112 protein-coding genes and 4 pseudogenes are annotated in these 115,343 nt (G+C 43.3%); 19 read left to right on the forward strand and 97 right to left on the reverse strand.

From position 1 onward, the window contains the following. Nucleotides 1-276 (forward strand): annotated as a pseudogene (locus ABEV15_RS01390) (copper amine oxidase N-terminal domain-containing protein); the annotation flags it as partial. Here the strand turns inward: ABEV15_RS01390 and ABEV15_RS01395 are convergent. The 13 genes and pseudogenes from ABEV15_RS01395 to ABEV15_RS01455 form a co-directional block, all read right to left on the reverse strand. Then, nucleotides 195-581 (reverse strand): S-layer homology domain-containing protein, encoded by a 387-nt coding sequence (locus tag ABEV15_RS01395; protein ID WP_498852169.1) that lies wholly within the window; start codon nucleotides 579-581, stop codon nucleotides 195-197. The pseudogene ABEV15_RS01390 and the gene ABEV15_RS01395 overlap by 82 nt on opposite strands. Continuing rightward, nucleotides 574-672, reverse strand: a pseudogene (locus ABEV15_RS01400) (transposase); the annotation flags it as partial. The gene ABEV15_RS01395 and the pseudogene ABEV15_RS01400, both read right to left, overlap by 8 nt. Before the next feature lie 427 nt (nucleotides 673-1,099). Further along, the gene (locus ABEV15_RS01405; RefSeq protein ID WP_498852170.1) at nucleotides 1,100-1,966 is read right to left on the reverse strand and encodes a polysaccharide deacetylase family protein; all 867 of its coding nucleotides are present in this window, start codon (nucleotides 1,964-1,966) and stop codon (nucleotides 1,100-1,102) included. 101 nt (nucleotides 1,967-2,067) lie between these two features. Then, nucleotides 2,068-2,970: an RpnC/YadD family protein gene (locus ABEV15_RS01410; protein WP_498852171.1), complete on the reverse strand. Its 903-nt coding sequence runs from the start codon at nucleotides 2,968-2,970 to the stop codon at nucleotides 2,068-2,070. A gap of 82 nt (nucleotides 2,971-3,052) precedes the next feature. Continuing rightward, complete coding sequence (locus tag ABEV15_RS01415; protein WP_498852172.1) at nucleotides 3,053-4,573, reverse strand: YifB family Mg chelatase-like AAA ATPase; 1,521 nt, start codon at nucleotides 4,571-4,573, stop codon at nucleotides 3,053-3,055. 1 nt (nucleotide 4,574) lies between these two features. Then, complete coding sequence (locus ABEV15_RS01420) at nucleotides 4,575-5,147, reverse strand: transposase (protein WP_498852173.1); 573 nt, start codon at nucleotides 5,145-5,147, stop codon at nucleotides 4,575-4,577. A 289-nt stretch (nucleotides 5,148-5,436) separates the two neighbouring features. Next, nucleotides 5,437-5,544, reverse strand: coding sequence for a putative holin-like toxin (locus tag ABEV15_RS01425; RefSeq protein WP_221248261.1), 108 nt, complete (start codon nucleotides 5,542-5,544; stop codon nucleotides 5,437-5,439). A gap of 268 nt (nucleotides 5,545-5,812) precedes the next feature. Continuing rightward, entirely contained in the window at nucleotides 5,813-6,250 is a 438-nt protein-coding gene (locus ABEV15_RS01430; RefSeq protein WP_064214368.1) for a hypothetical protein, read from the reverse strand. 234 nt (nucleotides 6,251-6,484) lie between these two features. Beyond that, the gene (locus tag ABEV15_RS01435; RefSeq protein WP_019418134.1) at nucleotides 6,485-6,592 is read right to left on the reverse strand and encodes a putative holin-like toxin; all 108 of its coding nucleotides are present in this window, start codon (nucleotides 6,590-6,592) and stop codon (nucleotides 6,485-6,487) included. Nucleotides 6,593-6,757: 165 nt separating this feature from the next. Further along, nucleotides 6,758-7,036 (reverse strand): magnesium chelatase domain-containing protein, encoded by a 279-nt coding sequence (locus tag ABEV15_RS01440; RefSeq protein WP_498852174.1) that lies wholly within the window; start codon nucleotides 7,034-7,036, stop codon nucleotides 6,758-6,760. Nucleotide 7,037: 1 nt separating this feature from the next. Continuing rightward, a complete protein-coding gene (locus ABEV15_RS01445; protein WP_498852175.1) occupies nucleotides 7,038-7,610 on the reverse strand; it encodes a transposase in 573 nt (190 codons plus the stop codon). 289 nt (nucleotides 7,611-7,899) lie between these two features. Beyond that, nucleotides 7,900-8,007 (reverse strand): putative holin-like toxin, encoded by a 108-nt coding sequence (locus ABEV15_RS01450; RefSeq protein WP_221248261.1) that lies wholly within the window; start codon nucleotides 8,005-8,007, stop codon nucleotides 7,900-7,902. An 861-nt stretch (nucleotides 8,008-8,868) separates the two neighbouring features. Beyond that, on the reverse strand, nucleotides 8,869-12,855 hold the full coding sequence (locus ABEV15_RS01455; RefSeq protein WP_498852176.1) for an S-layer homology domain-containing protein: 3,987 nt from the start codon (nucleotides 12,853-12,855) through the stop codon (nucleotides 8,869-8,871). A 378-nt stretch (nucleotides 12,856-13,233) separates the two neighbouring features. Here ABEV15_RS01455 and ABEV15_RS01460 point away from each other — a divergent pair, with 378 nt between their 5' ends. Next, the gene (locus tag ABEV15_RS01460) at nucleotides 13,234-14,196 is read left to right on the forward strand and encodes a C40 family peptidase (RefSeq protein ID WP_498852177.1); all 963 of its coding nucleotides are present in this window, start codon (nucleotides 13,234-13,236) and stop codon (nucleotides 14,194-14,196) included. Between the two features lie 23 nt (nucleotides 14,197-14,219). Here ABEV15_RS01460 and ABEV15_RS01465 read toward each other — a convergent pair whose 3' ends face one another. Together ABEV15_RS01465 and ABEV15_RS01470 are read right to left on the reverse strand one after the other, a co-directional pair. Beyond that, nucleotides 14,220-15,812, reverse strand: a complete 1,593-nt coding sequence (locus tag ABEV15_RS01465; protein ID WP_498852178.1) for an S-layer homology domain-containing protein — start codon at nucleotides 15,810-15,812, stop codon at nucleotides 14,220-14,222. Nucleotides 15,813-15,927: 115 nt separating this feature from the next. Next, nucleotides 15,928-19,362 carry a S8 family peptidase gene (locus ABEV15_RS01470; protein WP_498852179.1) on the reverse strand — a complete coding sequence of 1,145 codons (3,435 nt, stop codon included), beginning with the start codon at nucleotides 19,360-19,362 and terminating at the stop codon, nucleotides 15,928-15,930. A gap of 240 nt (nucleotides 19,363-19,602) precedes the next feature. Between ABEV15_RS01470 and secA2 the strand changes: the two genes are divergently transcribed. Further along, the gene (gene secA2, locus ABEV15_RS01475) at nucleotides 19,603-21,933 is read left to right on the forward strand and encodes an accessory Sec system translocase SecA2 (RefSeq protein ID WP_498852180.1); all 2,331 of its coding nucleotides are present in this window, start codon (nucleotides 19,603-19,605) and stop codon (nucleotides 21,931-21,933) included. Between the two features lie 22 nt (nucleotides 21,934-21,955). Further along, nucleotides 21,956-22,822 carry an accessory Sec system S-layer assembly protein gene (locus ABEV15_RS01480; protein WP_498852181.1) on the forward strand — a complete coding sequence of 289 codons (867 nt, stop codon included), beginning with the start codon at nucleotides 21,956-21,958 and terminating at the stop codon, nucleotides 22,820-22,822. Nucleotides 22,823-23,012: 190 nt separating this feature from the next. Here the strand turns inward: ABEV15_RS01480 and ABEV15_RS01485 are convergent, their stop codons facing one another. Beyond that, nucleotides 23,013-23,462: a hypothetical protein gene (locus ABEV15_RS01485; RefSeq protein ID WP_498852182.1), complete on the reverse strand. Its 450-nt coding sequence runs from the start codon at nucleotides 23,460-23,462 to the stop codon at nucleotides 23,013-23,015. A gap of 191 nt (nucleotides 23,463-23,653) precedes the next feature. Here ABEV15_RS01485 and ABEV15_RS01490 point away from each other — a divergent pair, with 191 nt between their 5' ends. Then, nucleotides 23,654-24,067 carry a helix-turn-helix domain-containing protein gene (locus tag ABEV15_RS01490; protein ID WP_498852183.1) on the forward strand — a complete coding sequence of 138 codons (414 nt, stop codon included), beginning with the start codon at nucleotides 23,654-23,656 and terminating at the stop codon, nucleotides 24,065-24,067. A gap of 22 nt (nucleotides 24,068-24,089) precedes the next feature. On the opposite strand, the gene ABEV15_RS01495 is transcribed toward ABEV15_RS01490, so the two are convergent. Beyond that, a complete protein-coding gene (locus ABEV15_RS01495; RefSeq protein ID WP_498852184.1) occupies nucleotides 24,090-24,482 on the reverse strand; it encodes a coiled-coil domain-containing protein in 393 nt (130 codons plus the stop codon). Nucleotides 24,483-24,853: 371 nt separating this feature from the next. On the opposite strand from ABEV15_RS01495, the gene ABEV15_RS01500 reads away from it, so the two are divergent. Then, nucleotides 24,854-25,261 carry a YwpF-like family protein gene (locus ABEV15_RS01500; protein WP_035018944.1) on the forward strand — a complete coding sequence of 136 codons (408 nt, stop codon included), beginning with the start codon at nucleotides 24,854-24,856 and terminating at the stop codon, nucleotides 25,259-25,261. Here ABEV15_RS01500 and srtD read toward each other — a convergent pair whose 3' ends face one another. The 9 genes from srtD to ABEV15_RS01545 all read right to left on the reverse strand — a co-directional run bounded on the left by srtD (nucleotide 25,262) and on the right by ABEV15_RS01545 (nucleotide 34,406). Continuing rightward, complete coding sequence (gene srtD / locus ABEV15_RS01505) at nucleotides 25,262-25,771, reverse strand: class D sortase, LPxTATN-specific (RefSeq protein WP_429633211.1); 510 nt, start codon at nucleotides 25,769-25,771, stop codon at nucleotides 25,262-25,264. Next, nucleotides 25,753-26,673, reverse strand: a complete 921-nt coding sequence (locus ABEV15_RS01510) for a processed acidic surface protein (RefSeq protein ID WP_498852185.1) — start codon at nucleotides 26,671-26,673, stop codon at nucleotides 25,753-25,755. Before ABEV15_RS01510 ends, srtD begins: the two co-directional genes overlap by 19 nt. A gap of 60 nt (nucleotides 26,674-26,733) precedes the next feature. Then, nucleotides 26,734-28,080 carry an aspartate kinase gene (locus tag ABEV15_RS01515; RefSeq protein WP_498852186.1) on the reverse strand — a complete coding sequence of 449 codons (1,347 nt, stop codon included), beginning with the start codon at nucleotides 28,078-28,080 and terminating at the stop codon, nucleotides 26,734-26,736. 49 nt (nucleotides 28,081-28,129) lie between these two features. Next, complete coding sequence (locus ABEV15_RS01520) at nucleotides 28,130-28,558, reverse strand: DUF1284 domain-containing protein (RefSeq protein ID WP_192951040.1); 429 nt, start codon at nucleotides 28,556-28,558, stop codon at nucleotides 28,130-28,132. A gap of 40 nt (nucleotides 28,559-28,598) precedes the next feature. After that, nucleotides 28,599-29,081 carry a competence protein ComK gene (locus ABEV15_RS01525; RefSeq protein WP_064214374.1) on the reverse strand — a complete coding sequence of 161 codons (483 nt, stop codon included), beginning with the start codon at nucleotides 29,079-29,081 and terminating at the stop codon, nucleotides 28,599-28,601. Between the two features lie 117 nt (nucleotides 29,082-29,198). Then, nucleotides 29,199-30,281, reverse strand: a complete 1,083-nt coding sequence (gene csaB, locus ABEV15_RS01530) for a polysaccharide pyruvyl transferase CsaB (RefSeq protein ID WP_498852187.1) — start codon at nucleotides 30,279-30,281, stop codon at nucleotides 29,199-29,201. Continuing rightward, entirely contained in the window at nucleotides 30,278-32,170 is a 1,893-nt protein-coding gene (locus ABEV15_RS01535) for a DUF5693 family protein (protein ID WP_498852188.1), read from the reverse strand. Before ABEV15_RS01535 ends, csaB begins: the two co-directional genes overlap by 4 nt. Further along, a complete protein-coding gene (locus tag ABEV15_RS01540; RefSeq protein ID WP_498852189.1) occupies nucleotides 32,143-33,675 on the reverse strand; it encodes a putative polysaccharide biosynthesis protein in 1,533 nt (510 codons plus the stop codon). The genes ABEV15_RS01535 and ABEV15_RS01540 overlap by 28 nt, the downstream gene beginning before the upstream one ends. Continuing rightward, complete coding sequence (locus tag ABEV15_RS01545) at nucleotides 33,672-34,406, reverse strand: WecB/TagA/CpsF family glycosyltransferase (protein WP_498852190.1); 735 nt, start codon at nucleotides 34,404-34,406, stop codon at nucleotides 33,672-33,674. The genes ABEV15_RS01540 and ABEV15_RS01545 overlap by 4 nt, the downstream gene beginning before the upstream one ends. A gap of 101 nt (nucleotides 34,407-34,507) precedes the next feature. Between ABEV15_RS01545 and ABEV15_RS01550 the strand changes: the two genes are divergently transcribed. Next, a complete protein-coding gene (locus ABEV15_RS01550; RefSeq protein WP_498852191.1) occupies nucleotides 34,508-35,104 on the forward strand; it encodes a hypothetical protein in 597 nt (198 codons plus the stop codon). A 23-nt stretch (nucleotides 35,105-35,127) separates the two neighbouring features. Here ABEV15_RS01550 and ABEV15_RS01555 read toward each other — a convergent pair whose 3' ends face one another. Next, nucleotides 35,128-36,243 (reverse strand): YecA family protein, encoded by a 1,116-nt coding sequence (locus tag ABEV15_RS01555; RefSeq protein ID WP_498852192.1) that lies wholly within the window; start codon nucleotides 36,241-36,243, stop codon nucleotides 35,128-35,130. Nucleotides 36,244-36,366: 123 nt separating this feature from the next. On the opposite strand from ABEV15_RS01555, the gene ABEV15_RS01560 reads away from it, so the two are divergent. The 3 genes from ABEV15_RS01560 to ABEV15_RS01570 all read left to right on the forward strand — a co-directional run bounded on the left by ABEV15_RS01560 (nucleotide 36,367) and on the right by ABEV15_RS01570 (nucleotide 39,362). Further along, entirely contained in the window at nucleotides 36,367-37,224 is an 858-nt protein-coding gene (locus ABEV15_RS01560; RefSeq protein WP_498852193.1) for a CvfB family protein, read from the forward strand. Next, nucleotides 37,221-38,213 (forward strand): Gfo/Idh/MocA family protein, encoded by a 993-nt coding sequence (locus tag ABEV15_RS01565; RefSeq protein ID WP_429633185.1) that lies wholly within the window; start codon nucleotides 37,221-37,223, stop codon nucleotides 38,211-38,213. The genes ABEV15_RS01560 and ABEV15_RS01565 overlap by 4 nt, the downstream gene beginning before the upstream one ends. A gap of 99 nt (nucleotides 38,214-38,312) precedes the next feature. Beyond that, complete coding sequence (locus ABEV15_RS01570; protein ID WP_498852194.1) at nucleotides 38,313-39,362, forward strand: Fic family protein; 1,050 nt, start codon at nucleotides 38,313-38,315, stop codon at nucleotides 39,360-39,362. A gap of 8 nt (nucleotides 39,363-39,370) precedes the next feature. On the opposite strand, the gene ABEV15_RS01575 is transcribed toward ABEV15_RS01570, so the two are convergent. Both ABEV15_RS01575 and hmpA read right to left on the reverse strand, forming a co-directional pair. Next, entirely contained in the window at nucleotides 39,371-39,790 is a 420-nt protein-coding gene (locus ABEV15_RS01575; RefSeq protein ID WP_429633182.1) for a VanZ family protein, read from the reverse strand. A gap of 102 nt (nucleotides 39,791-39,892) precedes the next feature. Next, on the reverse strand, nucleotides 39,893-41,122 hold the full coding sequence (gene hmpA, locus ABEV15_RS01580) for an NO-inducible flavohemoprotein (RefSeq protein ID WP_498852195.1): 1,230 nt from the start codon (nucleotides 41,120-41,122) through the stop codon (nucleotides 39,893-39,895). A 160-nt stretch (nucleotides 41,123-41,282) separates the two neighbouring features. Between hmpA and ABEV15_RS01585 the strand changes: the two genes are divergently transcribed. The 3 genes from ABEV15_RS01585 to ABEV15_RS01595 are packed head-to-tail and all read left to right on the forward strand — an operon-like array spanning nucleotide 41,283 to nucleotide 46,132. Then, nucleotides 41,283-41,726 carry an Rrf2 family transcriptional regulator gene (locus tag ABEV15_RS01585; RefSeq protein WP_042535296.1) on the forward strand — a complete coding sequence of 148 codons (444 nt, stop codon included), beginning with the start codon at nucleotides 41,283-41,285 and terminating at the stop codon, nucleotides 41,724-41,726. A gap of 54 nt (nucleotides 41,727-41,780) precedes the next feature. Beyond that, nucleotides 41,781-43,436: an SWIM zinc finger family protein gene (locus tag ABEV15_RS01590; RefSeq protein WP_498852196.1), complete on the forward strand. Its 1,656-nt coding sequence runs from the start codon at nucleotides 41,781-41,783 to the stop codon at nucleotides 43,434-43,436. Then, complete coding sequence (locus ABEV15_RS01595; RefSeq protein WP_498852239.1) at nucleotides 43,436-46,132, forward strand: DEAD/DEAH box helicase; 2,697 nt, start codon at nucleotides 43,436-43,438, stop codon at nucleotides 46,130-46,132. Before ABEV15_RS01590 ends, ABEV15_RS01595 begins: the two co-directional genes overlap by 1 nt. Nucleotides 46,133-46,247: 115 nt before the next feature. Here the strand turns inward: ABEV15_RS01595 and ABEV15_RS01600 are convergent, their stop codons facing one another. The 4 genes from ABEV15_RS01600 to ABEV15_RS01615 all read right to left on the reverse strand — a co-directional run bounded on the left by ABEV15_RS01600 (nucleotide 46,248) and on the right by ABEV15_RS01615 (nucleotide 53,391). Continuing rightward, the gene (locus ABEV15_RS01600) at nucleotides 46,248-49,304 is read right to left on the reverse strand and encodes an efflux RND transporter permease subunit (protein WP_498852240.1); all 3,057 of its coding nucleotides are present in this window, start codon (nucleotides 49,302-49,304) and stop codon (nucleotides 46,248-46,250) included. Nucleotides 49,305-49,411: 107 nt separating this feature from the next. Further along, nucleotides 49,412-50,920 (reverse strand): glycine betaine uptake BCCT transporter, encoded by a 1,509-nt coding sequence (locus tag ABEV15_RS01605; RefSeq protein WP_498852197.1) that lies wholly within the window; start codon nucleotides 50,918-50,920, stop codon nucleotides 49,412-49,414. Between the two features lie 126 nt (nucleotides 50,921-51,046). Further along, a complete protein-coding gene (gene galE / locus ABEV15_RS01610; RefSeq protein ID WP_498852198.1) occupies nucleotides 51,047-52,018 on the reverse strand; it encodes a UDP-glucose 4-epimerase GalE in 972 nt (323 codons plus the stop codon). A 62-nt stretch (nucleotides 52,019-52,080) separates the two neighbouring features. Further along, nucleotides 52,081-53,391: a UDP-glucose dehydrogenase family protein gene (locus tag ABEV15_RS01615; protein ID WP_498852199.1), complete on the reverse strand. Its 1,311-nt coding sequence runs from the start codon at nucleotides 53,389-53,391 to the stop codon at nucleotides 52,081-52,083. A 142-nt stretch (nucleotides 53,392-53,533) separates the two neighbouring features. Between ABEV15_RS01615 and ABEV15_RS01620 the strand changes: the two genes are divergently transcribed. Then, nucleotides 53,534-54,127 (forward strand): plasmid pRiA4b ORF-3 family protein, encoded by a 594-nt coding sequence (locus ABEV15_RS01620; protein WP_498852200.1) that lies wholly within the window; start codon nucleotides 53,534-53,536, stop codon nucleotides 54,125-54,127. Nucleotides 54,128-54,437: 310 nt separating this feature from the next. Then, nucleotides 54,438-56,279, forward strand: coding sequence for an alpha-amylase (gene amyS, locus ABEV15_RS01625; RefSeq protein ID WP_498852201.1), 1,842 nt, complete (start codon nucleotides 54,438-54,440; stop codon nucleotides 56,277-56,279). Between the two features lie 74 nt (nucleotides 56,280-56,353). Here the strand turns inward: amyS and tagU are convergent, their stop codons facing one another. From tagU to prfA, 51 genes and pseudogenes are all read right to left on the reverse strand, one after another. Next, the gene (gene tagU / locus ABEV15_RS01630; protein WP_498852202.1) at nucleotides 56,354-57,271 is read right to left on the reverse strand and encodes a polyisoprenyl-teichoic acid--peptidoglycan teichoic acid transferase TagU; all 918 of its coding nucleotides are present in this window, start codon (nucleotides 57,269-57,271) and stop codon (nucleotides 56,354-56,356) included. Nucleotides 57,272-57,751: 480 nt separating this feature from the next. After that, nucleotides 57,752-58,674, reverse strand: a pseudogene (locus ABEV15_RS01635) (nucleoside-diphosphate sugar epimerase/dehydratase). 192 nt (nucleotides 58,675-58,866) lie between these two features. Next, nucleotides 58,867-59,745, reverse strand: a complete 879-nt coding sequence (gene galU / locus ABEV15_RS01640; RefSeq protein WP_077429860.1) for a UTP--glucose-1-phosphate uridylyltransferase GalU — start codon at nucleotides 59,743-59,745, stop codon at nucleotides 58,867-58,869. Between the two features lie 94 nt (nucleotides 59,746-59,839). Continuing rightward, on the reverse strand, nucleotides 59,840-60,541 hold the full coding sequence (locus ABEV15_RS01645) for a hypothetical protein (protein ID WP_498852203.1): 702 nt from the start codon (nucleotides 60,539-60,541) through the stop codon (nucleotides 59,840-59,842). A 488-nt stretch (nucleotides 60,542-61,029) separates the two neighbouring features. Further along, nucleotides 61,030-61,428, reverse strand: a complete 399-nt coding sequence (locus ABEV15_RS01650) for a hypothetical protein (protein ID WP_498852204.1) — start codon at nucleotides 61,426-61,428, stop codon at nucleotides 61,030-61,032. Between the two features lie 139 nt (nucleotides 61,429-61,567). Continuing rightward, the gene (locus tag ABEV15_RS01655) at nucleotides 61,568-61,798 is read right to left on the reverse strand and encodes a hypothetical protein (protein ID WP_498852205.1); all 231 of its coding nucleotides are present in this window, start codon (nucleotides 61,796-61,798) and stop codon (nucleotides 61,568-61,570) included. 67 nt (nucleotides 61,799-61,865) lie between these two features. Continuing rightward, a complete protein-coding gene (fabZ, locus tag ABEV15_RS01660; protein ID WP_429630188.1) occupies nucleotides 61,866-62,294 on the reverse strand; it encodes a 3-hydroxyacyl-ACP dehydratase FabZ in 429 nt (142 codons plus the stop codon). A gap of 84 nt (nucleotides 62,295-62,378) precedes the next feature. Further along, complete coding sequence (locus ABEV15_RS01665) at nucleotides 62,379-62,591, reverse strand: DNA-directed RNA polymerase subunit beta (RefSeq protein ID WP_429630186.1); 213 nt, start codon at nucleotides 62,589-62,591, stop codon at nucleotides 62,379-62,381. A 14-nt stretch (nucleotides 62,592-62,605) separates the two neighbouring features. Then, nucleotides 62,606-63,430: a flagellar hook-basal body protein gene (locus ABEV15_RS01670; protein WP_498852206.1), complete on the reverse strand. Its 825-nt coding sequence runs from the start codon at nucleotides 63,428-63,430 to the stop codon at nucleotides 62,606-62,608. 10 nt (nucleotides 63,431-63,440) lie between these two features. Further along, nucleotides 63,441-64,229: a flagellar basal-body rod protein FlgF gene (gene flgF / locus ABEV15_RS01675; protein ID WP_498852207.1), complete on the reverse strand. Its 789-nt coding sequence runs from the start codon at nucleotides 64,227-64,229 to the stop codon at nucleotides 63,441-63,443. 88 nt (nucleotides 64,230-64,317) lie between these two features. Further along, nucleotides 64,318-65,322, reverse strand: a complete 1,005-nt coding sequence (locus tag ABEV15_RS01680; RefSeq protein ID WP_498852208.1) for a rod shape-determining protein — start codon at nucleotides 65,320-65,322, stop codon at nucleotides 64,318-64,320. A 91-nt stretch (nucleotides 65,323-65,413) separates the two neighbouring features. Then, nucleotides 65,414-65,677 carry a sporulation transcriptional regulator SpoIIID gene (gene spoIIID / locus ABEV15_RS01685; protein ID WP_429630178.1) on the reverse strand — a complete coding sequence of 88 codons (264 nt, stop codon included), beginning with the start codon at nucleotides 65,675-65,677 and terminating at the stop codon, nucleotides 65,414-65,416. A 222-nt stretch (nucleotides 65,678-65,899) separates the two neighbouring features. Further along, nucleotides 65,900-66,715, reverse strand: a complete 816-nt coding sequence (spoIIQ, locus tag ABEV15_RS01690; RefSeq protein ID WP_498852209.1) for a stage II sporulation protein SpoIIQ — start codon at nucleotides 66,713-66,715, stop codon at nucleotides 65,900-65,902. 74 nt (nucleotides 66,716-66,789) lie between these two features. Then, entirely contained in the window at nucleotides 66,790-67,779 is a 990-nt protein-coding gene (spoIID, locus tag ABEV15_RS01695; protein ID WP_429630174.1) for a stage II sporulation protein D, read from the reverse strand. Between the two features lie 99 nt (nucleotides 67,780-67,878). Further along, on the reverse strand, nucleotides 67,879-69,177 hold the full coding sequence (gene murA, locus ABEV15_RS01700) for a UDP-N-acetylglucosamine 1-carboxyvinyltransferase (protein WP_429630172.1): 1,299 nt from the start codon (nucleotides 69,175-69,177) through the stop codon (nucleotides 67,879-67,881). 31 nt (nucleotides 69,178-69,208) lie between these two features. Continuing rightward, complete coding sequence (locus ABEV15_RS01705) at nucleotides 69,209-69,904, reverse strand: YwmB family TATA-box binding protein (protein ID WP_498852210.1); 696 nt, start codon at nucleotides 69,902-69,904, stop codon at nucleotides 69,209-69,211. An 81-nt stretch (nucleotides 69,905-69,985) separates the two neighbouring features. Then, nucleotides 69,986-70,216, reverse strand: a complete 231-nt coding sequence (locus tag ABEV15_RS01710; protein WP_164875846.1) for a DUF1146 family protein — start codon at nucleotides 70,214-70,216, stop codon at nucleotides 69,986-69,988. Between the two features lie 57 nt (nucleotides 70,217-70,273). Continuing rightward, a complete protein-coding gene (nuoN, locus tag ABEV15_RS01715; RefSeq protein WP_498852211.1) occupies nucleotides 70,274-71,776 on the reverse strand; it encodes an NADH-quinone oxidoreductase subunit NuoN in 1,503 nt (500 codons plus the stop codon). A gap of 4 nt (nucleotides 71,777-71,780) precedes the next feature. After that, nucleotides 71,781-73,298, reverse strand: a complete 1,518-nt coding sequence (locus ABEV15_RS01720) for an NADH-quinone oxidoreductase subunit M (RefSeq protein WP_498852212.1) — start codon at nucleotides 73,296-73,298, stop codon at nucleotides 71,781-71,783. Then, nucleotides 73,298-75,154 (reverse strand): NADH-quinone oxidoreductase subunit L, encoded by a 1,857-nt coding sequence (gene nuoL, locus ABEV15_RS01725; protein ID WP_498852213.1) that lies wholly within the window; start codon nucleotides 75,152-75,154, stop codon nucleotides 73,298-73,300. Before nuoL ends, ABEV15_RS01720 begins: the two co-directional genes overlap by 1 nt. A gap of 58 nt (nucleotides 75,155-75,212) precedes the next feature. After that, nucleotides 75,213-75,524 (reverse strand): NADH-quinone oxidoreductase subunit NuoK, encoded by a 312-nt coding sequence (nuoK, locus tag ABEV15_RS01730; RefSeq protein WP_004892986.1) that lies wholly within the window; start codon nucleotides 75,522-75,524, stop codon nucleotides 75,213-75,215. Then, nucleotides 75,521-76,030, reverse strand: coding sequence for an NADH-quinone oxidoreductase subunit J (locus ABEV15_RS01735; protein ID WP_498852214.1), 510 nt, complete (start codon nucleotides 76,028-76,030; stop codon nucleotides 75,521-75,523). Before ABEV15_RS01735 ends, nuoK begins: the two co-directional genes overlap by 4 nt. Continuing rightward, nucleotides 76,027-76,446, reverse strand: coding sequence for an NADH-quinone oxidoreductase subunit NuoI (gene nuoI, locus ABEV15_RS01740; protein ID WP_003396988.1), 420 nt, complete (start codon nucleotides 76,444-76,446; stop codon nucleotides 76,027-76,029). Before nuoI ends, ABEV15_RS01735 begins: the two co-directional genes overlap by 4 nt. Nucleotides 76,447-76,468: 22 nt before the next feature. Then, on the reverse strand, nucleotides 76,469-77,470 hold the full coding sequence (nuoH, locus tag ABEV15_RS01745; RefSeq protein WP_498852241.1) for an NADH-quinone oxidoreductase subunit NuoH: 1,002 nt from the start codon (nucleotides 77,468-77,470) through the stop codon (nucleotides 76,469-76,471). Beyond that, nucleotides 77,470-78,570 (reverse strand): NADH-quinone oxidoreductase subunit D, encoded by a 1,101-nt coding sequence (locus tag ABEV15_RS01750; RefSeq protein ID WP_498852215.1) that lies wholly within the window; start codon nucleotides 78,568-78,570, stop codon nucleotides 77,470-77,472. The genes nuoH and ABEV15_RS01750 overlap by 1 nt, the downstream gene beginning before the upstream one ends. A 3-nt stretch (nucleotides 78,571-78,573) precedes the next feature. Next, a complete protein-coding gene (locus ABEV15_RS01755) occupies nucleotides 78,574-79,479 on the reverse strand; it encodes an NADH-quinone oxidoreductase subunit C (protein WP_498852216.1) in 906 nt (301 codons plus the stop codon). Then, nucleotides 79,480-79,992 (reverse strand): NuoB/complex I 20 kDa subunit family protein, encoded by a 513-nt coding sequence (locus ABEV15_RS01760; RefSeq protein WP_003396994.1) that lies wholly within the window; start codon nucleotides 79,990-79,992, stop codon nucleotides 79,480-79,482. It lies immediately after the preceding gene. Beyond that, nucleotides 79,983-80,381 (reverse strand): NADH-quinone oxidoreductase subunit A, encoded by a 399-nt coding sequence (locus tag ABEV15_RS01765; protein ID WP_035019004.1) that lies wholly within the window; start codon nucleotides 80,379-80,381, stop codon nucleotides 79,983-79,985. Before ABEV15_RS01765 ends, ABEV15_RS01760 begins: the two co-directional genes overlap by 10 nt. A gap of 146 nt (nucleotides 80,382-80,527) precedes the next feature. Further along, the gene (locus ABEV15_RS01770; RefSeq protein ID WP_003396996.1) at nucleotides 80,528-80,932 is read right to left on the reverse strand and encodes a F0F1 ATP synthase subunit epsilon; all 405 of its coding nucleotides are present in this window, start codon (nucleotides 80,930-80,932) and stop codon (nucleotides 80,528-80,530) included. 24 nt (nucleotides 80,933-80,956) lie between these two features. After that, nucleotides 80,957-82,378 carry a F0F1 ATP synthase subunit beta gene (atpD, locus tag ABEV15_RS01775; protein ID WP_004893005.1) on the reverse strand — a complete coding sequence of 474 codons (1,422 nt, stop codon included), beginning with the start codon at nucleotides 82,376-82,378 and terminating at the stop codon, nucleotides 80,957-80,959. A gap of 28 nt (nucleotides 82,379-82,406) precedes the next feature. After that, nucleotides 82,407-83,267, reverse strand: a complete 861-nt coding sequence (locus tag ABEV15_RS01780; RefSeq protein ID WP_498852217.1) for a F0F1 ATP synthase subunit gamma — start codon at nucleotides 83,265-83,267, stop codon at nucleotides 82,407-82,409. 69 nt (nucleotides 83,268-83,336) lie between these two features. Then, nucleotides 83,337-84,851 carry a F0F1 ATP synthase subunit alpha gene (gene atpA / locus ABEV15_RS01785; RefSeq protein WP_429630152.1) on the reverse strand — a complete coding sequence of 505 codons (1,515 nt, stop codon included), beginning with the start codon at nucleotides 84,849-84,851 and terminating at the stop codon, nucleotides 83,337-83,339. Nucleotides 84,852-84,875: 24 nt separating this feature from the next. Then, entirely contained in the window at nucleotides 84,876-85,412 is a 537-nt protein-coding gene (locus ABEV15_RS01790) for a F0F1 ATP synthase subunit delta (protein ID WP_064220722.1), read from the reverse strand. Beyond that, entirely contained in the window at nucleotides 85,409-85,918 is a 510-nt protein-coding gene (gene atpF / locus ABEV15_RS01795; protein ID WP_064220734.1) for a F0F1 ATP synthase subunit B, read from the reverse strand. Before atpF ends, ABEV15_RS01790 begins: the two co-directional genes overlap by 4 nt. 171 nt (nucleotides 85,919-86,089) lie before the next feature. Further along, nucleotides 86,090-86,302: a F0F1 ATP synthase subunit C gene (gene atpE / locus ABEV15_RS01800; protein WP_003253662.1), complete on the reverse strand. Its 213-nt coding sequence runs from the start codon at nucleotides 86,300-86,302 to the stop codon at nucleotides 86,090-86,092. Between the two features lie 51 nt (nucleotides 86,303-86,353). Then, nucleotides 86,354-87,064, reverse strand: a complete 711-nt coding sequence (gene atpB / locus ABEV15_RS01805; protein ID WP_004893014.1) for a F0F1 ATP synthase subunit A — start codon at nucleotides 87,062-87,064, stop codon at nucleotides 86,354-86,356. 6 nt (nucleotides 87,065-87,070) lie between these two features. Further along, nucleotides 87,071-87,448 (reverse strand): ATP synthase subunit I, encoded by a 378-nt coding sequence (locus ABEV15_RS01810; protein WP_004893016.1) that lies wholly within the window; start codon nucleotides 87,446-87,448, stop codon nucleotides 87,071-87,073. Further along, complete coding sequence (locus ABEV15_RS01815; protein WP_498852218.1) at nucleotides 87,445-87,672, reverse strand: AtpZ/AtpI family protein; 228 nt, start codon at nucleotides 87,670-87,672, stop codon at nucleotides 87,445-87,447. The genes ABEV15_RS01810 and ABEV15_RS01815 overlap by 4 nt, the downstream gene beginning before the upstream one ends. Nucleotides 87,673-87,824: 152 nt before the next feature. Then, nucleotides 87,825-88,976, reverse strand: a complete 1,152-nt coding sequence (gene wecB, locus ABEV15_RS01820; RefSeq protein ID WP_498852219.1) for a non-hydrolyzing UDP-N-acetylglucosamine 2-epimerase — start codon at nucleotides 88,974-88,976, stop codon at nucleotides 87,825-87,827. 10 nt (nucleotides 88,977-88,986) lie between these two features. After that, a complete protein-coding gene (gene upp, locus ABEV15_RS01825) occupies nucleotides 88,987-89,616 on the reverse strand; it encodes a uracil phosphoribosyltransferase (protein WP_009360966.1) in 630 nt (209 codons plus the stop codon). A gap of 102 nt (nucleotides 89,617-89,718) precedes the next feature. Further along, a complete protein-coding gene (glyA, locus tag ABEV15_RS01830; RefSeq protein WP_498852220.1) occupies nucleotides 89,719-90,954 on the reverse strand; it encodes a serine hydroxymethyltransferase in 1,236 nt (411 codons plus the stop codon). Between the two features lie 72 nt (nucleotides 90,955-91,026). Next, the gene (locus tag ABEV15_RS01835) at nucleotides 91,027-91,596 is read right to left on the reverse strand and encodes a TIGR01440 family protein (RefSeq protein ID WP_498852242.1); all 570 of its coding nucleotides are present in this window, start codon (nucleotides 91,594-91,596) and stop codon (nucleotides 91,027-91,029) included. A 22-nt stretch (nucleotides 91,597-91,618) separates the two neighbouring features. Next, nucleotides 91,619-92,062, reverse strand: a complete 444-nt coding sequence (gene rpiB / locus ABEV15_RS01840; protein ID WP_498852221.1) for a ribose 5-phosphate isomerase B — start codon at nucleotides 92,060-92,062, stop codon at nucleotides 91,619-91,621. A gap of 50 nt (nucleotides 92,063-92,112) precedes the next feature. Beyond that, nucleotides 92,113-92,238, reverse strand: a complete 126-nt coding sequence (locus tag ABEV15_RS01845; protein ID WP_498852222.1) for a hypothetical protein — start codon at nucleotides 92,236-92,238, stop codon at nucleotides 92,113-92,115. A gap of 31 nt (nucleotides 92,239-92,269) precedes the next feature. Further along, nucleotides 92,270-92,527, reverse strand: a pseudogene (locus tag ABEV15_RS01850) (methyl-accepting chemotaxis protein); the annotation flags it as partial. A gap of 16 nt (nucleotides 92,528-92,543) precedes the next feature. Next, nucleotides 92,544-92,978 carry a low molecular weight protein arginine phosphatase gene (locus ABEV15_RS01855; protein WP_498852223.1) on the reverse strand — a complete coding sequence of 145 codons (435 nt, stop codon included), beginning with the start codon at nucleotides 92,976-92,978 and terminating at the stop codon, nucleotides 92,544-92,546. 172 nt (nucleotides 92,979-93,150) lie between these two features. Continuing rightward, on the reverse strand, nucleotides 93,151-93,696 hold the full coding sequence (locus tag ABEV15_RS01860; protein ID WP_429630138.1) for a manganese efflux pump MntP: 546 nt from the start codon (nucleotides 93,694-93,696) through the stop codon (nucleotides 93,151-93,153). A gap of 62 nt (nucleotides 93,697-93,758) precedes the next feature. Next, on the reverse strand, nucleotides 93,759-94,802 hold the full coding sequence (locus ABEV15_RS01865) for an L-threonylcarbamoyladenylate synthase (RefSeq protein ID WP_498852224.1): 1,044 nt from the start codon (nucleotides 94,800-94,802) through the stop codon (nucleotides 93,759-93,761). 167 nt (nucleotides 94,803-94,969) lie between these two features. After that, nucleotides 94,970-95,602: a stage II sporulation protein R gene (spoIIR, locus tag ABEV15_RS01870; RefSeq protein WP_429630134.1), complete on the reverse strand. Its 633-nt coding sequence runs from the start codon at nucleotides 95,600-95,602 to the stop codon at nucleotides 94,970-94,972. An 89-nt stretch (nucleotides 95,603-95,691) separates the two neighbouring features. Beyond that, nucleotides 95,692-96,543, reverse strand: coding sequence for a peptide chain release factor N(5)-glutamine methyltransferase (gene prmC, locus ABEV15_RS01875; RefSeq protein WP_498852225.1), 852 nt, complete (start codon nucleotides 96,541-96,543; stop codon nucleotides 95,692-95,694). Next, the gene (gene prfA, locus ABEV15_RS01880; RefSeq protein WP_429630130.1) at nucleotides 96,533-97,609 is read right to left on the reverse strand and encodes a peptide chain release factor 1; all 1,077 of its coding nucleotides are present in this window, start codon (nucleotides 97,607-97,609) and stop codon (nucleotides 96,533-96,535) included. The genes prmC and prfA overlap by 11 nt, the downstream gene beginning before the upstream one ends. Nucleotides 97,610-97,855: 246 nt before the next feature. Between prfA and adhP the strand changes: the two genes are divergently transcribed. The 3 genes from adhP (at nucleotide 97,856) to ABEV15_RS01895 (ending at nucleotide 100,833) form a co-directional block, all read left to right on the forward strand. Next, the gene (gene adhP / locus ABEV15_RS01885; protein WP_498852226.1) at nucleotides 97,856-98,866 is read left to right on the forward strand and encodes an alcohol dehydrogenase AdhP; all 1,011 of its coding nucleotides are present in this window, start codon (nucleotides 97,856-97,858) and stop codon (nucleotides 98,864-98,866) included. 62 nt (nucleotides 98,867-98,928) lie between these two features. Beyond that, on the forward strand, nucleotides 98,929-100,449 hold the full coding sequence (gene adh, locus ABEV15_RS01890; protein WP_004893051.1) for an aldehyde dehydrogenase: 1,521 nt from the start codon (nucleotides 98,929-98,931) through the stop codon (nucleotides 100,447-100,449). A 54-nt stretch (nucleotides 100,450-100,503) separates the two neighbouring features. After that, the gene (locus tag ABEV15_RS01895) at nucleotides 100,504-100,833 is read left to right on the forward strand and encodes a DUF779 domain-containing protein (RefSeq protein WP_064220730.1); all 330 of its coding nucleotides are present in this window, start codon (nucleotides 100,504-100,506) and stop codon (nucleotides 100,831-100,833) included. Nucleotides 100,834-100,895: 62 nt separating this feature from the next. Here ABEV15_RS01895 and ABEV15_RS01900 read toward each other — a convergent pair whose 3' ends face one another. From ABEV15_RS01900 to ABEV15_RS01950, 11 genes are all read right to left on the reverse strand, one after another. Beyond that, nucleotides 100,896-102,344, reverse strand: coding sequence for a sigma-54-dependent transcriptional regulator (locus tag ABEV15_RS01900; RefSeq protein WP_498852227.1), 1,449 nt, complete (start codon nucleotides 102,342-102,344; stop codon nucleotides 100,896-100,898). Beyond that, complete coding sequence (locus tag ABEV15_RS01905; RefSeq protein WP_064214554.1) at nucleotides 102,341-103,993, reverse strand: sensor histidine kinase; 1,653 nt, start codon at nucleotides 103,991-103,993, stop codon at nucleotides 102,341-102,343. Before ABEV15_RS01905 ends, ABEV15_RS01900 begins: the two co-directional genes overlap by 4 nt. Nucleotides 103,994-103,998: 5 nt before the next feature. After that, a complete protein-coding gene (locus ABEV15_RS01910) occupies nucleotides 103,999-105,147 on the reverse strand; it encodes an iron-containing alcohol dehydrogenase (RefSeq protein WP_498852228.1) in 1,149 nt (382 codons plus the stop codon). A gap of 150 nt (nucleotides 105,148-105,297) precedes the next feature. Then, nucleotides 105,298-105,918, reverse strand: a complete 621-nt coding sequence (locus ABEV15_RS01915; protein WP_498852229.1) for a thymidine kinase — start codon at nucleotides 105,916-105,918, stop codon at nucleotides 105,298-105,300. Nucleotides 105,919-106,002: 84 nt separating this feature from the next. After that, nucleotides 106,003-106,203: a 50S ribosomal protein L31 gene (gene rpmE / locus ABEV15_RS01920; protein WP_003397039.1), complete on the reverse strand. Its 201-nt coding sequence runs from the start codon at nucleotides 106,201-106,203 to the stop codon at nucleotides 106,003-106,005. A gap of 110 nt (nucleotides 106,204-106,313) precedes the next feature. Then, the gene (gene rho, locus ABEV15_RS01925) at nucleotides 106,314-107,600 is read right to left on the reverse strand and encodes a transcription termination factor Rho (protein WP_429630126.1); all 1,287 of its coding nucleotides are present in this window, start codon (nucleotides 107,598-107,600) and stop codon (nucleotides 106,314-106,316) included. Nucleotides 107,601-107,767: 167 nt separating this feature from the next. Further along, nucleotides 107,768-108,730, reverse strand: coding sequence for a class II fructose-bisphosphatase (gene glpX / locus ABEV15_RS01930; protein WP_429630124.1), 963 nt, complete (start codon nucleotides 108,728-108,730; stop codon nucleotides 107,768-107,770). 26 nt (nucleotides 108,731-108,756) lie between these two features. Next, nucleotides 108,757-110,043: a UDP-N-acetylglucosamine 1-carboxyvinyltransferase gene (gene murA / locus ABEV15_RS01935; RefSeq protein WP_498852230.1), complete on the reverse strand. Its 1,287-nt coding sequence runs from the start codon at nucleotides 110,041-110,043 to the stop codon at nucleotides 108,757-108,759. Nucleotides 110,044-110,095: 52 nt separating this feature from the next. Continuing rightward, entirely contained in the window at nucleotides 110,096-110,743 is a 648-nt protein-coding gene (gene fsa / locus ABEV15_RS01940; protein WP_003397044.1) for a fructose-6-phosphate aldolase, read from the reverse strand. Nucleotides 110,744-110,825: 82 nt separating this feature from the next. After that, nucleotides 110,826-111,686 (reverse strand): class II fructose-bisphosphate aldolase, encoded by an 861-nt coding sequence (locus tag ABEV15_RS01945; protein WP_498852231.1) that lies wholly within the window; start codon nucleotides 111,684-111,686, stop codon nucleotides 110,826-110,828. Between the two features lie 202 nt (nucleotides 111,687-111,888). Next, entirely contained in the window at nucleotides 111,889-112,251 is a 363-nt protein-coding gene (locus ABEV15_RS01950; protein WP_498852232.1) for a response regulator, read from the reverse strand. Between the two features lie 169 nt (nucleotides 112,252-112,420). Here ABEV15_RS01950 and ABEV15_RS01955 point away from each other — a divergent pair, with 169 nt between their 5' ends. Beyond that, nucleotides 112,421-112,939 (forward strand): DUF2529 domain-containing protein, encoded by a 519-nt coding sequence (locus ABEV15_RS01955; protein WP_429630116.1) that lies wholly within the window; start codon nucleotides 112,421-112,423, stop codon nucleotides 112,937-112,939. A gap of 27 nt (nucleotides 112,940-112,966) precedes the next feature. Here the strand turns inward: ABEV15_RS01955 and pyrG are convergent, their stop codons facing one another. Together pyrG and rpoE are read right to left on the reverse strand one after the other, a co-directional pair. Further along, on the reverse strand, nucleotides 112,967-114,562 hold the full coding sequence (pyrG, locus tag ABEV15_RS01960) for a CTP synthase (RefSeq protein ID WP_429630114.1): 1,596 nt from the start codon (nucleotides 114,560-114,562) through the stop codon (nucleotides 112,967-112,969). 156 nt (nucleotides 114,563-114,718) lie between these two features. Then, nucleotides 114,719-115,264, reverse strand: a complete 546-nt coding sequence (rpoE, locus tag ABEV15_RS01965; RefSeq protein ID WP_429630112.1) for a DNA-directed RNA polymerase subunit delta — start codon at nucleotides 115,262-115,264, stop codon at nucleotides 114,719-114,721. Nucleotides 115,265-115,343: the final 79 nt, after the last annotated feature.

Below are 115,343 nucleotides of genomic sequence, written 5' to 3' on the forward strand. Positions count from 1 at the left end.
CATTACGGCTTAACATACCGTTTATCACTTCCAATTCAAAATGAAACCGGAGAAACTAAAACGATTCGCCTTCGTTTTGGCGGACGTGGGGGCGCTTATTGTGGGGCTGTGAAAATAAACGGGGTTGTTTATCTCATCCCACCGCTTCAACCGATTACCCAATCGGCCTATATCGATTATACCGTCTTTTCCCCTCAAGACGTTCTCGAGCTTGAATTCATGCATGCAGGCGGAGCCGCTCTGCCGCTTGGGGTTGAAGTTTCGACGGTGAAGTAAAGGGAGGCTTCCATATCGGAGGCCTCCCTTTCGTTACATGTTTCATGTGGCAATGCTAATGCACGTACAAGCAACACAGCAAACTGGGCACGTGTCATCTGCTCATTTGGTCGGTATGCTGTTTCCGTCATACCTTTCACATGCTGTTTAGCTGCCAATGTTTCGATATATCCTTTCGCCCAATGTTGCTTGATGTCGCCAAATGTATGTGTTCCTTCAACGACAACGTATGTCGAGTTCGTCAATGACTTGATGACCGCTTTGTTGCCAACAAATGTGGTCGGTACAGGTGTGGCGGAAATCATTTACTTCTTTAAACAACGGATCACGCCGATTTCCACGGCACACAATGTGATAAAACAAATGCGGCACCCATATCCGCCTTGCCCGACCCACACTCTTCACCTCACATGAATTTTCTTGCACATCCCTTCGACAAAAACAACGAAAATCCTGCATCAAAAGAAAAATTTTTTGATACTCTCTCGCCGGGTGACAGGCACGCACTTGCCAAACCAGCGATATCATTTGTATAATATAAGCAGATACTTCATAAAATAAAAAAGCTGAGTGCGGTGAACACTCAGCAGGCAACTACATGCCGCAAGAAGAGCGGCTGACCTTTAGATGTGTCACAGATAAAAAAGAAATAACCGTTTCACACCTTTGGTCGAGGGAGGGACGGTTATTTCTTTTTGTTTATATAGACGACGATGGTAACAGTCAATGTTAGCATCCCGATGAACACTAAGCTGAATTGCGCAATAAGACTTCGACAGGTGACAGGCACCGTTCCCCTTGCTTAAAAATATGTCTCAGCGAGCTATTCAGATAATTCATTGTTAAGAACGTCTATAAGGTCCCAAGCCGTATAGCTGCCGTCTACATTAATTCTTTTTAATAAAAATGGACTATTCCCTTTACTAATAATACCCTTGTTAACGGTGACAGTAGCTAAAAAACCAACTTCTTTTGCAACTTTTTCAGATGTTTCACTATAGGCTCCATAAGGATAGCAAAGTACGGTAACTGGTTGTCCGATGTTCTTTTCTATCAATTTTTTTGAAAGTAATAAATCATTCATGATTCTTTGCTCATATTCTTCTTGTGTTTCTAGCTCACCGTTTTCTTTTACAATCGGGCCTGCTAAATAGGCGACTTCTTTCTTTCCCTTCATATATTTTTTATGAGAATCATGGGTATGACTATGGAACTCGATGAGACCTGATTCTGACATTTCATGAATTTGCTCCCATGACAAATTTGGCAATCCATCTTCTAAATGCTTTTCTTCCTCCCGCCTTATCTTACTCGTAATTAGAAAAATTGCCGCCTTCATATTTAATTCTTTTAAAATTGGATAAGCATATTTATAGTTGCTTTCATAACCATCATCCATTGTAATTAATATGGGCTTTTCAGGTAATGTACCTTCATGATTTAAAAAGGCGATTAACTGACCAAAAGTAATCGTTTCGTATCCTTCTTCTTTAATGGCTTTCATTTGCTCTTCAAAATTTTTAGGATGTACCGTCAAACTATTTATTCCCTCTTCCTCAAAATGATGATACATAAGAATCGGAATTTGAGGATTAACCCCTACTTTTTCTGTTTGAGTATTTGAACAAGCAAATAATGATAAACTAAATATAATTACTAAAGCGTATAAGTATAATCGCTTCATTTTCATTCTTGACCCCTATTACTTTCTTAAGTTGTTAATTTGTTATATCACTAAGAAAATCGTCCTGCAAGATATTTTTTCGTTCGGGGCGTGACAGGCACACTACCCTACCCCATATTCTTTTGTTTTTCTAATACGACATCAATTAAATAATCCATTTCTTCTTTCTTCTCCGCTCGATACAAATCATCTAATAAGTGATGCAACAAATACAAATCAGTAATAAGGTCTACTTTGTTTTGCATCGGTTTACTTTCCAAACCTAATCTTGCGCTTAAATATTTTTTTATTGCCTGCTGGCTTTCATTGATTCTTGCTCTTTCTTCCGCCATTCGGATCACTCTCGCCATACTTAACACCTCCATTAGTTTTTCTACATACTCCTTATCAATAAACTTGTCGGAAACCGCAATAATCGTTGCCAATAAACGTACTTGTTTTTCCTCATTTTTGATCCGTTTCGCAATTTCTACTGTTTCAATCGCTCGTTCGGAACGATTGAGGGAACTTCGCATTAATGGGAGGAAAATGAGATGCAGCTCATCTAGATCCGTAAGCTCTTCCCCATTCTCGACCTTCGCCCACAAATTTTGAATAATGGCATCACCATTATATTTTTTCATCAACACCGCTTGTGCCTCATATTGAACAGAACCGTAGCTTTTTTGTTCTAACACTTTTTCCACATCGGCTCCATAAATGACTACTGTCTTAATAGGCTTTTTATACCTTTCATACGCACTCACATCATATTGAAGAAATCGATCCAAATCTTTCTCATCAAACGCCGTTTGAAACTCAAGATGCAAATACGTATCATCTGCAAGCAAAAATAGAAAGTCCATTCTTCGATCATTAACCGCAATAGTCGGCAAATCCGTTGCTTCTACCCGGACAATCGGAGCAGTCCGAATCCCATAGAAATCCAGAACCTTTTCTTTAAATTGAGCAGTCATGTTACGGAATATGATATCATAGTTATTATATGCAATATCCGTTTGCTCGCTCATCATTACACTTCCTTTCCCTTTATTTTACTACAAATTTTTCATGAAATAAACATAGACAGCCAATCACTCTCCCTATCTCCACTCAACATCCTTCCTTCATATTCCTTTCTTGACGTCCTTCTTTTATTCTCCGAAACGCCATCGCTTTCCATAATGCTTCATCGGTGATGTTTTCCGCTTCTGCTAAATCGGCAATGGTGCGAGCAAGGCGAACGATTTTTGTTTGCACGCGGTTGCTCCAGTCATTCATAGCCGCCCAATGTTGAAGCATTTGTTGTTGCCCTTTCGTTAGCGGACTTTTCGCAAGCAGCACGTCCAGTGGCACACGGCCGTTTGTTATTTCTTCTCCATATCGTTCGAATTGCCGGAAACGCGCAGCTTCCACACGGCGACGAATCGTTTCCGAACAGTCTACTTGCTTTGATTTTTGAGTCAAATCCACTGCTTCTAACGATAACAATATATCGATGCGGTCGTAAATCGGTCCGGAGATGCGTTGGCGATAGGCGTGGATCTGTTTTGGGCTACATATGCAATAGCGTTTTTTTGAACCGAAATAGCCGCATGGGCATGGATTCATCGCCCCGATCAAAATAAAATGTGCTGGATACGTCACCGTCGACGAAACGCGGCTAATCGTGACGTTGCCTGTTTCTAATGGCTGGCGAAGCATGTCCAACGTCTTTTTCGTAAACTCTGCCATTTCATCAAGAAATAATACCCCACGATGGGCAAGCGAAACTTCCCCTGGTTTCGGCTGTGTTCCTCCGCCAATCAATGCTACAGAAGATGCTGAATGATGGGGGTGACGAAACGGTGGAGAGGAATCGTTTTTCGTTTCTCCTGCGAGTTGGTATAAACTAAGTACTTCCAACTGCGCTTCATCGGAAAGGCGCGGTAAAATCGTTGGAAACGTTTCGGCTAACAGGCTTTTCCCACACCCTGGTGGTCCGATCATTAACACGTTATGTTCTCCTGCAGCGGCAACTTCAAGTGCATACTTGGCGTAGTCATGTCCAATGATATGTTCAAAATCACGATGAGTTTTTTGAGGTAGATCGACAGCTGAAGGGAGATGATTCGTCGAAAATAACACTGGTTGACCTTGTAAACATTGCATCACTTGATCTAATGTTTGAACAAAAACACAATCGATATGCTGCAGGTATTGAAAGGGAAATGTCGGATCATATGGGGCATATACTTGTTGAAAGCCGAGTTTTTTGGCAGCTAAAATAGCTGGTAACATGCCATCTACTGACTGAATCGTTCCGTCTAATGACAATGAGCCTAAAAATGCGATATGTGACGGAATTGGTTGTTCGAGTTTTCCTTTTACTTTTAAAATACCAATCGCCATTGCTAAATCAAACATCGGGCTTTGTTTTTTTCGCTCGGGCGGTGACAGATGGATGACAAGTTTTTGATTCATGACATCACATCCAAACGCATGCAATGCCGCAATGACTCGTTCCTTTGCTTCTTTTACCGATGTATCGGGCAATCCGACAATGACTACGGAAGGCATTCCCGGCAGTTCTTTCACTTCCACTTGCACACGATACCCTTCCATCCCACGCAAACCGATACTACAAACTTTCATATTATTCCTCCTTGACACAGTTCGGTACAACATCTTCTTTCACAAACTGCACATATGCTTTCTTTTTTTCATTCATTGTTCCAGAAAAGTAACGAAGGAGTACATCCATGTTCATAAATGAAGGCAATGAGGTAGATTGGTGATAAAAGTGGAAACTGCTCCAACGATAATGTTCGGGAAGATGCACCATACGCGCCTCAACAGGGTTGAGGTGGATATAGCGACTGACTTCTAACATCCCTGCGTCATCGTCAATGATTTTACTGAAGTAACGCTTTTCAAACACATGACCAGTTAACCCGTAACGTGTATTGTAATAATTGGCGTATCGTTTGTTAATCAGTGCCATGACTTTGGAAATGGATTGTTGTGGTGAACGAAGTTGAAGATGAAAATGATTCGTCATAAGGCAATATGAAGCAATTTCAAACGGAATGTTTTCATGAAGCTGTTCGAGGATATACAAAAACGCGCGGAAATCATTTACTTCTTTAAACAACGGATCACGCCGATTTCCACGGCACACAATGTGATAAAACAAATGTGGCACCCATATCCGCCTCGCCCGACCCACACACCTCACCTCACATGAATTTTCTTGCATATCCCTTCGACAAAAACAGCGAAAATCCTGCATCAAAAGAAAAATTTTTTGATACTCTCTCGACGGGTGACTGGCACGCACTTGCCAAACCAGCGATATCATTTGTATAATATAAGCAGATATTTCATAAACTAAAAAAGCTGAGCGCCGCAAACGCTCAGCAGGCAACTACATGCCGCAAGAAGAGCGGCTGACCGAACCGAATTAGAGATTACCAAAAAGAAGTAACCGTCTTCATCCGTTGGTCGCGGGAGAGCGGTTATTTCTTTTTGTTTATATAGACGACGATGGTAACAGTCAATGTTAGCATCCCGATGAACACTAAGCTAAATTGCGCAATAAGACTCAATGCTTCATACGCCGTCATACTCCCACCTCCCTCCATCGGGGAAGTGGTCAACCGCCCACCCTGCTTATGTAGTTGCTACGGAGATTGTAACATTTTTCTATCACTCTCGCAATTTCAACAACCACTACTACAAAAAATGCCACAGCACATCAACAAAAATGCAGAAAAAGAAACAGAGAGCCATATGACTCTCTGTCTCTATCAATCTTCGACAAACTTCGACGGGTTCGACGGGTGACAGGCACCCTACCCCTTTCGGATCGCAGTGCACAGGCACGCTACCCAGTTATACATCTTCATTTACGACTACTAAGTGTGCAGTGGACAAATAGCGTTTAATACGTGTATAATCATCGACGCTACGGATATTGTCGTCTTCCTTAATTAGTTTTTCTAGTAGGAATCCGATCGTAACCACATCACTCATAAAATCTTCCACACTTTTATGGAGTTTTTCCACACGATCCACTCTAAAAGTGTTGCACAACACATTTTGTAAAGCCCCTAAACTCGCAGCAGACACACCATAATCAACTAGTTTATACTTCTCAGCCTTCTCTGTAGAAAGTTTTCCCCCAAATTTATGGCTAACAGCAAGATAAGCAAAACGAATCACGTTAGATGCGCAATGACATTTCTCTCTTAGCTGCCGCACAATATCTGTATTTTCTACAACTAGTGCAAATTCATCTAATGAATAATCCAAAAAATTCCTTCTTCCCATGTGATTTCCCCTTCCTTACTTAAGTACATACAAAAAAGACGAGAGGTGCACCTAACTATATTGTATTGCGAAACATAAAAATTATGATTACACGAGTATAACAGAAAAAAAAACAGAGAGCCAACTATGACTGACTCTCTGTCTCTATCAATCTCCGACACCCTTCGACAGGTGACAGGCACCGGACCACCAAAAAGAAGTAACCGTCTTCATCCGTTGGTCGCGGGAGAGCGGTTATTTCTTTTTGTTTATATAGACGACGATGGTGACAGTCAATGTTAGCATCCCGATGAACACTAAGCTGAATTGCGCAATAAGACTCAATGCTTCATACGTCGTCATACTCCCACCTCCCTCCATCGGGGAAGTGGTCAACCGCCCACCCTGCTTATGTAGCTGCTACAGAGATTGTAACATTTTTCTATCACTCTCGCAATTTCAACAACCACTACTACAAAAAATGCCACAGCACATCAACAAAAATGCAGAAAAAGAAACAGAGAGCCACTAACGACTCTCTGTCTCTATCAATCTTCGACAATCTTCGACGGGTGACAGGCACCCTACCCATTTTCGCTCGGGCGGCGACAGATGGATGACAAGTTTTTGATTCATGATATCACATCCAAACGCATGCAATGCCGCAATGACTCGTTCCTTTGCTTCTTTTACCGATGTATCGGGCAATCCGACAATGACTACGGAAGGCATTCCCGGCAGTTCTTTCACTTCCACTTGCACACGATATCCTTCCATCCCGCGTAAGCCAATGCTACAAACTTTCATGTTATTCCTCCTTGACACAGTTCGGTACAACATCTTCTTTCACAAACTGCACATATGCCTTCTTTTTTTCATTCATTGTTCCAGAAAAGTAACGAAGGAGTACATCCATGTTCATAAATGAAGGCAATGAGGTAGATTGGTGATAAAAGTGGAAACTGCTCCAACGATAATGTTCAGGAAGATGCACCATACGCGCCTCGACAGGGTTGAGATGGATATAGCGACTGACTTCTAACATCCCCGCGTCATCGTCAATCATTTTACTGAAGTAACGCTTTTCAAACACATGACCGGTTAATCCGTAACGTGTATTGTAATAGTTGGCGTATCGTTTGTTAATCAGTGCCATGACTTTGGAAATGGATTGTTGTGGTGAACGAAGTTGAAGATGAAAATGATTCGTCATAAGGCAATATGAAGCAATTTCAAACGGAATGTTTTCATGAAGCTGTTCGAGGATATGCAAAAACGCGCGGAAATCATTTACTTCTTTAAACAACGGATCACGCCGATTCCCACGGCACACAATGTGATAAAACAAATGCGGCACCCATATCCGCCTTGCCCGACCCACACTTTTCACCTCACATGAATTTTCTTGCATATCCCTTCGACAAAAACAGCGAAAATCCTGCATCAAAAGAAAAATTTTTTGATACTCTCTCGACGGGTGATTGGTACGCACTTGCCAAACCAGCGATATCATTTGTATAATATAAGCAGATATTTCATAAACTAAAAAAGCTGAGCGCCGCAAACGCTCAGCAGGCAACTACATGCCGCAAGAAGAGCGGCTGACCGAACCGAATTAGAGATTACCAAAAAGAAGTAACCGTCTTCATCCGTTGGTCGCGGGAGAGCGGTTATTTCTTTTTGTTTATATAGACGACGATGGTGACAGTCAATGTTAGCATCCCGATGAACACTAAGCTGAATTGCGCAATAAGACTTAATGCTTCATACGCCGTCATACTCCCACCTCCCTCCATCGGGGAAGTGGTCAACCGCCCACCCTGCTTATGTAGCTGCTACAGAGATTGTAACATTTTTCTATCACCCTCGCAATTTCAACAACCACTACTACAAAAAATGCCACAGCACATCAACAAAAATGCAGAAAAAGAAACAGAGAGCCGTGTGACTCTCTGTCTCTATCAATCTCCGACACCCTTCGACAGGTGACAGGCACGCATCCCAATTTGCTTGCAATGAAGTGAAACAGAGGTGTAATGGCAAAGCGGTACTCAAACATCTTCACCTTTTCTCTCCCCTTTTTTTGTCATATTTGCAACAGGCTCATCCGCCCCCAACAAAATGACGAGCAATCTCCGTTCATGCATCATTAAGGATTCTTTCAACAAAAACAAGCAAACTCCTGCATATGAATGAAAAAAATAAATGCGGGTGATGACAAGCACCAAGCCCCACAGGCACCCTATCCAAAAATGCAGAAAAAGAAACAGAGAGCCACTCAATGACTCTCTGTTTCTATTAATCTTCGACAAACCTCGACGGGTGACAGGCACCCTACCCCAAAAATGCAGAAAAAGAAACAGAGAGCCATATGACTCTCTGTCTCTATCAATCTTCGACAATCTTCGGGGCGTGACAGGCACCCTACATCCAACATCAAATGCAGAAAAAGAAACAGAGAGCCACTCAATGACTCTCTGTTTCTATTAATCTTCGACAAACTTCGACGGGTGACAGGCACCCTACATCCAACATCAAATGCAGAAAAAGAAACAGAGAGCCACTCAATGACTCTCTGTTTCTATTAATCTTCGACAAACTTCGACGGGTGACAGGCACCCTACCCCAATCCCAAAGGCTTAATAAGTTACAGTAATTGTTGGTTGAGTTGCACCAGAACCATTAGCACCATAGTTAGCAGCGGCAACAGGACCAACAGTTACTTTCAAGATATTTGAAACTGTTGAACCATCAGTTACTTTAACATAGAAAACTGTGTTAGTTGTTGTACCAGTAGTAACATTACCAGTTACTTTGAATGTAACAGTTCCATCAGCTGCTACAAACGCCGTAAGTGTTCCACCTGTTCCAATTGTAGCACCAGAAGTTGTTGCAGCTGCATCAGTGTAAATACCTACTTCATTAGCTACGATTTCAGAAACGCCAGAAGTTGCTGTTTGTGCATAAGTAGCTCCATAGTTATTGCTTACTAACATAGTATTATCTAATGCACCACTTGGTTTTAACGTAATTGTTTGAGGTGCGAGTAAGCTGCTTTGTAGAGCAGTTGCTACGCTAGCAGTATTAATTGGTGTTTCAGCAACGTTAGTAATAGTAGCCGCAGGTGCAAGTGTCATTACAGTACCTGAAACTGCTGAGAAGCCTGCATAGTTAGTAGTATTACCACCAAATGTTACTTTAAGCTTGTTAGTATCAACAAGTTCGAATGTTGCATCAGCTGCGAAATCTGTACTAATAACGTTTTTATCAAATGTAATTGTTGCAACTTGTCCGCCATTATCTGAGCCATTAATATCTAACGTTAATGAATCAGAAACAGCTGGAGTATCTGAACCACCATCGTTGAATACTAAACCACCAGTTACAGATCTAGCTGCACCAGTCCATCCTGTTAATAGAGATTCTGGATCGACAGACTCAGCAAATGTAATTGTAATTGATTCTTTATCTGCAGCTTCAATTTTTCCAGCATAGTCACCAGCATTGTATTCAACTTTGGAGATACCAAAGTTATAAACGCTTATATCACCAGCTGGTAAAGCAACACCAGCAACACGAGTTAAGCCGTTAGACTTAACAGTAACTGTATAAGTTCCGTTTGCTGGTAAATCTTCAGAAGTTGTAAGAGTGATACCTGTTGTACCGTTTGCAGCAGCAGAACTTACAGTATAAGTCTTACCATTAGCATCTTTAACTGTGAAGTCACTTGCTACTGGTTCAATCGTAGTAGCTCGGCTTTCAAAGAACAACTTAATTGTTCTAGCATCAGTTACTGCAGCCTTCTCAATTTTAGCAGCAAGCTTCTTAGTTACAGCCACTGCTTTATTTGGAACTAATTTGTTACCATATACATCTTTTGTAGATGTAGTCGCTGCTGATGTTACTGTATAAGTACCCGCATCAACATCATCTTTTAATGTGATAGTGATAGTTGCGTTACCATCAGCATAGTTGTTTGTGAATGTAACGCCAGTAACATCTTTCGTAGTACCATTTGATTTTACTACGAAGTCGCTAGCTTGAAGAGTATCAATATATGTCTTAACAGTTAACTTAATTGTTCGTTTATCTGTAGCCTCTGCCTTGCTTACAAGTGAAGTGCCAAGATCAAACGCATATGCAGATGGTGTCGTTACAGCAATTGAACCAGTGCTAAATGGAGAAATTAGTTTTCCATTAGCATCAGTAACGTTTGATAATTGTACGCTAGTAGTTGAGTCAAGAGTACCCTCTGGAAGAGTAATCTTAAACGCCTTGTTACCAGAATTTGGTAATACATCTACCGTTGCACCAGAGATCGCATCTAAAGACTTAGTACCAACTGCTGTTGCTACAAGCCATTTTGACTTATCTAGTGCAGAGTTGTTACCAGACACGTTAAGAGCTGTGTCGAACGAAACAACAATAGTTTGATTATCTAGGTTAGTGTCATCTTTGTAAGCTTTAACGACATCTGCAGCAATAGTTGTTACACTTGAAATCGAAAGTTTTTGAGTTGTTTCAGGAATTTCACGGCTTAAGCCATCTTTGACTCCTGATACTTTAAGAGTATAATCTCCATCTTTTAGTGGAGTATACAACTCTACTAATTTGATATTTTTTTCACCGCTAGGTCCATGAGTAATTCGTTTAATAGGAACTACTTTACCGTCTTTATCAGTAAGCGTGTATTTAGATGTTAAAGTTTCGTTAATATCAACATTATACTTAACTTTAATAGTATCTTTATCAACTAAAGTAATTGACTCAATAGCAGGATTTACGTCGTTTGCTACAGTTAACGTAAACTTCTTAACAGGTGCAGTATTACCAACGTAATCCTGAACTCCTTTAACAAACAAGTTAATATTTCCAGCTGGGATTAAATTACCAAATTCTACGCGATAAGTTTTTTCATCTACTTGTAATACATCTGTAGCTTTGTTTGCATCGTTGCTTTCAGAGCCATCTGTGTTCCAATAGAAGTCCGTTGCTTGAGCATCAACTGGTTTATTAAATTTCACTAAAACATATTTTTGGCTGATAACAGATGCTTCTACAGCTTCTGGTACTGTAGTATCAGCTTCATACTTAATATCTTGTGCTACAGAAGGAACTTTGTATCCAGCGTAGTCAGTGATACCTTGATCGTTATTTAAGAACAAACGGTAGTTTTGTCCAGCTACCATATTAGTACCAAGTGTAATAATTACACGAGTATTGTCGGCTGTTACGTAGTTAACACTTCCACGAGAAACTAAATCATCACCAGTAGGAGCGTTATCTTTATCAAGAGCTTTTACTACAAAGCGCGATGTAGCGTTAGCATTCTTAACTGGTTCACTGAACGTAACTTGGATTTTATTTAATCCTAATGCTTTAACATCTGTTACAGTTGGTACACTTAAATCACTAACCGTGAAGTCTTTAGTTAAATCAGATCCAAGTGTTGTACCGTTTGCAAGTTTAAGATCCTTTTTAACTTTTAAAGTATAAGTTGAACCGTTGTTAAATGCTAAGTCGTTAGCTGGGTTGCTATCAATATCAAGAGTGATAAGTGCTTCTTTATCACTTAATGCTACGATTTGTTCAATAGCTTTAGTACCTTCAGGACCTTTAATTTCAAAGTTTGCACGATCTTCTAGAGATACGCGATTAATTGCTTTGTTAAATGTTACTTTAACTTGTTTAGCATTAATCGCACTTACACTTTCAACCTTCGGCGTTACAACTGGCACATCAACTTTCGCTTTGTCTGTTGTTTGACCTTTGTAAGATACGCTGTAAGATTTTCCTTCTTGCAACGCTGTTTTTGTTTTGATCACAACAACTGTTGTTTTTGCTTCAGCAGCTGCTGCAGCTTTGATTGATACAGAGTCGATTTCAACGCCTTGGATGGCGAAGTCTTCTTTTTTCACTTCTTTCAATTCGCCGTTGAATGTTACTTCTAATGTTTTTTCGTCAACAAGTTTTACCGCTGTGATATCAGCTGCGGAAACTTCTTTTTTCACATCCATCGCACGAACGACGAATGAAGCGAATTGACCGCGTGTGACGTTTTGTTTTGGTGCAAATTCTGTGTTTTTCGTTACACCGTTTGCTTCTAATGTTTGAATGTACTCACGCGCCCATGAGCCAGCTTTGTCAAGGTCCGTAATTTTTGTTGTGTGGTTTGCTGGTTTTGTTAATTTGAACGCTTCAACAACGACTTTCGCCATCTCTTGGCGAGTGATGTTTGCGTTCGGGTTGAAGTTGCCTTTTTCGTCTCCACCCATGACGCCAGCAGCTTTCACGATCGCAACAGCTTCTGCTAATTCAGCTTTGCTCGCTGGAACGTCTGGGAAGCCTGCACCTTGCTCAGGAGCTTTGACACCTGCATCTTTTAAAATGCGTGAGAAGATGATTGCAGCTTCACCGCGTGTTAACGGTTTGTCTGGTTTGAATGTACCGTCTGCATATCCTTTAATGTAACCTTTTGCTACTAATGTAGCGATGTCATTTGCATGCACGCTTCCTGCTACATCTGTGAAAGACGCGCTTGCTACTGGTGCGATCGCTGAAGCAACAACTGCTGCAGAGACTGTACCAGCTAAAAATTTGCGATAAGACTTTGGTTGGTAAGCCATCGACATATTTCCTCCTTTTGTTTCTCTTTCTATTTAAGTTCAGCTAAATTTAAGAGATTATGTATGTTCTCTCTATGAAACTCTTAAACTTAGCGAGTGAACGACTACAAACTACATTATAATTTTTTCCATGATTAAAGTCAACCATTTTTTGAATGACTTTTCTTTGTTGGAATAACAATACTGTTTCACATGTAGTCTCCCACCTATTCACCATTTTACCTAATGTTCGACTTTTTTCAATACCTCCCTACGTAACTTTTTGACAAAAAGTTTTGTTACATAACTGTAAAGTTATCATTCTCCTATTTATGATACACTTGGAATAGTGTGAAAATGTCGAAATTGTAAGAACAGTGGCGGAGTGAGGTGGATGATGTGAGGCGGCTTGTATCAGCGTTGCTTTTCGTTTTTCTCTTTCCTTCATTCGCGTATGCAGATAGTTACGATCGGCTCGTTCCCCTTGCGAAAAAATATGTCGGGGTGCCGTATCAGTTCGGGGGAAGTTCGGAAAAAGGGTTCGATTGTTCCGGGTTTACGCGTCATGTGATGAGCGGCGTTGGCGTCACGTTAGCGCGCACGACAGCGGAGCAATATAAGCAAGGAAGTGCGGTGAAAAAAGAAGACTTACGTGTCGGTGATCTCGTCTTTTTTGAGACGTATAAAAAAGGTCCATCGCATGCAGGCATTTACATTGGAGACAACGAGTTTATTCATGCCAGTTCATCGAAAGGAATTGCTGTTTCTTCATTAGATGATTCGTACTATAAAAAGCGATACATAGGAGCAAGACGCGTGCTCGCTTATGAGCAGGCAGCTGGTCAATTCGAAGATATCGGAAATGATTTTTGGGCAAATAAAGAAATTGAAGCGTTAGGAAAAAAAGAGATTGTGCTCGGGTATGCGAAAAGCTACTTTAAGCCCGATGAAGTGATGACGCGCGCGGATGCAGCAGGGCTAATCGCAGCGTATTTCGACTTCAATATGAACGATCGGAAGAAAACGTTCCAAGACGTGCCGAGCGATCATTGGGCAGTCGGTGCGATTAACGCCCTTGTCAAAGAGCGAATCGTCGATAAACAGATGACGGCGTTCCAACCGGACGAACCGATCACGCGCGAGCAGTTAGCGATGTGGTTTGCGGAAGCGTGGAAGTTAAAGCGCGGGGCAGATGTGCCGTTTACGGATGTAAAAGAAACAGATGCAGCATATGATGCGATTGAAAAACTTGTCGCAGCTGGCATTGCAAGCGGCTATGAAGACGGAACGTTTCGCCCAAAAGAAACGGTGACACGTGCGCAATTTGCGGTATTTTTCTATCGTGCAATTAACGCAAAATAGCGAGAAAGGACAAGCCTTTCTCGCTATTTTTTTTGCAATGTCCGACTGAGAAAGAGGGCAAACTGTCCGCGTGTGACAACGTCGTCCGGGCGATACGGATTGTTGCTCGTAATTTGATTATAAAAAAGCGTATTAATTGGCCCATACGCCCAATGAGAAAAAGGAACGTCGACAAACGGTCGATTCGTCGTCGGCTGTTCGTACACATCGGCATATACCCTCGTTAAAATCGCTGCCATTTGGGAGCGAGTAATGTAGTTGTTCGGATATAGTTTTCCGTTATATCCCGTCAACAATCCATACGATTCAGCAATCGCCATCTCTTTATACCACGGATCGGTCGGTTTGACGTCTTTTGCTTTCACGACATATCCTTTAGGAAGCGTTAACTTCAGCTCACGAATCAGCATAAGCGCGGCATGGCGGCGGAGTAGCCGTTCGTTTGGACGAAACGTTCCATCAGGGTATCCTGAGATAATCCCTCGTTCCGATAATAATTGTGCAGCTTCTTGCAATTCCTCCCCAACGACGTCCGGAAAAAGTGGCGGTGTAGAAACAAGCGAATCGATTGTTCCGTATTGGACACGTAACGTCGCTGAACCGCGATTAAATCCTTTTGTTGTCGGCTGGACGACGCGAAATAACGCTGTATCGACCATTGTTGAGCGGAATAGCCAAGAAACTTGACTATTTAGTTTTGCCCCATCGTATACCGTCTCATTGACTCCTTTTGGCACGCTTCCGATATAAACAGAGGCGTAGCGTCCTTCCCCATCTTGCGCATTCACGTAGACGGTCGCATCAGCATATGTGTAAAGCTTGAGCGCATATACATTATTTTTTACCGTATAGTTTGTCAGCAATAAAGGAAGCGGCGGCATCGATTCGTACGGGGCGCCAAGTCGATTTTTCCAATACGTTTGTAAAGCTGGAAGCTCAAATGGTGTCGGCAAATGAACGTTCATTTGCATATGTCCTTTTAACGCATTCGGCGAACCAAAAAGTTGCACGTAATCTTCTGCCAATATTTCAGGCATATACCATTCGTACGCTCCACTTCCATCAGCGTGGACAGACGGATAACGAAACAATTCACGCGCGGCAGCATATTGCGACATGAGCCATTCGTTCGGGCGTCGCTGTTCTTTATTCAACAAATCATAATACGTAAAATGATGCCCATACTCGTGCGCTAACGTCGTTGCCATTTCCTCAACTGTCGTCCATTCATTCCCTCCATATAAATGGATGTAGCGATTCGGGAGCAGAGCAAGTTTCGGACTGACTTGATATTGCGCAAAATATTGTCCAAGTACGTTTTGTCCTGCAGGGTAATCAGGAAAAATTTTTACACTTCCTAACAAGGAAAGTTCGGCACCGTGTTTATTTTTTAATAACTCTTGCTCAAGTTGGGCAAGCTTCGTTGCATTCCAATATACGCTATAACTTTCAAACTTTACCCCACTCGCTCCTTTATAGCGAGCGATCAGCGGATAATAATCTTCGTACGCTTGCGCCTTCGCTTTATTCGTTAAATCAACGACATCGGCGTGGACAGGCGCGTGAAAAAAGAATAAAAAAATAAATGAAAGCCAAATGAAGCGCATGCGCTGCACGTCAATCACCTCGTTATCTATGAATCTTATATTTATTTTAACACGATCGGCGACACGATGCGTCTGGAAAAAGAGAAAGGCTGCCTACCACAAGTGCAGGCAACCTTCGTTTCATCTATTTCTTCGTTATAGAGAGCGTATATGGGTTGGCGTTTGGCCGAGCAAGCGATTCTTCAACGACGACATAGTACGTTCCTTTTTTCAAAGATAGCGTGCCGATTTCAGCGTCGCCATCACCGTAATGGTCGTACGTTTGAACGACCCGTCCTTTCGCATCAAAAATGGAGATAACGCCATCCATCGTGCCTGGTACATCGAGTTTAAATGTAAATGCCCCATCTTTTTCAACAATAAATTTATAAGCATCTTTATCGCCATAATCAACAACGTTCATATATCCGCGCGCTTCGTATACGTTTCCTTTTTTCGTTAACGCGAGCGGTTTCGATGGCACGTTGTTTTTCATCATAGATGCAGCATCTTCATCTTTTTTATTGAGCGACTGAATACCAAAGTTATACGACTGAAGCGACAATCCATCCCACATAAACGAGTCGACGATAAAGAAGTAGCCGACATTTTTCTTCGCTTGGAACGAACCGTTTACGTCGTATAACGGGCTCGAACCGTTTGGATAAAACGTGACAGCTTTATTGTATTCGTCCTCGTCAATCGTCATATTTCCGTTCGTATCTTCAACAACCGATACGATTGGAATTAATGTGCCGCGCAACGCTTTCGGAAACGATGCGTTTTGTTTGCTTGGTTTTGCATAAAACGTCAACAGTTCGGTCGCTTTCCGATGTTTGTAGTAATAGTAATCGCTGTCGTTTGGAAGGACAAAGTTTCCTGTTTTCACATCGTTAACGTTCGTAACAGTTGCTTGAAGCGGTTCGTTATTTTTTTCGTTTTTATCTGTCGGTGCGTCGAGCAATTTTTTCGATGTGATGACATACGGATCGGCAACTGGCTGATAGTAGTCGTTTTGTACTGACATGTAATACGTTTTTCCTTCTTCGAGAATGAGCGTCCAATCGGATTGTTTTTTCCCTGTCATCCAATCGAATGAGTAGAACGAGTCAACTGGCACAAGATCGTCTTTTTTCTCATCGTATTCAAACAACATTGCTGACGGCATCATATCGTCAGGTGTTGCGAATGAAAATTGGTATATCGCTGTTTTCGGTACCGTTAATTTGTAAAAATCTTGGTCGTAGCTAAATTGAATAAACGCCTCAGCGCGATCACCGATGTTGTAAGGTAGAGCATTTTCTTTAATTTGTGCAACTTGTTCTTTTTCAAAGTAGCTCCAGCTTCCGTCATCGCCAATGATAATGATGTCGTTTGGTTTGCGCATATTGACAGCCGCTTTTTCGGCTTGTTCCACAGCCCCTTCTTCCGACGGCATCGGTTCACGTGCTGGGAAGCTGTCTTCATCTTGTGGGAGCGTAATCGCCTCGGCGCTTATTTGATAAGGGATCGCTGAAGCGGTTGCTTCTTTTACTCTGTTGCTTGACATTGCCATATCAAGCACCATTGGATAAAATCCGTCCATCGGTTCGCTTGACGCTTCGAGCACATATTCGACGCCCGGTTGCGCTTCAAACGTCACCGTCTCCCCTTTGCTGACGCCGTTGTTGTTTCCTGACGTGATCGGGAACGGAATTTCTTTATATTTTGCGTCTGGGTCGACTGGGCGATATAGTTCTTCAGCGAAATAAACGTTTAATGACGAATCGATGCCTGGCACAGCAGATAGCTGAAATTTCACCGTCGTCGGCTCTGCGACAGTAAAACGGAAATAGTCGCGGTCGCTTTCGTTGTTTTCTGGAACGAATGTTAAGTTTTCTAAAGAAAACGGTAATTGTTCAATCGTCGCTGGGTTTTCTTTCGTTAAGCCATCGTCCGCAAGTTCTGTAAACGACTGTACAGCTAACGTATACGTTGATTTTCCTTGTAAATTGTAGTTGCCGTTCGCATCTGTGACCCCGATCGCGAGCACACCTGGTTGTTTTGCTGTGAATAGTTTCGCTTCCATTTCACCTGCGCGGCCGTCATTCACTTGAATCGGCTTTTCAGACGTTGTTTTTCCTTCTGGATAAAAACGGAGAACAAGCTTATAGTCGTATGATGTTGACCCTTCGAGTAGCGTTTGGACACTTTCACCTTGTTGAACGTTTACTTTTACCCAATGCACTTCTTCTGATTTTGTAAGCGATCCTTTCTTGACGTACGATTCTTTCGCGTCAATAACAGGAGCTTTCGCTAAAATCGTTTCATCGTTCCATTTTTCTTTTTGCGGCACGTTTTTAATGTTATATTGCAGCGCGGCAACTGGATTGACTAGGCCGTTGCCGTACGTCAAGTCATATCCTTTTTCACCTAAATCCGTTGCGGTGCGCTCTAAAATCCATTCCACTTGATATGGTTTTAAATTCGGATATTTCGATAAAAGAAGCGATGCTACGCCTGCAACGACGGGTGATGCCATCGACGTTCCACTTAGCTCTGCAAAAGACGAGCCTTTCGCATAGTCGTAAATCGGGCTATATACGTCCGCCCCCGGTGCAACGAGGTCAACAGACGGACCGTAGTTTGAAAACTCAGCGAGCTGATTTTTACTATCCGTTGCCCCCACGCTAATGACCCCTTCATATGCAGCCGGAACGGAGTACATGTCCGTCGCTTCATTTCCTGCTGCGGCAACGACGGTAATGCCTGCATCAATCGCTTTTTGAACAGCTTCTTCTAAAATCGGTGAGCTAAAATAGCCGCCAAGGCTCATATTAATGACTTTTGCCCCTTTTTCAATCGCATATAAAATACCTTGGGCGATCGTATAATCGCTCGCTCCAAGTCCCCCACCAAACACGTCAATCGGTAAAATTTTTACGTTCGGATTCACACCATGCGCCCCAACACCGTTATTAGCATTGGCACCGATAATGCCTGCCACATGTGTCCCGTGCACGTCTTTGATTGGCGCACCTGCTGGGTTCATCGCATTGTAAGCAGGAAGGAGGCGTCCTTTTAACTCTGGATGTTTCGTATCCATACCTGTATCAATGACCGCGACAGTCACGCTATGTTTTCCCGCGAGCTTGATCGCTTTGTCCACATTTAACAGCGATAGTAAATACATATGATCTGCTTTCGGATCAAGAGAACCGAGTCGTTTGTATGTAAAACTTGGTGTCACGCTTTTGACGGCTTTTAATTTCGCATAGTTTCTCATTACCTCTTGCAAACTTTTCCCTTTTTGCACTGTAACAACGTCATAGCCTAATTGCGGAAACGACTGTTTTAATGTCGCCCCTAAACTACGATGAACGGTAGTTGGAATTTTTTCATTGTACTTTACGATAAGCGTATCGGTGCTCACTTGGTTTTGTGCATCTTCAAACTTTTTGTACGCAAGTGAAGCCGATGCTGTCGTCGTTTGTTTTTTCCACTGTGCGATTGGCGCTTCCGTCGACGCTTGGGCGACCGTTGGTACGATAAGTGATGAAGCTAAACTAACAGATAATGCGATCTTCTTCCACTTTTTCATAAAAAGCCTCCTTAAAGAGAATGTAACAAGAATGTAACATATGTATTCGCCACGGAAGGCAAATACACCTGCTATTAACGAAAAAAAGTTTCATATTTTGATAAATTTTTCTAACAATCTTACAATATCACCCAACAAACAAAAAGTAAAGAAATATTTTCCGGGTCGTGAAACATTTTGGGAACAATGGTATACTGTACGTTGAAACGATTTGATTTACAGCGAAGGAGAAGGTTCCCCATGTTGTCTTACATAAAAAAACTAGTAAACAGCGATGAACGAAAACTTAAAAACTATTACAAAATCGTTGCGCGTATCAACGAGCTTGAACCGACATTTGAAGCGTTGACAGATGACGAACTGCGCGCAAAAACAAGCGAGTTTAAACAACGGCTCGAGCGTGGCGAAACGGTATTTGATATACAAGCAGAAGCGTTTGCGGCCGTGAGAGAGACATCGAAACGTGTGCTGGGCATGCGCCATTTTGACGTTCAACTCATCGGTGGTCTTGTGCTTGCGGAAGGAAATATCGCAGAAATGGCGACAGGAGAAGGAAAAACGCTCGTTGCTTCCGCCCCAAGTTATTTGCGTGCCCTTGAAGGAAAAGGGGTGCACGTCATTACTGTCAACGACTATTTAGCTCGTCGTGACCGTGACTTAATCGGAAAAATTCATGAGTTTCTAGGGCTGACGGTTGGCTTAAATTTGCCACAAATGACACTAGAGGAGAAAAAAACAGCATACAACGCCGATATTACGTACGGTGTCGGCAACGAGTTTGGCTTTGACTATTTGCGCGATCATATGGTGTATAGCGTCGCTGATCGTGTCCAACGCCCATTTCATTATGCGATTATCGATGAAGTCGATAGCGTATTAATTGACGAAGCGAAAACCCCTCTCATTATCGCGGGTAAAACAGGCGTAAGCTCGGAACTAAGCTACTTATGCGCCCGTATCGTGAAACATTTCGTTCGCGATGAAGATTACGAATACGATGAAGAAACAAAAACCGTTAACTTAACCGAGCAAGGCATTGAAAAGATTGAAAAAGGATTCGGAATCGACAACTTATATGACCTTGAACATCAAGTGTTATATCATTACGTCATTCAAGCGTTGCGCGCATACGTCATGTTTACACGCGATGTTGATTATATCGTCAAAGACGGAAAAGTATTGCTTATTGACATGTTTACCGGCCGCCCGATGGAAGGACGCAGTTTAAGCAACGGGCTTCATCAAGCGATCGAGGCAAAAGAAGGTCTCGAACTAACCGAAGAAAACAAAATTCAAGCATCGATTACGATTCAAAACTATTTCCGTCTTTATCCGATTTTATCCGGCATGACAGGGACGGCGAAAACAGAAGAAAAAGAGTTTCAAACGTTGTATGGAATGGATGTCGTACAAATTCCAACAAACCGCCCTGTTATCCGTCAAGACTTGCCTGACCGCGTCTTTGCGACAGTCGATGCAAAATATAAAGCAGTCGCCAAAGAAGCAAAGCGCGTGCATGCGACAGGACAACCGATGCTCATTGGGACAACGTCCATTTTACAATCGGAAAAAATGGCGAAATATTTAGCGGAAGAAGGGCTGCCGTTCCAATTGCTGAATGCGAAAAGCGTTGAGCAAGAAGTCGAGCTGATTTCACGTGCTGGTCAAAAGGGGCAAATTACAATTGCGACAAATATGGCTGGGCGCGGAACAGATATTATGCTTGGAGAAGGCGTGGCGGAGCTTGGCGGATTGTATGTCCTCGGTACAGAACGTCATGAAAGCCGCCGTATCGACAACCAATTAAAAGGACGTGCTGGCCGCCAAGGTGATCCGGGACGTTCGCAATTTTTCATTTCGCTTGAAGACGATATGTTTCGTCGCTTCGCCAAAGACGAATTAGAAAAAATAAAAAAATCACTACAAGTGAACGATGAAGGAGAAGTATTAAACAAAGACATCCATGAGTTTGTCAACCGCGTCCAGCGCATTTGCGAAGGAAGCAACTTCTCTGTAAGGGAGTATAACTTAAAACTGGATGACGTATTGAACGAACAGCGTCGTACCATTTATACGCTCCGTAATCGCATTCTTGAAGCTGACGATGTCATTCCAATTGTCGTTCATATGGTGCCATCGTTTCTTGAACGAGAAGTGGCTTATACATGTCCAGAAGATGTCATCTCAGAACAATGGGACATCGCACGTTTAGTCGAAACCGTTCAAACGGTGACAAACGAACACATTGATGTAGCTGATGTCGTCGAGCAAAAAGAAGTAGTAGCGATCGTCCACCAAGCGATCTCAGCATGGAAAGAGCGTGTTCATGCATTTGAATATACCGAAGAACATCAATGGGCATTGAAACGTGCATTACTTTCGCTTATCGACTTTCATTGGACAAAACATTTAGAAGCGATGGAGTTATTGAAAGAAGGAATTGGGTTGCGCTATTACGGACAAGAAGATCCGATGCGCCAATACGCAAAAGAAGGGTTGGAACTCTTTACACTGATGTACCATCGTTTAGAAAAAGATGCTTCCCAACAACTTGCCCAGCTACTTATTTAAATTGAGGAAAGGAGATGGAACGATGTTTCCATTTTTCAAAAAGAAAAAACAAGGCGAAGATAGTACAGTTCAAGCTGGACAATTATTTGACGAGGCAGATGAACAACAAGATGAAGACGTGCATACAACGTTATCGATTCATCCACTCATGTCGCTAACGACCGAACAAAAATATTATTTTCAATACGTTAATAACGAACTGCCGCCATTGAAAAAAAATCAAGTATCACTATCAGGAATTGAATGGAAAAAAGAAGGGGATCGTTATGTTGTTACAGCGTTTGTGCGAAACAGTTTGGATCGATCGATTCGTTTTGAGCAAACACCACTGTTGTTAATTGGACCGGATGGGAAAGTAATCGGGCGAAAAATATTTCCAATGCACGAACTTGGCGACATTCCGCCAAAAAGCAGTCGCCCGTGGCGATTTGTATTTACAACAAGTGACTTATATACAGAACATATTCCAGAAACAGGATGGAAGTTAGCGTTTGAATTAAAAAAGCCACATCGACTAGATTTAGAAGAAAGTTGGGAGCAACATTTAAAAGAAGAAGATAAACAAAAACTCGAGCAACTCGTTCGTTCGCTTACCCCACCGAAACAAGGCGAAGTGAACGTGATGGGATTGCAAGCCCGCATGAACGAAGAGGGAGATTTAGTCGTCACGTTACTGATTCGCAACGGTAGCGACAAAAACATTACATTCGAGCAAATGCCATTAGTTGTCGAAGATGCATCAGGAGATATTATTGCACGCGGAGCGTTTACATTGCAGTTAGAAGTAAAAGCAAATACAAGCAAACCGTGGACGTTTATCTTTCCAAAGTCGCTCTTGCAAAAAGATGAATTTGATTTTTCTACATGGCGTGCCTATATTCCACAATAAGAAAAAGGGCTGATGTAAATCATCAGCCCTTTTTCTTTGCCTCTGGCCACCAACCGCTCTCTATTGTAAACAGAAGGAAATAGTACTACAGTTATATTTTAGCATCATTTTTTATGTTTAACAAACATATTTTTAGTTTTTTTGGTATAAATTTTTTGTTGACAAGCATATATTCCCTTCTCCTACACGTTCAAAATAAACAATATTGAATTTTCTGCCCAGAACGAATAGAAACTGAGCGGAAAGTACATAGGATGGCTCGTTCTTCAGCAGCTGTGAGGTCATTCATCGATGCGGGGATGTAACGCTTCTCGTGGTCATTCCAACGCCGTACACATATTTGCACTTTTCCTTTTCCAAATAAAAACGTAATGACAATCATTAATTGATCGTCTACCGTTTTAAAAAATAAAAATAAATCGTCTTTTGTTGTGCACGTAATCATGCGGTAGCGCATCGGTTCAAGAGGCAGCTTGTTCACTGGTGAAATAAACTGAAGTGAGTCAGAAAAGTGAATGGGTTCGATTGTGCGAGATTCATAAAATGGAGGATTCGGCTTTTCTTTAATAAGCACCTCGCACGTTTTTCCTCTTTTTTTCGCTTCATGAACAATGAAATTGGAAAAATAAATATTCATCATTCATCATCCCCCTCAAGTTTTTCCAATGTATATTTTTACATTTTTCGAATATTCATTCAACTTTTTTCGACAAAAAGACTGTTTGTTTTTGTTCTGAAAACGAACATTTTGTTTGTTTGTTCTCAAAAAGAACAAAAAATCCCCCTTTCTTCTTCTATCGTAAAAAGAAAAAGGGAATTTGGTGGAAGATGATGTTACAACATATCGGAGAACAAATTAGGCGTTTGCGCAACGCACACGATTGGACGCAAGAACAATTGGCACAGCGATTAAACGTGTCTCGTTCGAAAGTGAGTAAATGGGAAAACGGTGAAGTGCTCCCTGATTTGCAGTCGATTATCGACATGAGTGATTTATTTCGCGTCAGCACTGATTTTTTGCTCGGTAAACACCCGACAGATGAACAACTATTGCAAGAAGTACGATTAGCGTATGGGACAAATGACATGGGCGATGAGCAGTTATCCGTTATTCGCTACTTGAATGAACAGCCGAGGCTTGCAAAACGACTATATGCGTTGCAGTCATTACCGACGCATAAACGAAAACGTTTGGAAGAGATCGTCATAAAGATGATCGATGAAATGATTGAAGCATTGAAATAAAAAAAGGGGCGTTTTCTGCCCTTTATTCAATGCCGATTAATTTTTTTAAACGATATACATCTGCTTCCGTTTGCCATTGCTTTTGTGCGTGCAGTTCAAATTTGTCATGCAGCTTGTCCACTTTTGTTTCTAACTTTCCGATGCGCACATGCAGTTCTTTTACTTCTTCGCGTATTTCTCGTTTGAAACTTTCCATTTCTGCACGCATCTCTTGTTTGAAACTTTCCATCTCTGCGCGTATTTCTTGCTTAAAGCTTTCCATCTCTGCGCGCATTTCTTGTTTAAAGCTTTCCATCTCTGCGCGCATTTCTTGTTTAAAGCTCTGCATCTCTTGTTTCAAGTTTTCTATTTCCCCACGCATTTCACGTACTTCATAAAGCAATTCTTTCACTGCTTGTAACACTTGGCTTTCCACGTTTCATTCACCCCTTTCATTTTTACCCCTAGCATACCACTCCGACCATAGTCGGTCAATTGAAAAAAAGAGGCTAGCGGAGAGGATGCTAGCCAAACTGTGAGGGAGCAGTAAGAGGACACATTTTGGAAGGAAGTTGAGAGGAATTGCTTTTTATCACCTCCTCGGTCTATATGATACAAAAATACAAAAATGATGTAAAATTTCGATTTTTTAATTTTCAAGCCGATTTTTTTATTTTTTCGCCGTTTTTCAGCCATTTCTCGCAAAAAAAGTAGCCGAAAATTCAATTTTTACTTTTTCTTTTCTTTTTTTGTTACATATTCTTCATATGATATAATAAAGGCAACTACTGTTGCGAGGTGGATGCGGTGAAAACATTTAAGCTGGTTGCCCTCACACTATTGCATGAACAAAAGCAAGATATTCCACTTATTGATGGGTTAATAATCAATAAAGAAGATGAAAACAAGCAGTGGCTGATCGAAGCGTACGTCGAGCAAACATACCGCGAGCTATTTACATCGTTAAAAGAAAGCGGAGCAACGTTTGATGCGCTTGTGACCATTTCACGCAAAACGAACGATCCTGCCCATGTACGTGCGACCGTTCGCTCGATAACGATAATGAGTGAACGAATGAGTGTACTAATGGATGCGACGCTCGTCAAACGGTCGAATTTAGCTGAAGTCGTGCTTGAAGATTTAGTTCACCGTGGACTACACGGTGAAACGCTTCTGCAACAATTTAAAGAACACATGCATACAAAAAGAGGCTGATTATCCAGCCCCTTTTTGTTTGGCAATGACAACGTATCGATTCGGCGCATCCCCGATCCAGCGAAACGGATAACATGTAATTAACGTAAGCGTCGGATGCGCTTTTGGGACGAGCACTGTTTTATCATCTGGCTTGACGATGCGAATATGTTGAACGACGTACGTCCATGTTTGATCGTTCGTGCGAATGACTAGCTCGTCTCCTCGTTGAATGTCGCCAAGCTGACGAAATACCGTATCGCGATGCCCTGCTAAAATCGTATGATTACCTTTCCCCGGAAGCGCACTTCGTTCATCGAGCGCCACCCCTTTATTTAACTGTTGCAATCCTTCATAAATCGGCATGGATATGTTTAGTTTCGGCATAAAAAGCGTGCCGATCACATCACCCTGTTGTACAGTAGGTTGGTCGTTTCGTTTTACCGCTTCATACGCTTTATACCAACCGAACGCATTTGTCCAAATGAACGATGCGCTAAAAAGAAAACATGCTATCGCAACGGCTCGCATCGTTTTCCCTTCTTCCATAACACGAAGCTCACAAAGAGTAGAGCGACACCGATCAATATGTTCATCCCGTACGAAGAAGCAGTTTTCGGCATACGCGCAATAAGCAAACCGCTTTCTAAATCAAGTGCCATCTTCCCAATGTGTGCAAGTTGTTCGCTTGCATCAATCAACACGCTCGAATTCAGCCGTTCAGACGGAATATATAAATCGGCTACGAAATTTCCTCTTTCATCATACCATTCCATAACGACAGGGGCTGTCGCTGTTTCTATTTGTTCAAACGAAATCGGTTTTCGCCCATGTTCGTTTACTTCAAACACTTTCGCTTGCAGACGATACAGCGACAGCCATTCGTTCCAAAAGGTGAGCATGGCTTCCCGCTCTTTTTTCGTTAGCGGTCTGGATAAGTCACGCAGCACAAGCGTTTGTATTTGGTCGTCAAGGCGTTCAAGCGTTTGTTTCGCAGACAGCGGAGTACGTTCAATTAATCCTCGAATTTCGTTTTCCGTTAGTCCAATCGTCGCTAAAATATCGGTCATCGCTTGCATCGTATCGTAACGATCGCGGTAAAACGATAAGGCATATGCTAAATCTTCAATAAACGTATATTGTTGCAGTTGTTCGCCAAATTGTCCGAGAAGAGATTCCGCTTCTTCTTGCGTCATTTCATAACGCTGTAATAGGGCATCAAGCCGATCAGGCGTGATGGGTGTGCCTAATTGCTCTTTTAACGCCTCCAATGAAGAAAAATCTTCGATCGTCATATTCCATTTCGCTAAATAGCGCGTTAAATCGTCCATCGTCCAACCGATGTCTTGTACGTATTGTTGTAGCGCCTCTTCGGAAATGGCTGCTTGCACAGGTGTGGCAACTAAAAAAACAAATAACCATAGCACGCGCATGTATTTTCCTCCCTTATGTGTGCTATGGTTATTTTGTTCGATTATTCCATTTTTATACGATTAGAAATATACTTCATATAAGGCGCGCACCGCTTTTTCAACCGCATCCGCTTTGACGCCAAACATCATGCTTACTTCTGAGGAACCTTGGTTAATCATTTCAATATTGACGTTGGCGCGGGCAAATGCAGCTGTAGCCTTCGCCGCAATACCGACGCTCCGCTCCATCCCTTCCCCAACGACCATAATAAGCGCTAAATCGCGTTCAATCGATACTTCATCGACACGCAATTCTTTCACAATGCGGTCTAGTACGCGGCGTTCCACATCGCCAGCTAATTGTTCTTCGCGTAAAATGACCGACATATTGTCAATGCCTGATGGCGTATGTTCGTATGAAATACCTTCATCTTCTAAAATTTGTAGTAGACGGCGCCCAAATCCGATTTCGCGGTTCATTAAATATTTGCTGACGTTAATGCTGCAAAAGCCTGTATCGCTTGCGATACCTGCTACAGGGCGATCGCGATGGTCTCTCGTTGCGACGATCATCGTCCCCGGCGCTTCCGGGTTGTTCGTATTTTTCACGCATACCGGAATGCCACGGCGATACACAGGTTCAAGCGCTTCATCGTGAAACACCGAGAAACCGGCATACGACAATTCACGCATTTCACGATATGTTAATTCTCTCAGCTGGCACGGATGTTCCACGATCGACGGATTGACGCAATAAATGGAATCGACATCGGTAAAGTTTTCGTATAGTTCAGCGCCAACTCCTGCCGCAACGATCGAACCCGTAATATCCGAACCGCCGCGCGGGAACGTGACGATATGCCCTGAACGCGAATAGCCGAAAAAGCCTGGGATAACTAAAATGCCGCTTCTTTCCTTTAATTTTGCCAGTTGCTCATATGACTCAGGTAAAATTTGTGCATTGCCCGGCTCATCTGTGACGAAAATGCCGGCGTCTTTCGGATTGACATAGTGCGCTTCATAACCGAGCTGACGAAGGTAGTGTGCCATCAGCTTCGCATTGTTATCTTCTCCGCTCGCCTTTAATGCATCAAGCAGGCGCTTTGGTTGATCGCGATACGTATCAATCATTTGTTGTAAGCTTGCCGAAATGACGTCTAAAATGTCACGTGATAAATGTAAATCGGTGACGATTTCATCATAACGTGCGACAACTTGCGCAAGCACTCCTTCATACAAGTCATCTTCAATCACTTTTTTCGCTAATGTAATTAATAAATCCGTCATTTTTGTATCGTCTTTAAATCGCTTTCCCGGCGCAGAGACGACGACAAATTTGCGCGCATCATCCGATGTGACGATGTTGGCTACTTTTTGAAATTGCTGTGCATTGGCAACAGAACTTCCCCCGAATTTTGCTACTTTCATATGCCATAACCCTTTCTTTCTATTTTTATTTCCTTATCATAGCACATCTTCAATCTCTTTTGTCAGAAAAATTTTTCAATTTTCGTATTCCTTCTTTGCACACACCATACGATAGCCATGAACAGCCAGCACAAAGCACATCTAGATCATCTGGTTCAACCGCTTGCTTCGTTCGTTCAATGAGCTCAGATTTCATATACACTTCGTTTTCTTTGAGCTGTAAATGGTTGAGCACGCGCCGATCCATCGTCAGCACATGATCGTTCGATTGTTCATCTGCCTCGCAACGGTCTACTCCATGGTGGGGACACGCATAACACGCTTCATCAAGGGCGGCGATGACGCGAATCGGGCCATCCGTACGGTCATCGCGCATAAACGCAACGATTTCGGTCATCTTTTCGACGAACGATTCACTATATCCCATGCCTTGGAAGCCGTGTACGCATAATAAATGATGTCCTCGCAACGTTCGCATAATGGTCCTCTTTTCTTTTTTATCCTCGAAATATTATACACTACTTTTCATAGTTATTCATCATTCTTTGTTGTAAAGTAACCATAAGCATCGCTGTTTTATACATTTTTCCTTCCAACGTTCCTTTTTGGATGTCGACAATGAGTTCTTGTTTATTTTTTAAAATGACTTTCGTTTTCTTTTTCTCATACGGTTGTATCATCTTGATGTGGGATGGTGCAATCCATATGCATCGATCGCTGTCAGGAGAACATGTTGGAAAGAAGTAGAGCCGAAGCGCTTCACAAACGGAGATCGGAACCATTTGCCGAATGCCGAGAATATGTTTTGCCGCGTGAACTTTTCCTTCATATGTACTTCCGTAGTAACGGCAGCTTTGTTGTATAATCTCTTTCGGCGATTGCTCTACCTTGTACGTGTTGTACAATTCGTAAACGATCGTCCCAAGCCGGCCGTATGAATCATATTGTGGCACAAGTGCAGCTGTCTCCTCCATAATCATGTACTCTTCCATCCGTTCCATCCAAACTCCCCCTCACAAATATATGTTCGCCATTATTATAATGAATTTTCATAATTTTAACAATAAAAATCCCGGAAAATGTCCGGGACTAAACAGTAAATTGTTTTCCTTTTTTCGCTAAATGTTGCGCTTTAACAAAGCGAGCGCTTCTTTGGCTGTTTGTTGGGCTGTTTGTTGGAGCGGTGCGACAGCTTGAATCATCGCTTCTTTTCGCTCTTCTCGTTCGTTCATACATTGCTGAATATATGAAAATAGTGCTTCACCGTCCCAGTCGTCTCGTTCGACATGCGCAAACACCGGTTGGTTTGCTTGCTCGGCAAATGCATCAATTTTCGGATCGTATGATAAAGCAATAAACGGTGTATGAGCGACCGCCGCAAAAATTAACGCATGTAAACGCATCCCGACAAGCAAGTCAGCACTTGCGATCATCGCCATTTTTTCTTCAATGCTTGCATCATAAGGAGCAACGACGGCGCGCTCTTTCATCATCGCTAACACACGACGGGACGTTTGATCATCATGATGCCCATGCATCGGGATGAATACAACATCAAAACCTGCTTCAATCGAACGGTCAAGCGCAATGGCAATTTTTCTTTCAAAATCGCGACCGCGTGACCAATCACGCACGGAAACAGCAACAACAGGACGTGTAAACGACTGTTGTTGCCACCAAACTGTTGGCGTTGTCGGTGGTTCTAGTCCCATCACCGGATCAGGTACGACAGTAATCGGTTTCGTTACACCTAGCGTTTTTAATAGTTGTGCAGACGGTTCATCGCGCACCGTAAGACGATCAACTTGATTTAACGTCCATTTCACTAGCCATTGATTTTGCTTTTTGTTGACAGGCCCCATCCCTTGTGCGTACACCATGACCGGTTTGCCGAGCCATTTGGCAATTTGCATGATCCCTGTATAGTACGGAATGCTGCGCCATCCTGTTTGATCTTGAAGCAAACTTCCACCGCCGCTAATTAACCCATCGCTTTGACGGAGCGCCTGAACGATGTCACCGATTCGCCAACGATTTACCGCATGAACCCCATATGTTTGTTTTGTAAATTCAGGATCGTTTGAAAGCACGGTCACTTGCACATGTGGGTCATGCGCACGAAGCGCCTGAATAATCGCATATAAAATGGCTTCGTCTCCCACGTTATGAAAACCGTAATATCCAGATAGTACAATGTTCATCGTATCACCTTTTTCCATACCCACTTATATGCATAAATAAGGGCAATACCAATAAATAGCCCAAGTCCAAGACTATACATTGTGCGAACAAATGAAATAAAAAGTGGGATATGCAAATGTGTAAATGTATTGATCATCGACAACCATCCGATTGTCCCAACGACAAGGAGGATCGCCCCTAGCTGCTTTTGCTTATTGATGACAAATAACGCAAGCAAATAAGCTGGAAAACCGAGCAAAAACTCTTTCGTGCGCGGACGTACGTACAACCATTCTTCTAACTTTTGTCTCGCTGCTAGTTCAAGAGCACTTGCCGTTCCTGTATTGCCAGAGCGCAAGACATAATACGCCAACAGAGCGAAAATGATCAAGCTAAGCACGACATGTCCGACAGTAATCGGATGCTTCCATAGTCGCTTCATAAAAGGAAGAAGCGGCTCTCGAATGATCCAAGGTAAAACGAGTACGACCATGGCAACAAGCGGAACGACGTAAACAAGTTTCACCCCACGAAACCCTTCACCGACATAAGCTATATACTCATTTCCATACAGCATCGTCACAATCCAACTAATTCCGACAAACGAAATGGCAATAGCACGACCATACGCCATAAATGTACCACGCCATCCTTCTTGGACGGAAGAAGGTTTAGCGGCATATATTGGGGTAATGATAGCAACGAGCAAGGCTAGTGCTTTCAATGCCAAATCGATTGCTAACACCGTACCTGCCATGCCTAAAATGAGAGCTCCGCCGGCGGCAAGTGATGCCATCATTGGCGACACGAGCGAACGAACCGCAAGAAAAACGAAAGCAGTCGCCCCAATCACAAATCCAATTGTAGCAATAGACGAACGTTCAATTGGTGCGAACGGTTCGCTTTTTCCAAGCGTATAATGACTCGGCATATGTTGAACAATTTGTTTCATCACCGTTATTGTTTTTTCCATATTTTGTTCTGTATCTGCCGATGCATACGGACGAATAAACAAGGCACGTATGTTTCGCTCTTTAATCGCACGAATAGCGACATCGACCGCTTCATTTGGCTTTCGCTGCTCTAAATTTAAACTATGCAATCGAACAACGTGCACATCCATCGCTTTCGCTAATGTCGTCAATCCTTTCGCTTCGTAAAACTCCGTTGACAGTAAAGCATATCCTGCTTCTTTCCAGATTCCCCCCCATTTTGCGACATCTGTCGGATAGCCGGCCACTTCTTCTCCTGTCGGCAACAACTTAGATGTATGTTCATTTTTTAGCGCTTCAATTTGTTGAAGTACACGTACACTCGCTTCGTTCATATCACGTGCATCTGGAATACGGAGCACAACCATAAAGCCACGTTCGATGACATGGGCGACTTTTGCTTCATCATATCCGAGCGGCACGCGCTCAATTTTTTTCGCATTTCCTTCAATGACATAGTACGTTTTTTGATTGATTTCAACTTCCCGGACGTCATCACCGAACGTGTCGCGTAATGACGAAGCGACTGGGAACGCATCGTTAAGCGGATACACAACAAGTCCGCGCGATGGCATTTGATCGACACGTTCATTTAATAACACGAGCGTATGCTTCCATTCGTCCATCTTTAACAATAACACATGTCCTGATTTTTCAAGTGACTCGAGCGTTTCTGCTTCAACGCTCACCGTCGTTAACCCAGCTTCTTTCAATTGCTTCCATACGTCTTCTTCTTTTTCTTCTTGCAACCATGCTTCGATTTCATCGTATGGCATTATCATTTCATACGTTCGATTGTCCCATTCTGCTTGATGACGCTTGCCTACCGCTGGAGCGATGAGCACGAGCGAAAGCGCGATGATAATCAACAACCATTTTTTCACGTGTTTCATCCCTTCTTCGTTTGATTCAACCATTGGCGAAGCTCTTGAAGCGTTACTCCACCGAGCGCAAGTGCAATTCCAATATAGAATAAACCACCACCAATTGTTGCAATCGCTACATACACGAGCGACGCCATTCTTCCCCATGTTGGGGAAATGAGAAATAAGCCGATGCCCATAACAAGCGAAGCAAATACATAGACGATAACCTTTCGATTCCAAAACGAAAGCGATATGTGACGGCGAATCGCAACGTGGTTCATCCATGTAATAAACGCATATGTGACAAACGTCGAAATGCCGGCACCAATTAAGCCGTACCAAGAAATGAACAATATGTTTGTCCCCCATTTCACGAGACAGCCTATTAAAATAATGAAAGCAGCTCGTTTCGACTCGCCAATACCTTGTAAAATGCCTGTCCCAAGCAAAGCGAGCGAGGTGAATATGGAACTTGCCAACACGACCGCCATCGTCGCGCTTCCTTCGTCATTTGTAAATAAAGCGACGTTGAGCGGAACGGTTAAAGCGGCGAGTCCTGCCGCCATGGGCCATGATAAAAAGTGGGATAGACGAAACGACTGTTCGATCGTTTGCTGTGCTCGATTTATTTCCCCTTTTGCTAGCTGTTTACTTAACAGCGGAATGAGCGGGAGCACAAGCGAAGATGAAAATACGGTTGCGATTTGCACAAGGGCTGTTCCACGGCTATACAGCCCAAATAAATAGCTCGTTTCGTCTGTTCCTACGCCATATGAACGAAGCGCGAGCGGAACAGACAGCGAGTCGACTAAATTTAAAAATGGCATCGCAAGCGCACCGAGCGCAATCGGGATAGATAACGTTAAAATCGTCTTGCTCGTCTCCATCCACTGCGTGCGCGTTAGTTTCACACGTTTCGGACGGTAAGGAGAGCGGGCATACAGCGCCCGTAAGTATACGAGACTTGCAAACGCCCCAAGCGGCGAGCCAATCATAATTGCTCCGGCGATTATATCGTCAGGGTATGCAGCTTTCACCATATAAAAAGCAACAAGTAAAATAAAAGTAACGCGCACAAATTGCTCAAGTACTTGCGACGTAGCTGTCGGCTTCATATCTTCGAGCCCTTGAAAAAACCCGCGATATACCGCCATATATGGTGAGATAAGAAGCGTTGTGGATACGACAATAATCGCCCATTTTGCCTCTGCACCGCCAAGTGCTTGCGCAATCCAAGATGAACCGCCTGCAAGAAGTGAAAAACTAAGCACCCCAAAACTAAACGCCAATACGCTTGCAGTTTTGATAAGTCGTGCGACTTCATCTTCTTTTTGCTGGGCGCGCGCTTCGGAAATTAATTTCGATACAGCAATCGGAATCCCCGCAACCGATAAAATGAGCGCAACCATATAGAGCGGATAAACGAGACTAAAAATGCCGAGCACTTTATCTCCCGCAATGTTTTGTAACGGAATGCGGAAAATGCTGCCAAGCACTTTCGAGATGATCGTGCCGAGTGTTAAAATGATCGTCCCTTTCACAAATGACTGGCTCATTTTCTAACAACCTTTTGCTTTAAAATCGTCCACGCAAAGCGCGGCAACGCCATCATCCGCTTCGCTCGCGTCGGCTGTTTCAGTAAACGATACAGCCATTCGAGATTTAGACGAATCCATAGTTCAGGGGCGCGCTTGACCACTCCAGCAAGCACGTCGAAGCTTCCGCCAACGCCCATCCATACACCACGTCCGACTGTATGTATATGTTCGGCAATCCATTGTTCTTGTTTTCCCATGCCAAGCGCAACAAATACAAAGTCTGGCTCGGCTTGTTTTACTTCTTCGACAATTGTCTGATCGTTCCAATCAAAGTAGCCGTTGCGTACCCCAACTAAACGAACGTTCGGGTAGTGTTGACGAATATGTTGTGCCGCTGCTTGTACAACTTCTTCTTTTGCCCCAATCATATATACGCGATATTGATGCTCGTCGGCCATCCGCAAACAACGGCATAACATATCGTAACCTGCGACACGTTCGGGAAGCGGTGTACCGAGCCATTCAGCTGCTTTCACCACCCCGATCCCGTCAGCAACGACATAATCTGCTTGCTGAATCGTTGCCATATATGTAGGTTCTTCATTTGCTTTCATCACAATTTCAGGATTCGCCGTTACGATAAAGCACGGCTTTTGTTGTTTGACGTGCTCATGAATGACGGACATCATTTCATCCATTGTCGCACGAACAAACGGAACTCCAAGTATGTGAACCGTTTGAAACGACATATAAAACGCTCCTTTAATTCGATTGTTCGACAACATTATTAATCATATCACATGAATATAACAATTGACTATTTCTTCTTTGTCATAACATTGGTAAACTAATGGTATACATACGTGCAAAAGAAAGGGTTGCATTCGCGATGGAATGGACAAATGACACAGTCAATCGAACGGTGATGGCGCTCGTTCAACAATTGACAAAGGATTGGACGAAGACGAAAGTACACTCGGAAATATTAGAGATTTTTATGAAAATGCGCATGGAAACAAAAACAGAAGAAGAATACGTTTCGTTGTTGTTAACGAACGTCGCTTTTGCGACAGAGTCAAGCTTTGCATTAAACAAAATATTTGAGCTTATTTTGCTTCATAAACAATTTCCCCCTGCAGAAGCTGTGCAAGCTTGGGTAACAGATGCGCATGAAAAAATTCAAGAGCAATTGCCAACGTTGCGTGAAGTATATCGCAAACATTTCGGCGACGAAGAAAATATAAAACGCAAGCTTGAACTGAGCTATTGCCCTGTCTTACTAAGCAATCGAATCAAGACAGATTTCATTTTCGCATTTATTCATGAACAAAACCAACCAATGATGAAAGACTTTTTTGACGCTGATCCGAAAGTAGTGCTTGAGGCGCTTCATCATATTAGCGGCTTTTTTGCAAGCATGATTTTAGAAGATATTGAACTCATTTAAAAAAGGGAGCCCGTCGCTCCCTTTTACTCTTCATCACAATCTTCACATACTTCAAAGATGTCCTCATCGTCCCAGTCATCTTCTTCCCAGTCGTCATCATCCCAGTCGTCAAACAGTTCGCTTAATCGCTCATCAATTTTCCCGGAAATATCTTCAAACGCATCGTAAAACGTATCGATCCGTTTCGATAACGTACTCGCAGAAATGCCGTATTGCTCGGCTAGTTGTTTTTGTGGAATCCATTCATGCAAAATCGCATCAGCCATAATGTAATGAAGCGCTGCTGCGTACACTTCTGGCTTTCGAATCGTCGGATTGTACAGACGACAATACTCGACCCAAATGAGACGGGCGGTATCAAGAATGGACAAATCTTTTTTCGGAAAGTTTTGTTCAAATAATATAAACACTTGTTCTTGTTTTGACGATAAACTTTCGACGTCAAACATCGGTAAACGTAATGATTTTTGAAACGTTTCTGGATACGTCTCAATCCATTGTTCATACTGTTCGTCGCATGCTTTCCAAACATCTTGTATGTATACGTATAACGGACGGGTTAAAACGACAGGGAGAGGGAAAAATGTCCCGAAGCAAGCGATATATTGACCATGTGGTACAAAAATTCCTGCCAACGCTTGTCCTTCTTCCAACTCGAACTCATCCGGCATATCAAGTAGTTTCATATGTTTCGTTTCCCCAGTTAATAAATCTGTTACGACAACATACGAATCGCGCAATTCATCAATGCAAACAAACGTTGGGAACGCTTGACGCCACGACTGAATGATGCTATAGACGGTTGGACGAACAGCCTGTTTACGAATTGTGCGCAAATAATAATCGAAAATGGTCATCCCATGTGCATCTTTTTTAAAAAACATCGCCCATATGCTAATAAAAAAGCGAAAAACAGATATTTCATCTTCATCCGTTTGTTCAACAATCATATTCTCTTGAACCGTTCGATATAAAAACGATTCGTGTTCAAATGTAGCATAGTGAATGAGATCGTGCATATAGTGAATAACGTCTTGATCGATAAGCTCATGCATCGACACAACATTATTCCCACAACAATGTTTATACTTTTTTCCACTTCCGCACAGACATAACGCATTTCGTGCTACTTTACTCATTTTCCCCACCTCAACACTTTTTCTTTATTGTAACATGTCAAAATGGAAGAAGATACATCCTTTGTGTCTTTCCTTGCAATCGTGTAGAATAAGGATTAAACGCTATAAAAAAGGAAGAGAGCAATGATTGGACAAATCGTTACATGGCAAATAAAAGAACAAAAGCCGTTCGGGTATATCGTCACGAACGGAAAAGAAAGCGCCTTGCTTCATGAAAGTCAGTGTGAGGGCGAGTTACAAGTTGGGGATGATGTATGCATATTTTTATATCACGATCATGATGGACGGATGCGTGCAACGATGAGGCGCCCGCTTATTACGACGTCATCATACGGTTGGGTTGAAGTCATCGACGTCGTACCGCAATTAGGTGTTTTCGTTCATATCGGCATTGAAAAAGACGTGTTATTATCGGTCGATGACTTACCGTCCATTCCGACGCTTTGGCCGCAAAAAGGAGATCAGTTGTACTGTTCGCTTCAAGTAGATAAACGGGGACGGCTGCTCGCGAAACTCGCGGATGAAGAAACGATGAAACAAATAAGCGTTCCTGCCCCTGCTTCTGCGTTTAACACGAACGTGCGCGGACGCATTTATCGCCTTATTAAAGCAGGATCGTTTCTGATCACAGAGGTCGGGTATATCGGATTCATTCACGAGTCACAACGAAGACGCGAACCACGTCTCGGTGAACTCGTCGAAGGACGCGTCATCGCTGTGAAAGAAGACGGAACGATTAACGTATCGCTACTTCCGCGAAAACAAGAAAGTTTACAAACAGATGCAGAAACGATCTACAACTATCTTGAAAGCCGTGGCGGTGCGATGCCATATAGCGACAAAAGCGACCCAGAAGACATTCAAACCCGCTTTCATATGAGCAAAGCAGCATTTAAACGCGCGCTCGGACGATTAATGAAAGAAAAGAAAGTGTACCAACAAGACGGTTGGACATATATCAAAGGGAGAGAAAATGAATGATTCGCTTTGCAACAATCGGAACAAATTGGATTACAGAAGCGTTTATTCGCGCGGCCAAACAAGTGCCTTCGTTTCATTTACAAGCTGTTTATTCTCGACAACAAGAAACCGCAAACGCCTTTGCTGAAAAAACAGGGGCAACCGAAACGTTTACAAACTTACATGAACTTGCAGTAAGCAAAAACGTCGATGCGGTATATATCGCAAGTCCAAATGCGTTTCATGCCGAACAAGCAATCACGCTTATGAATCACGGCAAACATGTCATTTGTGAAAAACCGCTCGCTTCTAACGCCAAAGAAGTGGAAGCGATGATTGAGGCGGCACAAAAAAATGGTGTCGTGTTGATGGAGGCGATGAAGGCGACGTGTTTACCAAACTTTCAAGCGATTCAACACCATTTGCCGAAAATCGGGCGCGTCCGTCGCTACGTCGCAAGCTATTGCCAATATTCTTCGCGCTACGATGCATTTAAGCAAGGAACGGTCGCAAACGCCTTTAACCCTGCCTTTTCAAGCGGCGCATTGATGGACCTTGGCGTTTATTGCTTATATCCGCTCGTTGTTTTGTTTGGCGAACCGAAAGCCATTCAAGCCCATAGCGTTCGCCTATCGTCGGGTGTAGATGGCGAAGGAAGCATCATGCTCGATTACGGCGAGATGGATGCGATCGTTATGTATTCCAAAATCGCAAACTCGTATGCTCCTGCCGAAATTCAAGGAGAAGAAGGGACGATCGTTATCGATGCGATTCATACACCAACGCGCGTACATATTCATTACCGTGACGGGCGCATTGAAGACGTCACCGTTCCGCAGCCGTACGAGCCGATGTACTATGAGGCGCTTGAATTTATGTCACTCATCGAACGGGGAGAGAAGGAATCTACAATTAATTCACACGCCCATTCGCTTGCGACAATGAAAGTGATGGACGAAGCAAGAAAACAAACAGGCATTGTATTTCCTGCGGACGAACGTTTCGTTTAAAACGAAACGTTCTCTTTTTTTATGTAATGAGTATATTTTTATAAGAATGAGTTCATTATGTTATAATTAAATGTAATCATTTATAAACGAGGTGATATGATGCGCATATACAATTACGAGCTATTGAAACATCTCCCATACTCCATGGAAACGATTCAACTACTTACAAAAATTGATGAATACAAAGGGAAACAAGACTTATACAAAAAGCAATCTCCTCAAATACTCGAAACGCTGAAAAATGTAGCGATCATTCAATCCACAAAATCATCAAATGCGATTGAAGGAATCGTCATTACAGATAAACGACTTAAAAGCATTATGGCTGAACAAACGTTACCGATGGATCGATCGGAAGGGGAGATTGCCGGATACCGAAATGTGTTAAAATTGATCCACGCATCATACGACGCCATTCCGCTATCCCCTTCTATCATTAAACAACTGCACCGTGATTTATACGAGTATGTTCCTTCGCAAGGTGGAGAGTGGAAAAATCAAGATAACTATATAAGTGAAACGCTCCCGAATGGTGAAAAGTTTATCCGTTTTATTCCTGTACCAGCTTTCCAAACCGATGAACATATGCGCCTTCTTTGCATGACTTTTCAACATACAGTTCAAAAAAGTGACGTACATCCATTGATCGCAATTGCCACCTTCATTTTAGATTTCCTTTGCATTCATCCATTTCACGACGGCAATGGACGGATGTCACGTTTATTAACTCTTCTTTTACTATACAAATTCGGATATGAAGTCGGTCGTTATATTAGTATAGAAACACTCATTGAGGAAAGTAAAGAAACATATTACGACGTGCTAAAGCGCTCATCAATCCATTGGCATGAAGGGAAAAACAATATTTTTCCTTGGCTGCATTACTTTTTATCGATTATCGTTGCTGCATATAAAAAACTTGAAGAGCGTGTGGGCTATGTAGAAACAAGTCGCGGAAATAAACGAAAGCGCATTCAAGATTTTATTGAAGGAAAAGTTGGGTATTTTACAAAGGAAGAGATTCGCCACGCTTGTCCTGATATTAGCGAAGCAACGATTAATCGCGTCTTAAATGAATTAAAGGAAGCGAAGAAAATTACACCAATCGGTAAAGGGAGAGGTGCGAAGTGGAAAAAAATGAGCGAATAAGCGAGCGTCTATGCTCGCTTATTCGCTTTCCAAACGATCCATAAAACAATCGTCGCCCCGATCATATCGATGATAACGTCAGAGAATAAGGCCGTTCGTTTCGGTTGAAACGATTGATGCCATTCGTCAAATATGGCACAAAAAAGCGTCAACAACCAAGCGACACGGTATGAAGCCGTTGCTTTCCATGCAAAAAACGCAAACGTTCCAAATACCGTCATATGCGCACATTTTCGAACAATAAAATTCCATGAAAACAATCCGTCGCTCACAGGACGGTTCGTTTCAATTTCGAAATAATTCAACCAATGGCGAATCCATTGCGCCGTTTGCTCTCCGGTAAATAGCGGAGAATCGGTAAAATAGTAAATAAGCGCACACCATGCAACGACAAGACCCCACCATATCATACGATTTGTTTTAGTCATCATCCAGACCCTTTCTATATACGGAAATCTTCCCACCATTCTATCTCTTTTTCCTCTTTTTCACAACAAAAAAGCCCCTCCCAAATTGGGAAGGACAACATGTTACAGCTGACTAGCAGGACCGAAAAATTCATAATGAACCCGCTCTTCAGCCACCCCACATTGCTGCAGAGCTTCTTTGACAGTTTTCATAAAAGGAATTGGGCCGCACATGTATACATCGACATTCGTTTGCTCGATAACAGACCGCATAAATGAAGCGTCAATAAATCCTTCCTTCTTAAAATACGGATGAGTTCGGTCAGCTTCTGACGGTTGTTCATAACAAACATAATAAGATACGTTCGTTTGTTCTGCGAGCATGCGCAACTCTTGATCAAATGCATGAACGCGACGATTGATTGCCGCACAAATAAAAGTGATTGAACGATTTGGCTGTTGTTTTACGACTGACTTCGCCATACTTAATAATGGTGTAATACCTACGCCACCGCTAACGAATATAACAGGAGTTTCCTTGCTCATGTCGATTGTAAAATCACCAGCTGGTGCACTTAATTCAAGCACGTCCCCTTCTTTTACATGATCATGTAAATAATTCGATACAATACCGGCAGGCTTTTGTGCTGTTTCAACTTCCCGCTTTACACTTATACGGTAGTGCGATTTCCCTGGTATATCCGATAAACTATATTGACGAATGTGCGTATATTTTTCGCTTGAAATTTGCACTTTCACACTTACATATTGACCGGGAAGAAAATCGCTTATTTCCCCTCCATCTTGCGGAACGAGATAAAATGATGTGATAACATCACTTTCTTTCACTTTTTTCTGCACAACAAAAGGACGAAAATCAACCCATCCTCCTTGTTTTTTCGCTACCTCATCGTACATTTGTTGTTCTACTTGAATAAATACATCAGCAATTACGCCGTAAGCTTCTCCCCATGCTTCAATCACTTCATCTGTCGCAGCTTCACCAAGTACATCTTTAATCGCCATCAATAAATGTTTACCAACGATCGGATAATGCTCCTTTTTTACCCCTAAACTACGATGTTTATGACCAATTTGTTTTACAACGGGCAAAATGTCCTCTAAACGATCAATATGCTTCGCTGCTGCATATACAGATGCGGCCAACGCCTTTTGTTGTCTCCCTTGCTTTTGGTGAGCATGGTTAAAAATGTTCAATAACTCCGGGTGATTAGAAAACATCAGTTCATAAAAACGCCGTGTAATTTGTTCCCCATATTGTTCTAACACAGGAACCGTTGATTTGATAATTTCAATTGTACGTTCGCTTAATAAAGATTTTGTTGCGCCCATCACACATATCCCCCAAAAACATATATTTTATATACATGTTTATTGAATCATATAAAAAATAAAAAAGCAATATATAAAATACATGTTTTTTATCACATAACGGCGAGACGAAAGAATGTGCTACTATATAAAGTAAATAACAAATGAAAGGTGAAACATTATGCAGTTAACGAACTATACAGAATATGCGTTGCGCGTTCTTCTCTTTTTAGGAACGTTAGAAGAAGGTGAAAAAACAAACATTAAAGAAATTTCCCGCACGTTTTCCATTTCAGAAAACCATTTAAGTAAAATTGTATACGACCTCGGAAAACTCGGACTTATTGAAACGATTCGCGGGCGAAACGGCGGCATTCGCCTCGCTAAAAAACCAGAAGACATTCGCATCGGTGCTGTCGTTAGGCAAACAGAAGAGAATTTATCTCTCGTTGAATGCTTTGCCGCTCATGGAAACGATTGTGTTATTACACCCGTTTGTCAGTTGAAACATATTCTTCACGAAGCATTGCAAGCATTTTTACAAACACTCGACAATTATACACTTGCTGATTTACTACAAAATAAGCAAACATTAAAAACATTTTTTAACTTCCCTCGTTTGTAAACAAATAGAGAGCATGTTAAAATGAGGACAAATTTAAGAGAAGGAGATGCTGTCATGTTACAGACGATGTTGCCGCAAGAGTTGATGACGAAAGCGGCTCAACGTGTCATGAAGCTGCTACCGTACAAAAAACATAGCGACTTAATTAAACGTGCGTGGCAGTTGTATCGCACCGGGCATGTATATAACGTAACGATCGAAGACAATGTGCTAAAAGGGAAAGTAACGGATAAAGGACATACATATGAGCCGTCTTTTCGGTTAAAGCAGGCAGCGGGCTCATCGTGTACTTGCACAGCTGTCGGTCTATGTTCGCACAATGTTGCGTTATTTTTATATGCATACAATCAAATTGATGCAGTCGGGAATTTAATTAGAACATGGAAAGAACCAGCGACAAAACGAAAAAAAGCCGAAAGCAATGAAAAACAAAAAGACGTACAAGTGAAACAACAAACCGTTCAGCAACAGAAGCTAAACGAGAAAAATAGCAGCAATACGTCAAACAACGCAAATATCGTTGACGCGTGGTGGCAATCGTTTGAAGAAAAATATCGCCGCATCCCGCTATACAATGTAACGGAAGAAGAACATATGCGCAGGCTCGTTCAATCGTTTTTCCCAACATTCGAACGTCCGACATCTAAAGCATCGTTTTTAGACCATTTATATTATGTCCATGCCGCCTTATTTACATTTATTAAACTTGTTCATATTCCGCAACAACCGTGGGGCTACTCCGCAATGATGCAAGAGCGGCATGTGGAACAATTTTCTTCAACCGTCCAACAAGCACTCGCAAATTTAGCGAAAAAACCGCGTACAAAAAGTCATGAACAACTTTTATACGCTACTATCCCATACGTAAGAAACGTATTGTCGGGCGAATTAACGTACTTTAGACAAATATTAGATGTATACGAAATCATATGGACAATCGTATTGACCGACGAAACATATCGCCAAGAGGAATGTACATGGGCGATTGAGCAGTTAAATAAGAAACAAACCGTAGAAGAAAAAATACCGTTTATCGGCGCAGCTTCGTACGTGTCATTTTTGCTTGGAAACGATCAGCAAGCTTATCAGCTCATTGAACCGTTTCCATACTTAGCAACAGGACATATCGTCCGTTTTATGCATATGTCATTTGCGAAAAAGCAAATTCAACGTGGAGCTGATTGGTTTCATCGGCTCGAACAAAATGTGGAAACGTACTTATATTCGCTTCATATAAGTGACCGTGAGTGGTTTGTTCAACATGTACTATCTGCCTATGTCCAATATCGTATCGCTACAAAAAATGAACAAACCGAACGATACGAACAGCTTCTTCAAAGGCTGCTTCCGTACAGCTTTTATACGTACATCGATTACTTATTCGATGAACAAAAATGGAAAGAGCTTATTGAATTATATATGCTTGAAAAAACAACCGTCGATATGATTCATCCGCTCCATTTAAAAGCAGTCGAACAAGCGGATCGTTCGCTCGTTCTTTCGCTTTATCATCAAACGATTATGTATTACATCGAACAAAAAAATCGGAGCGCATACGAACAAGCAATCAAACATTTACGAAAACTACGGGCTCATTACCGTGCTTTAAAACAAATGCCGCGCTGGGAAACATATATCGCAACATTAGCTGAACAAACAAAACGATTGCGTGCCTTTCAAGATTTATTACGGAAAGGGAAATTCATATGATGCAACTGGAATTACAAAGCCGCTGGCTTGAGGAACAAAAACAATTTTTCATTTATAGCGACGATACACACCCAAGTAATTGGAGAGGCATCGTTTTTTTATGGCATGAAGAAACGTTTTATGGCACATTCGCCCCTATCGAGACGATTGGGACACATATTGGCGTTCTTCTTTCTCCATGGGAGGCGCTTACGTTTTTTGCCTATCCGTCGACGAGCGCATTGATCGAAGTTGCATGGGATGACCAAAGCAAACAGTTTCAAGCGTGGGCGAAACAAATCATTCATGATGTAGAACAAAAACAGCTCATGCCCGACTTTGAAGCATGGAAAAACGGGCGCTTCGGATGGAAAGGAACAGAAGCGGACGATCATCCATTCGTATCCGTTTGGCGTTCCGAAGCAATCAATGACTGGATTCAATCGGACGTGGAGCTAAAACAAACGTGGCAACAAATCGTTGAAACATATCCGCTACTAACAAGCGACAGCGTTTCATTCATGGACGAGCATGACTGGCTCACCGAAATCGGCTGGGACAAAAACCGCCCGCCATTTATCGTCGCCATTCGTTTAAACGAACCAGAGGAAGACGGAGGGGCGTGGCCGCTCGAAACGGTGCTTATCGACACGGAAACGCATGACATCACCGTGTATCCGCACATGCCAAAAGCTTGGGAGGCATACGCTAGTCATATTGAACGAGCTCAACAACGATGGCAAACGATCGTTCCATGGCTGAGCGAAAATGGGGCGCTGCGCACGCAACTAAACGAAGAAGAAGCGTTGCGCTTTTTAGTGGAAGCGACAATCGAACTCACCGAAGCGGGCGTTCGCGTTATCGTGCCGGAATGGTGGGAAGTCGTCAAACAAGCGCGCCTTCGTGTAAAAGCACGAGTGAAATCATCGGCGACATCTGTATTCGGACTCGATGCACTCGTCGATTTCGACTGGCGCATCGCTACAAACGGCATCGAACTGACAGAGCAGCAATTCGCGGAACTCGTCGAACAAAAGCGCCGCCTCGTGCGCATTCGCGATCAATGGGTGCAACTTGACCCTGCCGTCATTCAACACGTGCAAAAACTAATGAAACAAGCCAAACAAGAAGGTTTATCGATTCGCGACGTACTCATACAAACACTTACCGAGAAAACAAATGAACCACATGAAGACGATGAAGCGATTGACATTGAACTAAATCGCTCGTTTGCCACACTCGTACGAAAAATGAAAAACATTGACCATATCCCAAACGTCACCATTCCGAGCACGTTCCATGGCACGTTACGTCCATACCAACAGCGAGGCGTCGACTGGCTCATCTTTTTACGCCAGCTCGGTTTTGGTGGCTGTTTAGCAGACGATATGGGTCTTGGGAAAACGATACAAATGCTAGCCTATCTCGCCTATGTGAAAGAAAACGAGAAACGAAACGGCCCTGCTTTACTTATTTGTCCAACGAGCGTCATCGGCAATTGGCAAAAAGAATGTCAGCAATTCGTTCCGTCTTTAACCGTCTACGTTCATCACGGATCCACTCGTGGACATGGAGATACGTTTATCGAAAAAGCAAAAAGCTGTGATCTTGTCATTACATCATACAGTTTGGCTCATTTAGATTTCGACGACCTCGCAAGCATCGATTGGGATGTCATTTGTTTAGATGAAGCACAAAACATTAAAAATGCCCAAACGAAACAAGCGCGTGCCATTCGCAAGCTTAAAGGGCGGCATAAAATCGCGCTCACCGGCACGCCGATCGAAAACCGTTTAAACGAACTGTGGAGCATTTTCCATTTCTTAAATCCGGGCTATTTAGGATCGCAAACAGAGTTTCAACGTCGCTTTGCAACGCCGATTGAGAAAAATGGCGATAAGCAAGCGACCGAACGTTTACAAAAGCTCATTCGTCCGTTTTTACTACGCCGCACAAAAACAGACGAACGAATTGCGCTCGACTTGCCGGATAAACTCGAACAAAAAGAATATTGCCCGCTCACCGTCGAGCAAGCATCTTTATACGAACAAATTGTGCAACAGTCGCTTGAAAAACTCGAACAAGTCGATGGGTTTGCGCGACGCGGCATCATTTTACAAATGTTAAACAGCTTAAAACAACTATGCAACCATCCAGCACTATACTTAAAAGAAAAACATCCGAAGCAAATCGTCGAGCGATCGCATAAAGTAGAAAAGCTGCTTGAACTTGTCGGGCAAATTCGCGAAAACGGGGAAAGTTGTTTAATTTTTACGCAGTACATTCAAATGGGCGAGATGATTCAACATATTCTTGCTTCTCATCTAAAAGAAACGGTCGTCTTTTTAAACGGCAGCACGCCAAAACAAACGCGCGATGAAATGATCGAACAATTTCAAAACGGACAGTTTCATATATTCATTTTATCGCTCAAAGCAGGCGGAACAGGGCTAAACTTAACAGCCGCCAACCACGTCATTCATTTTGACCGTTGGTGGAATCCGGCCGTTGAAAACCAAGCGACAGACCGAGCGTATCGCATCGGGCAAACGAAATTTGTTCATGTGCATAAATTCATTACAACTGGGACGATTGAAGAAAAAATTGATGATATGCTTGAGAAAAAGCAGTCGCTCAATGAACAGCTCATCCAAAGTGAAACGTGGATTACCGAACTGTCCAACGAACAATTGCGTGAACTATTTACGCTTTCATGAGGTGAAATATGGCAAAGAAAAAAGGAACGAAGCAACAAACATTATGGGAAAAACTGCTTGAACAAATGGCCAAAAAACTAGAAGAACGAAAAAAATAAACAGCCGCGACGGCTGTTTATTTTTGCATATAAAACTTTCTCGGTAACGTAAAGCTGTACACGACCGGGATGACAAATAACGTCAACAACGTGCTACTTAATAGCCCACCAATGACAGTAATCGCCATCGGCTGATTAAGCTCCGCTCCATCACCGATGCCAAAGGCGAGCGGCAACAGCCCTAAAATTGTCGTTAACGCCGTCATTAAAATCGGGCGAAGACGAAGCTTCACTGCGGTGACAATAATATCCCGCTCTCCGCGCGCACGCAATTGATTCATATAATCGACAAGGACAATCGCATTGTTGACGACAATACCGGCAAGTACGATACCGCCGATAATGACCATGACGCTTACTGGCGTCTGCGTCAACAATAATCCGCCCGCAATTCCGACGATCATTAACGGAATCGTAAACATAATGATGAACGGATGTTTAAATGATTCAAACTGCGCAGCCATGACGAGATATACAAACGTAACCGCCAATCCGAAAGCTAACGCTAAATCATCAATGGACGACTCAAGCAACTCGCGATCTCCCCCGAAAACAATATCCGTTTCTGATGGAAGATCGAGCTTTGCGATCTCACGGTCGACAAGCGCCGATATGTCGCCAAGCGTCACCGAACTTTTATATTTCACCGTAAACTGAACGGCACTTTGTTCATTGATTCGCTGAATGCGAACAGGGCTTTTGCCGACCGAAACGGATGCAATATCCCCAAGTTTTACGAACGTACCGTCCGGTTTTTTCACAAGCAATTTTTTTATATGTTCAACCGAATGGTTCGCACGGTCATCGTATTGAACGTTTACATCATATACGTTCGCGCTCGCATCAATGATGCGTGTCGCCGTCATTCCGCGCGTCATTTGTTGGGCAGCGATGGCGACTTGCGCAGGGGTTAAACCGTTTCGCAACGCTTTTTCTCGATCGATTTTCACTTGCATTTCATCAACTGTTTCTGATAAATCCGTTGTCACTTCTTTTACTTCTTTTAAGGTCTTTAATCGTTTTTCAATTTGACGAACGACTTCTTTCAACCTTTTCTCATCCGTATCTTTTACGCTAAATGTTAACGTATTTGGCGCACTTCCGGTCGATGCTTGCAAGTTAAACGACACTTCCGCCGTTTTATTCACTTTTTTCACCGCTTGTTGCACAGGGGATTTTAACTCATCAACGACAACGAACACCGAGCGATCACGCTTATCTTTCGGTTTCATTTTCACGTATATTTCCGCGACGTTGCTTTGCGTCGTACCACGAAACGATTGCTCTTGCGTTGAACCAATTAAGCTGACGTACGTATCGATATCATCCACTCGCTTTAATTCATGTTCAATCGCCGCCACAACGCGCTCTGTCGCTTGCAGCGAAGCACCGTCATCTGTTTGGACGCGAATCGAGAAAAACCCTTCATCAGCATTCGGCAAAAACTGCATACCGACGGTCGTTAAACTAAACACCCCCGCACCGAGCAAACCGAACGCGAGCAATAATACGGCGAAACGATGACGCAACGACCATCGTACACTTCGCTCAAGCGCACGCATCGGAGCGGACGTTAAACGGGCTTCTTCGCGATACCGTCTGCGCGGGCGCAACCAACGGCTCGCAAGCATCGGCACAACCGTCAGCGCAACAAATAACGATGCTAGTAAACTAAACGCAATCGTTAGCGCAAACTCGGTAAATAAATCTCCAATTAAACCGGTAATAAATAATACCGGAATAAACACCGCTACACTCGTCAACGTCGATGCGACGATAGCGCTGCCGACTTCGCTTACCCCATCTTTTGCCGCTTCTTTCGGCTCTTTTCCCATCGCTAAATGGCGGGAAATATTTTCAATAACGATAATCGAGTTGTCAACAAGCATCCCGATCCCAAGGGCTAATCCGCCAAGCGTCATAATATTTAACGTAAAATCGGAAAAATACATTAACACGAACGTCACAATTACCGAATACGGAATAGCGATGCCGATAATGAGCGGACTTTTTATATTTCGCAAAAATACAAACAATACCGCCATCGCAAAAGCGCCACCTAAAACGAGCGATTGTGCGATGTTGCGAATCGTTCGCTGAATAAATTCCCCTTGGTCAAACAATATGTCGACATGTACGTCTTGAAATTGTTCTTTTTTCAACAATTTATCCAACTGCTTTTGAAACGCTGTAGATACTTCCGCTGTGTTCGCATCTGCCTTTTGCAGCACGCTCATTAACACGGATGGCTTTTCGTTCGTTCTCGTAATCGTTTGTTGCTCGTCTGGAACGAGTTCAACGCTCGCTACATCTTGCAAACGAACGCGCTTATTTGTCATAGGGTCGATCAAAAGAACGAGATTTTTTAATTCATCGACAGACTGTACCGTGCTTAAAATGCGTGTCGATAGTTGCCGATCGTCGATGACGACCGTTTCCCCTGGCAACGACACGTTGTTAGCTGAAATAAGATTAGCGATATCTTGTTGCGACAGGCGATATGTACGAAGCTTATTTGGATCTACGAGCACGCGCACATGTTTCGTAAACGTTCCTGATACGTTGACGCTAGCTACTCCTTCCGTTTTGGCAAGCTCCGCTTTTAACTGTTGCGCCAACGTCTTCAGCTGTTCATGTTCCTTTTCCGTCGTCAACGTCATTTGAATAATCGGAAACTGCGACGGGTCAAACTTTAAAAATCGCGGCTTTGACACGTCATCAGGAAGAGGCGCTTGATCAATACGCTGCATGACATCATTTTGGATGTCATCAATTACTGTCGCCCATGAAAACTGTAATAAAATGAGTGTCGATCCTTCTTGCGACGTCGAAGTTATCGTTTTTAGCCCCGGCAACGTCGCTAAGCTGCTTTCTAACGGCTTCGTCACTTTCTCTAACACTTCCGTCGGCCCCGCTCCCGGATACGTTGCTACAACGACACCGACAGGGGGTTGAATATCAGGAATTAACTTCATCGGAATATTTAACAGAGATACCGCCCCTAAAAGAATGACGATCACCATCGATACGAACGTCAACACCGGGCGCCGAATCGAAAAGTGGCTAATGTTCATAACTTGTCTGTTCACCGTCCTCTTTGTTTGTTCTACTGTTAGGGTAGCGAACAGAACAGCGAGTGTCAAACTTTAGGTAAAAAAATAATCGGCCAAGTCATGACCGATTATTTTTTCTTCGTAAATGTTTCTTGTTTAAACGACCGCCACAAAGAAAGAATCATAAGAAGCATGATAAACGTAAATGGAAACGCCGCAATAATTGATGCGGTTTGAAGCGCCTGTAGTCCACCTGTCCAAAGCAAAATTGCTGCCGTCGCGGACTGAATAACCCCCCAAACAAATTTCACAGAATTCGGTGGATGTAAACTGCCGTTTGTCGTCTGCATCCCGAGCACAAGTGTGGCTGAATCGGCCGATGTGACGAAAAACGTACATATAAGCAAAATTGCCAGTCCAGACAAGACCATGCTAAATGGGAAATGATTAAAAACGGAAAAGAGCGCCATCTCAATGCCCGATTCATTCACCGTTCCCATGATATTTGCTTGTTTAAACATTTCTAAGTAAAGTGCGGACCCACCGAATGCAGAAAACCATAATGCACCGAAAATAGTTGGAACGAGCAATACACCAATCATAAACTCTCGAATCGTTCGTCCGCGCGAAACGCGGGCAATAAACGAGCCGACAAATGGTGCCCATGCAATCCACCATGCCCAGTAAAAAATCGTCCACACCCTCGGCCATTCACTTTGTTCAAATGGACTTAACCGCAAACTCATAGAAGGTAAATTTTGAACATAAGAACCGAGTGTTGTAGTAAACACATCCATAATAAAATTCGTCGGTCCCGCAAACAGTAGGAATAACATTAAAAGTACCGCAAGCATCACATTCGTCTCGCTCAACATTTTAATTCCTTTATTCAGTCCCGTTTGTGCTGACAACATAAATAATACCGTAACGACAATGATAACGACGAGCTGTGTCGCAAAACTGTTTGGTATACTTGGAGAGAGGTGAGACAATCCCCCACTAATTTGAATCGCACCTAATCCGAGTGAGGTGGCGACACCGAAAACCGTCGCATAAACCGCTAACGTATCGACAGCGATTCCCATCCATCCGTGTACACGTTCACCCAATACTGGACGCAACACACGGCTTATTACCCCTGGCTCGTTTTTCCGAAATTGAAAATAAGCTAACGCTAACGCAACGACAGCGTAAATTGCCCATGGATGCAATCCCCAATGGAAAAACGCATATCGCATCGCTACACGAGCAGCTTCTGCTGTTTCTGCTTCACCAACAGGCGGGCTATAGTAATGATACATCGGTTCAGCCACTCCCCAAAACACTAACCCGATTCCCATACCGGCACTAAACAACATGCCAAACCACGTTCGATAACGATACTCCGGTTTTTCATCGTCCGCACCTAGTCGAATGTTTCCATATTTTGAAAAGATCATAACGAAACAGAAGACGAGAAAAGCCGTTGCGGCTAGTAAATAAAACCAACCAAACTTATGCACTAGAAAACTTTGTACGTCGCCGCTCACTTTCGCCAAATGAAATTGCGGCAATACACTTTCCGGGATCACTCCCCAACCAATAAATAATAATGCGATGACGATAGAAATGTAAAAAACAGGTGTTGTTTTCCGCATCCAATCCCTCCTTCATTTTATATGCCTTATGGGGATCGTGTTAGCGTCTTCGGGTGTTAATGAAGCATGTATATTAACATGGTAACAAAATGGAAAAGAGAAGTCAAAACATACGACTTCTCTTTTCTATGATGTATGTTTCTCGTGCCAACGCCATGCGCTTGCAATAATCTCTTCAAGCGAGCGCGTCGCTTTCCAGCCAAGTTCACGAGCAATTTTTTCAGACGAAGCGACGAGTCGAGCCGGATCTCCTGGACGACGCTCCGTATATTCAATCGTCGCCTGTTTCCCCGTCACACGCTCGCACATATCGATCACTTCTTTAACCGAATAACCGAGCCCGTTGCCGAGATTGTATGTTGCCGTCTTTTTTTCATTCGAAAGAAGCGCATGCAAAGCGATGATGTGCGCTTCGGCTAAATCGGTCACATGAATGTAATCGCGAATACATGTGCCGTCTGGCGTATCGTAATCTGTGCCAAACACCGAAATTTTATCGCGCATCCCGAGCAAATGTTGCAAAATAAGCGGAATTAAATGCGTTTCCGGATGATGATCTTCCCCAATGTCCCCGCTTTCATGCGCACCTGCTGCGTTGAAATAGCGCAACACGACGTAACGTAAATCGTACGCCGAGGCAAAGTCTGAAAGCATATGCTCGATCATTAATTTCGAGCGACCGTACGGATTAATTGGGTTTGTCGGGCAATCTTCCGTAATAAGATCAACGTTTGGAATGCCGTATACAGCCGCTGTCGATGAAAAAATAAAACGTTTGACACCATATTCCATCATCGTTTCTAATAACGTTAACGTCGCAGCGACATTGTTTTTATAATATTTCATCGGCTCAACGACCGACTCGCCTACTAAACTATTTGCCGCAAAATGCATGACCGCATCGATCGGATATTTTTCAAATATGCGTACAAGCGTCGTCCGATCGCCTAAATCGCCATGAACGAATACCGCTCGTTTGTCCACGAGATGACGATGCCCTGTCGATAAATTATCGAGCACGACGATCGGCTTCGTTTCAACTAATTTCTTTACCACATGGCTACCGATATATCCTGCACCACCAACTACTAAAATCATACAACATCTCCTTTCCTTGTCATAAACTTCAATTTTATCACACATATATAGGAAAGATGGAGTTATTTTATATTCGTTATCGGTTTTCGTCCGATCGAGTAATATTCAATTGGGTAGCGCGCTACATCGTGAAGCGCATAACAATTGCGCCCATCAAAAATAATAGGCGTTTTCATTTTGTTAACGTAAACAGATAAGTCCAACTGGCGAAATTCATCCCATTCCGTTAAAATCATTGCCGCATCCGCACGTTCGAGCGCCTGTTCTACCCGGTCTGCATATATGACTTCTTTCGGCAACACATGTGCCGCTTTCCCCATCGCAATCGGGTCATATGCAACGACGGTCGCCTGTTCCGCAAGCAGCTCGCGCGCAACGACAAGCGATGCAGCTTCCCGCATATCGTCTGTATTTGGCTTAAACGATAAACCGAGAAGAGCCACTCGTTTTCCGGCGAGACGACCAAACCGCTCTTTCGCTTTCTCAATGAGCTTGCGTTGTTGTTTATTGTTTACTTCAATCACTGCCTTCAGCAATTCGAAATCGTGATCAATATTTGCCGCAATTTTCGCTAACGCTTTCGTATCTTTCGGAAAACAAGAGCCTCCATAACCGATGCCAGCGCGCAAAAACGAGGAGCCGATGCGCGCATCCATCCCCATTCCAGCCGCCACTTGTTCAATGTCCGCGCCAACTTTTTCACATATGTTCGCAATTTCATTAATAAAACTAATTTTCGTCGCTAAAAAGGCGTTTGACGCATATTTAATCATTTCTGCGCTACGAATGTCGGTTTGAAAAATCGGAATGCCAAATGGCCGATGAATATCGGCAACGACCGCTGCTGCCCGTTCATCATCCGCACCGATCACAATGCGATCGCCATGAAACGTATCGTGAATGGCAGAACCTTCCCGTAAAAATTCCGGGTTCGACACGACTTCGATACGTACATGTGGAGCAAGCTCCGCAAACATGCGCTTCATTTCGTGATTCGTCCCGATCGGCACCGTACTTTTCGTGACGACGATCACGTCTTTCGTCACCGCCGAAGCAATGTCTCTCACCGCTTGCTTCAAATGCGTCAAATTCGCAGAACCATCTTCATTTTCAGGCGTGCCGACCGCGATATAAATCACATCCGCTTCCTGATATGCACGCGCACCGTCCGTCGTAAAAAACAATCGCCCGGCGTCCATATTTTCTTTCATAAACGGCTCAATACCCGGCTCATAAATTGGAGAAATCCCTTGGCGCAAGCAATCCACTTTTTCTTTATCGACATCAACGCACGTCACCTGATGACCAATATGCGCAAGCGCGACCCCTGTCACTAAGCCCACATATCCTGTTCCGACAACGACAATGTTCATTGCTAACCTCCGTGCACGTTTTTTTTCAGTTTACACAAACGTGAGCATTTTTGCACGATACGGCTATCGAAAAAAATGAAAGATTTCTCTTATAAAAACATAGAAACTCGTCTATCATTATAGTAAAAGAAAGGAGGAGAAAGTGTTGCAGAAAAAACAAACCGTTTACCAATTAAAAATCGCCTTGCGTGGTATTCGTCCTCCCATTTGGCGACGTGTACTTGTTCCAAGCAATATTACATTCGATCAACTTCATCTGATCATTCAAGAAGCAATGGGTTGGAAAAACTATCACTTATATCAATTCGAAACAAGCGATGCGATCATCGATGTGCCACACCCTCTAGACGATTTTTCACACCCTCGGAAAGATATGCTCGATTCTCGAAAAATACGGATGAAAACATATTTAAGTCAAGAAAAAGACAAAGTTTTATATACGTATGACTTTGGCGACAATTGGGAGCATATCGTTACATTAGAAAAGATTGAAAAACGAATGGAACCGTTGACACATCCTGTTTGCATTAAAGGAAAACGAGCATGTCCACCCGAAGATGTCGGTGGCGTTTGGGGCTACCAAGATGTAATTGATATGATGCAAAACGATACAAGAAAACAAGAACGGGAAGAGTTTCTCGAGTGGTATGATGAATGGTACGGAGACGACTTTGATCCGGAATATTTTGATATAGAGGAAGTAAACGGAAGACTAGCAACAATCAAATTCAAATAAATGCCTTTTTTAGGGCTGACTCAAAAGTCCGCTTTTTAGCGGTCTTTTCGGTCAGCCCCTTTTCTGTATCTCCAAATGCTCCTTTAACCGTTGCGAAATGGCTGAGTGGGGCGTGACAGGCACCGTTACAGGCGGTCCTTTATACATCCCTCCACATAAAATAACCGCACGGCTTTCAAATTTGGTGAAATGTATAAAAATAAAAAACTATATTGTAAGCGTTAATATTTGTCATTATAATAACTTCAAACGAGTTTATACTTCAGTGCAAACGTTTGTATCTTTACTCCACATGAAAGGATGTGTACAGATGAATAATGTGAAAAAAGTATGGTTTTATTATTCTATAATTGCTACCTTAGTTATTTCCTTTTTCACACCTTTTTCAACAGCACAAGCTAATACTGCACCTATTAACGAAACAATGATGCAATATTTTGAATGGGATTTACCGAACGATGGAACCCTTTGGACAAAGGTGAAAAATGAAGCCGCAAATCTTTCTTCGCTCGGTATTACAGCGTTATGGCTTCCTCCAGCGTATAAAGGAACAAGTCAAAGCGATGTCGGATACGGCGTGTACGATTTATATGACCTTGGGGAATTTAATCAAAAAGGAACGATTCGAACAAAATACGGAACAAAAACACAATATATTCAAGCCATCCAAGCTGCCAAAGCCGCAGGGATGCAAGTATATGCAGATGTTGTATTTAATCATAAGGCGGGAGCTGACGGCACAGAATTTGTCAATGCGGTTGAGGTAAACCCTTCTAATCGAAATCAAGAAACATCTGGAACATATCAAATTCAAGCATGGACAAAATTTGATTTTCCCGGTCGTGGGAACACATACTCGAGTTTTAAATGGCGTTGGTATCATTTTGACGGTACCGATTGGGATGAAAGCCGAAAATTAAATCGGATTTACAAATTCCGCGATACAGGAAAAGCATGGGACTGGGAAGTCGATACAGAAAACGGAAACTATGATTATTTAATGTTCGCTGATTTAGATATGGATCACCCTGAGGTTGTGACAGAATTAAAAAACTGGGGAACGTGGTACGTCAATACTACAAATATCGATGGATTCCGCTTAGATGCCGTAAAACATATTAAATACAGCTTTTTCCCTGACTGGCTAACATATGTACGTAATCAAACAGGAAAAAATTTATTTGCCGTTGGGGAATTTTGGAGCTATGACGTCAATAAGCTGCATAATTACATTACAAAAACAAATGGATCGATGTCATTATTTGATGCACCTTTGCATAACAACTTTTATACCGCTTCCAAATCGAGTGGAGATTTTGACATGCGTTATTTATTGAATAATACATTAATGAAAGATCAACCTTCACTCGCTGTAACACTTGTCGATAACCACGACACGCAACCAGGGCAATCTTTACAGTCATGGGTCGAACCTTGGTTTAAACCACTTGCTTACGCCTTTATTTTAACGAGACAAGAGGGATATCCTTGCGTATTTTACGGTGACTATTATGGAATCCCAAAATACAATATTCCAGGGTTAAAAAGCAAAATCGATCCGCTTTTAATTGCTCGTCGGGACTATGCCTATGGAACACAACGTGATTACATTGACCATCAAGACATTATTGGATGGACACGCGAAGGCATTGATACAAAACCAAACTCTGGACTGGCGGCTTTAATTACCGACGGCCCTGGCGGAAGCAAATGGATGTATGTCGGTAAAAAACATGCCGGAAAAGTGTTTTATGATTTAACCGGAAATCGAAGTGACACAGTAACGATTAATGCGGATGGTTGGGGAGAATTTAAAGTAAACGGCGGCTCCGTTTCGATTTGGGTGGCTAAAACGTCAAACGTCACATTTACAGTTAATAATGCCACAACAACTAGTGAACAAAACGTATATGTTGTCGGCAACATTCCAGAACTCGGAAATTGGAATACCGCAAATGCAATTAAAATGAATCCATCTTCTTATCCGACATGGAAAGCAACAATTGCTCTCCCACAAGGAAAGGCAATTGAGTTTAAATTTATTAAAAAAGACCAAGCTGGAAATGTGATATGGGAAAGCACTTCAAATCGAACGTACACCGTTCCGTTCGCATCAAGTGGGTCATACACGGCGGGCTGGAATGTGCCATAAGCATATATTCATTCACATGAAAAACATACATTTTTGTGTAGTTGTAAAGAAAAAGGATGTCCCCCGAGACATCCTTACTTTATTCCTAAATGCTCCTTTAACCGTTGCGAAATGGCTATACGTTCTTCCTCTGGTACAATCAAATAGTAGATCCCGTTTATTTTTTGACCTTTTCCTTGTATGTGTAGCTGCTCGATATGACGTCGTGCTTCTTTATAGTTCGCTTGAATTTGTTTCATGTCGTCAAATGTCAAATTTGTTTTTATATTTTTTCCTATCGCTTCAAGTATGTCACCATAGTTTGTAAGAGAAGAGAAGCTAGCTCCTTTTTTAATAATTTCCTCAATCACTTGTTTTTGCCGATCTTGTCTGCCAAAATCGCCACGTGGATCATCATAGCGCATACGAGTGTATTTTAATGCCTTTTCTCCATTTAGAGTAATTTCTCCTTTAGGGAACGACTCTCCTTCATATTCAAATGCAAAAGAATTATTTACTGTAACACCACCAACGGCATCTACGATATCTTTAAAGCCTTCCATGTTCACTTTAATGTAATAATCAATTGGAATGTCTAAAAAATGTTCGACCGTCGCAAGCGTCATTTCCACCCCACCAAAAGCGTACGAGTGGTTAATTTTATCCTCTTTCCCTTTACCGACAATCAATGTGCGTGTATCTCGTGGAATGCTTACCATTTCTATCGACTGCTTTTCCGGGTTCACTGTCATGACAATTAACGAATCTGCCCGACCGCGATCATTTTTTCGTTCATCTACCCCAATAAGCAAAATCGAGATCGGTTGTTTTTCTGTAAACGATAGCTCCTCTGGGCGTTTCTCTGAATGTTCACGTTGAATAGGTTCGTGTATTTCGCTGATCGTTTGTTGTAGTTTATAGTAAACAGAAAATGCATACGCCCCTACCAACGCAAGAAATAAAACAATTGCTCCGATCCATATACGTTTTTTTCGCTTCGGTGTCATTTGCATCTTCCTTTGGGTCATGGATATTTTCATGTGAAGCGTAACATACGGCTTGAAAAAAGACAAGAATGAGGCATCATCTCTTTACGCAAACATTCCTCTATCTTAATCGTCGATACAATTGAACAAGCTCTCTTCCTCCTGAGTTCTTTTGAAATTTCTGGACTAAATATAATCGATTTCATGGCGAGTGTAAAATAACCTAAAATAGCGATATGTTGTTCTAATAATGTCAATTGTTCATCCACAATGAAATATGTTCGGCCGAGGTCTCTTCGCTCAAATTCAACAGCCTTTGAACGAATAAACTCCTGCACATCCTCATTTTTCGGACAAAAAAATTGGGAAAGACCTAATTCAAGTATCTCGGTCTTCCCCATTAGCGCCCTAAGCGGGATAATAATTTTACTAATCGCTCATTGCTTCTTTCAATCTGTTTCAAATAAGGGACCTGTCTTTTTTTTCTCCTTTTCCCCCACAAACATTTTACTCATACTGTTCCATTACTTCAAACATACGCTCACGGTCTTGAATATCGCCGATGATTGGAACGATGTCAATGTCATGCTTATATTGATTACGCAATTCCATATCAATTTGATAAATGCTGTTTTCACCATGTCCAAGTAAAATGATTTTTTTGGATGAAAGCGGCATACTTGTCGACAAATTTCTGATCCAATGGAGCCGCCGGCACCGGTGACAAGAATGACTTTCCCTTTGATGTATTCCGAAATGCTTTCCGTATCGAGTTCAATAGGGTCACGCCCCAGTAAATCTTCTACTTGCACATCACGAAATTGATTGACGGATACTTTACCTGTTATAATATCTTCCAACTTAGGTACAGTTTGTGTTTTCGCATTTGTTTTGGCGCATTCGGTAAAAATGCGATTTAGTTCCGATTTTCTAAGCGATGGAATTGCAATAATAATATGACCAATTTGTTTTGTTTCAACAACATGTGGAATATCATTTGTTGTGCCTAAAACAGGAAGACCGAGAATATGTAACTTTTGTTTTGTTCGATCGTCATCGATAAATGCGATAGGGCAAAGGTCGGACTCACGACTTGTTAATAGTTGTCGCGCAACCATAGTGCCAGCAGCTCCTGCTCCAATAATTAGCGTTCGTTTTTTTCCTTTGTTTTGACTCATATATTGATCGCGGTATATGCGCCAAACGAAGCGAGAGCCTCCTAAAAGCAACATATGAATCATCCATGTAATCATCAATGCGCGGACGTACATGTCTTCGTATATTGTCCATTGTACGAAAGCGGTGACGATGATGGAAAATGTGACTGTTTTTGCGATTGCTATTAATTCACCAATGCTCGCATATTCCCACACTTTATGATACAAACGGTAATGAAAAGCAAATATATGATGGCTAAATAATAATGTCACCGCAGACAATAAAAGTGATGGGTATTTAAAAATTTCAATGTGTGGATGAAGCGTAAATAAACTGATGTAAATGGCTGATAAGACGATTGCTGAGTCTAACAGCATTAAAAGCGTTAATCATGTTCGATAAGCCAATGTCGTATCTCCCTTCCAAATGTAAAATAAGGGACAAAAAAGCCATAAGCATCGCGCTTATGACTGTTGATGTTGTTGAATGATCCGCTCCATGAATTTTAATAAGTCATCCTTAATCTCTTCGTTTTGTAACCCAAACTCAATCGTCGTCTGAATAAACCCAAGCTTCTCCCCAACATCGTATCGTTTTCCTTCAAACTCGTACGCAAACACACGTTGAATTTCGTTTAGTTTTTGAATCGCATCGGTCAGTTGAATTTCGCCGCCGGCGCCGGTTTCTTGTTTTTCAAGAAACATGAAAATTTCTGGCGTTAATATGTATCGACCCATAATCGCTAAGTTAGATGGTGCCGTGCCTGGTGCTGGTTTTTCGACGAATTGGCGCACTTGGTAGCGGCGGCCTTTTTTATCGATCGGGTCGATGATACCGTAGCGATGCGTTTCGTCGTCTGCGACTTGTTTGACGCCGATGACAGAGCTTCTCGTTTGTTCAAATTCGTTCATCAGTTGTTTTAAACACGGTGTTTCGGCTTGAACGATGTCGTCGCCTAACAGGACAGCAAATGGTTCATCGCCAATAAATTTGCGGGCGCACCAAACGGCGTGGCCAAGTCCCTTTGGTTCTTTTTGACGAATGTAATGAATGTCAACTTTGGACGGTTCTTTTACTTTTTCTAGTAGGTCATGTTTATTGTTTTTTAACAACGTTTGTTCAAGTTCGAACGCATGGTCGAAATGATCTTCAATGGCACGTTTTCCTTTTCCTGTGACGATAATAATATCTTCAATGCCCGATTCGATCGCCTCTTCGACGATGTATTGAATCGTTGGCTTGTCGACGATCGGAAGCATTTCTTTCGGCATCGCTTTTGTCGCGGGTAAAAAGCGCGTGCCAAGTCCTGCAGCTGGGATAATCGCTTTTCTTACCGTTTTCACATCCATCCCTCACTTCCTAAACTGTACACCCACGTATATGCTATATGTGCATAACCTATACGTCGATGTACAAAAAAATAGCTCCCATGGGGAGTTAGTTTGGTAGACGTGTTTTTAAATTTAAAATTTCTTTTTCATGTTCAATCATTTTATCAAATATGACATCGGATCTACGCTGCAAATAAGCAACCGTCACATCCATTGATTTTTTTATGTTTGTCAAATCATTTATGACTAGTGCCTGGTTGTTTTTTGATATGCGTAGCTCTTCGAGAATCTTTTCTTGCGTCCGTTCCATATTTCCGAGTGATTGTTTCATATCGACCATATCATTTTCTAGCTTGTGTTGACCTGCTTGTAATTGTGCAACATCTTGTTGTAATGCTTGTTGACCTGCTTGTAATTGTGCAACATCTTGTTGTAATGCTTGTTGGCCTGCTTGTAATTGTGCGACGTCTTGTTGTAATGCTTGTTGACCCGCTTGTAATTGTGCGACGTCTTGTTGTAATGCTTGTTGGCCTGCTTGTAATTGTGCGACGTCTTGTTGTAATGCTTGTTGGCCTGCTTGTAATTGCGCGACGTCTTGTTGAATTTGAGCAACTGTATTTTCTAGTGCTCGCTGGCCTACTTGTAGCTCTGTTACATCTTGCTGGATTCGAGCAACACTCTTTTCTAGTGCTTTTTGACCGCGTTGTAACTCTTGTTGTGTTTGTTCAACACGCTCTAATTGTTCATGAATCGGTTGCAGTTCTTCTTTTAACACAGAGCGAAGCAAAGCTTTTAATTCTTGGCTCAATTGTATCCCTCCTTTACCATTTCTCTCATTATAACATGGCAAAAAAGAGACATAAATAAAAAAACAAGGTTAGCATTGGGCATCTAACCCGCCCTCACACCGCACCATTGACGACAGGCGTCTAAAGTGATCAAATCGTCATCTTTCCCACTCACAACACGATTAATGACCTTCATTGATAACTATAAGATATCATACACATATTTTCGACAAAAACGTTCACTAGCTCCATTATACCGACAAACAATTCCGTTTTTCTACCTTTTTTATAAAATTATTTCCACAAAAAAGAAAACCGACAGAGCCATGTTCTGCCGGTTAGTGAATGATTTCTTCGTCTTTTTCTTCTTGTGCAATGATTTGTTTCGCCTGTGCAATAATATTGTTCATTTCAGCAACCGTATAGTCGCGTTCTGGAAGCGGACGGTCATATGCTTGGTAGTATAAAATTTCCGCTAGCTTTCGCTGTTTTTCGCTCGCCCGTTTCGTTAACTTTTCTTTTTTTTTAGCTCTTGTTGTAGACGTTCGATGTGGTATTTTGCTTCTAATCGACAGCTGTAAGGGAAATCGTCAATGCCGAGCCGTTCAACGAGACGGTTAATTTCTGCGATTTGTTCATCGGTCGGAGGTTCGTTCACGAGTTGCTCGATAATTTCGTTAATGCGTGCTGCAAGTTGTTCGTGAAATTGTGGGTTTGTTTTAATCGTATCGTCTAATTCCGCAAACCATGTCGCTTCATTGTATAAATAATGGCGCCATTGTTCCATCAATGTTGCGGCATTGTATTTTGTTTCATCCCAGCCGATGCTTGCCATATATCGTTCAAACACTTTTTTAATCGATAGCGTCATGTTCATCTTCATGCGATGAGGAAGCTGTTTTAACATGTATAAAACCCTCCATATGATTATCGTCAACCGTTAATGTATCATAAAAAAGCGTGTATTGACAAAGTTTTTTTATAACTATACTAACGGTTATAGGAAGGAAGGGAATAAAAAAACGCAAGAGGAAACCTCTTACGTTTTATTCGTCTACATTGTCTGCATCGTTCACGTCTTCTGGATCTTCAACGGCTTCTTCTTCATCTGGCACAGCGTCATTTTCATCGTCGCCAGCGCCTTCATTTGTGTCTTCACCTGGCTGCACTTCTTCTTGGTTATCTACCTCGTTGTCTGTATCATCGTTATTGCAACCGGTAACGACCATAATGGCGATGAATGCGCTAAGTAATTTGAGTAGCCATTTCGTTTTCATCGTTTGTCTCCTTTCCTTCACATGATGTGATCACCTATAATATGCCCAGAAAGGAAACGGTCATGCATTATTTTTCACCGAGCGCAAACATGATTTCTGTTTCGCATACGAGCTCGCCGTCAACGGTGGCGACTCCTCTTCCTTTGCCGATTGCGCCTTTAAAACGAATCATTTCGACTTCTAATCGTAATTGATCGCCCGGCTTTACTTGCTTTTTAAAGCGGCAGTTATCAATGCCGGTGAAAAAGGCGAGGCGACCGCGGTTTTCTTCTTTCATTAACATCGCGACAGCTCCCACTTGCGCAAGCGCTTCGACAATTAATACGCCAGGCATGACGGGATAGTCAGGAAAATGACCGACAAAAAATTGTTCGTTTGCGCTCACGTTTTTCATGCCGACGGCGCGTTTTCCTTCTTCGACTTCAATGATGCGATCAACGAGTAAAAACGGATAACGATGTGGAATAATTTGTTGAATTTGTTGAATATCAAGCATGCATTGTTCCTCCTTTATAAAAAAACGGAAGGATCTCCCTTCCGCCTTTTTTCCAATGTATCACGTTTTGAAGTGGTCTGTCCACTACTGTTTTTCGATTAAATCGACAATATGTTGCCACGTCGCTGGCTTTAACGCATCCCATGCGTTTCCTTCGCCAAGCACGCCGTAGCCAACCATCGCTCCTGCCAACGTGCTAATGGTAATCAAACAAAGGACGATGAGTAAACGAAGCCAAATCGGAATAAGACGGCGGCGCGGACGGCGAAGCGAGCGTTTCTGTTGTTTTTCCTCCATATCATTTTCCCTCTCTATGAACGAATGCCGTTAATAATCCCCATCATTTGATCCGACAACGTAATCGCACGAGCGTTTAGCTGATATGACCGTTGCGTAATCATGAGCTCGCTCATCTCGGTCGCTAGTTCAACGTTCGATTGTTCCAAGGCGTATTGTTGCATGGAAATGTCGTTACGATTGTTGCCAGCTAAATTAACCGTTACGTCTTCATGATTCACATCAGCTGGAAAAGCAAAACGGTTATCGCCAAGCGACTGCATCAGTTGCGGGCGCGTCACATATGATACGCCGATGTTCACGGTCTTCATGATGTTTCCGTTTGGCGCAATGAATTGCATCGTTCCGTTTTGAGTGACTTGAATATCTTTAAATCCGTCCGGTACCGTAATCAGTTCGTTGTTTTCATCTACAACTGCATAGCCATCTGCCGTCACAAGCATCAATTCATTTGGATTGTTCACCGACGGACTAAGGTAAAACGCACCATCGCGCGTATATTGCATCGCACCATCGACAAGGATGCGGAAAAATTGCCCTTCTTTCGTCAATGCAAGATCAAGCGGACGATCTGTTTTTACAATCGAGCCTTGTTTCACTTGCATATAGGTGGACGCGACTTTTGCGCCGACACCGAGGCGGACACCTGCTGGCGTCAGACGAGGCGCTTCGTCCGTTTTTAGCAAGTTCGTAAACTGTTGGGCGAGCAATTCACCAAATACGGCATCGCGTTTTTTAAACCCGGTCGTATTGACGTTGGCGATATTATGGCTAATGACGTCTAGTTGTTGTTGTAGTTGGTTCATCGTGTTGGCGGCAGTAATCATTGACCGAAGCATCGTCATCCCCCTACCTTAAGCGGCCAATTTCGTTTGCCGCTTTGTCCATACTTTTATCGTACGCTTGTAAAATTTTTTGATTCGCCTCAAAGGCGCGATAAGCCGACAACATGTCCGTCATCGCACGGGAAAGATCGACGTTTGAACGTTCAATATATTGTTGGCGAATTGTATACGTTTGTGCAGGCGGGAGTTCTCCTTCTGCCCGGAATAAACCGTTTCCTTCTTTCGCAAGCGTTTGAACATCGTCAGCGTAGGCGATGCGAAGGCGGGCGATTTGTTCGCCATCTTTTGTGATCGTTCCGTCCGTTAATACAGTAAACTGCTCGTCCCCGATGAAAATACGGTTACCGCTTTCATCAAGCACGTAAAGACCGTCTGTCGTCGTTAAAAAGCCGTCTGCATCGATGGTCAAATGGCCGTTTCGCGTATAACGAACGTCGCCTGTTTCGTTTTGAACGGTAAAAAATGATGTGCCCGTGCCATCGACAATCGCTACATCAGTGTTGTTGCCTGTTTCGCGTATATCTCCTTGCGCAAAGTTCGGCACAAGTTCTTGCACGTACACCCCTGTTGAGAGCGGACCAATGTATGTACGATCGCGCCATGTGAGTTTCCTTTCTGTCGGAATGGTCGTTTGTTGAATGCGGTGCATTAGCATCTCTGGAAAAGCCCGCAACGATGCTTGATCAGCTTTATAGCCCGGCGTATTGGCGTTTGCGATATTGTTCGTCATCATTTCGATGCGGCGTTGTTGAGAAAGCATGCCTGAAGCAGCTGTATATAGTCCGCGAAACATAAAACGTTCCCCTCCATCGTTTTCACACTACTTTCATTATAAAAGAAAAAGGGGGAAAAAGCGAATAGGTACCATTTCCCAATGGCACCTACCCGAGTTGACGATATGGGGCTTTGTCGATGTTATCAAGCATTAACCCTGTGCCGATGGCTACGCAATCCATCGGATTTTCCGCAATAAAAATAGGCACTTTTAATTCTTGTGCAAGCAGTTGGTCAATGCCATGAAGTAACGCCCCGCCTCCTGTTAAGAAAATGCCGCGGTCAATAATGTCGGCTGACAGTTCTGGCGGTGTGCGCTCAAGCACGCTTTTTGCTGTTTGGACGATCGTATATACCGTTTCGCGCAGCGCTTTTTCAATTTCACCGGAACGAACAGTAATCGTTCTTGGCAAGCCGGTTACTAAATCGCGACCGCGAATATCCATCGCTTCATCGCGAGCGTTCGGAAAAACGGTAGCGATGTTCATTTTAATTTCTTCCGCTGTTCGCTCACCAATTAATAGCTTATATTCTCGTTTAATGTAATTTAAAATTTCTTGGTCAAATTTATCGCCAGCTACTTTAATGGATGCGGATGTGACGATGTCGCCCATCGATAATACTGCAACATCTGTTGTACCTCCACCGATGTCGACCACCATGTTTCCAAAAGGTTGAAAAATATCCATTCCGGCGCCGATAGCCGCTACTTTTGGTTCTTCTTCTAAATATACTTTTTTGCCGCCGCTTTTTTCGGCTGCTTCTTTAATCGCTTTTCGTTCGACTGATGTAATGTTCGTTGGGCAACAAATTAAAATGCGCGGTTTAGCAAACCATCCTTTTAAATTGAGTTTGCTTAAAAAATGTTTCAACATCGCTTCGGTAATTTCAAAGTCCGCAATCACCCCGTCTTTTAACGGACGAATGGCAACAATATGCCCAGGCGTGCGCCCGACCATGCGCCGCGCTTCTTCTCCTACCGCTAACACCCGCTTTGTATGTTGATCAATCGCAACGACGGAAGGTTCGTTCAATACGATGCCTTTCCCTTTTACATAAATCAACACGTTCGCCGTGCCGAGGTCGATGCCGATATCCCTTGCCAAAAACATATATGTTCCTCCTTGCCATTTCTCCTAATAAGACATTTTACCACAATGATGACGAAAAAAGAGAACATTTTTGACAAGGGAGACAACAAAATTAAGTCGCTTGCTCGGTTTCTTTTTTATACTTTTTCTTCGTCGCTTCTCCTCCACGCAAATGGCGAATGGATTTATGGTAATCTAAAATTTCTTTCACTTCATTCGCTAATTCGGGGTCAATTTCCGGGAGCCGTTCCGTTAAGTCTTTATGCACGGTGCTTTTAGATACACCGAATTCTTTCGCGATGACGCGAACGGTTTTTCTCGTCTCCACGATATACTTGCCAATCTTGATTGTACGCTCTTTGATGTAATCGTGCACACTGCTCGCCCTCCCTAAGTTGGATGTGAGAAGTGTGAAATGAGACGCATAAGGCGGTTGTCGCAGTGGCGTTTACTCGTTCATGACAAAATCGTCAATCTCATCTATTAATTGTTCATCTCACCTCAAACACCCTCGTTGTTCAAGTTTGTAATAATGTATTAGGCAAGAAGAAAATATATTCCATAAAAAAGCGAACAGATGAGCATTTTGCCCATCTGTTCATGTTCTTGCCATTCCGATCGAAGCATCTGGCACAGTGCTTGACGGATCGGCTTCTTGTTCATTTGTTTCGCTTTGATTTGTTTCTTGTTGTTCCGCTTGTTGTTCCGCTTGTTGTTCCGCTTGTTGCTCCGTTGTTTGTTGTTCATTGTTTTCTAATGCGCTTAGCGGTTGATCGAAGTAAGCGACTGGGTTAACCGCTTGCCCATCTTTGCGAATTTCAAAGTGAACGTGAACGCCTGCTTCTTTATTGAACTCGTTTGTGCCCGCTTTTGCGATCACTTGCCCTTGTTTTACTGTATCGCCTGTTTTCACTTGCACGTCTGTTAATGATTGATATACCGTCACAACGCCACGATCGTGTTGAAGATGAACGACGTAACCGAAGATCGGGTCTTTTTCTGCTTTAATGACTGTTCCGCTTAACGATGCAGTTACATCAAAGCTTTCGCCGTTTTTCATCGCGATGTCGACACCTTTGTTCGGATAATATTCATCATTATAAGAGACGAGAGCGGCTTCTTGTTCTTCAGCTGGTGCATTAAAGTCGTAAAACGGTTTAGCGATTTCTACAGCATTCGGATCAAGGACAGGCATGACAATTTGTTCAACGGCTTGTTGTACAGGAACAGAGTCTGGTTCGTTCACAGCTGTGCCTTGTTCTGCTTCATCAACAGGCGGTTGGACGATGTCGTTTGTTTTGCTTTGGAACCAAAGCACACCTGTTAAAATGAGCGCTGCACTTAACAAATAAATCGAAGGAACAACCCAACGTTTACGGAACAACTTTGAAACTTTTTTGTTTTCTTCTTTCATGTTCATCACCTCAGCAACCATTGTGAACAGAAAGAAGAACATTTATACACTTCCAAACAAAAAAATTTGTCGCTTCAAAATTTTGAAGCGACAAGTGAAAGATCGTGAATTTGTACCCCTTGATAATAATATGTGACAATTTCTTTATACGTTTTCCCTTGTTTCGCTAAGAAGTTCGCTCCGTATTGACTCATGCCGACACCGTGGCCGTATCCTTTCGTCGTGATGACGATGTTGTTTCCTTGTCGTTTCCATGTAAAATCGGTCGATTTGAGTTGCAACTTTTCACGCACTTCCCGACCGGTAAGCTGTTTTCCGTTAATATCGACAAGGGAAACACGCTTGCCTGGCGTGCGAGCGAGCACTTTGCCGATAGATGATCCGTCTTTCGGTAATTTCACACCGAGCCGTTGTTCAAATTCGCGAACGGATATTGTCATTTGTTCATAAAACTTCGGCGACTGTGTGTCCCACGGGCTTTCGACGCTCGTTAAATACGGGAAAGCGTTTTGCCAATATGCTTCTGAGTTTTCGGTATAGCCGTTGCTCGTTGAGAAAAATGCCGCTTCAATCGGTTCGTTGTTGTACGTTAAAATTTGCCCTCTTGTCGCCTCGACTGCTTCTTTAATTTTTTTCATTTTCCATTCGTAACTCATGCCCCACAGTTGTTTTAACTGTTCTTCGTTATAATACACTTGATGCATGACCGTATCGGTGACGTTCGCCCCTTCTGGCAGTTCAATCGTCTGTTTATGCATAAGCTGTTTAACAATGTACGTCCTTGCGGTAAGCGCTTGTGCTTTCAACGCTTCCATTTCAAATTCCGCTGGCATTTCTGCCGCTACAACACCAACGACGTATTGTTCTAGCGGAAGCCGTTCCACTTTTTTTTCTTTGCTTCGATATACAGCTACTTCAACCGTCGGTTCATCGCGCGCTTGTGCCTGCTTCGGTTGGGCAGGAAGGGTCGCTTCTTGTTTTTCTCCAAACGCTAAGACGACTAACGCAGGAATGAGTAAAATGAGTGTAAATAACGCAATCGTTGCGATCATCCATTGTCGCAAAATCATCCCCCCCTTTTGTCATTATTACACTTTATGCGGGGGGACAAGCGTATATGCAAAAACGACCATTAGCTTTTCGCAAACGGTCGTTTTTTACGTTTACACGACATCTGTCGCTTTCGTTTGTGCTGTATCAACATCTTCGCGCACACGTTCAATATCAGCACCTAACGCAGCTAATTTTTCATGGAAGCGAACGTAACCACGATCTAAATGTTTAAGTTCCATCACGCGCGTATATCCTTCCGCCGCAAGTCCAGCTAAAATAAGCGCTGCAGCTGCGCGCAAATCCGTTGCAACCACTTCTGCACCTTGCAGTTGGCATGGACCATTAATGATGACGGAACGGCCTTCAATTTTCATATCAGCGTTCATGCGCCGAAATTCTTCGACGTGCATAAAGCGATTTTCAAATACCGTTTCTGTCACCATGCTTGTGCCTTCGGCTTTCATAAGAAGCGCCATCATTTGCGACTGCATATCAGTCGGAAATCCAGGATGTGGCATCGTTTTCACGTCTACCGCTTTCAGTTTGTCTGGAGCAATGACGCGCAAACCGTTGTCTTCTTCAACAATGGTGACACCCATTTCTTCTAATTTGGCGATTAATGATGTCAAATGTTCCGGCACCGCGCCTTGCACGAGGACGTTTCCACCTGTAATGGCAGCAGCAATCATAAATGTTCCGGCTTCAATACGATCAGGAATAACTGTATGTTCCGCACCATATAATGTAGTAACACCGTCGATGCGAATCGTGCCCGTTCCGGCACCGCGCACTTTCGCACCCATCGCATTTAAAAAGTTTGCTAGATCAACGATTTCCGGCTCTTTTGCGCAGTTTTCAATCACGGTTGTGCCTTCTGCTAATACGGCAGCCATCATAATGTTTTCTGTCGCACCGACACTTGGGAAATCTAAATAGATTTTCGCCCCGCGCAATTTTCCGTTCACTTCTGCGTCGATGAAACCGTTCCCGATTTTCACCGTCGCACCCATCGCTTCAAATCCTTTTAAATGTTGATCAATTGGTCTTGACCCGATCGCACAGCCGCCTGGTAGCGCGACGCGTGCGCGACCTTTGCGCGCAAGCAATGGACCCATCACTAGTACAGATGCTCGCATTTTTCGCACATATTCAAATGGAGCTTCAATGCTCAACTCTCCAGATGCATCAACGACAATTTTGTTGTTGCCAACCGTTACGTCCGCTTGTAAGTGACGTAACACTTCACTAATCGTATATACATCGGAGAGTTCAGGGACATCGTAAATGACGCTTTTTCCTTCACTCGCTAATAATGTTGCGGCGATGACCGGCAACACAGCATTTTTTGCACCTTCCACTTTCACTGTGCCGCTTAACCGCTTCCCGCCGCGGACGATGATTTTTTCCAAGGCATTCCCCTCCGCGTCCAAAGTCTCTATATTAATATTCAGCTGTTATGATTGGGGTGCCAATGACAACGGTCGTTCGCGCGCCCAATCCGTCTTGTCGTAACGCCAGTTGAAGATTCATTTGTTTTTGCCCAACAGAAAGTGACGTTTCCCACTGCTCAGTATATGCTGAGAGCGAGACAAATGTCTCTTCACGCAAAGATTCAATCGGTTGCGCTTGAAATGAAGCAAGCAAGCGAACCGCCTTGTCAAACAAAACACCTTTCATCTTACCATCGAATTCCCCTGTAATACAAGTAAAAAATGTAGGTTTTTCGAATAATTTTGTCGTTTGTCGGACGAGCGTGCGTTCGAGTTGTTTATTCCACGTTGAACCGGTTGCTTCGTATAAAACAAGGACAGCTGGATGATGAGCGTTCGTGATAAGTTGAATCGTTTCAACGTAAGCGGAGGTTTCACGTTTGCCAATCATCTTGTGCGGTTCAACCGTCCAACGAAAAGAGGACCATGTTCTCACGTATTGTTGGATCCAGTTGTGAGGGTCTGTCGTGAGCACTTGCTCTTTGGCGTAGACGTTCCATCGTTTGAGGTGAATATGATGGCTTTCAAATACGCCAAGCATGTCGTTTATTTTCGTTATTTCTCTTTCGACACGTTCACCATCATACATCCGATAACCACTTAATAACAAACAAAAAATAACGAGTGCCAACCATCTTTTTCTCATCTTTTTTCCCTTCCTCTCCTTAGCTTTATTGTTGCCAGATCGGAAGGGAACATACGTGAAAAAAATCGACAACGCTCGCGTTTAAAGTAAAAATGGCAACTGACGCGACCAGCGTAAATAATCTAAAAAGAAGTTGCTCACTAATGAGCCAATAGCAATCGTAATTAAAATGTAAAAGACGCGCGCTTGAATGATACGATTTGGTTTGAAAATGACTTCAAGTCGAACCGCTTGTAACGTCCACCACGTCACCGTAATAAAAAATAAATGAGAAAGTAAACTAATTAACGCCTCTTGTCCAAATACTTCCACGTTTATTCCTCCTTTCACAAAAGAAAATGGAAGGGTAAACCCCTTCCATTATACGTCTTATTGAAGAAAATCGCTAAAATGTTCAAACGGTGCTAGCACGTCATACGCGATATTTGGCAACACGCCGAATAAAACGGTGCCGATGACGCAAATAGCGACAACCGCAATCACCCCAGGCGGCCATTCTAATCGGTGCGTATGTTCGACCGGCCGGAAAAACATTTGGACGAAAATACCAAAATAATATACGTACGAGACGACTGTCGTTACAACCATAATCGATGCCAACACGTAATGAGCTGGCTCGACGACGAATGCGCCGAGGAAAATGTTCATTTTCCCGATAAATCCAGCCGTCCCCGGAATGCCCGCAAGCGATAGTAAAAAGATTGTCATCGCAATCGCCATAAGCGGCGAGCGGCGGTACAAGCCGGCGAATATGCTCACGTCTTCATCATCATGATGTTGAGAGACGACTTGTAAAATCGCAAACGCTCCAATCGTCATAAACAAATACGCCAATAAGTAAAACCAAATTGCTTCAAACATAAACATCGATAAGCTCGCAAAAGCGACTAATACATACCCTGCATGCGCTACGCTTGAATATGCTAACATACGTTTCACGTTGCGTTGACGAAGGGCAATTGTATTGCCGATAATCATCGTTGCCCCTGCGAGAAAAGCGATGTATGGGGCAAGTTCCATCAACATCGAAGCAGAATTTCCGATTGGCGTTTGCGCAAACACCGAAACAATGACGCGCAACACGATGACAAATCCTGCTGTTTTCGACACGACGCTTAAGAAAGAGACAACAGGCGTCGTTGCACCTTGATATACATCCGGCGCCCACATATGAAACGGAGCGGATGCTAATTTAAAAGATAGCCCAACAAACGTAAGCAAAAAGGCGAGCGATAAAATGTATTGATGATTTTCATCGTGCGTGCTTGCTAGTTGCCCAGCAATTTCTTTTATATTTGTTGATCCGGTAAAGCCGAATATGTAGCTCATCCCGAACAACGTGATCGCCGTGGCAATGCTTCCGGTAATGACATATTTTAATGCCGCTTCATTCGCTAACGTATGTTTTTTTCGAATCGCGACGAGAATATAAGAAGAAATCGACAATAGCTCAAGTCCGACAAATAATGTAATGAGATCGCCGCTTGATGCCATCATCATCGCGCCAAGAAGCGCTGTTAAAAACAAGTAATAAAATTCACCGCGATATGCGATGCGCTCCTTCGGCTCGTAATGAAGGGAAAGCAATAAAACGAGCACACTACCGATGAGCATTAACGCTTTAAACGATTTGGCGAACGAATCGAGACGGAACGTATCACCTAAAATGGACGTGACATCACTCGTCCATAAACCGAGCAAAGATACGAACGAAACAGCGACGCCGACAAAAGCGAATAAGCCAAGCAGGCTTCGGTTGCGATTTTCCGGCATAAATAGGTCGATGAGCGAGAGCGCAACCGCTACGCCGAGAATAATAAATTCCGGCATCATGACGCCCCATTCATAGCTAAGTAATGTTTCGAAATCCATCTCATCAACCCCCTAACCCGTTCATCATCGTTTCAATCGTCGTTTGTAGCGGCATCGCCAGTACGTTCGGATATACCCCGATGATGACAATAAGCAACAGTAAGCTAATTGCTGGCACCCATTCGATGCCACGTAAATCGTGAACGTTTGTCACTGCTGTTTGCCCGAACGTCATGTCAAGTACAGCGCTCAATAAATACACAGCTGTCATAATAATACCGAGCGTACCGATCGCAGCTAACAGTGGTGTTGCTTGAAATGCGCCAACGAACGCCATAAACTCGCTAATAAATCCGGACGTTCCCGGCAAACCGAGCGAAGCCATGGCTCCGGCAAGAATAAAACCTGAAACGTACGGCATCGTCTTCGCTAACCCGCCTAAACGAGCGAGCGTCGTCGTGCGCGTCCGCTCGTACATGACCCCGACGAAGAAGAATAAGAACGCCGCGATAAATCCGTGTGACACCGCTTGGAAAATCGCCCCTTGCATTCCCGCTTCATTAAGAGATCCAAGACCGATCAATACAATGCCCATATGCGATACACTTGAGTAAGCGAGTACCATTTTAAAATCGGTTTGTCTAAACGCTAAAAACGCACCGTACAATAAATTTACAACTCCTAAAACGATGAGCCATGTCGAAAATTGTTGGAATTGCCCAGGAAATAATCCGAATGCAAATCGGACAAGACCGAAAGCACCAATTTTTAACAAAACTCCTGCATGCAGCATGACGACTGATGGTGGCGCTTGAACGTGGACACGTAACATCCAGCGATGAAGCGGCACGATCGGCAATTTTACCCCAAACGCAATAAGCAACGCAAAAAACAGCCCGTAACGAAGGTCGTCGGAAATTGGCGAAATAGTTTGCACTTGAGTGGCCGGAGCAGTTAAAATGTGCCGCAACTCCGCAATGTTCGACGTCCCGGTGCGCGCAAACAATACCGCAATAACGATCAATAAGACAGCTGAACCGAGCCCGTTATAAATTAAATAGCTGTATGCTGCTTTTTCTTTTTCGAAATATCCCCATTTTCCGATTAAGAAAAACATTGGGATGAGCGTCAACTCGAAGAAGATGAAAAAGAGTACAAGGTTGCTAGCGGCAAATACGCCGAGCATACCGATTTCAAGCAATAAAAACAGTTGAAAATACCCTTTCCACTCTTTTTGAATGGATGTAGAAGCGATCGCCGCAAGCGTCGCTAAAATCGTCGTCAAAACGATCATCACAAGCGCAAAACCGTCAACATGAAGTTCATATGCAACAGTAAAATCCGTCTCCTTTAAAAACGGAAACTCGCCAAACTGAATCCATGACCGTTTTTCCGCTAACTTGCTTATATCATAGCCGTTTTGATATTGCCAAAACGCAAATAACGATAAACATAACGATGGCAACGTCGCCAACACGCCGAGCCATTTAATCGCTTTTTCTTCCTCTTTCGAAAGGAGCGAAAGAACGAGTATACCTAAAAGCGGGGAGAAAATTAAGAGCGATAAAAAGTATGGCTGCATTATAAATACCCCCCTGTCACCGCAAAAATGACGACGAGAATCGCTAAAGCAACAATGGTCACCGTGCCATACATTTGCACTTGCCCGTTTTGTAAGCGCGAGCCGATTCGTCCGATACCGCGCGTCGTTGCTGCAAATAATTGTGCCAATCCTTCGACGAGGAATCGGTCGATATACTCAAACAACAAGCTAATAAACGATGCAGCACGAATGACGGTAAGTCCGTAAAACTCGTCGACGTAATATTTATTCATAAGCACGTTGTACGTCATTGGGAAATGCGACGATAGCCAGTCGCGAGCAATCGCCTGTTTGCCATATATGAGCCACGCAAGAGCCATGCCACATAAAGAAACAACAGTCGCAACAATCATAATCCAGCTTGGACCTTCTGTATGCGCATGCCAGTTCGTTCCTTCTGTCAACCACTCACCTAAAAACGCTCCCCATGGTGTTTGGACATAGCCGGAAACGACTGCGAGCACACCGAGCACGATCATCGGCAGCACCATGACAGTTGGTGATTCATGCACATCATGAACTGCCGTCCGCGCTTCTCCTGTAAACACAAGAAAAAATAAACGGAACATATAAAACGCTGTGAAAAAGGCAGCAACAACAGCGACAACAAACAAACCGACATGCCCATGCGTCCATGTGGCAATTAAAATTTCATCTTTGCTGAAAAAGCCTGAGAACAACGGAAACCCGCTAATTGCTAACGTTCCGATTAAGAAGAGTGGAGCGGTCCATTTCATTTTTTTCCATAATCCGCCCATTTGTTCAATATTTTGCGTATGCACCGCATGAATAACGCTGCCTGCAGCTAAAAAGAGCAACGCTTTAAAAAAGGCGTGCGTCATTAAATGAAAGACGCCTGCAACATAACCTGCGGAACCGAGCGCTAACATCATGTAGCCAAGCTGGCTGACGGTGGAATATGCAAGCACGCGTTTAATGTCCGTTTGCACAAGACCGATCGATGCCGCAAAAATAGCGGTAAATCCTCCAACGTAAGCGACGGTCGTCATCGCTGTTTCACTCGCTTCATAAAGCGGGAACAATGTCGCCACTAAATATACCCCAGCAGCGACCATCGTTGCTGCGTGAATTAATGCTGATACAGGCGTTGGACCTTCCATCGCATCTGGAAGCCACGTATGAAGCGGAAATTGACCTGATTTTCCGACAGCGCCAATAAAAATAAGAATGGCGCTTAATGTGATGGTCGTAGCCGATATGTCGCCGCTTTGTAACGAAGCAAAAATAGCTTCATATTCAAAACTTTTCACTTCTAAGAACAATAAAATCATACCGATCAGCAAGCCGACATCCCCGATGCGCGTCATAATAAACGCTTTTTTCGCTGCGGCTTTTGCTTCTTCTTTGTAGAAATAAAATCCGATCAATAAGAACGAGCCAAGACCGACAAGTTCCCAAAAGATATACGTTTGCAGTAAGTTTGGTGATATGACGAGCCCAAGCATCGCAAATGTAAACAAGCCTAAATATGCGTAAAATACCGGAAAGCGCTCATCACCGTGCATATATCCTTTCGCATACGTATGTACGAGAAAACTAACAAGCGATACAACAACGAGCATTAATGCATTTAATGCGTTCACTTCAAAGCCGACCGTTATATCCACATCCCCGATTGTTAGCCATGTGTATGCTTGTTTATATGTTGATGCCGTCCATCGCTCATACAATGTTCCGAGGGCAAATGCAAGCGAAAGAAACGTCAACAACATTCCGACATACGCGCTTCGTTCTTTTAACTGCTTGCCAACGACAAGCAGCACAACAAACGATACGAACGGAAAAAGCGGTATGAGCCATGCGTTTTCCATCATCGTTCAATCATCCCCTTTTTCAGGTGCATTTATATATAACCTCTTTGTTTCCCATCCCTTATCGTTTCATCGAATCGACTTCATCAATATGAATCGTTTTGCGATTGCGGTATAGCGCAATTAAAATGGCTAATCCAACCGCTGCTTCTGCCGCTGCAACAGTAATCGTAAAGAGCGAAAACACTTGCCCTGTAATGCCTGGGTTTACGCCGTACTTGCTAAATGCGACTAAATTGACGTTTACAGCATTTAACATAAGTTCGATGCAAATGAGCACGATTACTGTATTGCGTTTTGTTAGCGCCCCGTACAACCCGATGCAAAATAAAAGAAGCGCAAATACGAGATAGGCGGATAACGGTACGCTCATTCTCCCGCCTCCTTATCATCTTTTTTCGCTAAAATGACCGCGCCAATTAATGCAACAAGCAACAAAACAGACGCAAGTTCAAACGGAATGACGTACTTCGAATACATCGCGATTCCGATTTGTTCCGTATTTTTATCATGAAGCCCAACCGCTTCGCTGCCGAAGTCGAGCGTGCGAATGCCGATATACATCACGGCACCGAAGGCAACCGTACCGAGCAAAGCAAACGCTTTTCGGAGCGGGCTACCTGTCGATTGCCCGTCATCTTGATGGCGCGTCAGCATAATGCCAAACAACATAATGATCGTAATTGCCCCAGAATAAATGAGCACTTGAACTGCCGCGACAAATTCAGCAGATAAAAGCACGTAAATGCCAGCGATGCTGACGAACGTAAAGACGAGCGCGACGACCATATGGACGACTTTGTTTAAATTTAACATAAAAATGCCGCCGCCAAGCGCAATGAGCGCAAGAACGAAAAAAGCAATATATTGTCCACTCATGGCTTATTCACCTTCCGCACGTTCGTATCGTTTTCATCAAGCCACGTTAAATCTTTAAATAACTCATCGCGGCTATATTCCGCTAATTCAAAGTTGTTCGTCATGACAATCGCCTCTGTTGGACACACTTCGGTACATAAATCGCATAAAATGCAAATTTCAAAATTAATGTCGTACGTATCAATAATTTTTCCTTTTTTCGTCGGGTCCGGATGCTTTTTGCCCGTCAATTGAATACAGTCGGTCGGGCAAATGTTTGCGCACTGGTTGCAAACGATACATTTTTCCGGATAAAACTTTTGAATGCCGCGAAAGCGATCCGGAAGCGGAAGCGGTTCATTCGGATAATCGTACGTCACTTTTTCTTTTGTTAAGTTTTTCAGCGTATACGCTAATCCTTTCATTAAACCGAGCATTTCTGCCCACCCACCTTTTTATTTAAAAAAATAGTTGTTTCACAAGAGCTGTCACAAAAATGTTGACGAGCGCAACTGGCAATAACACTTTCCAGCCAAACTCCATCAATTGATCGGCCCGCACACGCGGAAACGTAATGCGGAACCAAATGAATAAAAAGACGACTAAACTAAACTTTAAGGCAAACCAAACCGCTCCTGGAATAAAACCGAGAAATGGAAGCGGATGCCATCCTCCTAAAAAGAGCACCGTCGTTAATGCCGCCATCGCAAAAAAGTACACGTACTCTGCAAGCATGAAAAACGCCCAACGGAAGCCAGAATATTCAACATGGAATCCCGCAACAAGTTCCGATTCGGCTTCCGGCAAGTCAAATGGTGTCCGGTTTAACTCTGCCACAGCCGCGATAAGGAAAACGAGAAAACCGATCGGCTGCACAACGATAAACCAAACATCTTTTTGTGCCTCGACAATGTCGTTTAAGTTTAAACTTCCCGACAACAAAATGACACCGATGACAGACATGACAAGCGGCACTTCGTATGAAATCATTTGTGCAGCTGCGCGCATGCCTCCAAGTAGTGCATATTTGTTGTTCGATGCCCACGCACCTGTCACAACGCCGATCGTCGTTAATCCGGAAACAGCGATGTAATACAATAGCCCTACGCCAATGTCAGCAAATTGCAACGCATCCGTAAACGGCAACGCCGCAAGCACCATAAAGGCAGGGGCAAACGCAATGACCGGTGCTAAAATGAACAATGGGCGATCCGCTGCTTTTGGAATCGTATCTTCTTTCAACAATAGCTTTAACACGTCAGCAACTGTTTGTAGTAGCCCCCAGCGGCCCCCGACTTGGTTTGGACCGATACGCCCTTGCATAAATCCCATGACTTTTCGCTCCGCTAAAATGCCGTACGTAACAAACCCTAAGACGACGAGCAGCAACCCTACGCCAATCGCAAAGAAAATGGCGACATTCGTCCAGCTCGGCGTCGACTGCAAAAGTTGTTCCATCATCATCCATCGACCTCCCCAAGCACGATATCAATCGCGCCAAGTATCGCAATTAAATTGGCGATATTTTCTCCTTTTAATAGTTTCGGAAGGATTTGTAAATTATAAAATGACGGTCGACGGAATTTTAAGCGATACGGCTCTTTTTTCCCGTCGCTCGCAATATAGCACCCAATTTCCCCGCGCGGCGACTCGATGCGGACGTACGCTTCCCCTGGCGGCGCTTTAATAATTTTCGGCACTTTCGCCATAATTTCACCACCATCCGGAAACTGTTCACACGCTTGTTCAATGATGCGAAGCGATTGCTCAATTTCAGCAAGGCGGCATTCATAACGTGCAAAACAGTCACCTTCTGTGCGTACAGGCACATCAAAATCAAACCGATCATAAATCGCATACGGTTCATCCTTTCTTAAATCCCACTTCACACCTGTACAACGTAAATTAACACCGCTTAATGAATATGCTAGTGCCTCTTCTTTCGTATACTTTCCAACTCCGATGACGCGATTGCGGAAAATTTCGTTTCCTGTCACGAGCTCATGATAGCCTTCTAGTTGTTTGCGCATATATGGAACGAACTGTTTCACTTTGTTGATCCATCCATCTGGCGCATCCCATTTCACGCCGCCGACACGCATATAGTTAAACGTTAGGCGCGCGCCTGATAGTTCGTTTAATAAATTAATAATCATTTCCCGCTCACGAAACGCATATAAAAACGGGCTGACTGCACCAATATCAAGCAAATACGTCCCCCACCAAACGAGATGGCTCGCAATACGGCCAAGCTCCATCGCTAAAACACGTAAATATTCTGCGCGCTCTGGCACTTCAATACCCATCATCGTTTCTACTGCGTGACAAATAACGTAATTGTTCGTCATCGCCGATAAATAGTCCATGCGATCTGTGTACGGAATGATTTGTGTATACTGCAAATTTTCCGCAATTTTTTCTGTCCCGCGATGAAGATAACCGATGACGGGAGTCGCTTCTTTAATTATTTCCCCATCAATTTTCAGCACGAGGCGAAACACGCCGTGTGTGCTCGGATGTTGCGGTCCGACGTTTAAAAGCATCTCCTCTGTTCTCAGCACGCTCTAACCCTCCATATCGTACGGTTCGTAATCTTTCCGGAGCGGATAGCCGACCCAGTTCTCCCCTAAGAAAATGCGAATGAGGTTTGGATGGCCTTCAAAACGAATACCAAGCAAGTCGTACGCTTCGCACTCTGGCCAATTTGCCCCTGGCCAAAGCGGAACAAGCGAGTCAATGACCGGATTGTCGCGATCTATTTTTACTTTCAACGCAACGGACTGGCGATTTTTATAAGAATACAAGTGGACGTACACTTCCATATGTGTTTGAAAATCCGTTCCGTGCAACTCCGATAAATAATCAAAACTTAGCTGCTCATTATATTTTAAAAACTCAGCCACTTTAAAATATGTATCTTTTTTCACAACGAGTGTCGGTACGTCTTTCGACAAACGATTGATGTAAGCGTTTTCTAAAACATCTTTTCCGAGATGCTCTTCAATGACTTTGACGTATTTGTCGAGATATGGCTGATTTGGCGACGGTGTTTCCTCTTTTTGTTCAGCGACATCTGCATTTTTTGCTTTTGCTGCTGCAGCTTTTGCTTTCGCCGCTGCTGCCGCTTTTTTCTTCGCTAGTTCTTCTTCGCTTAATTCTCCAGACTCTGCTGCTTTTTGTTTCGCTAGCGCTGCCGCTTTCGCTTTCGCCGCTGCTGCTGCTTTTTTCTTCGCTAACTCTTCTTCGCTTAAGTCCCCCGTCTCTGTTGCTTTTTGTTTCGCCAATGCTGCCGCTTTCGCCTTCGCTGCTGCTGCCGCTTTTTTCTTCGCAAGCGCAACATCATCTTCCTGTTCGAGCGTCGGCTCAGTTTGTTCGGCTGCTTGTTTGGCGGCAAGACGCTCTTTTGCTAATTGTTTCGCCCGTTCGGCCGCTTCTCTTTTTAGTTGCTGTAAATCTTTTTCATCGCTCATTTACAGCACCCTCTTTCCTGTTTTTGCTTCGTAGCGAATCTTCTCTTTTAACTTATTAATGCCATAAATAAGGGCAGCTGGGTTTGGCGGACAGCCTGGAATATATACATCAACAGGGACGATTTGATCGACACCTTTCACAACGCAATACGATTTCACGTACGGACCACCTGCCGTTGCACATGATCCCATCGCAATGACCCATTTCGGTTCAGGCATTTGATCGTACAAGCGGCGAACAATTGGCGCCATTTTTTTCGTGACTGTACCTGAAACGATCATGACGTCAGATTGACGAGGTGACGTACGGAAAAAAGATCCAAAGCGATCTAAATCGTAATGGGAAGAACCGACTCCCATCATTTCAATGGCGCAACAGGCAAGTCCGAACGTAAGCGGCCATAGCGAGTTGCTGCGCGCCCACGCTTTTAGCTGTTCTAATGTCGTTAAAAACACATTGCGGCGCATTTCTTCCATTTCCTGATCTGATACGTTCAACAATTTTACATCCATTTTAACACCTTCTTCTTCCAAGCATACACAAGCCCAATTAACAACATGACGACGAAAATGAGCATTTCGATGATGGCAAATGCACCAAGCTTTTCAAATGCCACCGCCCACGGATATAAAAATACAGTTTCTACATCAAAAATGACGAACAGCAACGCAAAGATGTAATATCTCACGTTAAATTGCACGCGCGAATCGTGGAATGGATCCAATCCGCTCTCGTACGTTGTTTGCTTCGCTGCATTTGGCGCATGTGGACGAAGAAAACGTCCCGCTGTGAGCGCAACGATCGGAAGTAAAATACCTAAACAAAGAAACACAAAGACGACTACATAACTGTTTACATAAACGTTCAACGATGCCCCACCCCTTTGTGACTTTATACACATTTTTCAAAAACTTCATACTATTACGACTGTAACCGATAACATTATATCACTTCTTCACATATGTGTCGATAAAACTTGTTCCAAAAACAAGAAAAACACCCCCTCTTTCTAATAACAAAAAACCCTAAGAGACGATGCTCTTAGGGTTAAAAGTTGCGATTTGCGACATTTAAACGGTTGAGCGCGCGACGTAAAGCTAGCTCAGCCCGCTTATGATCAATATCTTCTTGTTTCGCTTGCAGACGGCGTTCAGCCCGCTCTTTCGCCGCTTTTGCACGCGCCACGTCAATATCTTCTGCACGTTCTGCCGCTTGCGCCAAAATCGTCACACGATCAGGGCGAACTTCTAAAAAGCCACCGCTCACCGCGACAAGCTCAGTTGCGTTTCCTTTTTTCAAACGAACCGCGCCAATCTCTAGCGGTGCGACCATCGGAATGTGCCCTGGCAACACGCCGAGTTCGCCGCTTTGCGCTTTAGCGCTCACCATTTCCACATCCGCTTCATATACTGGGCCGTCCGGAGTTACGACACTGACTTTAATCGTCTTCATGAAAAAATCCTCCTCGGTCCCTTATTAAACTTCTACGCCCATTTTTCTCGCTTTTTCAATCACTTCTTCAATACGGCCGACTAATCGGAACGCATCTTCTGGAAGATGGTCATATTTTCCTTCCAAAATTTCTTTAAAGCCACGAACTGTTTCTTTTACAGGAACGTATGAACCTGGCTGCCCTGTAAACTGTTCAGCGACGTGGAAGTTTTGTGATAAGAAGAACTGAATGCGACGAGCGCGATGAACGACAAGTTTATCTTCTTCTGAAAGCTCATCCATACCGAGAATCGCGATAATGTCTTGCAATTCTTTATAGCGTTGCAACGTTTGTTGTACTTTACGAGCAACTTGGTAATGCTCTTCTCCAACAATCTCAGGAGAAAGCGCACGAGATGTTGATGCAAGCGGGTCTACCGCTGGGTAAATACCCATCTCAGATAATTTACGCTCTAAGTTTGTCGTTGCATCTAAGTGTGCGAACGTTGTCGCTGGCGCTGGGTCTGTGTAGTCGTCTGCTGGTACGTAAATCGCTTGGATCGATGTAACCGAACCGACTGCTGTTGATGTAATACGTTCTTGTAATTGACCCATTTCTGTCGCAAGCGTTGGTTGGTAACCTACCGCTGAAGGCATGCGTCCTAATAGGGCGGAAACTTCTGAACCTGCTTGCGTGAAGCGGAAAATGTTATCGATGAAGAACAATACGTCTTGTCCTTGCTCATCACGGAAATATTCCGCCATCGTCAATCCTGTTAATGCGACGCGCATACGTGCTCCAGGCGGCTCGTTCATTTGACCGAATACCATCGCTGTTTTGTTAATAACGCCAGAGTCTTTCATTTCATGGTACAAGTCGTTTCCTTCGCGCGTGCGCTCACCAACGCCCGCGAATACGGAAATACCACCGTGCTCTTGCGCGATGTTGTTAATTAACTCTTGAATTAAAACCGTTTTTCCTACCCCTGCACCACCGAACAAACCGATTTTTCCACCTTTAATATAAGGTGCAAGCAAGTCAACGACTTTAATCCCCGTTTCTAAAATTTCAACTTGTGTAGAAAGTTGTTCAAATTTTGGTGCTGGACGGTGGATTGCATCGCGGCGAGCGTCTGCTGGGATTTCTTCTCCTAAGTCAATCGGCTCACCTAGTACGTTGAATACACGTCCAAGTGTAACTTCACCAACAGGAACAGAAATTGGTGCTCCTGTATCAATGACTTCCATGCCACGCACTAATCCGTCTGTCGTTGACATCGCAATTGTGCGTACTGTATCGTCCCCAAGGTGAAGGGCTACTTCTAACGTTAAGTCGATATCGACTTCTTTTTCGTTACGCGCTTTATGTTTAATTTTTAGGGCGTTGTAAATCGCAGGTAAGTGTCCGTCTTCGAACTTGACGTCTACAACAGGACCCATAACTTGAATAACGCGTCCTTTTGCCATCGTTTTCCCTCCTAACTGCTAATCAACCTTATTGCAAGGCGTTCGCTCCGGCCACAATCTCTGTAATTTCTTGCGTAATCGCTGCTTGGCGGGCACGGTTGTAAGAAAGCGTAAGTGTCCGAATCAATTCTTTTGCGTTGTCTGTTGCGTTTTTCATCGCTGTCATCCGCGCTGCATGCTCGCTCGCCTTCGCATCAAGCAACGCACCGTAAATTAAGCTTTCAGCGTATTGTGGCAACAATACTTCTAAAATTTCTTCTTGTGACGGTTCAAATTCGTAAGTTGTCAACTTTTTATCAGAAGCTAAATCCGTTAAAGGCAATAGCTTTTTCTCCGTCACATCTTGTTGAATGGCACTGACGAAATGGTTGTAAAACATATACAATTCATCAAACGTACCATCTGCAAACATGTTTACTGTTTTGTTCGCAATTTCTTTAATGTCCGCAAACACCGGTTGGTCCGGCAAGCCGGTAATATGTAAAGCTACCGGAATGTTGCGGCGTTTAAAGAAATTTAAACCGACGCGACCGATTGCAATAATCGCATACTCTTCTGACGAACGGTGACGCTCTTGAATTGTTTGAAAAACGGTACGAAGCACGTTGCTGTTGTAAGCACCTGCTAAACCACGGTCAGATGTAATGACTAAATATCCCGTCTTTTTTACCGGGCGCTTTACGAGCATTGGATGAGAAGCGTCATTGCTACCGAGCGCAACGCTCGCTACAACTTCTTGAATTTTTTCCATATACGGTGTAAACGATCTTGCGTTATGCTCAGCACGGTTTAATTTCGATGCCGAGACCATTTCCATCGCTTTTGTAATTTGGCTCGTCTTTTTTGTCGTATTAATCCGTGCTTTTATATCGCGTAACGATGCTCCCAAAGGTTTCACCACCTTTTTCGCTCAATTGTTGAAAGTGACGGAACAGCTAAGCTGTTCCGCTTACGTTTCTTACTCCGATACGACAAACGTCTTTTTGAACGCTTCAATTGCTTTATTGAAGTCTTCTTCGTTTGGAAGATCGCCTGTTGTACGAATGTGTTCCATTAGTTTTTGACCGTTTTCGTCTTTGTCTAACCATGCATGGAACTCTTTTTCAAAGCGGCGAATGTCTTCTACTGGAATGTCATCTAAAAAGCCGCGTGTTAATGCGTAAATAATCGCTACTTGTTTTTCAACTGGTAGCGGCTCATGTAAACCTTGTTTTAACACTTCAACTGTGCGCGCACCGCGGGCAAGTTTTGCTTGTGTCGCTTTATCAAGGTCTGAACCGAACTGTGCGAACGCCTCTAACTCACGATATGCCGCTAAGTCAAGACGGAGCGTACCTGATACTTTTTTCATCGCTTTAATTTGTGCCGCTCCACCGACGCGCGATACAGAAAGACCGGCGTTAATCGCTGGACGTACACCTGAGAAGAACAAATCAGACTGCAAGAAAATTTGTCCGTCTGTAATGGAAATGACGTTTGTTGGAATGTATGCTGAAATGTCGCCCGCTTGTGTTTCAACGAACGGCAACGCTGTTAATGAACCTGCACCTTTGGCATCGCTTAATTTAGCTGCGCGCTCAAGCAAGCGAGAATGCAAGTAGAATACGTCACCCGGATACGCTTCACGGCCTGGCGGACGGCGTAATAATAACGAAAGCTCACGATACGCTGCCGCTTGTTTTGATAAGTCATCGTATACAACAAGAACGTGTTGTCCTTTGTACATGAAGTATTCGCCCATCGTTACGCCCGCATATGGTGCTAAGAATAAAAGCGGAGCTGGCTGTGATGCAGATGCTGTAACGACGATTGTGTAGTCTAATGCACCGTATTTACGCAACGTTTCAACGACGTTACGAACCGTTGATTCTTTTTGTCCGATCGCCACATAAATACAAATCATGTCTTTGCCTTTTTGGTTGATGATTGTATCTACCGCAATGGACGTTTTTCCTGTTTGGCGGTCCCCGATAATTAACTCACGTTGACCACGACCGATTGGCACAAGCGCGTCAATCGCTTTAATTCCCGTTTGTAATGGCTCATGGACAGATTTACGATCCATGACGCCAGGCGCTGGACTTTCAACCGGACGAGTTTCAGTCGTTTCAATTGGACCAAGCCCGTCTACCGGTTGTCCTAGTGGGTTCACGACACGACCGATTAACGCTTCACCGACTGGCACTTCCATAATGCGACCTGTACGACGTACTTCATCGCCTTCTTTAATGCCTGTGTACGGTCCTAAAATAACGATACCGACGTTGTTTTCTTCTAAGTTTAGCGCCAATCCCATGACGCCGTTGGCAAACTCAACAAGCTCCCCTGACATGACGTTGTCGAGGCCATGAGCACGAGCGATCCCGTCACCGACTTGAATGACTGTGCCGACATCGCTCACTTCGATTTCAGACTGATAGTTTTCGATTTGCTTTTTTATCAGCGCGCTAATTTCTTCCGCTTTGATGCTCATGCATTTCACCCCTATCTATAAATGTTAGCGAGTTAACTGTCGCTGTAATCTTGCTAATTTTCCGCTGACGCTTCCGTCGAAAATACGGTTGCCAATGCGCACTTTTACGCCACCGATCACATCTTTATCGATGATGTTTGTGATGCGAAGCGTGTCGACGCCGACTTTTTTCGCAAACACTTCTGCTAGCGCATTCGTTTCATCTTCTGTTAACGGACGAGCGGAATAGACGATCGCCTCAGCTACACCGCGCGCTTCATTTGCTAGTGCAATAAACGCATCTGCCAAATCGCTGACGATGTCGATGCGATGGCGATCTAAAAGCAACATTAATGTATGTTTTAATACCGTCGAAATGTTCGCAAACGCTTCTTCAATGAGCGCTTTCTTTTTTGCTAGCGCAATTTTTGGATGATTGAGCACAGAAAGAAGCGCTTCATGTTGTGCAAACACTTGTTTGACGACGCGAAGTTCTTGTTCGAGCTGATCAAGAAGCTGCTGTTCTTTCGCAATTTCAAAAAGTGCCGACGCATATCGTTTCGCTACGACTTGTTTGTTCATCGGCTTTCTCCTACCTCTTGAATGTACTCGCTAATCAGCTTCGCTTGATCTTGTTCGCTCAATTCTTTTTCAATTACTTTTGATGCAATAAGTACGGATAAGGAAGCAACTTGTTGACGCAATGCCGCCATCGCTTGCTCTTTTTCTTGTGCGATTTCTTTTTTCGCTGCTTCTTTTAAGCGCTCTGCTTCAGCACGCGCTGCTTGAATGATTTGTTCTTTTTGCTCTTCACCAAGCTTGCGTGCTTCCTCGATAAGTGCTTGCGCTTCTTGGCGCGATTTTTTCATTAGTTCACGTTGCTCTTCTGCAAGCTTTTTCGCTTCTTGATGATGTTTTTCCGCCTGCTCGATCTCGTTCGCAATATGCTCTTCGCGTTGTTTCATGATGCCCATTAACGGACCGAACGCATATTTGCGAAGCAAGAACATGAGCAATAGGAACATAATTAATTGGAATGCGATATCACCGCCGTTGAACCCATGTCCACCAGCGCCTAGTACAAACATGTTTACCACCGCGCGTTTCACTCCCTTCAAAAATCGCCCGAATTATCGATCGGAACGTGTGCGTACGAACATAAAGGAATGGCGAAGGTTCTCATGGAATGATCTTCGCCATTGTTGAACGAGTTTCGTTTCCGTATGCAGTTACAGCTCGTGTCGAACGAGCGCTCAGTTCTAGCGACCTTGAACCATGAACGCGATAACAACCGCGATGATCGGAATCGCCTCAACTAACGCTACCCCGATGAACATTGTTGTTTGTAACATACCGCGCGCCTCTGGTTGACGTGCAATTCCTTCTACTGTACGAGATACGATTAAACCGTTACCAATACCAGCACCAAGTGCCGCTAAACCAATTGCAATTGCAGCTGCTAATACACCCATTTGAAAAGTCCTCCTTCAATTTTTTTATGTTGAAATGAATGTGTATGAAAATTAATGGTCATGACTCACTTTGTGTGCCATATAAACCATTGTTAACATTGTGAAAATGAACGCTTGGATGGCGCCGACGAAAATACTGAAGCCTTGCCATGCGAGCGTTGGAATAATCGCCGCAATCGTTCCGCCGACTCCTGTCGCCAAGCTTCCCGCTAAGAGCGCCAACAAAATTTCACCCGCGAAAATGTTTCCGTATAAACGAAGACCAAGCGTTAATGTGTTCGCAAACTCTTCAATGATTTTTAGCGGGAACAAAATTGGCATCGGGCTAACGAACCCTTTCGCATATTCTTTAAAGCCGTTAAGCTTAATGCCGTAATAGTGCGATAACGCCACAACCATCGTTGCCAACGTTAACGTCACAACCGGATCAGCGGTTGGTGATTTCCACCATAGCTTATTGTCAATGACGACCGAAAACGGAAGACCGAGCATGTTCGCTACAAAAATGTACATAATGAGCGTCATGCCAAGCATATGAAAGCGTCCGCCCGTTTTCCAATCCATGTTGCTTTTAATAATTCCTTTGACAAAATCCATGACCCACTCAAGGAAGTTTTGCATTCCCGTTGGCTTCATCGCTAAGTTGCGTGTTGCTAATACGGCAATGACAAACACAATGACGGATGTAACCGTAATCATTAATACGTTGGCTAAGTTAAATGTTAAGCCAAACAACGTGTATAAAGGAGCTTCGTGATGCATCTGTACTCACCTCTCTTCCCCTTTTGTTTTTTGGAAAAAGAAATCTATTATAATGACAATATAAGATGTCATTAATCCCAATACGATCCACCCAATAGAAAACTGCTCTGGCCAGCGAAAAGCAATAAAAACAGCGAGCGCAGCCGCAGCCATGCGCGACATCATGCCGAGCGAGCGTGCTTTTTGTCCAGACGCAACCGCTTGTCCAAAACGCTCGACCTTTCGCACCATCGTCCAGCCGTTATATAAGCTGATGACCGTTCCGAGAAACAAACTTGAAAACGCTTGCGAATAGGGGGTGAATGCCCACCCAAGCACATAAACCGCCAGCAAATATAGTATGTATGATTTGTGACGTCGCCAATGTTGCTGTAGCTCGTTCATTTTTCCTCTCCTGAAAAAAATGAGCGAATGAGGCGAATCATCGCATAAACACCTGCCGCTAATCCAAGAAGTAAACCGACAATTAAAAAAAGCGGTTCGGTGCCAAAACGATCGTCAACAAAACGCCCTCCAAAAATCCCAACTAACACCGATCCGACAAGTTGGGAAGATATCGCCGTCATCAAACCGATCGCTCGAAACGGATGGCGCTCATGTTGCCGCATAAGAAAGCCTCACTTTTCATTTTCAGAATTTACTGTATTTTAAAAAAGGTTATCCTTATCCCTTTGTAAGCATACAATAGCGAAAACTCGATGTCAATGTGTTCGGTCACAAAAGTAAGGAAAATTTTTGACAAAGAAAAAGGGATGTGCTCCTACATCCCTTTTTCATGTTGAAACGGTGTCGGTGGCACATCGCTTTGCTTAAAATAGTAACGAATCGCTTCGGCAATTCGCTTTGATGCCCACCCATCACCGTACGGGTTTGACGCTTTCGCCATTTGCTCGTATGCTCTTTCGTCTGTTAATAATTCACTTGCTAGCGCATAAATCGTTTGTTCATCCGTTCCAGCTAGCTTGAGCGTCCCTGCTTCAATGCCTTCTGGGCGCTCCGTCGTGTCGCGTAGCACAAGGACAGGCACACCGAGTGAAGGCGCTTCTTCTTGAACGCCGCCTGAGTCCGTTAAAATGATGTGCGCGCGCGCCGCAAAGTTGTGGAAGTCGATCACATCTAACGGCTCGATTAAATGAATACGTTCATCGTTTCCTAATATGTCGTTCGCTAACTCGCGCACGACAGGATTTAAATGAACAGGATACACAACTTGCACATCATCATAATCTTCTACAAGCCTTTTTACCGCACGGAACATATTTCGCATCGGTTCACCAAGGTTTTCACGACGATGCGCTGTTAATAAAATCATGCGGCTTCCTGCTACCCTTTCTAAAATCGGATGCGTATATGCTTGGCGCACCGTTGTTTTTAACGCATCAATCGCTGTGTTGCCCGTAATAAAAATAGCGTGTTCCGGCTTGTTTTCGGCACGTAAATTTTCTGCCGCTTTCGCCGTCGGTGCAAAATGCAAATCAGCTAATACCCCTGTCAATTGCCGATTCATTTCTTCTGGAAACGGCGAGTATTTATTCCACGTTCTTAACCCCGCTTCCACGTGCCCGACGGCAATTTGGTTGTAAAATGCCGCTAGACTCGCGACAAATGTCGTTGTCGTGTCGCCGTGGACAAGCACGATGTCTGGCTTTACTTTTTTCATGACGTCGTCTAAACCAGCAAGCGCTCTTGTCGTAATATCGACAAGCGTTTGACGTTCTTTCATAATGTTTAAATCGTAATGCGGTTGAATACCGAAAATATCAAGCACTTGATCAAGCATTTGGCGATGCTGCGCTGTGACAGTCACAATCGACTCAATGTCTTCATATTTTTGCAACTCTAAAACGAGCGGAGCCATTTTAATCGCTTCCGGTCTCGTACCGAAAATCGTCATCACTTTTCGTTTGTTCATCGTTCCCACCTTATTTCGTTCCGAATAGACGGTCTCCAGCATCGCCAAGACCTGGGACGATATAACCGTGATCGTTTAATTTTTCGTCTAATGCAGCGATATAAATGTCGACGTCTGGGTGCGCTTGTTGCACCGCTTCTACTCCTTCTGGCGCGGCGATTAAACACATAAACTTAATGTTTTTCGCGCCGCGTTTTTTCAGCGCATGAATCGCTTCCACAGCGGATCCACCTGTCGCAAGCATCGGATCAACGACAATAAAGTCGCGCTCTTCCACATCTGTCGGAAGCTTGACGTAATACTCCACCGGCTTTAACGTCTCCGGGTCGCGATATAAGCCGATATGTCCGACTTTCGCCGCTGGAATGAGCTTCAAAATGCCGTCAACCATTCCGATTCCTGCCCGCAAAATCGGGATGATGCCTAGTTTTTTGCCTGCGATCACTTTTGCTTTCGCTTTGCTGACAGGTGTTTCAATTTCGACTTCTTGAAGCGGCAAGTCGCGTGTAATTTCAAATGCCATGAGCGTCGCCACTTCCTCGACAAGCTCGCGGAACTCTTTTGTTCCTGTATGTTTGTCGCGAATGTATGTAAGCTTATGTTGAATTAACGGATGATCAAATACGTACACTTTACTCATGTCAGTCGCCCCTTTTTTTCATATGCATTCTTGTAAATTTTACATAAAAACAAACGAGGATTCAACTTACGATTTAAAGAAAAAGGTGCCCCGATGGACACCTTATACGTACAGTGGAAATTTTTCAGTTAACGCAGCTACACGACGACGCGCTTCATCTAATTTTTGTTCATCGTCTTTATGTTTGAGCGCAAGCGAAATGATGCGCGCAATTTCGTCCATTTCCTCAAGCCCAAAACCACGGCTCGTTACTGCCGCTGTGCCGATGCGAATGCCGCTTGTGACAAACGGGCTTTCTGGGTCGTATGGAATCGTGTTTTTATTGACTGTAATGCCGATTTCATCAAGCACTTTTTCAGCAACTTTTCCTGTTAATCCGATCGAACGTAAATCAATTAACAATAAATGGTTGTCTGTTCCACCAGAGACGAGCGTAAATCCTTCCGCCACGAGCGCTTCCGCCAGACGTTTCGCATTGTTCACAATGTTTTGTGCATACGTTTTGAAATCGTCTTGTAACGCCTCGCCGAGCGCGACAGCTTTCGCGGCAATGACATGCATCAACGGACCGCCTTGAATGCCTGGGAAAATCGCTTTATCAATTTGTTTCGCGAACTGCTCTTGGCATAAAATCATACCTCCGCGCGGACCGCGTAACGTTTTATGCGTTGTTGTCGTCACAAAGTGCGCATATGGAACAGGATTTGGATGCAAGCCTGCCGCGACAAGTCCAGCGATGTGGGCCATATCGACCATGAAATAGGCGCCTACTTCATCAGCAATTTCACGAAACTTTGCAAAGTCAATCGTGCGAGGATATGCGCTTGCCCCAGCAACGATCAATTTCGGTTTATGTTTTAATGCTTTCTCACGAACGTCATCGTAATTAATGCGGTGCGTTTCCGGATCGACGCCGTATTCAATGAAATTGTATTGGATACCGCTAAAGTTCACCGGGCTCCCGTGTGTTAAATGTCCCCCGTGCGATAAGTTCATGCCAAGTACAGTATCTCCGTACTGTAAAATTGTAAAATATACCGCCATGTTCGCTTGCGCGCCTGAATGCGGCTGAACATTTACATGTTCGGCACCGAACAATTGTTTTGCACGTTCGCGCGCGAGCTCTTCAACGACGTCCACATGTTCACAACCACCGTAATATCGACGTCCTGGATATCCTTCTGCATACTTGTTCGTTAATACGGACCCTTGCGCTTCCATAACGGCTTCACTCACAAAGTTTTCCGATGCAATTAATTCAATTTTTGTTTGTTGGCGTTTTAATTCATCTTGAATAGCTTGAAATACTTGCGCATCTTGCTGTGACAAGCGGCTCATTGACAATCCTCCCCTAAATTGTGAATATTCTTTTTTATCTTAACACATTTTTTAATGAAAAAGTGAACAAATTTAACCGATCGAACATGATTTGTTCGCCTTTTCTTGTGAATAGACGGCGCGCTCGCCTCCGATGAGTTTCGGTCTCGTTTTGGCAAATGCGAGCATCGCATGGCCAACTTGTTTTACCGACGTACGAACAGGAACAGCGACGTGCTTTAAATGCATGCCAATGAGTGTAGCACCAATATCAATGCCTGCATCGGCGCGAATATGTTCAACGACGACAGGGTCATCTAGCTGTGTATATGCATATGCTGCCATCGCTCCACCTGCGTTGCGAATCGGAATAACGGTCACGATTTCAAGCTGCTTTGTCACCGCTGTCTGTCGCTCGACAACTAGTGCGCGGTTTAAATGTTCGCAACATTGAAACGCAAGCTGCACCCCTGTTTCATCGCGCCATCGTTTTAATTCTTGAAACAACATCGCTGCTACATCCATCGTGCCTGCTGTTCCAATTTTTTCTCCAATGACTTCACTTGTGCTACATCCGATGACGACAACATCTTTTTCCGTTAGTGACACTTGGGCACGAAACTCCGCAAGCGCCTTTTGCCATTGACTCCGCCATTGTTCCATGTCCGTCACGACAATCCCACCTTTATCGTCCATTTTCGTAAGCGGAAATTTTTTGAATGCGTTTTTCGTGGCGACCCCCTTCAAATGGAGTCGTCAGCCATACTTTCGCAATTTCTCGCGCCAATCCTGGTCCGATGACGCGCTCACCCATCGCTAACATATTGCTGTCGTTATGCTCGCGTGTCGCCTTCGCGCTAAACACATCATGAACAAGGGCGCAGCGAACTCCTTTGACTTTGTTTGCTGCAATGCTCATGCCAATGCCTGTCCCACAAATTAAAATGCCGCGGTCAAACTCACCGCTCGCTACTTTCTCTGCGACCGGCAATGCGTAATCTGGATAATCGACCGATGTCCCGCACTCACAGCCAAAGTCTGTATATTCGATGCCCATTTCATCCATCAGTTTTTTAATTTCCTCGCGAATACGAATGCCGCCATGATCTGATGCAATAGCTACTTTCACGCTTCAACCCCTCCTCAATCATCATAAACAAAAAACCGTCTCTTTTCATTTTAACGGGTCGAGACGGTCTTTTCACTATTTAATAAATTTGTTTGTCCGGCAATATCTCCGACGAGGGAAATGATTTGACCGACTTCTTTCGCATGATCTTCTAAACGACGTACAACATCGAGCAACGATTCATTGCTTTTCGCTAATTGCTGAATCTTTTAACGCGGCCTGCTCAAGTTGGGAAAGCGGTTTCGTAATTGAGCGTGCCGCAAAATACGCTAATACACCAGACCAAAAAATGCCGAGCAATAGCGTGACGATAGTGAACGTATTTTTGCTGAACGGAAGCCATTGTTTGATATAATCGTACAGCACATAAATGTAAAAAGCACTCGTTGAATACGTAATAATCGCTAATACGGTTGCGAAAATGGCTAGCTTTTTTTGTAAGCTAAATGTGTATTTTCCCCCCATTACACATCCCCTTCGCTTATAGCTTTTCGTGCAGCTTTTCGATCGCTTGCTCGAGTTCATCGCGCGTTTGACGATACACGTCAACAGAGCCACCAAACGGATCGATGACATCTTTATCGTCACCCAAAAATTCGTTTAACGTAAACGTTTTTCCTTCTGCCTCTGGAAAGCGTGCTAATACATGTTGCTTATGACTTTCGGTCATCGTCAATACGTACGTCGCCCAGTCAATATGCTCCTTTGTTAGCAATGAGGCGCGATGATCGATATGAATCCCCTTTTCAGCGAGCACCGCTTTCGCATGTTGTGACGCATCGCTCCCATCAGACGCAAAAATGCCTGCCGATCTCACTTGCACATGCGGCAGCTGTTTATGCTTGAGTAGCGCTTCCGCCATCGGACTACGACACGTATTTCCTGTACATACAAACAAGACGTTTGTTTGATTCACGATTTACACCTCTCATCGTTTCCCACATGTTCACTATCATTATAAAGCAAATCGCATGACAAAATATAGTCACTATCAGTATAAAGCAAATCGCATGACAAAGCATAGATGGAATAAAAGAAAAACAAAGCATAGATGGAATAAAAGAAAAAAAGAACTTGAAACACCCAGCTCATAACGGAAACAAAAGTTTACACGCAAATAAAAGTAAAATCGTACCGCCTAACGCTTCGCTATATGTACCTAACCAACGTTGAAAACGGCGCCCAAGGAGCAACCCCATCCATGTTAACACCATGCTTGTCAATCCGAACGCGATAACCGCGAATACGATTTCTACTCCATAAATGCCTAAACTTAATCCGACAGAAAAACTGTCGAGGCTTACGCTAAATGAAAATAAAAACAAACCGATGCCGATCGGCCTCAGCCAATGTTCTTGTTCATGACGAAAGGAGGCGATGACCATTTGTATGCCGAGAATAAGCAGCAATCCCCCACCGATGTATGTCGCCATATGGCCGAGCCGGACAGATAACAATCGCCCAATCGCCATCCCGATTAAAGGCATGACAATATGGAAAAAACCGACCGTTAATCCAATATAGGCGATTTGCTTCAGACGAAGTCGAAGCATTCCCATGCCAAGACTGACTGAAAATGCATCCATCCCTAATGCAAATGCCATCATCGCTAATGTGATCATTTCTCCAATCATATGAATGCCTCCTTAGGACGTGCCCTCACGCTAACATATGCACACCCTAAGGAATTTAGACATCATTTTTCCATCATTTGTTCATACCCTGCGGCTTTTAATAATCGGTTCATAATCGCTACGCCGATCCCTTCATGTGGGAACGATTCGCTATAAATGATGTCCACATTCGTTTCATCAAACGTTCGCAATGCGTCATATAGCTGTTGAGCGACCGTGCGTAAATCGTGTCGTTGTCCACAAGAAATGACAACGTCTGCTTCATACGTATGACGTTTTTCTTCCGTCGTCAATATTCCCACCTTGAAACCATCGGCACGTTTTTCATTGACAAGTTGTTGCAAAAAGACGGAAGAACCATGGACAACAACTAACGGAGCTTTCGGTGCGTAATGCACATATTTCATTCCCGGGGATTTCGGCACCGCTTCTTTTTCCACAAGCGCGCGATCCATATCGACAACCCCGATCACTCGTTCAATATCTTCTTTCGTCACGCCCCCAGGTCTTAAAATGGTCGGAATGGCTGTCGTACAGTCAATGACCGTCGATTCAACCCCAACACCTGTCGGCCCTCCATCGACAACTGCTGCAATACGTCCATCTAAGTCATCAAGCACATGCTTTGCCGTCGTCGGACTCGGTCGTCCTGAACGATTCGCACTCGGTGCAGCAATCGGTAGCCCGCTTGCTTGAATAAGCGCAAGAGCAATCGGATGATTCGGCATGCGCACCGCCACCGTATTTAACCCCGCAGTCACGCGCGGGGAAACCGCTTCTTTTTTTGGAAGAACAAGCGTTAACGGACCGGGCCAAAAATGTTCCATCAATGTATATGCGACAGGAGGAATGTCGCAAGCAATATCATGCAATTGCTCTGTTGCTGCAATGTGGACAATGAGTGGATTATCACTCGGCCTTCCTTTCGCGACAAAGATGTTTTCCACAGCAGATGTGGACATGGCGTTCGCTCCAAGCCCGTACACTGTTTCTGTCGGAAACGCAACAAGCTCGCCTCGCTGTAAATACGAAGCAGCCTGTAAAATCTGTGGATAAGTCGTTAATTCATCCACATTTTTATCCACAAAAAACACATGTGTCTTCAACTTTTTCACCTCATAAATATTCCAAGTTGCTTATTTTTTATCGACCGCTCATAAGCATTTTACAACAAATTCTTCAATGAGTATAAAACATTCGCAAAAAACACACAACATTTGTTCACAAATTGTGGATAATTAACCCGTTTTTGTTGATAAATTTGTGGATATGTTTATTGCATAAGTTTTTCCCATACTTCTGCAACGAAAAATTTCACTTCGACTTGTTGCTCATCTTCAACAACGAGCGGCTGTTCCTCCATTTGTTCAACTTGTGTCTTTTGTTCGACTTGTTTTTCCGCAGGACGAACGGCTTCACCTGTTGAAAAATCGAGAAAACAAAGCGGCGGGAATAAAACGCACCACCAGTTTGCTCCTTCACCTTTGCCGAGCGTAATTAAGACCGCATCGTACTCACCTGCGGGATATACGTATGAACCGTATATTTTCGTCGGGAACGATACACGCCCAAACGTCACTTTGTACGACTGATCGCTCTTTTTTTCTTGAAGAACGCGGGCAACCGTTTGTTCAATTTCGGGCACATGTTGTGCAATGACTTGTTTTGCTTCTTCAAATGATGTTAAGTCGCTTACCCATGCCGTAATTTGCTCATTGACTGCATCGCGAACCGCGCGCTTTAACGCTTGGTCATCTGGCGAATCGCTATTCGCTAAAATGCGCAAACGTACCGCTTCATTTGGAATGACGACATCTCCTTGCGCTTCTGTTTGTTGACCGTATATTGTAATAATCGCACCGATCATAATCATTGTCATATATAAAATAATCACGTATTTGTTCATCGTTTACCTCCCCTTTCTTGTTATGCAGTATAACCAGAAAAGGAGGTTGATAAACTATGAAAATGAAAAAATATAAAAAGCTTCCGATGTTACTCGGAAGCGAGATCAGCGACGACGATGCGCTCTTTACCGTTGATATCAAAAAGGACATCGACATACGCGGAAGGAAATGTTTGGTGCAACATCGTTTTGACAGCTTGCCCTTGTCCGTGACCGATTTCAAATGCAATCAGCGCTTGTGGGGTAACTACATGTGGCAGCTGCTCCGTCAAGCGACGATAAAATAACAAGCCATCTTCGCCACCGACAAGCGCACGAAGCGGTTCTTTTTGCACGACAGGCGATAGCGTCGGAATGTCACGCGCTGGAATGTATGGCGGATTAGACACAACGACATCGACTTGTATGCCACAGTCGATAATCGGTTGCAATAAGTCCCCTTCGAACCAATGCACGCAAGCGCCAAGCTGAGCGGCATTTTTTTTCGCGACTTCAAGCGATGAAGCGGCAATATCAATGCCATACACATGCCACGCTGGTCGTTCTAACGACAATGTAATCGCAATCGCTCCGCTTCCTGTCCCGACATCAACGACGTGAAGCGGCTGTTTTCGTGCGCGCGCAAGCACATGGGAAACGAGCTCTTCTGTTTCTGGACGTGGAATTAATACATGCTCATTGACTATAAACGTTCGTCCATAAAACTGCTCACGTCCGATAATATATTGAATCGGAATATGTTCAAGCGCATGTTTTTTCACATCAGCCATAAATGCTTGCTTGCTCGTCTCATCCATTGGATCACGCAACGAAGCAAATAGTTGCGCGCGCGTCATTTGTAAATGGTGACGCAACAACCATTCCGCAGCCGTTTCTTCCTTCCCGTGTTCTCGGAAAAAAGAAGAAGCCCATTGAAGGACTTCATATATTTTACTGCTCATTGTTCGCTTGCTCCAATTTTTTCGATTGATCGTCTAAAATGAGCGCATCAATAATTTCATCTAACTTTCCTTCTAACACTTGATCAAGTTTTTGAATCGTCAAGCCGATGCGATGGTCTGTCACACGGTTTTGTGGGAAGTTGTACGTGCGAATGCGTTCAGAGCGATCGCCTGTGCCGACCGCCTGTTTGCGCGTTTGATCGTATTCTGCACGCGCTTCTTGTTGGTATTTATCGTAAATGCGTGCGCGCAATACTTTCATCGCTTTTTCTTTATTTTTAATTTGCGATTTTTCGTCTTGGCACGATACGACGATTCCTGTTGGAATGTGCGTTAAACGAACAGCCGACATCGTCGTATTGACGCTTTGTCCCCCCGGACCGCTCGATGCGAACGTATCAACACGAATGTCTTTTTCGTTAATTTCGATTTCAATTTCTTCCATCTCTGGCAAACATGCAACCGTTGCTGTGGATGTATGAATGCGTCCACCAGATTCTGTCTCAGGTACGCGCTGAACGCGATGAGCACCGTTTTCGAATTTCAGCTTCGAATATGCCCCTTTTCCTTGAATCATAAAAATAATTTCTTTATAGCCACCAAGCCCTGTAGGATGTGCTTCAATCACTTCTGTTTTCCATCCTTGCGACTCCGCATAGCGCGTATACATGCGATACAAATCGCCTGCAAAAAGCGCGGCTTCCTCGCCACCTGCCGCTCCGCGAATTTCCATAATGACGTTTTTGTCATCGTTTGGATCTTTCGGAAGCAACAATACTTTTAACTTTTCAACAAGCTGTTCTTCGCGCTCTTCTAGTTCGTTAATTTCTTCTTTCACCATTTCGCGCATGTCCGGATCGAGCTTTTCTTCCAACATCGCTTTCGCATCTGCTAACTGCTCACGCACCGATTTATATTCGCGATACGTTTGTACCGTTTCCGCTAAATCGGATTGCTCTTTTGAGTAATCACGCAACTTTTTCGGATCATTTAACACATCTGGATCCATTAATAGTTCATTTAATTTTTCATAACGGGCTTCTACCGCTTGTAAACGGTCAAACACAATATTCACCCCTATCCTTGTTCCATACACAGTCTAATTTGTAATTGTACTACATTTTAATGAAATAAGAAAGTCCATTTAAAATTGTTACAATTTTGTGAACGAAATATCATTTATTTGAGAAAAATGGACAAAAATTCGGCAATATATATTAGTTTATGCCTATTTTCATAGTTAATTAAAGTTGGCATGATTTTTGCTTGAATAATATGCGAACAAAAAATTTTTGGAAAGGGGATCAAGAAAATGAAAGCTGCAGTCGTTCACGGGTTCAAACAAAAGCTAAGCATCGAAGAGGTAGAAAAACCGAAGTTAGGGTACGGTGAGGTACTTGTCAAAATCGAGGCTTGTGGAGTATGCCACACCGATTTACATGCAGCTCATGGGGACTGGCCAATTAAACCTAAACTCCCTCTCATCCCTGGTCATGAAGGAGTTGGAGTCGTTGTCGAAATAGGAGAGGGAGTCAAAACGATAAAAATTGGTGATCGGGTTGGTGTTCCATGGCTATATTCAGCGTGTGGGGAGTGTGAATATTGCCTAGGTGGACAAGAAACACTTTGTCCACATCAATTAAATGGCGGCTACTCAGTAGACGGTGGATATGCGGAATATTGCAAGGCCCCAGCAGACTATGTAGCAAGAATACCTGAAAATCTAGATCCGGTAGAAGTCGCACCTATTCTTTGCGCTGGGGTGACCACATATAAAGCTTTAAAAGTATCGAATGCCAAACCAGGTGACTGGGTTGCCATTTACGGGATTGGTGGGTTAGGCCATATCGCTTTACAATATGCTAAAGCCATGGGGTTCAATGTTGTTGCTGTAGACATTAGCGATGAAAAAATAGAACTCGCAACAAAATTAGGAGCAGATATTGCTGTTAACGGACTAAAAGAGGATCCGGTAACGGCAATCCGTGAAAAAGTGGGCGGGGTTCAGGCTGCTATTAGTGTTGCTGTGACAAAAAAAGCCTTTGAACAAGCTTATCAGTCTGTTAAGCGTGGGGGATGCCTCGTTGTTGTGGGCTTACCTAACGATGAATTACCAATACCGATTTTTGATACGGTCTTAAATGGTATTACAGTAAAAGGATCGATCGTCGGAACAAGAAAAGACATGCAGGAAGCATTAGATTTTGCGGCTCGAGGGAAAGTTCGTCCAATCGTGGAAGCTGTTCCGTTAGATAAGGTCAATGAAGTATTCGAGAGAATGGAGAAGGGACAGATCAACGGACGTGTTGTTTTAACTTTGTAAAAATCATAAGGAAACGGGGGTACCATCCCCCAATCTAAAAGTTTAAAAGGGGAGGAATTTACATGATTTACGCCCAACCGGGACAACCTGGTTCACTCATTACATTCAAAAAGAGATATGAAAATTTCATCGGTGGGGAATGGGTCCCGCCAATAGATGGGGAATATTTTGAAAACATTTCACCTGTTACTGGACAAGTATATTGCGAGGTCCCTCGTTCAAAAGCTGCTGATATTGAATTAGCACTCGACGCAGCTCATGCAGCAAAAGAAGCATGGGGACGTACATCTGTTGCTGAACGGGCACGTCTGCTCAATAAAATCGCAGACCGAATGGAAGAAAACTTAGACATGCTTGCCGTGGCGGAAACGTGGGAAAATGGAAAGCCGATTCGTGAAACACGTGCGGCTGACATTCCTCTAGCTATTGATCATTTCCGCTATTTTGCCGGCTGCATTCGCGCTGAGGAAGGCACGTTGGCAGAGATTGACGCGGATACCGTCGCTTATCATTTTAAAGAGCCGCTCGGCGTTGTCGGACAAATTATTCCATGGAATTTCCCAATTTTAATGGCGGCTTGGAAACTCGCACCTGCTTTAGCTGCTGGCAACTGCGTTGTACTAAAGCCAGCTGAACAAACACCGACATCGATTCTCGTGCTGATCGAACTCATTCAAGATTTACTACCAAAAGGCATTGTGAATGTCGTCAATGGATTTGGTCTTGAAGCTGGCAAACCGCTCGCTTCTAACCCACGTATCGCAAAAGTTGCCTTTACCGGCGAAACGACGACGGGACGTCTCATTATGCAGTATGCATCTCAAAACTTAATTCCGGTCACACTTGAACTTGGGGGAAAATCACCAAACATTTTCTTCGCCGATGTCGCTGCGAAAGATGACGAATTTTTTGATAAAGCGCTTGAAGGATTTACAATGTTCGCTCTAAACCAAGGGGAAGTTTGTACATGCCCTTCGCGTGCATTAATCGAAGAATCCATTTACGATGTATTTATGGAACGAGCATTAGAGCGAGTCAAACAAATTAAACAAGGCAACCCGCTCGATACGAGCACAATGATCGGTGCTCAAGCCTCGTCCGAACAGCTAGAAAAAATTTTGTCATACATTGATATCGGTAAACAAGAAGGAGCTGAACTTCTCATCGGTGGCGAACGCAACATGTTAGAAGGGGATTTACAAGGTGGTTATTATATGAAGCCAACCGTCTTTAAGGGACATAATCGGATGCGTATTTTCCAAGAAGAAATTTTCGGTCCCGTTGTTTCCGTCACAACATTTAAGGATCAAGATGAAGCGTTATCGATTGCCAATGATACATTATACGGACTTGGTGCCGGAATATGGACGCGCGATATAAATACCGCATACCGATTTGGTCGCGGCATTCAAGCTGGACGCGTTTGGACGAATTGTTATCACACTTATCCGGCTCATGCAGCGTTTGGTGGATATAAAATGTCAGGAATCGGTCGTGAAACGCACAAAATGATGCTCGAACATTATCAACAAACGAAAAACTTACTTGTTAGCTATTCGCCGAAAAAACTTGGATTTTTCTAATCGTTCAGGCAGCGTCTCAAAAGCGCTGCCTTTTTTGAAAGGAGCTGATTGTGCATGCAACCGAAAGTAGTAGCGACCGAAGCTGCGCTACAACTTATCGAAAAATTAAAAGAAACATACGGTCCGCTTATGTTTCATCAATCTGGTGGTTGTTGTGATGGAAGCTCACCGATGTGTTATCCACAAGGGGAGTTTATGATCGGGGACTCAGACGTATTGCTTGGCGAAATCGGAGGATGCCCATTTTATATGCATGCTGCTCAATACGAATATTGGAAACATACGCAACTAATTATTGATGTTGTACCTGGCCGCGGTGGCATGTTTTCACTTGAAGGGCGCGAAGGAGTACGTTTTTTAACAAGGTCGAGGAGACTTAATTAGGAACACACTCTTTTGTGACGTTGTTATGCTTATTGTACAGAGGGGATCAGATCAAAAGTGATCTACAACTTTGAATCTGATCCCTTTTCTTTTAGTAAGTACCTTAACTTTCGGACTGTAATATTTAAGCGCTCCGCTGCTTCTTTTCTGTTCCCAATAGTTTCTTTTAGCGTCTTCATAATAAACGAACGACTCATCTCTACCTCCATCTCTCTGACTAAAGAAAGCACATATTCAAGATCCACTTTTTCATTGCTTCTCCACATGGACAAAACGTGGGTTACCCATTGTTGCAAATATACCTCGAAGTCTAATTCCTTTTTCTTGTCTTGCTCATCATCCGCTCGCTTCAAAGGTAGTGAAGCCTTTAATTTTTCAGGTAAATATGAAGGAGTAATAACAGCTGTTTCTCCTTCTGCTAATGTTACTGCTCGTTTGACGACATTAAATAACTCTCTTACATTTCCGGGCCAATAATATTGTCTCATACAAGCAATACTATCCTCAGAAAATGTCATAGAAATATTTAACTTTTTCAAAAAGTACTCAACGAGAAGCGGCAAATCTTCCAGACGTTCACGAAGTGGTGGGATAGTCAACTTCACAACATCAAGGCGATAGAGCAAATCTTCCCGAAAGTTTCTTTCCTCCACCGCCTTAGCAAGATTTACATGAGTTGCGGCAATAATACGTGCATTTGTTTTCCGAACCGTTTCACCACCGACTCGCATATATTCCCCCGTCTCTAATACCCTCAACAACTTTACTTGTGTAGCAAGCGAAGCTTCACCGATTTCATCTAAGAACAACGTACCACGGTTAGCAATTTCGAAAATTCCCTTTTTTTCTTTTACTGCTCCCGTAAATGCTCCCTTTTCGTAGCCAAACAGCTCACTTTCCAATAATGTTTCTGAAACCGCACCACAATTAACCCCAACAAAAGGATGATCATATCGCATACTAGCACTATGGATAAAATGAGCAAGAACTTCTTTTCCTGTACCTGTTTCTCCTTCGATAAGTACATTTACATTTTTCTTTGCGATTTTATATGCAAACTTTAATAAATCATTCATCTCTTTATTCGTTCCAACGATAAACCCAAGCGTTTCAGCTAACTTATACATATCATTTTGTGTCGAAGTAACACCGCTATACAACAAACCATCAATTAGTTGTTCCAGTTGATCAATATCGTCAAATGGTTTTTCCACATAGTCACTTGCCCCGTATTTGATTGCTTCCACCGCTGTTTTTACAGTACTATAGCCCGTCATCACCACAACTTTGCAAAAAGGAAGTGAAACCCTCAGTTGCTTTAACAAATCTAGCCCATTTGTATCCGGCAACTTCACATCAATTAATGCCAAATCAAAGTGATGCTGTCTAATAAGTTCGGAAAAGTCTTTTCCACTAAATCCAATCTTTACACTATAGCCTTTTCCCTCCAAAAAATGACTAAAAAATGTACCTACCTCACGCTCATCATCAATGACTAAAATACTTTTCATTCATTTTCCTCCTTCACTGCGCAAGGAATCTTTAAGCAAAATTCACTTCCTCTACCTAGCTTACTAACTACCTCAATGGTCCCACCGTGTGCTTCCGCAATACCTAAGCTGACCGAGAGACCAAGACCTGTCCCCTTCCCCGGTCTCTTAGTTGTAAAAAATGGATTAAAAATTTCTTGTAAATGTTGCTCTGCAATTCCTTTTCCATTGTCCCTAACACATAGAACGACCCATTGTTTCTCGTTCTCGATAAATTGTTTCGTTTCAATCACAATTACCTTTCGATCACTTTCCACTTCTTCCAATGCATCTTTTGCATTGATTAAAAAGTTTAAAATAACTTGTCCAATTTGCTGAATGTTTGCTTCGATCAAACCCAGCGAACTATCTAGTTTTTTTTGAATCCTAATATTCTGTTTTTGAATTTGATCTCCAATTAACCCTAAAACTTGCTCAACAGCTTCATTTATAGAACACAATTCAAATACATATTCATCCTGTCTAGAAAACGTCAATAAGTTTTGAATAATGCTTTTGCACCGTTTCCCACATAAATGGATATCATACAATAATTTATACGAACGGTCATCTTTCTTAATTGATCGTAACAACAATTGTGCATTACCAAGAATTGCAGTTAGTGGATTGTTTAGTTCATGTGCAATGCCAGCTGCCATCTCTCCAATAGCAGCAAGTTTCCCAGACTGAATAAGTTGCGCTTCAATTTGTAATTTTTCAGTAATATCATTGATGTAAATAATAATCGCATACATTTTTTGTTGTTCGTTCCATACAGGATAAGAATGAAACTCACAAACACGTTGCTGGATATAAAATTGACGATGGACAGGTTTTTTGGTTTCTATCGTTTCAACAATCGGACTTTCCTTAAAATTTATCGATAGTAACTCACAAATATTTATGTTATATAGATTCATCGAAAAAAAAGCTTTAGCTGCATCATTATATTTCAAAATATTTCCTTCTAAATCAACAACGAATATCATTTCGGAGACTGCCCGAAACGTTTCCTCCCATTCTTTTTTACTTGTCAGCACTTCATTGTAAAGGCGAACATTTTCAATACAGACTGCCAATTGATCACCAAACTGTTGAAAAAAAGAGAGATCAGATTCGTCGTACATAATCACCTCCTCACTACCAATACTTAGCAAACCAATAACTTGCGCCTTTCTCATAAGCGGGATAAGTAGTATGCTACGAATTCCTAGTGCTTGGTATATCTTATTTTCAAAAAATGCTTTCTCTTCTTGTACTTGATAGAACATTTTCTCAAGTGATTGCATTACTTTCCAGTAAAGAGAATGCTCTTTTGGCACCACAAATCCAACTGGAAAATATAAATCTTGTTCTGGATATACGTTCGTTAATATAAGTTGCTCTTGTTCATATAGCAACAAGCTAATTCGCCCTATAGGGAAAATCTCTTTTAGTTTGTCAAACGTATTTTTCAGCATATCATCGATCGACATGTCGATATTAAAGCTCTTTGTAATATCATTGATGATTTCTAACTGCATATTCTTCTTTTTTAACTCATTTACCATTTTTTTTAATTCGGTATAGTAGCTCTTCTTTGAAGATTGTACCCCTGTTAATAAGTTGATGATTTGTTGCCTATCTCTCATCGCCCTTACCATGCCTTTCTAAATAGTTCCTCAATGTCTTCTATAGTTACATCTCGTGGATTTGTAATCATGCACGTATCGTGAAAAGCGGAAACACTCATCCTTTTTAACTGATCTTTCTCAACACCTATATCCGCTAGCCTTTGTGGCGTACCAATATCCATAGTCAGCTGTTTCACGTGCTCAATTGCTTTGTTTCCAGCCTCCATATTCGACATTCCCCGAATATCAACACCTAGAAAAAGAGCAATATCTGCAAATTTCTTTGGATTTGCTAACAAGTTGTATTCCATCACATGTGGTAACAAAATCGAATTCACTGCTCCGTGAAGGAGGTTATATTTTCCTCCTACCGCGTGCGACATTGCATGAACCGCTCCTAAAATTGCATTAGAAAAAGCTAGACCAGCCTGTAAGCATGCCATTGCCATGTTTATTTTAGCCTCTATGTTCATTTTTGAAGCTACCGAAGGCCGCAAATATTCAGCAACAAGTGAAATAGCATTTTTAGCATGTACATCCGTCAAAGGTGTTGCTGCCAGACTAACATAAGCTTCAATACCATGGGTTAACACATCTAGACCTGTTGAGGCAGTTAAATGCGGACTTTTAGTCGACAATGTTTCAGGATCAATGATCGCAATATCAGGAATAAGTGAACGGGAAATGATCGTCATCTTTTTCTCTGTCTCTGTGTCAACAATTACAGAAAATTGAGAAACCTCAGAGCCTGATCCTGCTGTTGTAGGCACCATTACCTGTGGCGGGAGAGGATAACGAATTTTGTCAACCCCTTCATAATCATGAATCCGCCCACCGTTAGTAACAAGAATGGCGATTGCTTTTGCTACATCAATGGAACTTCCACCGCCAACCCCGATAACCGCATCACATTCGTTTTCGAGGTATATACGACACCCCTTCTCCACCTCTTTATCTTTTGGATTAATGGTTATGTCGTGAAATGTTGTATAGCTTAACCCCGCTTGCCGACAACTTCTTACAACTACATCTAGCCAACCAGCCTCCATAACTCCTGGGTCACTAACGATAAATACATTCGTTGCCCCAAGTCGCACACAACTTTCCCCTACCTGTTGAATGGAAGCGTTACCAAAAATAACTTCAGGCATGACGAATTTATGGATATTCATACATTCGCTCCTTAACAACAAATTTAAATTAATTGTATAACTTTTTTAAATTTTTTGTCTATTGTATCGTTTTAAAAAGTGCCCTCATTTTTTACGAGAGCACCTTTTGTCGTAATTGGATATCCTTCTATATTCCCATGCAATGAACTATTATTTCATCTTGCTGTTCATCTGGAATTGTTGGGTTTTTATCGGATGATCGGGCACTTCATGATGATGGCGGCAACGTGGTTCGTACGATTCACTCGCACCGATTAAAATGACAGGGTCATAATAAGATGCAGGACGACCGTTAATGAGCCGCTGTGTGCGCGATGCAGGAGAGCCACAGACAGTACAAACAGCTTGTAGCTTTGTCACCGATTCAGCGATAGACATTAACGTTGGAACAGGTCCGAACGGTTCACCGCGAAAATCTTGGTCTAAACCAGCCACAATGACACGATATCCTTCATCAGCAAGCTGTTGCACAACATGAACGACATGTTCGTCAAAAAATTGCACTTCATCAATCGCCACAACGTCCGTATGTGCGGAGATATGTTTTCGAATGTCTAACGCACAAGAAACAGGAATAGCAATAACAGAAGTTCCATTATGAGAAACGACAGCTTCGTCACTGTATCGATTATCAATCGCTGGCTTAAACACTTTCACTTCTTGTTTTGCAAATTGGGCGCGGCGTACGCGGCGAATGAGCTCTTCTGATTTTCCTGAAAACATGCTGCCGCAAATGACTTCGAGCCAGCCGGATTGCTTCATAACATCCATCGGGGCGTCCCCTTCCTTTCAAACTTTCACGAAAAAAACAGGCAAGTGAAAAATGTTCGCTTGCCTGTTTTCATGACATACGGATTACTTAAGGCCGTATTTTTTGTTAAATTTATCAACACGTCCTGCAGCAGAAGCGAATTTTTGACGTCCTGTGTAGAATGGATGGCATGCTGAGCAAATTTCTACGCGCACTTCATCTTTAACAGAACCGCTCTCAAACTCGTTTCCACACGCGCACTTAACCATCACTTTTTTATAGTTTGGATGGATTCCTGCTTTCATCTCATTTCATCTCCTTCCGCCCTGAATCTTTTCGAAACAGAGTTTATATGCAATGAAAAACACACATGATAAAATTATAACAACCGTCCCGCTGTTTTGCAACTATCCATTTATAACCGTTTTAAATTTCCGGCTGTTTTCCACTCTTCATCCAACATCGCAAAAAACTCCTCGTTTGTCTTTGTTTGCTTTAGTCGGTGAATAAATCGCTCAATAAAGTCTGGCGTATCTGACATTGTCTTACGAATCGCCCATAATTTTTCTAGATGTTCTTTTGGAATTAATAATTCTTCTTTTCGCGTACCTGAACGACGAATGTCGATGGCAGGGAAAATACGCTTTTCCGCTAATGAGCGGTCAAGATGAAGCTCCATATTCCCCGTTCCTTTAAATTCTTCATAAATGACATCGTCCATGCGCGAACCTGTATCGACAAGAGCGGTCGCTAAAATCGTTAAACTGCCGCCTTCCTCAATGTTTCGTGCTGCCCCGAAAAACCGTTTTGGACGATGGAACGCAGCCGGATCAATTCCTCCTGAAAGCGTTCGGCCGCTTGGAGGAATGACGAGGTTGTATGCGCGCGCTAAACGCGTAATACTATCCATTAAAATGACAACGTCACGTTTATGCTCCACAAGACGCATTGCTCGTTCAAGTACGAGCTCCGCCACTTTAATATGATTTTCTGGCACTTCATCAAACGTCGAGCTGACGACATCGGCAGATACGGAACGTTCAATATCCGTCACTTCCTCTGGACGCTCGTCAATGAGTAAAACGATCAGTTCAACGTCAGGATGGTTCGTTGTAATGCTGTTGGCAATTTCTTTTAACAACATCGTTTTTCCCGCTTTTGGAGGCGCGACAATTAAACCGCGCTGACCAAATCCGATCGGAGCAATTAAATCGATGAGGCGGGTAGATATCTTGTCTGGCGTCGTTTCCAGCTTCATTTGACGGTTTGGATAAAGCGGCGTAAGCGCTGGAAAATGAACGCGCTCTTTCGCGATTTCTGGATCTTCACCGTTTACAGCCTCAACATGCAATAAACCGAAATACCGTTCGTTTTCTTTTGGCGGGCGCACTTTTCCTGATACTTTATCACCGTTGCGCAGATCGAAGCGGCGAATTTGCGATGCGGAAATATAAATATCTTCTGAACTAGGGGAATAGTTAATTGGACGTAAAAAACCAAACCCTTCTGATTGGATGATTTCAAGCACGCCTTCCATGAAGAAAAGACCGTCTTGTTCTGCGCGCGCTTTTAAAATAGCAAAAATTAATTCTTTTTTTGTCAGTTTGCTGTAATATGAAATTTTGTATTGGCGAGCTAATTCATATAGCTCTTTAATTGTCATATTTTCTAGCTTTGCAATCGTTAAATCTCCTAACTCCATACTTACACCACTCTTTTATTTATTTTCATGAATTGCTCTTTGGATGGGAACAGCGAAGATGAAAAGATAATTACGAGAAGAAACGTAACACGACTATTTTACCCTTTTTTTATATTGTCAATCAATAGAAAAAGAGCGAGAGCGCGAAAAGTTCGCGCATCCCGCAATCACTTAATAACGAGATTCGGCTTTTTCTTTAAGCTATGGCGTCCTTCGATGAAACGAACCGTCCCTGATTTCGCTCGCATAACGATGGAGTGTGTTTCGCCATATGCCCCCTTAAATTGTACCCCACGTAACAATTCGCCGTCAGTCACACCCGTCGCCGCAAAAATAGCGTCGTCTCCTTTCACAAGGTCCTCCATACGCAATACACGGTTCACATCTAGCCCCATTTTTTTGCATCGTTCCAACTCCGCATCGTTTTGCGGCAATAGTTTTCCTTGTATTTCTCCACCGAGACATTTGAGCGCAACAGCGGCTAATACCCCTTCTGGTGCACCGCCTGAACCGAACAAAATGTCTACCCCTGTATGATCGAACGCTGTATTGATCGCCGCCGCAACGTCGCCATCATTAATAAGCTTAATGCGCGCCCCTGCTTCACGCAACTCGGCAATGATGCGTTCGTGGCGCGGACGGTTTAAAACGATCGCCACAACGTCTTCAATGTCTTTATTTTTCGCTTTGGCAACTGCCTTTAAATTATCAATGATCGGAGCGTTAATGTCGATCATGCCAACCGCTTCTGGTCCAACCGCAATTTTGTCCATGTACATATCTGGCGCATGAAGCAAGTTGCCGTGATCCGCTACGGCGACCACGGCTAAGGCGTTCCAACCGCCAGAAGCGACAATGTTCGTTCCTTCAAGCGGATCAACCGCCACATCGACACGCGGACCGTAACCGTTGCCAAGCTTTTCACCAATATACAACATCGGTGCTTCATCCATTTCCCCTTCACCGATGACAACCGTTCCTTTCATCGGAATCGTATCAAATACATCGCGCATCGCAGATGTGGCTGCTTCATCGGCTTCGTCTTTTTTGCCACGCCCCATCCAACGCGCTGCGGCTAATGCGGCAGCTTCCGTCACACGAACAAGCTCCATCGATAAACTTCTTTCCATCGTTTCTCCCTCTCCCCTTTGGTGCATTATGTGTTTTTCAGTTGTTCGATTTCTTGCTCTGTCATTTGTTCGCGCCAAACTGTTGCACCAAGATTGACAAGTTTGGCAACTAAGTTGCTGTATCCGCGGTCAATATGTTCCAACCCTGTAATTTCTGTAACCCCTTCGGCCATTAATCCCGCGACCACAAGCGCTGCCCCTGCCCGCAAATCGGTCGCACGCACTTTCGCCCCTTGTAATCGCGAAGGACCTGTAATAATCGCTGAACGTCCTTCGACTTTCACATTGGCGTTCATGCGCCGCAATTCATCAATATGTTTGAATCGCGCGCTATAAATCGTATCCGTCACAATGCTCGTCCCAGATGCCTTCGTTAATAGTGAAGTGAATGGCTGTTGTAAATCGGTCGGAAAGCCAGGGTAGACAAGCGTTTTAATATCAACTGCGCGAAGATGATCTTTCGTCGCAACGAGAATTTGGTCATCGCCCGTTTCGACAACGACACCCATTTCACGCATTTTCGCAATAACTGCTTCCAAATGCTGCGGAATGACGTTGTCAATGATCACCTCTTTCCCCATAGCTGCACCGATAATCATATACGTTCCCGCTTCAATGCGATCCGGAATAATGGAATGGCGGCAACCGTGCAATTGTTCAACACCGTCAATACGAATGACGTCTGTTCCTGCCCCTTTAATGCGCGCACCCATATTTGTCAACAGCGTTGCGACATCAATAATTTCTGGTTCTTTTGCTGCGTTTTCAATGATCGTTCTCCCTTTTGCCAAAACAGCAGCTAACATAATATTAATCGTTGCCCCAACGCTGACGACGTCCAAGTAAATGCGCGCGCCACGAAGCTCTTCAGCGCGTAAATAAATCGCACCTTGTTCGTTTGTCACTTTCGCTCCAAGCGCCTCGAATCCTTTAATATGTTGATCAATGGGACGCGGTCCTAAATGGCAACCGCCCGGCAATCCAATGGCCGCTTTTTTAAACCGCCCAAGCATCGCCCCCATCAAATAATATGAGGCGCGTAATTTTTTTACTTTTCCGTTCGGCAAAGGCATGGAAACGATATGTGACGGGTCGATAACGACTTCGTTTCCATCGAAATGAAATGTACCGCCAATTTCTTCGATTAATTGTCCTAGCACATGAACGTCTGAAATGTTCGGCAACCCTTCAATGACTACGGGTGAGTTCGCTAAAATAGCGGCTGGAATGAGCGCAACGGCGCTATTTTTCGCTCCGCTAATGCGCACAGAGCCTTGAAGGAGGTCGCCACCAACGATTTTTAACTTTTCCATATGTGTCTCCCTTCTCGCAAAGCAAGTCCTAGAACGCATGGAAACTTAATCCTTATTTTTGATTCGCTTTATTCCAGTCTGCTAAAAATTTTTCGATGCCTTGATCAGTAAGTGGATGTTTAAATAGTTGCATAAGCACGTTGTAAGGGACTGTCGCAATGTGTGCCCCTTTTAATGCTGCTTCTGTCACATGTTGTGGATGACGGATAGATGCGGCGATAATTTCCGTTTCAATGTCGTGAATGGCGAAAATGTTCGCGATCGTTTCGATTAAGTCTAAGCCGTTATGACCGATATCATCGAGGCGTCCTAAAAATGGAGAGACGTACGTTGCACCAGCGCGCGCCGCCAACAATGCTTGATTCGCGCTAAAAATAAGCGTCACGTTTGTTTTAATTCCTTTTTCGCTAAATACTTTGACCGCCTTTAATCCTTCTGGCGTCATCGGCACTTTAATTGTAATGTTCGGCGCGATTTTCGCTAATTCTTCCCCTTCCGCAATCATTCCTTCTGCATCTGTAGCAATCACTTCGGCGCTAACGGAACCAGAAACGAGAGAAGTAATTTCACGAAGACGATCGTGGAACGATACATTTTCTTTTGCGACGAGGCTTGGGTTTGTCGTTACACCCGCTAAAATGCCAAGTTCATGAGCGTGGCGAATTTCATCAATGTTCGCTGTATCAATAAAAAATTTCATAATTTCAACCTCCTAAACGCTTTCAAAATGGAATGAAACAAAACCGCCCGCTTCAGCAAACGCTGAAACGGTGCGGCTTGTATTACAATGCTTTGCCGGAAGAACCGAATTCGCGCATTTTCCCAATGACTGTTTCTTTAATCGCATCGCGGCCAGGGCCAAGAATTTTGCGCGGATCGTACACTTTTTCGTCTTTCGCTAACACTTCGCGCACCACTTTTGTAAACGCCATTTGGTTTTCTGTGTTGACGTTAATTTTTGATGTACCGAGCGAAATAGCGCGTTGAATTTGTTCTGTCGGGATACCTGTTCCACCGTGCAATACGAGCGGTACACCTGTACGATCACGAATTTCTTCCATCTCTTTAAATCCTAGTTTTGGCTCTCCTTTATATGGACCATGTACAGAACCGAGCGCTGGTGCTAGACAGTCGATGCCTGTACGCTTTACAAGCTCCTCGCACTCATCTGGATTTGCATAAATGATTCCTTCTGCAACGACGTCATCTTCTTGTCCGCCGACTGTTCCGAGCTCAGCTTCAACAGAGACGCCACGCGCATGAGCGTACTCCACCACTTTTGATGTAATTTCAACGTTTTCTTCAAACGGATGATGTGATGCGTCGATCATAACAGATGTAAATCCAGCATCAATCGCCGCTTTACATTTTTCAAAGCTAGAACCGTGGTCAAGGTGAATCGCAACAGGAACAGTAATGTTCATGTCTTCCATTAATCCTTTGACCATGTTTACAACCGTTTTGAAGCCGCCCATATAGCGAGCTGCTCCTTCAGACACACCAAGAATGACAGGAGACTTCTCTTCCTCGGCTGCCGTTAAAATTGCTTGTGTCCATTCTAAGTTGTTAATATTGAATTGACCGACCGCATACTTGCCTGCCAATGCTTGTTTAAGCATTTCCGTCATTGAAACTAAAGGCATAGTTAAATCCCCCTTAAATTAGCCATTGTTACTATCCGAAAGCGCCTTTCACATGTACAATGACCAAAATACGACAATTTTATACAAGACGACCTCGAATAGTATGTACATTATAAGAATAACAAACTTTGTTTCCGTACATCAACATTATTCACCGAAACGAACGAAACTTCGTGAAAAAAGTTCAAAAAGCTGTCAATGGTTAACGAATGTATTTTTTCACTGCATCACGCATATCATCTATATCAAAAGGCTTCGCAAAATGTGTCAGCGCACCAAGTTTTTTCGTCTCATGAATCATATCAAGCTCTCCGTAAGCTGTCATCACGATGACTTTTACGTTTTCATCCATCTCTTTCATTTTCTTTAAAATTTCGACCCCGTCCATGCCTGGAATTTTCATATCTAACAACACTAAATCAGGGGAGTGTTTTGCAAACAATTCAAGCGCTTGGACACCGTTTGCCGCTTGATATGTTTCGTATCCTTCTTTTTGAAACACTTCGTTTAATAAAATGCGAATGCCAAACTGGTCGTCCACAATTAAAATCTTCCCCGCCATCATAAACACCTCTATTTTCTCTTTTTCATATGTAAAGCTCCTATTTTTATTACCGTATCATTATTTCGAAATTTTTATCATTTATCCTGCTTGATGTTCTAATTTTGATCATTTTTTTATTTTTTAATATAATGAACACCAAACAAGACGTCGCATGAAAAGGGGATTTACCATGTTAAAAATATTATCGACACAGCTTGCAGGTGTGTTTCAACGAATAAGCGCCCAAGAAGAACAACAGTTTGAAGATGCCGCCCGTCTGCTTGCTCAAGCAGTGATCAGCAACGGAACGATTTTTATTTACGGAATCGGTGAAATGGAAGCGGTCGTTGCTGAAGCGTTGCATGGAGCTGAACGTCTGCTGAACGTAAAACAGCTAGATATGAATAAAGTGACAACTGCTGACCGCGTGCTCATCGTTTCGCGTTTTTGCACAGATGAAAAAGCCATTCGCATCGCGCAACAACTTCGTGAACAAAACATATGGACGATCGGCATGTCGTCTGTTATAGCGGAAGCGAAGGCATCGCTTGTTGACTATGTCGATGTACATATTGATTTATGTTTAAAAAAGCCGCTCGTTCCCGCAGAAGATGGCACGCGCGTCGGCTTTCCTTCCGCTGTTGCCGCTTTATTTGCGTATCATAGCTTAGCGCTCGTGACGCAAGAAATCGTGGCAGAATACGAGTAAGAGGATGCCCATATCGGACATCCTCCTTTATTTTTCTAACGATGCGCGAATAAATTCGCGGAAAAGTGGTTGTGGACGCGTCGGACGAGATGTAAATTCCGGATGGAACTGCGCCGCAACGAACCATGGATGATCTTTCAACTCAATAATTTCTACAAGGCGGCCGTCTGGACTTGTTCCTGAAAACACAAAACCGTGCTCTTCCATCATCGTACGATATTCGTTGTTAAATTCATAACGATGGCGATGGCGCTCATAAATGACTTCATCTTGATATGCTTCGTACGCTTTCGTTCCTTCAACGAGCTTGCACGGATACAAGCCGAGGCGAAGCGTTCCTCCTAAATCTTCAATATCTTTTTGTTCTGGCAATAAGTCGATAATTGGGTGTGGCGTGTTCGGATCAATTTCTGCTGAATGAGCGCCTTTTAACCCGACGACATGGCGAGCAAACTCGACAGATGCTAGCTGCATACCTAAACAAATGCCAAGGAACGGAATGCGCTGTTCGCGCGCATATCGAATCGCCTCAATTTTTCCTTCAATGCCACGATCGCCAAATCCACCTGGAACGAGAATGCCATTTACCCCTTGAAGCAACTGTGCAACGTTGTTTCGATCGACATGCTCAGAGTTAATCCATCGAATGTCCACGTCCGCATCAAATGCATACCCTGCATGGCGCAACGCTTCAACAACAGAAATGTACGCATCTTGAAGCTCAACGTATTTTCCAACGAGGGCAATCGTTGTTTTATTCGATAAATTGCGCACTTTTTCAACAAGCGCAACCCATTCGGTCATATCAGCTTCGTTACAGTTTAGTTTTAAATGTTCGCAAACGATTTGATCGAGCTTTTGTTCTTGAAGCATAAGCGGTACAGCGTATAACGTATCGGCATCGCGCGCTTCAATAACCGCTTTCGGATCGATGTCACAGAACAAAGCAATTTTATCTTTCATATCTTGAGACATCGGCATTTCTGTGCGCACAACAATGACGTTTGGCTGAATGCCTAAGCTGCGCAATTCTTTTACGCTATGTTGCGTCGGTTTTGTTTTCATTTCACCTGCCGCTTTAATATACGGCACAAGCGTACAATGAATGTACATGACGTTGCCGCGACCGACGTCGCTTTTGATTTGGCGAATTGCTTCTAAAAACGGGAGAGACTCAATATCCCCAACTGTTCCGCCAATTTCAGTAATGACGACGTCCGCATTCGTCTCACGTCCCGCACGGAACACGCGCTCTTTAATTTCGTTTGTAATGTGTGGAATGACTTGTACCGTACCACCTAAATAATCGCCGCGACGCTCTTTTTTCAATACGGTTGAGTAAATTTTCCCTGTTGTTACGTTGCTGTATTTGTTTAAGTTAATGTCAATAAAGCGCTCATAATGACCTAAATCTAAGTCCGTTTCCGCCCCGTCATCTGTGACGAACACTTCTCCGTGTTGATACGGGCTCATCGTTCCTGGGTCAACGTTAATGTACGGATCAAATTTTTGAATCGTCACTTTTAAGCCGCGATTTTTTAATAATCGGCCAAGTGATGCAGCCGTAATTCCTTTCCCAAGCGATGATACGACGCCACCTGTTACAAAAATATATTTTGTCATGAAACCTTCCCCCTCAACTCATTTGGAATAGTTACAGTGTGTGCGAATTCGGGGAAAAATAAAAACGCTCCGCTTACAAATATGTAAGGGAGCGAACGTATCTCTATGAAAAGAGCCCAAACAGAATTCTACATATATCGATGTAAAAAGTCAAGATTATAATTCCTCATCTTCTTCTAATTCAAGTTCTTCATCGACGACGTCTAGCTCTTCATCGAGCGGGGCATCATCTAAATCTAGTTCTTCATCTAATAAATCATCAATCACTTCTTCATCTTCATCCAATACAAATTCATCATCTAATAGCCCTTCATCCTCTAATAATTCTTCATCTAAATCGTCATATACTAATTCGTCCTCATCAATGATGTCATCGAAGTCATCAAAGTCATCCGCCACTTTTTTCTTCTTCACGCGCTCCACAGGTACCGCTTCGTCTTCTGTTTGATCATACGGATACCAAGCGCGCAAGCCCCAAGCCGTTTCCCCGGTACAAATAAACCGTCCATCGACGTTTAGATCTGTATAAAACTGCGCTAATCGCGCGCTCACTTCGTTTTCAGACAATCCTTTAATGGCGACTAGCTGCTCGACCATCTCTTGAAACGACATCGTTTGCTTTTTCTCACACAATAGCAAATATGCAAGTTCTACGAAAGACATCTCTCGCAATTGTTCTTGAGAGTATTGCTCCAAACTCACTTTCCGCACTCCCTTTCTCCAACGTATGAAAACAACAAAAATCCATACCATTCATTATAAACAAATTCATTTACTTTAT

Source organism: Bhargavaea massiliensis (assembly GCF_050480245.1).
In the GTDB taxonomy this organism is placed as follows: Bacteria; Bacillota; Bacilli; order Bacillales; family Anoxybacillaceae; genus Anoxybacillus.

Excerpts from the sequence above, each read along its gene's own strand:
- ABEV15_RS01815 (WP_498852218.1), bottom strand. The coding sequence starts at position 87,672 with ATGCGGCAACATGAGCGCCATCCGTTTCGAGCGATCGGTTTGATGACG.
- ABEV15_RS01540 (WP_498852189.1), bottom strand. The coding sequence starts at position 33,675 with ATGAGCCAGTCATTTGTGAAAGGGACGATCATTTTAACACTCGGCACG.
- atpF (WP_064220734.1), bottom strand. The coding sequence starts at position 85,918 with ATGTTTGTACTAGGCGCTGGTGGACATGGGTTCAACGGCGGTGATATC.
- ABEV15_RS01590 (WP_498852196.1), top strand. The coding sequence starts at position 41,781 with ATGTTACAGACGATGTTGCCGCAAGAGTTGATGACGAAAGCGGCTCAA.
- murA (WP_498852230.1), bottom strand. The coding sequence starts at position 110,043 with ATGGAAAAGTTAAAAATCGTTGGTGGCGACCTCCTTCAAGGCTCTGTG.
- ABEV15_RS01765 (WP_035019004.1), bottom strand. The coding sequence starts at position 80,381 with ATGTGTATAAAGTCACAAAGGGGTGGGGCATCGTTGAACGTTTATGTA.
- spoIIR (WP_429630134.1), bottom strand. The coding sequence starts at position 95,602 with ATGAACAAATACGTGATTATTTTATATATGACAATGATTATGATCGGT.
- ABEV15_RS01605 (WP_498852197.1), bottom strand. The coding sequence starts at position 50,920 with ATGCGGAAAACAACACCTGTTTTTTACATTTCTATCGTCATCGCATTA.
- nuoH (WP_498852241.1), bottom strand. The coding sequence starts at position 77,470 with ATGATGGAACAACTTTTGCAGTCGACGCCGAGCTGGACGAATGTCGCC.
- galE (WP_498852198.1), bottom strand. The coding sequence starts at position 52,018 with ATGATTTTAGTAGTTGGTGGTGCAGGATATATCGGTAGCCATGTGGTA.
- ABEV15_RS01520 (WP_192951040.1), bottom strand. The coding sequence starts at position 28,558 with ATGCGAACGTTGCGAGGACATCATTTATTATGCGTACACGGCTTCCAA.
- fsa (WP_003397044.1), bottom strand. The coding sequence starts at position 110,743 with ATGAAATTTTTTATTGATACAGCGAACATTGATGAAATTCGCCACGCT.
- ABEV15_RS01560 (WP_498852193.1), top strand. The coding sequence starts at position 36,367 with ATGATTGGACAAATCGTTACATGGCAAATAAAAGAACAAAAGCCGTTC.
- fabZ (WP_429630188.1), bottom strand. The coding sequence starts at position 62,294 with ATGCTTGATATTCAACAAATTCAACAAATTATTCCACATCGTTATCCG.
- nuoI (WP_003396988.1), bottom strand. The coding sequence starts at position 76,446 with ATGCTCGGTTTAATGAAAGGATTAGCGTATACGCTGAAAAACTTAACA.
- ABEV15_RS01395 (WP_498852169.1), bottom strand. The coding sequence starts at position 581 with ATGATTTCCGCCACACCTGTACCGACCACATTTGTTGGCAACAAAGCG.
- ABEV15_RS01790 (WP_064220722.1), bottom strand. The coding sequence starts at position 85,412 with ATGAACAAACAAGTCGTAGCGAAACGATATGCGTCGGCACTTTTTGAA.
- secA2 (WP_498852180.1), top strand. The coding sequence starts at position 19,603 with ATGTTGTCTTACATAAAAAAACTAGTAAACAGCGATGAACGAAAACTT.
- ABEV15_RS01900 (WP_498852227.1), bottom strand. The coding sequence starts at position 102,344 with ATGAAAAGTATTTTAGTCATTGATGATGAGCGTGAGGTAGGTACATTT.
- prmC (WP_498852225.1), bottom strand. The coding sequence starts at position 96,543 with ATGAGCAGTAAAATATATGAAGTCCTTCAATGGGCTTCTTCTTTTTTC.
- ABEV15_RS01410 (WP_498852171.1), bottom strand. The coding sequence starts at position 2,970 with ATGAGCGAGCAAACGGATATTGCATATAATAACTATGATATCATATTC.
- ABEV15_RS01555 (WP_498852192.1), bottom strand. The coding sequence starts at position 36,243 with ATGAGTAAAGTAGCACGAAATGCGTTATGTCTGTGCGGAAGTGGAAAA.
- ABEV15_RS01670 (WP_498852206.1), bottom strand. The coding sequence starts at position 63,430 with ATGCTTCGGTCAATGATTACTGCCGCCAACACGATGAACCAACTACAA.
- glpX (WP_429630124.1), bottom strand. The coding sequence starts at position 108,730 with ATGGAAAGAAGTTTATCGATGGAGCTTGTTCGTGTGACGGAAGCTGCC.
- ABEV15_RS01665 (WP_429630186.1), bottom strand. The coding sequence starts at position 62,591 with ATGGAGGAAAAACAACAGAAACGCTCGCTTCGCCGTCCGCGCCGCCGT.
- ABEV15_RS01735 (WP_498852214.1), bottom strand. The coding sequence starts at position 76,030 with ATGAGTGGACAATATATTGCTTTTTTCGTTCTTGCGCTCATTGCGCTT.
- ABEV15_RS01945 (WP_498852231.1), bottom strand. The coding sequence starts at position 111,686 with ATGCCTTTAGTTTCAATGACGGAAATGCTTAAACAAGCATTGGCAGGC.
- ABEV15_RS01585 (WP_042535296.1), top strand. The coding sequence starts at position 41,283 with ATGCAGTTAACGAACTATACAGAATATGCGTTGCGCGTTCTTCTCTTT.
- atpE (WP_003253662.1), bottom strand. The coding sequence starts at position 86,302 with ATGGGTGTATTAGCAGCTGCAATTGCAATTGGTTTAGCGGCACTTGGT.
- ABEV15_RS01450 (WP_221248261.1), bottom strand. The coding sequence starts at position 8,007 with ATGACGGCGTATGAAGCATTAAGTCTTATTGCGCAATTCAGCTTAGTG.
- csaB (WP_498852187.1), bottom strand. The coding sequence starts at position 30,281 with ATGAACATTGTACTATCTGGATATTACGGTTTTCATAACGTGGGAGAC.
- srtD (WP_429633211.1), bottom strand. The coding sequence starts at position 25,771 with ATGCGAGCCGTTGCGATAGCATGTTTTCTTTTTAGCGCATCGTTCATT.
- ABEV15_RS01895 (WP_064220730.1), top strand. The coding sequence starts at position 100,504 with ATGCAACCGAAAGTAGTAGCGACCGAAGCTGCGCTACAACTTATCGAA.
- ABEV15_RS01455 (WP_498852176.1), bottom strand. The coding sequence starts at position 12,855 with ATGGCTTACCAACCAAAGTCTTATCGCAAATTTTTAGCTGGTACAGTC.
- spoIIQ (WP_498852209.1), bottom strand. The coding sequence starts at position 66,715 with ATGAAAGAAGAAAACAAAAAAGTTTCAAAGTTGTTCCGTAAACGTTGG.
- ABEV15_RS01680 (WP_498852208.1), bottom strand. The coding sequence starts at position 65,322 with ATGTTTTTGGCAAGGGATATCGGCATCGACCTCGGCACGGCGAACGTG.
- tagU (WP_498852202.1), bottom strand. The coding sequence starts at position 57,271 with ATGCAAATGACACCGAAGCGAAAAAAACGTATATGGATCGGAGCAATT.
- ABEV15_RS01760 (WP_003396994.1), bottom strand. The coding sequence starts at position 79,992 with ATGGATGTAAAATTGTTGAACGTATCAGATCAGGAAATGGAAGAAATG.
- ABEV15_RS01405 (WP_498852170.1), bottom strand. The coding sequence starts at position 1,966 with ATGAAAATGAAGCGATTATACTTATACGCTTTAGTAATTATATTTAGT.
- atpD (WP_004893005.1), bottom strand. The coding sequence starts at position 82,378 with ATGGCAAAAGGACGCGTTATTCAAGTTATGGGTCCTGTTGTAGACGTC.
- ABEV15_RS01490 (WP_498852183.1), top strand. The coding sequence starts at position 23,654 with ATGTTACAACATATCGGAGAACAAATTAGGCGTTTGCGCAACGCACAC.
- ABEV15_RS01570 (WP_498852194.1), top strand. The coding sequence starts at position 38,313 with ATGCGCATATACAATTACGAGCTATTGAAACATCTCCCATACTCCATG.
- upp (WP_009360966.1), bottom strand. The coding sequence starts at position 89,616 with ATGAGTAAAGTGTACGTATTTGATCATCCGTTAATTCAACATAAGCTT.
- ABEV15_RS01955 (WP_429630116.1), top strand. The coding sequence starts at position 112,421 with ATGTTAAAAATATTATCGACACAGCTTGCAGGTGTGTTTCAACGAATA.
- pyrG (WP_429630114.1), bottom strand. The coding sequence starts at position 114,562 with ATGACAAAATATATTTTTGTAACAGGTGGCGTCGTATCATCGCTTGGG.
- ABEV15_RS01485 (WP_498852182.1), bottom strand. The coding sequence starts at position 23,462 with ATGATGAATATTTATTTTTCCAATTTCATTGTTCATGAAGCGAAAAAA.
- ABEV15_RS01545 (WP_498852190.1), bottom strand. The coding sequence starts at position 34,406 with ATGTCGTTTCAAACGGTTCACATACTTGGAGTTCCGTTTGTTCGTGCG.
- ABEV15_RS01950 (WP_498852232.1), bottom strand. The coding sequence starts at position 112,251 with ATGATGGCGGGGAAGATTTTAATTGTGGACGACCAGTTTGGCATTCGC.
- nuoN (WP_498852211.1), bottom strand. The coding sequence starts at position 71,776 with ATGGATTTCGAAACATTACTTAGCTATGAATGGGGCGTCATGATGCCG.
- ABEV15_RS01430 (WP_064214368.1), bottom strand. The coding sequence starts at position 6,250 with ATGGGAAGAAGGAATTTTTTGGATTATTCATTAGATGAATTTGCACTA.
- nuoL (WP_498852213.1), bottom strand. The coding sequence starts at position 75,154 with ATGATGGAAAACGCATGGCTCATACCGCTTTTTCCGTTCGTATCGTTT.
- atpB (WP_004893014.1), bottom strand. The coding sequence starts at position 87,064 with ATGCATCACGAAGCTCCTTTATACACGTTGTTTGGCTTAACATTTAAC.
- ABEV15_RS01415 (WP_498852172.1), bottom strand. The coding sequence starts at position 4,573 with ATGAAAGTTTGTAGTATCGGTTTGCGTGGGATGGAAGGGTATCGTGTG.
- ABEV15_RS01575 (WP_429633182.1), bottom strand. The coding sequence starts at position 39,790 with ATGACTAAAACAAATCGTATGATATGGTGGGGTCTTGTCGTTGCATGG.
- ABEV15_RS01615 (WP_498852199.1), bottom strand. The coding sequence starts at position 53,391 with ATGAACATTGTCGTTGTCGGAACAGGATATGTGGGCTTAGTGACAGGG.
- glyA (WP_498852220.1), bottom strand. The coding sequence starts at position 90,954 with ATGAGCCGCTTGTCACAGCAAGATGCGCAAGTATTTCAAGCTATTCAA.
- ABEV15_RS01915 (WP_498852229.1), bottom strand. The coding sequence starts at position 105,918 with ATGGATGTTATGAAGCAATCCGGCTGGCTCGAAGTCATTTGCGGCAGC.
- ABEV15_RS01535 (WP_498852188.1), bottom strand. The coding sequence starts at position 32,170 with ATGGTTGAATCAAACGAAGAAGGGATGAAACACGTGAAAAAATGGTTG.
- ABEV15_RS01810 (WP_004893016.1), bottom strand. The coding sequence starts at position 87,448 with ATGAACGAGCTACAGCAACATTGGCGACGTCACAAATCATACATACTA.
- wecB (WP_498852219.1), bottom strand. The coding sequence starts at position 88,976 with ATGAACAAACGAAAAGTGATGACGATTTTCGGTACGAGACCGGAAGCG.
- ABEV15_RS01470 (WP_498852179.1), bottom strand. The coding sequence starts at position 19,362 with ATGAAAAAGTGGAAGAAGATCGCATTATCTGTTAGTTTAGCTTCATCA.
- hmpA (WP_498852195.1), bottom strand. The coding sequence starts at position 41,122 with ATGGGCGCAACAAAATCTTTATTAAGCGAACGTACAATTGAAATTATC.
- ABEV15_RS01435 (WP_019418134.1), bottom strand. The coding sequence starts at position 6,592 with ATGACGACGTATGAAGCATTGAGTCTTATTGCGCAATTCAGCTTAGTG.
- amyS (WP_498852201.1), top strand. The coding sequence starts at position 54,438 with ATGAATAATGTGAAAAAAGTATGGTTTTATTATTCTATAATTGCTACC.
- ABEV15_RS01525 (WP_064214374.1), bottom strand. The coding sequence starts at position 29,081 with ATGGAACGGATGGAAGAGTACATGATTATGGAGGAGACAGCTGCACTT.
- atpA (WP_429630152.1), bottom strand. The coding sequence starts at position 84,851 with ATGAGCATCAAAGCGGAAGAAATTAGCGCGCTGATAAAAAAGCAAATC.
- ABEV15_RS01515 (WP_498852186.1), bottom strand. The coding sequence starts at position 28,080 with ATGAAAGTAGCAAAATTCGGGGGAAGTTCTGTTGCCAATGCACAGCAA.
- ABEV15_RS01770 (WP_003396996.1), bottom strand. The coding sequence starts at position 80,932 with ATGAAGACGATTAAAGTCAGTGTCGTAACTCCGGACGGCCCAGTATAT.
- ABEV15_RS01550 (WP_498852191.1), top strand. The coding sequence starts at position 34,508 with ATGGTATACATACGTGCAAAAGAAAGGGTTGCATTCGCGATGGAATGG.
- ABEV15_RS01510 (WP_498852185.1), bottom strand. The coding sequence starts at position 26,673 with ATGCGCGTGCTATGGTTATTTGTTTTTTTAGTTGCCACACCTGTGCAA.
- nuoK (WP_004892986.1), bottom strand. The coding sequence starts at position 75,524 with ATGAGCGTACCGTTATCCGCCTATCTCGTATTTGCGCTTCTTTTATTT.
- adhP (WP_498852226.1), top strand. The coding sequence starts at position 97,856 with ATGAAAGCTGCAGTCGTTCACGGGTTCAAACAAAAGCTAAGCATCGAA.
- ABEV15_RS01835 (WP_498852242.1), bottom strand. The coding sequence starts at position 91,596 with ATGGAACAATGGCGGAGTCAATGGCAAAAGGCGCTTGCGGAGTTTCGT.
- ABEV15_RS01425 (WP_221248261.1), bottom strand. The coding sequence starts at position 5,544 with ATGACGGCGTATGAAGCATTGAGTCTTATTGCGCAATTTAGCTTAGTG.
- ABEV15_RS01755 (WP_498852216.1), bottom strand. The coding sequence starts at position 79,479 with ATGAGCGATGAAAAAGATTTACAGCAACTAAAAAGAGAAGCGGCCGAA.
- ABEV15_RS01565 (WP_429633185.1), top strand. The coding sequence starts at position 37,221 with ATGATTCGCTTTGCAACAATCGGAACAAATTGGATTACAGAAGCGTTT.
- ABEV15_RS01600 (WP_498852240.1), bottom strand. The coding sequence starts at position 49,304 with ATGAACATTAGCCACTTTTCGATTCGGCGCCCGGTGTTGACGTTCGTA.
- ABEV15_RS01910 (WP_498852228.1), bottom strand. The coding sequence starts at position 105,147 with ATGAATATCCATAAATTCGTCATGCCTGAAGTTATTTTTGGTAACGCT.
- flgF (WP_498852207.1), bottom strand. The coding sequence starts at position 64,229 with ATGTTTCGCGGACTATATACAGCTGCTTCAGGCATGCTTTCTCAACAA.
- rpmE (WP_003397039.1), bottom strand. The coding sequence starts at position 106,203 with ATGAAAGCAGGAATCCATCCAAACTATAAAAAAGTGATGGTTAAGTGC.
- ABEV15_RS01905 (WP_064214554.1), bottom strand. The coding sequence starts at position 103,993 with ATGAGAGATAGGCAACAAATCATCAACTTATTAACAGGGGTACAATCT.
- ABEV15_RS01480 (WP_498852181.1), top strand. The coding sequence starts at position 21,956 with ATGTTTCCATTTTTCAAAAAGAAAAAACAAGGCGAAGATAGTACAGTT.
- ABEV15_RS01720 (WP_498852212.1), bottom strand. The coding sequence starts at position 73,298 with ATGCAGCCATACTTTTTATCGCTCTTAATTTTCTCCCCGCTTTTAGGT.
- ABEV15_RS01440 (WP_498852174.1), bottom strand. The coding sequence starts at position 7,036 with ATGAAAGTTTGTAGCATTGGCTTACGCGGGATGGAAGGATATCGTGTG.
- ABEV15_RS01595 (WP_498852239.1), top strand. The coding sequence starts at position 43,436 with ATGCAACTGGAATTACAAAGCCGCTGGCTTGAGGAACAAAAACAATTT.
- ABEV15_RS01860 (WP_429630138.1), bottom strand. The coding sequence starts at position 93,696 with ATGATTGGAGAAATGATCACATTAGCGATGATGGCATTTGCATTAGGG.
- ABEV15_RS01650 (WP_498852204.1), bottom strand. The coding sequence starts at position 61,428 with ATGTTAAAACAGCTTCCTCATCGCATGAAGATGAACATGACGCTATCG.
- ABEV15_RS01655 (WP_498852205.1), bottom strand. The coding sequence starts at position 61,798 with ATGAAAACGAAATGGCTACTCAAATTACTTAGCGCATTCATCGCCATT.
- rho (WP_429630126.1), bottom strand. The coding sequence starts at position 107,600 with ATGGAGTTAGGAGATTTAACGATTGCAAAGCTAGAAAATATGACAATT.
- ABEV15_RS01705 (WP_498852210.1), bottom strand. The coding sequence starts at position 69,904 with ATGAGAAAAAGATGGTTGGCACTCGTTATTTTTTGTTTGTTATTAAGT.
- adh (WP_004893051.1), top strand. The coding sequence starts at position 98,929 with ATGATTTACGCCCAACCGGGACAACCTGGTTCACTCATTACATTCAAA.